The following is a 115,343-nucleotide window of genomic DNA, read 5'->3' on the forward strand; positions in this document are numbered from 1 at the left end:
CCAATAATAGCAGGAACAAGCCAAGCAAATCCTTGTACGAAGAATGGGACATACTTACTCTCAAAATTGGTAAGGCTCTGCACAACAACTGATTTTGCTACTATTGCTGGAGCCGCATTCAATCCATCCACAATGGCCGGTACAATTGTAAAAATCGTTGTACAAATATAAACAACCCGGGCTCGATGAAAGAATGGTGAAACTAATGATAGTAAGATCAACGTGATACATAGTGGATAAATAAACATCAGAAACGGTACAGCAGCATTAATAATGGTTTCAAACCCAAAATTAGAAACCACAAAAGAAATTACAGATACAATAATCACATATGTTTTATAACTAAATTTAGGAAACATTCCACTAAATGCCGTTGCAAAAGAGGTTGTCACACCAACAGCAGTAGTCATGCAAGTAATTGTTGCCATAATAGCTAGAATATAAACCCCGGCATTACCAAAGAAATACTGTGTAATTTGACCAAGCGCGATACCACCATCGTTTGCGATTTTCAAATGACCTAGACTGGTTGCCCCAATGTAAGCTAATCCGGCATAGATAACGGCCATCGCACTGGCGGCAATGATACCTGCTTTGACGGTTAAATTCGCAACTGTTGCTTCTTTTTTTACCCCTAAAGCTTTAATTGCCGTGATAACCACAATTCCAAACTCAACAGAGGCTAGCGCATCCATTGTTTGATAACCCTGAATAATACCATTGGTCATCGCGCCTTTTCGCCAAGCACCTGTAACTGCTTGTCCAGCCGCTGTCCCCATTGGTTTGAAAATGGCAACTGCAATTAATATAACGACCATGATAATAAAAACCGGATTCAGATAACGACCAACATAATCAACCACTTTATGGCGGTTAATTGAAAACAATACCACTGCCGTAAAGAAACAAGCTGAATAAACAAAAAGCCATAATGGTGCGGTTGCCGCACTGACATGGGTCGCAATACCAAACTCAAAGGGCACTGTGGCTGTTCGCGGCGTTGCAAAGGCTGGGCCAATGGCAATATACAAAATAACAGTAAAGATCAACGCGTACGTTTTACCAATTGGTTGCGCTAGTTCATAGACACCATGCGTTCTCGTAATTGCAATCGCAGCAACGCCAAGTAAAGGTAAAATTGTACCTGTAATGATAAAACCAATGATTGAACTAATAAATGCAGAACCGGACTGTTGCCCAATTTGCACTGGAAAAGTTAAGTTGCTAGCACCAAAATACATTCCAAATAGCATTGATGCCACCACAATTAATTCTTTCCATGTAAATTTACGTGTTTGTTCCATTTATAAAAACTTCCTTCCTGCTTCTGCAATTCAATGTTGATGTCAAAACTTCAATAAGAATAAAAAAACGTCCCTCGGATTAATTACTAATCCAAAGGACGTTTGCACGCGTTACCACCTTAATTTACAAGCTTTTCACAAAGTTTGTCTCACCATGTACACCGTATTTTTCGTCAAAAACACCTGATACACTGGCACTATATTGGGTGCAACCATAATCATCTTTGCGACAATTTCGCTCGTTTTCACCTTTTTAAACTAGGAAATATGTTTTCTCAACCCCAAACACTTTCTAAAAATTCGCTAGCTTATCATCCGTGAAACCTTCAACACGTGTTTCTCATTTATATTTAATGTTGCTTATTATAGAACGGTCATGATTCATTGTCAAACTCATTTTTTAGACGTGTATGTGTCAAGCTTTAGTAAGTAGTGCTTCTAATTAGATTTTATTCATGTTTTTAACTACTTTTTGTTCCGTTCCGGCGTTGATGCGGGGACGTGTGGATCGCTAGCTAACTTCTTACCTTTCAGGCCAGAAGTGGATCTCTCCAGTCTCCCATGTCTCTAAGCGATAAATCGCTAAGTGACATCGACACACTCTTTCACCAACGCCTCCACTACACCTAATTAGAAGATTAACGATCTTCTCTTATTTTGAAAAAGCTCTTTTTCACTTTCCTACTAAAGTTTTACACAGCTGTATGTGTCGAGCTTTGATCAACCCATTTTTAGACGCATGGTAAAATTTGACAAGTTTTAAAACACGCGCTAAACTGAATCCAAATTAGATAACAATTAAAAAGCAATGAAGAGATGAGTATGGTCCCACATTTTTACAGAGAGCCTCTTTTGGTGTAACGAGGTAAAAGAGTGAACCAGAAGATGGTCTTGGAGAACATTCTGCATTAAGCTTTAGCAAAATACAGATGGGTGCGCCCATTATCGCGCCGGAGTTTCCTTCGGGGAATTCTTTAAGAAAATAATTTTTAAATTATTTTAAACCAAGGTGGTACCGTGGTCATTTCTTTAATGAAGTGCTCGCCCTTGACGTTTTTAACGTTGAGGACGAGCTTTTTTGTTTCTAAAAAAATACTAAGGAGTTTACAATCATGACACTTAAAACAGGTTTACAGGCACCCTATCGTTTCGATCAAGTTGGTAGTTTATTACGAACTTCCGAATTAAAAGCAGCTCATAAAGATTTCACAGATAAGAAAATCTCTACCAGTCAACTTGAAACCATTCAGAACCAAGAAATTAAAAAAATTGTTGATAAACAAGTTGCTCTCGGCCTTCATGCGGTCACAGATGGTGAATTTAGTCGTTCATGGTGGCATCTTGATTTTCTTTGGGGATTAGATGGTGTCGGTAAATATGACTATCAAAAAAGTTATAAATTTCATGGTCAAAAAACACGAACCGACAATGCCTATCTAACAAGTAAGATTAGTTACAACCCTGAACATCCATTTTTCAAAGCATTTGAATATCTGAAATCAATCGTACCTGATGGTGTTCAGGCTAAGCAAACGATTCCCTCACCTAGTCTATTATTCCGGGATAATCGAAGTGATAACGCACCTGAATTCTACGAATAACATACAGATTATTTAGACGATTTAGCCAAGGCCTATCATGAAACCATTCAGCATTTTTACGATCTCGGTTGTCGTTATATTCAATTAGATGACACGACTTGGGCTTTTCTAATCAGTAAACTTGACGAAACTAAAAACGATCCTGAAGGTCAAAAGCCGTTTCGTAAAATTGCCGAAGATTCCGTTTACGTCATTAATAAGCTTTTAGAAAATTTACCAGATGATTTGACTGTAACTACTCATATTTGTCGAGGTAACTTTAAGTCAACCTTCCTATTTTCAGGTGGTTACGACGTTGTTGCTGAGTATCTCAGCCAATTAAATTATGACGGCTTTTTCCTCGAATACGATAACGATCGTGCTGGTGATTTCAAACCGCTTGCTAAAATTTGGAATCATGATGCCCACAAACGCATCGTATTAGGCCTTGTCACCTCTAAATTTCCTGAATTGGAAGATCAATCCCAACTACTTACCCGCATTAAGGAAGCTACTCAAGAAGTTCCTCTTGAAAATTTGGCACTTTCTACTCAATGCGGATTTGCGTCAACAGAAGAGGGCAACAAGTTAACGGCTGATCAACAATGGGCTAAATTAAGTTTAGTCATTGATACTGCAAAAAAAGTTTGGTCAGACGCTGAATAATAATTATTAAGTGTATCTAGTTGCCTTATACAAAAACCGTAAAAACCAGAACATAGCTCTTCTCGAGTTTTGATCTGGTTTTTTCTATTAGTATTCATCAAAAAAGACGCCTAGCGTTAAACATGATACTATTAAAGGGAAATAAATTTCAGAACTGCCTGGGGGAATAGCTAATATGGGTAAAATTAGAATTAATAACATGAGTTTTCACACATTCAATGGTGTTTTTGCGGAGGAAAAAAAGTTAGGTCAACGTCTTCAAATTGACGCCGAACTCACCTATCCAATTGAAGAGAAAGTGCAGCATGATGATTTAAAGGAAACCGTCAGTTACGCTGACGTTTACCAAACTATTGAAGAATTCGTTTTAAACAATAACTATAATCTGATTGAAAGTGTCGCTAACCATCTTTTGAAGAAAATTTTGGCAGATTATCCTACCATTCAGGCTGTAAAACTAAAAGTTCGCAAGTACAGTGTTCCCATTGCTGGTATTTTCGATAATATTGAAATTGAGGTTTCAGGAGCACAACATCATGAATAATCAAGCTTATTTAAGTGTCGGTTCAAATCTCGGCGACCGTCAAAAAAATTTAAACCAAGCAGTAAACTTACTTAATGAAAATGCCATGATCACAGTAGAAAAAGTGTCTCCAATTTATCAAACACAACCCGTTGGCGGTGTTCCACAAGATGATTTTTTGAATATTGCTATTCGCTTATCAACGACTCTAACGGCGCATGAACTACTAGATGTTTTGCATCAAATTGAACAAGCTTTACGACGCAAGCGTCTCATTCATTGGGGGCCAAGAACCATTGATCTGGACATTTTATACTTTAATCACGAAAACATTCATGATGAAACGCTAATCGTACCTCATCCAGAGATTGCCAAACGGCGTTTCGTTTTAATTCCTTTGTTAGATGTTTTAAACGATGATCAATTAATTACTAAAACTAACCAGCAACTACAAACTACGCCTGATCACAATTGGGTGGAAATTTTACATGAGTAAGAGGTAAACAGAATATGATTGAAAAAGACAAAACGAAGATAGAAAATGCCGTTCATAACATTATTGAAGCTATTGGTGACGACCCAAAACGAACGAGCATTCAAGAAACACCGGCACGTGTGGCGAGTGCCTATGAAGAAATTTTTGCAGAAACTGGTAAACAACATTTTGAAGACTACAAGATTTTTAACGTTGCTGAAAATGCGGGTATGGTCTTAGTTCAAGACATCCCCTTCTATTCAATGTGTGAACATCATCTTTTACCTTTTTTTGGCACAGTTAATGTTGCTTACGTTCCTCAAAATGGCAAAATTATTGGCTTAAGCAAAATTCCACGTTTAGTCGATTTTGCCGCTCGTCGTCCCAGTGTTCAAGAAAATATCACAGTAATGATTGCTGATGAATTACAACGTATTTTAAAACCTAAGGGAGTTGCCGTGTCCATTTCTGCACGTCACATGTGTATGGAAATGCGTGGCATCAACAAATCGGGCTTATTTACGTATACAAACAAATTCTTAGGCAACTTTTCTGAAGATCATGAACTTAAAAATGAATTTCTCCAACAAACACATCAGAGGTAATCTAGCACTATGACTGAAGATCAACAAACTTATCATGACTTAATTGCAAAAATGAATCATCAAGTTTTGGTTACACAAAACGATCGTGTGCCCATTTTGCGTCACATATTGGCACAACTACAGCATCCTGAGCAAGCCTATAAAGTCATTCATATCGCTGGAACCAACGGAAAAGGGTCTACCGGCGCAATGTTAGCGGCCATTCTGCAAGCTAATGGTTATCACGTTGGTCATTTCTCTAGTCCTGCAATGCTTGATGATCGCGAACAAATCAAACTTGATGGTCAAATGATTAGTTATACTGCTTTTCTTCGTGCTTATCAGATTATTTCTGGCACCCTAAAACAAAGCGATACTGCGGTTTCACTTTCAATTTTTGAATGGTTCACCTTAGTTGCCTTAGTTGCTTTTAAGCAGGCCAACGTTGACTATGTTGTTCTGGAAGTCGGTTTAGGTGGAAAAAATGATGCTACTAATGCCATTTCGGCTCCCTTGCTAACTTTGTTTACTCATATCGATTATGATCATACGCAAATTTTAGGCCACACCATTCGAAAAATTGCGACGCAAAAGGCTGGCATTATCAAACCAGGTTCTACGGTAATTGTGGCGCCTCACCAAAAACAAATGACCAGACAAGTATTACGTCAAGTTGCTGAAAAACAACAAGCCGACATTCATTTTGTCCAAGACGTACATCTAAAAATTATCAAGCGCGATGAAACTGGTACTAAATTACAAATCAGTGGGCCCATGATTGCGCAACATGTTTACCAATTAGGCTTAGTTGGTAATTTTCAATTAGATAATTTGGCTACGGTACTTAGTGCGGTAACTTGGCTTCAAAGACACGGGACTTCGATTAAGGAACACATTGTTCACCAAGCATTAGCACAGCTTAGCATTCCTGGTCGAATGCAACTTATTCATCAAGCACCCACCATCATTTTAGATGGTGCCCATAATCCGGATGGTGCCAAACAACTGGTTAAGTCATTAAAAACACTGTTTCCAAATCGAAAAATCAGTTTTTTATTAGGATTTTTAGTAGATAAAAACTACTTTGAAATGTTAAAAAGTTATTTACCACTTGCAACTGACGTTTACGTGAATACACCCAGTCAGCATCAACGAGCTTTAGACAAACATCAACTGGCCCATGTTATTCAAACCGAATTTTATTTTCCAAAAGACCATCTTTTTGAGTTATCAAATTCGAAAGCAAGTCTGAATCTAGCGTGTCAGCAAAGTTCCAAAAACGATGTCATTATCGTTACCGGTTCTTTTTACTTTATCAAACAATTTGAAGGTGATTTGAATGTTTAAACAACCTATTTTAATTGCTTCTAATAATTTAGACAAAACTGCTGAATTAATAAAGTGTTTCAAAGATTTTAAAATTTCTGCCGAATCTTATCAAAACGTAATCACTCGTTTGAATTTTCCTAATGAAGGTACCACCAGTTACTTAAACAACGCCCGGCAAAAGGCAACTTTTATCTTCCAAAAGCTACCTGATGAATCCGTTTTGGGTGATGATTCCGGTATGATAGTTGCTGCCTATCCTGATAAGTTTGGCGTTCAAACTTCCCGGCAACTCAGCAATTATCCATCTGATGCGAATAAAAACCACTATCTAATTAATTTAGTCAATGGGAGATCTCGGCAAGTAACTTTACGAACTGATTTAATTTTATGTGTCGCTGATCATCGCGTTTATCATGGACTAGGTGTATTTGAAGGAACCTTTAGTACGACAGAACGGGGAGACAACGGTTATGGTTTCGACAAAATTTTAATTCCTTTGGGTGAAACACAAACTTTAGCAGAAATGACCGATACTGAAAAGACGCCCTATCTTCATCGAACCAAAGCAATTCAAAATCTTTTAGAAAAGGTGGCACAAAACGAATATGAACATTTCTGATCTCACCAATACATTTACACATTCAGAAACATTTGCTGATCAAATCACGAATAATATGCTAATTCGACAACGAAAAATTGTCTTGAAATTTAGTGAGCTTTCGGCAGATCAATTGAACCAATTAACCGACCTGTTACGCACGTTTGATACGCCCATTCAAGTCAATACAACTAGTATTCAGACCGTTCTTCCGTTAGCTTGCTTTTCATTATTTACGACCCGTTTTAGTCATTTATTTCAAAACACTGCTGACAATGAAACCTTAGCCGCTATTTATAAACAACACGCCGTTTACTGGAATTACGGTCACCATCATCGTGATTTGCTACAGAATCCTTTAATCTATGGCATTCTAAACATTACACCCGATTCATTTTATGACGGTGGGCGTTACTTTGAACCCCAAAAGATTATGAACCGTGTGGATGAAATGGTAACTGCTGGAGTAGATGTCATTGAGTTAGGTGGACAGACTACTCGGCCTGGTTTTAAGGAAATTTCGGTTAAAGAAGAACTGGCTCGGATTATGCCAACGATTGAACAAATTCATCAAATTTACCCCCAGATTACCATAGCAGTTGATACTTATAAATTTGAAGTCATGCAAACTATCGTCAAAACCGGGTATGTTGCTATCATCAATGATGTGAATGCATTTACTGATGACCCTCGTAAACTAACTTTATTGGCACCGACAAAAATCGGTTTGCTTACAATGCACAGCAGTCGAGACAAAGAATACGACAATTTAACCCAAGAAATGCGAGCTTTCTTCAAGCAAAATTTAACTCAATTAGTAGCTGCTGGCATTGACCAAGAGCGTATTGCTTTAGATCCTGGCATTGGTTATGCCAAAGTGGCAGATGGTTACCAAGATTATGCCATGATGCGAAACATTGATCAGTTTAATGAATTCAACCGACCAACCATGATCGCAATTTCACGAAAGGGTTTTGGAGCCAAATTATTCAATTTAAAAAAAGAGGATCGCCTTTCGGTAACACTCATTGCGGAAACATATATGTACTTGCATGGTGGTAATATTTTGCGCGTGCATGATATTACGGAAACCAAACAACTCGTTAAAATGATTCAGACGATTAATAATGGTTATTGGTTCAAATAATAAGGCTACCTCCAAAAAACTCTTTAAGTCACATTTTAATGCTAAAAAAAGAAGCACTCACAGAAAAACGAATTCTTCTGTGGGTGTTTCTTTAGTAGTTATTTAGTTTGAGGTAACATGGTTGCAAACGAGCCATCCCAAATACTCTCGTGATGTTTAATTATGGTTTGCGCATCTAAAAGATCGGAATCAAAAGTCGTGGTTAAACCACGCGTCACTTCCACTTTATAATCTAAGTGACAAGCTACTCGAATTGTGGTGTCCACGCAGTATTCTGTCTGCCCGCCACAAATTTCAATGCTTCGACTATTGTAAGTTTTTAAATATGCCTCTAAGTTTGTGTGATAAAAAGCATCTGGTTTAGTTTTAACAATAAACTCATCTTTTTGTGAATTAAAATCAAGTTTATCAGTTAGTTCAAACGCTTTTGTATCGCTTGGAATCTCTTCATCAGTGGTTTGAACGAAAAAAATTGCTTTTCGTTCTGCTCGATAAATCTTGATGCGTTCGTTGATGCCTGCAACAACTGCATCGAAATTCACCATTTTACTCAGTGCATTTTGCATATCAATTACAATTAATACATCTGCCATTTTCTTTCCTCTTTCATAAATCATGGTTGTTTTCGGTACTAAAGTAAAACGCCTACGTTATCCAAAGATGATCTATTTTCCAATACGTTCTTCGCATCCCCCACTGTAAGAATTTAATATAAAACTGGCGAATAGGTTTATAACTAACGAATCAAGGCTGCGATTGAAACTCCCCAAATGAGTACCTTATCATATTATAGTACAACCGAATCAAAAAGAGGAAAGCGCTGCAACTTTTATTTAATAAATTCTTAAATGAGTGAGTGGATGAAGACGCTAAGGCCCCGCAATATAAAGGTGCCGTCAGGGGGATGTAATCCCACGCTAGGCATCTTTATATTGTGGGGCCTGTCTTCAAGGAACTGTCCTAAAATCAGTGAGTGGATGAAGACGTTTAGGACCAATACTATAAAGGCACCGTCAGTGGGATGAAGTCCCACGCTAGGTGTCTTTATAGTATTGGTCCTGTCTTCAGGAACTGTCCTAAAATAGTGAGTGATCAAAGGCGGTTAGGCCTCGCATTATAAAGGTGCCGTCAGGGGGATGTAAAGCCCACGCTAGGTATCTTTATAATGCGGGGCCTGCCTTTGAGAACTGTCCTAACAAACATTTTCAGCCCCTACCCACACTCTTTTGCACAGCTGCCATTGCCAAGGCATTTACATAATTTAGTGGATTGTCAAAGTTAGGTTGGAAGAACATATCTACCATAGATAATTCATCAATAGTCATTTTAGTTTGAATTGCTAATGAAATAACATTAGCTGACTGGGCACAATCATAAGAACTATAAAATGCCCCACCTAAAACCACTCGTGTTTTTGGATCCCAAACTAAACGCATCAAAATTGGCGTGGTGGTCAACATAAAATCAGGACGATAATTCTGTTCAAGCGTAACACTTTCCACTGCGACATTTCGTGCTTTAGCACCACTCTCGGTTAACCCGGAAGATGCCAATGTTTTTCCAAACAGAGCCACCGCAGATGATGCTTGAGTTCCCATGTATTTAACCGTAGGATGTTCAATATTATGACCAATTAAAATTCCCTGACGAATAGCATTTGTAGCCAATGGAATGTAATCATCTTTTCCAGTCGGATTGTAATGCACAACTGCAGAATCACCGGCGGCAAATATGCTAGGATCTGAGGACTGCATATAATCATCCGTAATAATTGCACCATTGGGTAACATTTTAACTTTCCCTTTAAGTAAATCGGTATAAGGACGAAAACCTGCAGATAAAACAGCAAAATCGGCTGTATAGCTTCCTTTAGTAGTCGTAACGGTAATCTTATCACCATCATCCGTAAAAGATTGGACCAATTCATTCATCGCTAATTTGACACCATGCGCCTTGTAATCTTCTTCCACTCGTAATCCAATTTCTGGATCAAAGTTTTTCGTCAATACATGAGGTAATCCATCAATTAAAGTTACTTGTTTTCCTGTGACTGCCAACTGCTCAGCCAATTCCGCACCAATATAACCGGCACCAATAATAATCGCAGATTTTGCTTTTGACGTTGTCGCTCGCAAAATTTTGGCGTCGTTCCAGTCTTTACATAGTTTTACCTTCGAGTTATCGACGCCTTTAATCGGTGGAATCACAGGTGCCGATCCTGTAGCCATAACTAATTTATCATATGAATCCTCTAATATTTCCCCGGAAATTAAGTTCTTAACTCGAATCGTTTTTTTATCCGTATCAATATTAAGCACATCATGCCGCATTTTCATGGTCGCGCCAAGTTCTTCTAATTTTTCAGGTGAAGAGTAAAACATCTTATTCGGATCTGAAACATGATCACCCACCCACAAAGCAATTCCACAGGATAAAAACGATAAATTATCATTTCTTTCATACACCGTCACTTCGTAGCTTGGATGCTCCGTCAAAATTTGTTTAGTTGCATAGGTTCCCGCATGAGTCGCACCCACCACAATTATTTTCATAATTAGGCCTCCAAAATATTATTGTTATTAAAACTAACAGCTTATTGTTAGCTTAATTCTATATGAAATGGCCGGTTGATGTCAACGCTTACACATTATTGTTATTATTTCATTTAATATATTGACAACAATACTATACGGTACGCGTGGTGCTAGTTCGTCATAAAATCAAAAAAGCCTAAATTGTATACCAATATCGTCAATTCAATCTTTAATTGAAAACCAAATAGACTACGGGTGAGATTGGTTTCAATCCCAAATTGCTGGGCTAAAATTGAAAAGCGTGACTCTATTGTCCGCCGTAACGCCTTGAGTTGACGTTTATTATGCTGTTTAGCACCTTTCATATTAGAACGATAAGGCGTCCATAAGTTATAGCCTAGGGCTCTAAAACTGGTCTTGAGTTTTTTCCCAACATAACCAACATCGGCCAAAATATTGGGACAAGGACAACCGCTAATTAGCTCAGGCGCTACCTTAGCATCATGAACTGAGGCTGCCGTGATCACATAATTCAGAATATAGCCATTAGCCGTGACGACCATGTGGGTTTTAAACCCATAAAATGGCATTTTCTTGGTGGCATTATAGCCAATGTTGGCCTTCCCAGCAAAAATTCTAACTCTGAAATTACGAACTTTGGCACATAGTGGGTTGGGTAAACTGTCGATAATCGCTAGGTCGCCCGAATGAGCATAATCCTTAGTGATACCTGAGCGAATGGCATTGACTACTGCCAGTAATTGTTGCGCGCGGCGGTTGAAACGTGAACGTGATACCACCATTTGCCGCGGCATAAACGCTGCCATCAGATAATAGAAGCGGCGTTGCGATTGAATTCCCAGTGTGACTTGTAAGCACAGTAAAGCTAAAAGTTTAATATCAGTAATTTTAGTATGTTCAACGTTGCGCCGCTCAATGACGCTACGCGGACAATAACGCTGATAAAGCAATGAACATAACTGGTAAAAGTAATGGAAACTAACTTGTAATTCGTGACGATTTTGCTTAAACTTGAGGTGGTTCAACACAGTTATTACTCCTTTTAAGTTTTGTCACTTATGAGTCTAACTGGGTTGGACTTTTTTGTTAAATTTCTAAATGTTACAAACTAGCACCACACGTAATATAGACATATGAACTAACGTGGTAGATAAATTGAGGATTTAGCACGAAGTTTCATCAAATTTGAATTCTTCGTGAATTGCTAATCAAAACAATTAGATAACATTTATTTTTAGACAAAAAAACAGAGACAAAATCCCAATAAATTTTGTCTCTGACTTGTTGATGGTTTATTTAGTTTTAACTACTAAAGGTTGAAAGTGTCAAAATCACTTCAATAACTGCTGTTAAACGACTTAGCCCACAAACAGAGTCTAACTGCCGTCCTGCGGCTCACCTGGTCTGGAACGGGGTGGGCCACGATTTGAAGCCAAGAAGAACACTTGTCTTCAAGTCGTGCCCACTACGTTCCAGCCCAAATTTGCTGGAAGACGGCATTTTAATCTAACTTTATTACTGGGAATGTTTTTGTAGTTTCAACCTTTACTTTTAGTTAACTATTCCACTTCAAATTCATTTAGATAAACACTAATTGGTTGTAGTGCCTCTGCCTCATAACGACGTTTAAATTCAGTAATTTCAGTTGCAGGATCTAATTGCAAATCCTCAGCCGGCAATGGTCGGTTTGCCCGAATTTTAACATCAATCACAACTGGGCCATCTGCCACAACCGCCTTGTCAAACGCAGTAATTAATTCTTGGTGCGTTTTAACTGAAATGCCCATCGCTCCCATTCCATTTGCAATCATCGCAAAATCCGCACCTTGTAAATCGACACCATAAAACTTTTGCTTTTCATCTTCTTGTTCGTCTTTGATAAAGTCAAAACTTTCATTTGAAAAAACAACATTAATAATAGGTAGTTTTTCTTTAACCTGTGTTAAGACGTCTTGCATCACCATTGCAAATGCACCATCTCCAGCCAAATTAAAGACCTGACGTTCTGGATAAGTTAATTTCCCGGCAATGGCTGCCCCAATTCCGTATCCCATTGTGGCAAACAACGCTGAAGTTGTAAATTTTTGGTTAGGATTCATATTTAGGAATCGCAAACTATTCATGGTGACATCCCCAACATCAACGGCAAACACATCATTTCCGGTAGTAATTCGATTAATCTGTTTAAAAACTGACCCAACTTCTAGCGGTTCAGTTGTTTTATCAGCTAACTGTTGCAAATAAGCACGCCAATTTTTCATGTTAGCCACACACGCATCATAAAAACGTCGATGGGTAATTTCATCGCTTTGCGCGACCAGTTGTTTCATTGCTTTTTTTGCGTCACTCAGTAGCGGTACATCAACGTTATGGCGTTTTCCAATTTTTGCAGCATCAATATCAATTTGAATGAATTTAACTTGCGATTTGAATAAATTCTTTGTACGTCCAAATGGAAAATCCGCCCCAATCATCACAATCAGATCAGCAGCTTCCAGCGTTTCGTTTCCCGGCTTTGTTGCCACTCGATACGCTGAACCCATATTGGCCTCAAAATCGTCTGGAATCGTTCCCTTAGAAATAGATGACATAACTACTGGTAGTTTTAAGTGCTTAGACAAAGAAATCAATTCCTCTGTCGCACCTTTAACCCCAATACCAGCAAAAATTATCGGTCGTTTAGCCTGCTTAATTAATTCCAGTGCTTGTCCAATTAACTGTTCATTCGGTTCGGGCAGTAACGGTTGCACATAGCTATGCCCGGAAGACCAAAAATCTGTTGAAATTTCTTGTTTTCCTAAATCATTCGGAATGGTGACTACTGCCACCCCGTTCTCTTTGTATGCGCGTCGAATTGCCTCATCCACAACATGTGGTAAACTTTCCGCCGTCATGACCGTTCGATTATATACGGAAACGTCCACAAACATAGGATTTTCGTTCATCTCTTGGAAAGAATCCCAGTTCATGTCTCCCGTTCCCACCTGCCCAATCAACGCTAGAACAGGTACGTGATCCATTTGTGCATCATACAATCCATTAAATAAATGGGTTGCACCTGGACCAGCTGAGCCAAAACAAACACCAATTTTTCCAGTTAACTTGGCATGGGCGGTGGCTGCAAATGCACCAACCTCTTCATGACGAACTTGAATATAATCAATTTTTTCTTTTTCAACACGTAATGCTTCCATTGTGCTATTAATTGATCCACCAGGAATGCCATAAACTTGCTGAACATCCCAATCTTCAAGTACCTTCATCATTGCAATGCCAGCATTAATTGTTTCACCCATAATAAGTCCTTCTTTCTTGAATTACTGTTATTGTAGTCATAACCGTATACCTATAGTGACAGTATCTCATGAACTGAATGGGTGTGTAAAAGGAAACACTCTCACAAAAAAATAACTTATTTTTTCAAGCAAAACAAAAAAGACCGGAAAAAATTAATTTTTCCTAGTCTTTTATTAGTCAGTAACCTTAATACTCAAATCAACTTTTTGATTCTAATTATATAGTCTGTAAGATTAACCAAATATTTAAAATAATCAAAACAACCGCCGCAATCCATGCACAGACATTAACCCACATCCGGTTTGCAAACTCACCCATAATCTTTTTACTACCGGTAAAAATAATTAGTGGAACCATGGCAAACGGTAACGCAGCACTCAAAAACACCTGTGAAAATGTCAGCAAGTTTTCGATTTGTGACTCATTACCATGATAGTAAATGGCAAATCCCAATACAGGAATAATGGCTAGTAATCGGGTTAACAAACGTTGTGCCCATAATGGCATCCGTAAGCGAATGAAGCCTTCCATAATAATTTGACCAGATAAAGTTCCAGTAATCGTGGAGCTTTGACCTGAAGAGAGTAAGGCGATTGCAAATAACATACTTAATACTGGACTTGCAACAGCACCAACAATTTTTGAATTACCCAATGCGTTATATAAATCAACAAAACGGCCTAAATCTGAGTTAGTTCCAAAGAATAAGGCAGCTCCCAAGATTAAAAGCAAACAGTTAACAACAAAAGCCATCGTTAATTGCATATTGGAATCAGCTACCGTATAGCGAATGGCACTACGCACACTCTTATGATCGTTGCGATCAAAGTTACGGGTTTGTGAAATTGATGAACCCAAATATAAATTATGGGGCATAACAGTTGCACCCACAATACCTAAACCAATATATAACATTGACTGGTTCTCAATTAAATCTTTGCCTGGCACAAATCCACGGAGAATTTCTGGAACATTTGGTTGTGCCAAAATAACTTCATATAAGAAAACAAACAAAATTACGGCAACCAAGGTAGCTACAATTGCTTCAATTTTTCGAAATCCTAGTTTCATTAACAGCAATAGAAGTAAAACATCAAACGCCGTAATGATAATACCCACAATCAGTGGAAATCCAAACAGCAATTCTAGCGCAATCCCTGATCCAATGATTTCCGCAATATCGGTGGCCATAATGGCTAGTTCTGTAATAATGAATAATACAACACCACCGAGTTTGGAAGTCTTCTCACGGGTAAGCTGCGCTAAATCACGACCTGTTACAATCCCCAACCGAGCGGCCATTGCTTGCAACAGCATTGCAATCAAACTTGAGATCAAAATAACACTGATTAATCGATACTTAAACTGAGCTCCACCAGAAATTGAAGTAATCCAGTTACCTGGATCCATATACCCCACTGAAACTAAAACTCCCGGGCCTAAGTAAGCCAAGAATGTTTTTAGGACACCAGCATTTTGAGGAACTTCTACACTTCCATTGATTTCATCTAAAGATTTACTCGCACCACCTGTAGATGAAATAATATGATGTTCTTTATGCCCGGAGATCGGACCCTTTCGTGCCAACTTTCCTTTTTGAATCTTCACTTCTTTAATATTATCTTGGTTGTCATTTTTTGCCATGGCATTTCCTCTTTTCTAACATTCTCAAAATTCAATCTCTGAATTATCGAACTACGATTACGGAAACGTGTGCCCGTTTTGCAATTCTTAATCCTACTGCTCCTGGTACACGGTGGCTTGCTTCTTCTGTATCAGATCCACAAACAATTAAATCAGGTTTAAACTTTGGAATAACGCGTTCTAAAATTACATCATCTACATCGCCTGCACCCACTGTTAAGCCTGTGACATGTTCTGCTCCCAGTTTTTCAGCAATTGTCATGTAGTCTTCAACGGTTTGGCGAACATCGTTTTCTTTTTTGTCCATTTTTCCTGGTGTCATCACATCGAAAATGTTCACATCATCGTCTTCTAAAACGGACACAATACATAATTCAATCTGATAATCATGAGCCATCGTGGCAGCGTAACGAAACGCTCGAATCGATGAATTGGGATCATCAGCATCCACAGTTAACAACACACGACGGAAAATAAGTGGTCGACTTAACTCACTTGTTTGCATAATAAACCTCCTCGTCTCAAAAACAGTCACTTTCAAAATATCATAATAAACACATATTTAATTGTTTGCAGATTTTTACTACCTAGATGATCGTAACACTTAAAACAATAAAATTCTACAAAAAAATGAACATAAATTAAAAAAAAGTGAATATTAGTTCAATTTAAGTTTAGGTATCCCTCAATTAGCAAAAGACTTTTAGTTTACAGCAAAAAAACATTTGATCAAGAATTGACCAAATGTCTTTTATAAATCTTCAATTAACTAATTTTTTGCCAATGTTACTTTTTTAACTGCTTGTTTACGCGTGCTCCGATTAACAATAACTGTTACTAAGGCAACCGCGGCTAGCACACTCAAAATAACATAATCAATTTCTGATCCATGACAAGTTTCCGCCACAACTGAACCACCATGCAATTCTAAAGAACTCACAACTGAAGCCAAAATTACGGTTCCCATGGCACCAGCATATTGCTGCATCATGTTAAACAAAGAATTAATGTCTCCTCGTTTTTCCGGCACAACTTGTTGACTGGCCGCACCCATTACATTTCCAAAGCTGAATGCAACGCCAATTCTAAGAATAATAAATAATGCTAAAAGAATCATTGAAGTCATCACGTTGTTTAAGAAGAAGAACAGGACAACAGATGCTAATAAGCAAATATTTCCGATCATCAATGGTAAAAAAGCACCCTTTTTATCCATAATAGCACCCGTACTTGGTGAAATAATCGCACCGATTAAGGCTCCAGGTAGCACTAAGAGTCCTGCGACCATTGAACTTTGTTTTAAGTTAACTTCAGCAACCATTGGTAATAACCAAGAAATACCAATATTTACAAACGCTAGCACAAAGTAGTTAACTAAATGAAGCCAGACCGCTTTTTTCTTCAATAAACCGAAATCCAAAACTTCACGGCTGCTCTTGGAATTGTACCAAGCATAACTAGCCAATAACAAAATTGAAATAACCAGAGAAATCCAAAAAGCACCGGAAGTCCAACCTGCAAGTCCAGCTTCATTAAAGGTCCAAACAAACCCAATTAAAACTAAACTCAACCAAACCATACCAACACTATCAAACGAAAGCTTTTCACCATCTTTATGTTGCACGGGAATATTTATACTGCTCATTCCCATAATAAGTACAACAATACTAAGAGGCAAAACTACCCAGAAAATCCAACGCCAGTTAATTAATGTATTTAATATACCACCATATGTCGGTCCTAAAGCTGGTGATAATGATGTCAACATGCTAGCAACCCCATTGTAGGTTCCAACGTGTTGACTCGGAATTTTGACATTAATGATTTGAAACATTAATGGCGTTGCTAATCCAGTTGCAATCGCCTGAATCATTCGTCCAATCAATAAAATCCAGAAAGTTCCTGCAATTGCACACACAATGGAGCCCACGATAAACGCTGTTGCGGAAAAAATAAAAATCGAACGAAATTTAAACTTCCGCATGATAAATGCCATTGCTGCCATCATAATTGTCACAAGTAATAGGTAGGCTGTTGTAATCCACTGAACCGTACCAACACTCACGTTAAACTGATTACTTAACGTATTCATTGTAACGTTTAACGAAGTTTCTACCAAAATACCCATAAATGAGATCATTCCAGCTGAAACAATCGCTAATTTAGTTCTCAATGAAATCTTGTTTTCATCCATCTTGTTGCCCATCTCCTCGATCTATTCTGTTATTGAATAAAATATGAATAATTTCAAAATACAAGGGCACATACAGCTTGGCACCGCCTTGCTGTCGTGTCCTTGAATAATTTTATTAATTTTTATACTGCTAATTTTAGTGAAGTGTGTTTTTCCGCTGAGCCTTAGGACCGTTCGCCAGAGCAGTTTGGTAAATCTAACCATGACTCCCGCGGGATTGCGATCCCGCATACGTCACGGTTAGACCCGTCTCTGCCTGTTTTTTTTCCGCTGAGCTCTAGGACCGTTCGCAGGAGCAGTTCGGTAAATCTAACCGTGACTCCCGCGGGATTGCGATCCCGCATACGTCACGGTTAGATTTACCGAACTATCGCTCCTGCTCACGCACTCATTTCCATCTCTCATCCACCTCATTTGGAATTCCAAACGCATCCAACACCTTCATCGTCTGATGATTCACCAAATCCTGAATCGTCTTCGGATGACTATAAAACGCCGGCATCGGCGGAATTATCTGTGCCCCAACCCTTGCCAATTTCGTCAAGTTTTCCAAATGAATCACACTCAATGGCGTCTCTCTTGGCACAATTATCAGTTTTCTTTGTTCCTTAATCGCAACATCCGCTGCGCGCGCAATCAAATTATCGCCAATTCCATACGCAATCGTTGCCACCGTCTTCATACTTGCCGGCACAATCACCATACCATCATTCAAAAACGATCCACTCGCAATTGCTGCTCCCTGATCATTAATATGATAAACCTTGTCAGCCAGCTCATTAATCTGACTCAGTGAATAATCTGTCTCTAACTCCAAATTTTTCTTTGCCCACTGACTCATCACCAAATGAACCTCCACATCATCCAATCGATGCAATTTTTCCAACAAGTCAATTGCATACACCGTGCCCGAAGCACCCGTAATTCCGACGATAATTTTTTTCATGTTTGCACCTTCTTACGTTAAGATTTTTACTTTAAAAAACTTTACTCAAAAACCGGTCGCTCTCTCAAGCATCCTATTTCAAATACTTTTCCCAGTCCTTCACTTCTTTAAACTGAGCACGTTCAAATTGATCCTTCATATCAAATGGCACCGTTCCATCAATGACTAACTTAGATGACATTCCTCGTGTCCGAATTGATTTGGGATCATACTCCGGACGTTCTGATGGATCCAACGGATGATTACGCATTCCTGGCAACACCATAATATCTTGGTCTGCTTGAAAACGGGTATTAATTGTCCACACCACATCATTCATATCAAAAATATCTACATCTTCATCAACCAAGAATACCGTCTTCAGTTCCTTAAACGACGAAAATGCCAATAATGCTGCCTGACGTTGAATACCTTCATCCGCTGCATTATCCCTTATGAATCTGCATAATAGTCATCAACTTACCACCACCTGCAGGAGGATTATAGACATTCAAAACTTTCCCAGGAATTGCTCGGTTAGTTAAGGACAAAATACTTGCTTCAGTTGGAATACCTGCCATGCTGACATGTTCCTCTGAAGGCCCAATCACACTTTGCATAATGGGATCTTTTCGATGGGTAACTGCCGTAACTTTAATAACTTGCAATGCAGGATTAGCATCGCCATCATAACCAGGAAATTCTGGCATTGCTTTGCCTGTATGGGTATTGATGTCTTCTTGAATGCGTTCATTAGGCATGATGTAACCTTCCAAAGTATATTCAGAACGAGCAATTGCCTTTTCATCAACGGTTAATCCCTTAACTAATTGAACCGGTTCTTGACGAATGGCACCAGCAACACCTAATTCGTTATAGCCTAGTGGTGTTGTAGGTGACTCAAAAGTTGCCCCAATGGTAATTGCGGGATCCAAACCAATGTTAATGGTGATTGGCATTGGTTTGTTCATTTTTTCATATTCTTCAGCAAATTTACCAATATGACGACCACCGGGCATAATGTAAATCCCTAATTTGTCTTTGTCTTCAAGGACCATTCGGTGAATTGTCACATCACTCATAGTTTTATCAGGGTTAGAACCGTAGATAACACCAACCGTAATATACGGACCAGCATCTTGTGGTGTGTTAGTAGGAGCTGCTACTAGTTTACGAATATCAAAGTCTGCATCTGTAGATTTATGCACAACTTCATGAGTTGGTGCATCTGCTTCATCAACCATTACAGGATCTACTGGATTTTCCACGGAATCATTTAAAAATTGACCAAGGGTGTGGTAATCATGATGAAACATCTTACCAACCCGTTTACGGCTTGCCATCAATCCCATTAAAACACGTGTGTCCGGAAAACCTTTGACGTTGTTAAACATCATTGCTGGACCTTCTTGCGTTGGTCGTTGCACAGTTCCACCAGCACCAATATAACGGTAAACGCCAGATAATTCAGCGTCTGGATCGACTTCTACATTGGTTTCATGATATTGACCTGGCTCTTTTTTTAATTCATCAAGAACCTTACGCAAATCATAAACATCTTTTTTTGCCATAGTTAATAACCTCCAATTTATAAAACTCTCAAAATTCCAGTAACACTGAAATTTTTTTACATTTTTAATTATATGAGTGCAATTACTTGCGAACAAATCGGGTTTCGACTAGCATTATTCCCAACAGGAATAATAGAATCGAGGAAAATCATGACAATTGATGATTTGAAAAATTTTGTAGTTCTGTATCAAACACGCAATGTTTCTGATGCGGCCGTCGAATTATTAATGACCCAATCTGCCCTTTCTAAACGAATTCATGCTATGGAAAATGAATTAGATGCAAAACTAATTTCCACCAAAAATAAACGTCACTTAACAATTACAGAGAGTGGCGAAGTCTTTTTTCGATACGCAGAAACCATCTTGACTCAATACGACATGCTGACTAATGAACTTTCCGAATACCGCGAACTAAAAAAAGGAACGCTCAATATTGGCAGCATCCCTGTTCTTTCACCCTATGGCATTATGGACAAATTAAATAGGTTCATGACCGACTATCCACAAATTAATATTCGCCTTCAAGAATTAGAGGGTAATGAACTACTCGAAAAGTTACAAACCAATCAACTAGATTTAGGCATTTTACGGAGCGTTCAAACGTCACTTTTGAACAAATCACAATTTCATTTCATTGATATCTATCGCGATGAACTCAAAATAATTATGGCGGCTAATCATCCGTTAGCCAAAAAACAAAAAATTGCCATGAAAGACTTAACAAACACTGATGTCGTCGTTTTAAGCCCTGGATCTGGCATTTACGAACGTGTAGGGAAACTCTATCAGCAAGCCGGATTCACACCAAATATTCGTTTCACAACCACTCATATTGAAACGTTAATTGGCAGCCTTGAGAATTCTCAAAGAATTACCTTCTTATTTGAGAAATCGGCACAATCATTCCTAAATGATGGGTTTGTTATGCGATCACTAGATCCTCCTGTGTACAATGATTTGCAACTTGTCTTTCCACAGGGAAAATTAACTCAAGTTGGTAAAAGATTCGTCAATTATCTTATTAAAGATCATCCTTTAAGCTAATTATTTATTCTTTAAAAATTCTTCTAATTCAGACATCCTAAAATGTGGTATGCTCTTAACAATTCAATGTCACTCAGCAGCTTTTAAATTTTAGGAGGACTTCAAATTGACAAACAGGGTCACACGGAAGTTCATCGATAATTTACCAAAGGCAGAATTACATGTTCATTTAGAGGGTACGCTTGAACCTGAGTTACGTCTCAAGTTAGCGCAGAAGAACCATATTGACATTGGAACAACCTCACTTGAAGCTTTGAAGAAAACTTATCAATACGATACATTAGCTTCCTTTTTAGCTGTTTATTATGAGGCTATGGCCGTTTTACAAACAGAAGACGACTTTTACGAACTGGCTTTTACCTATCTTAAAAAGACACGTCAAAATAATGTGCGTTACGTCGAGATGTTTTTTGATCCCCAAGCACATACAAACCGTGGGATAGCGATTGAAACAGTCATCAATGGTTTCTCTCATGCCGCGCAGGACGCAAAAGAAATCGGTGTGGATGCTCATTTAATTATGTGTTTTCTGCGTGATTTCTCTAAAGCCTCGGCTTATCAAAGTTTGATAGCTGCTGACCCTTACAAAGATAAGATTTTAGGCATTGGCCTAGACTCAGATGAACATCACAATCCGCCTTTAAAATTTGCGACATCGTTTGAAAAGGCGGTTTCAGCGGGATATCACATCACAATGCATGCCGATGTCGATCAAGTAGATTCTATCAACCACATTAAACAAGCCCTTGAAATTATTGGCGTAGAGCGACTAGATCATGGTACTAATATTGTTGAAAATCCTGATTTAGTTGAGTTTGTCAGTACCCACCAAATTGGTTTGACCTCGTGTCCAAATTCAAACAAATTTTTGAGTCAAGACATGAAGGGCAAAGAAGTTCAAACTTTACTTGAACATCACGTCAAAGTCAGTATCAATTCGGACGATCCTGCCTATTTTGGCGGTTACATTAACGACAATTACTGGTCACTTGCACAAAGCTATCACCTAACGCAAGAACAAGTTGTTCAATTAGCTAAGAATTCTTTTGAAACGGCTTGGATAACAGATTCTCAAAAAAAAGCATATGAAAATGAAATTAAAACTTATTTAACCAACTTTTCTTAAAAATCGATCTAAAAAGAGGTTACAGACAAAATTCTGAATTTGTCTGTAACCTCTTTTAATTACAAGTTAAAATACTTAGTTGTGCGTTTTAACCATGTCTGTGACGCCGACTTCTTGTTTCCGGTTCAGCAGTGTCATCTTCAGGTTCTGTTTTTTGTTCATATTTCTGCGCACGGGTTGGTGTTGCTTGGGTACTTGTCTCTGGTTCCTCTTCACGTTTAGGTGATGTTAATCTACTATGTTGAGATAGATAAAAAATCGCACCTAATATCAATACCGCTGGCACCAAAATTGCAGCATCTTGTAACCAAGGTACAAATATACCTGCAATAAATGCACCGCCCATGAAGCTACCAACCACAATCCCAGTGTTTTTAGCTTTTTGCTGCGATGGCACATCATGATGCACGTAACCTGTATATAAATTTTCAGCAGCCGTACGAATATTTCCGGTCATCATCAACGACGTAAACGGTTCATCTTGCAGCTTTCGAAATTCCTGCAACTGGGCTGCCGCCGTAATGGCCAAAAGCATCACGGTAATCACATCTGGTGCTCTACTACCAATCATAGCCACTAATACCATCAGTGCAAATTCGTAAATCAAGACAAAGTAAGCACGTTTTAAATAATTCTGTTTAAAATAATGTTGCACATGACGAATAAAAATTGTTCCCAGTCCAAACGCAATAATCGCAATTAGATAATAACCGACTTTTGCGAAATGCCCTTTGCTTAAATTGACTCCTAATAGAATTAAGTTACCAGTTTGTAAGCCGGCAAACACGCCGCCATGTTCCAAGTATGTGTACGCATCTAAGCCACCAGCAATAGCTGCCAAAAAGGCCCCAAAGTATAACTGCTGGTAGGCAGGATAAACTTGTCTCCTCAAAAAAATGGTCCCCTTTCTCATCTCATACATAACTTATATAAACTCATGAAATTTGATCAACATATTTCAGTGTAGCATGAACGGTCAGCAGACTAAAATAATTATTTGAGACATTAATTATTCTTTAAAAATTGTATAATTAGATGAAACCGTTTCACAAACTAGAAATAATTAAATGAGGTTATAATCATGCCAGAAAAGTACGTTTGGCGCACCACCGAAAAAGAAATTTATCCTACCAAAAAAGCCCCATCTATCGTTACGCTTACTAAACAAACATTTATCACAATTAAAGGTTCTGGTAATCCGAATAGTGAAGCCTTTGGAGAAAAGATTACGGCGTTATATGCAGTTAGCTATGCAATTCGAATGGCTCCTAAAAAGAACATTATTTTTCCTAATGCCTTTGATTACACAGTTTATCCGTTAGAAGGCTTTTGGACATTACCTGCAGATTATCACAGTGAAAGTTTGGATAAGGATCAATTAGTCTACCGAATTATGATTAAACAACCTAGCTTTGTGACGCCAAACGTTTTCAAACAAGCTTTAGCCTTGGTGAAAACAAAAATTAAACCTGAGCTATTTAGTCAGCTTAATTTAGAGACCATAACAGAAGGTACCGTGGGAATGATTTTGCACGTTGGTTCTTTTGACAATGAACCAGATAGTTTCAAAAAACTAACACAATTTTTAGATACTCAGGGTTATCAACGCACCAGTAAGGCGCATAAAGAAATTTACCTTTCTGATTTTCGCCGCGTTGCTGAGGAAAAACGTAAAACAATTTTACGTGTATCCATCATTAAAAAATAAGAATCAAAAATGAGATCGATAAGTTTTTTCGATCTCATTTTTTGACTTTAAAATTTATTTTTGATAATTCTTACTTAAAAAGTCTGTCATTGTTTCTGGATCATGACCCGTAAGTTTCTTAAAGTCTGCAGTTGTTAAATCCATTAACCCCATTGCTCCAGCCTGATACATGGAGTAAGTTCGGTTCCATCACCTTCACTTGCATAAATATCGGCAAATTCAGTAACCGAGACAGGTGCATAACCAATTTTTTCATCTGTCACTTTAGACATTATCTTACCTAATTCCGTCATTTTATATGCTTTTACTTGTGTTAGCGTATAAATTTGTCCATGATTACGTAATTCAGCTTTAATTGCCAAATTAGCTATGGCTTCTGCACTATCTTTTTGGGTAATAAATGAGAGTTTTTCATCGCCAACCGGATAAATCAAATGTTTTCTTTCAATTAATTCCGGTAGATATGGAATCAACGGATCTGCATACAATGAATTTTTGATGACGGCATATTTTAAGCCAGATCCAGCTAAACGACGCGGTACATACCCGTAATATGCTGACATTGTGAAAGGATTATTTTCTTGATCGGCGAAGAAACTAACAAAGACAATTTCCGTCACATTGGCCTGCTTCATTGCAATCAAAGTGTTCTCAAATTCAGTCACTCTTTGTAACACGTTATAGGTTTTGCTAGGGATATAGATTAAGACATCTGTGCCCTCAAAAGAAGTGGTCATTGTAGCAATGTCTAAATAATCCGTCTTAACTACTTCCACACCCAGTTTCGTTAATTGTGCAGCTTTAGCAGGTGTATGCACGGCAGCTCGTACATTTTCTGAGCCAACCAAATTGATCATATTTTGAACCACAATCTTACCCAAATGACCCGTTGCTCCTGTAATCGTATATTTCATCAATTAGTTTCTCCTTTAAATAATTATGTCTGTGAGTTTACAACAATTCTTCACACTATAATTTAGTATAGTTCGTACTTGTTGTTTTAATTATAACAGGTGACAATTGATTGTCAATTTTTATAATCATTAAAAAAAATATAGCTAATCATTCCAATCATATAATTCCATCAACTTAACAGATCACTCACTACTCAAAAAGTTTTAATCATATACAAACTGAACTGTATACAAAAAGGGCACCTACAAATTAGGTACCCGCATGTTTAACCATTTTATAAAATTCGATCGCTAATTTTTTGAAACGCGAATTCACAACAAGCTTCTCGAAAGTCGTTTCGAGCAAGTTCTGGATGATGCAAATCATAGGCATCCGTTTGGCCCTGAAAATTAATGCCAATCCAGGCGGTTCCTGCTGTCTCACCCTCTAATCCAGCAGGGCCCGCTGCCCCCGTAAATGAAACGGCCAAATCAGTGTGCAATTTTTTTTTAGCACTCTGTGCCATAGCTATGGCCACTTCATAACTCACAACCCCATATTGTTGAATAAGTGGCGCCGGTACGTCTAAAAGCTGTGTTTTCACTGCATCAGCATAAGTGACAAATCCGCCGGTAAAGATATCAGAACTTCCTGGAACAGAAGTAATCTCTGATTGAAACAAACCACCCGTTAAACTCTCGGCAGCAGTAATAGAGATATTTTTTTCAATTAAACTTTTTACCACATAATTGACCAATTTAGTGTTCATAGTTCATCATCCCTTTTATTTAAGTTTAACTTTTTTAGACAAGATTACCACTCTAAATTCGCATAACTCAACATAAAATTAAGGAAAATTTCAATTCCGTGGTCACTACTTTTTTAAATAAAAATTGCCTTCATCGATTGCTTGTACAATCGGATGTTTCGCAAAATAATTACTAATTAGTTCGGTCATATCGATTTGAACTTCGCGCACAATTTTGTTGGCCTGAAACATTGAATAATCACCACCACCAATGCCACGGTATTGATTTAACACAATTGCTAGCTTCTGGTCATCCTGTACAGGTTTGCCATGATAACTCAACGCAATCAAGCGGTGATTTGCCGGTTTATTCAAATCAAATGCATAATTAATACCGCTATAAATATCATAGTTGTAATATTGCTTTTTTGGTTCTCTAAATTTTTTTGAAACAGTTACCTTTCCGTTTGAATTAAGAGTAAAGAAACTGGCACAGCGTTCCAAAGCTTGTTTTAAATCCACTCCCGTAATTTCCGACACAACCAAGGTATTCGGATAAACATAACTATTCACAATATTTCGCATCGTTACCGTTGAATCGTAACCCAACACTTCATCATTAAATAGCGCCGTTGCCGACAAATCGGTTTGAGTAGCCGCCATCTGAACCTGGTTAATAAACGTCAGATAAGGATGACCGGACATGCGTGCATTCATGGGATCAGTAATTTTCATATTTCCAGCAACTTTTCCCATTGGTTCATCTAACCAATTTTCAACTTTTGTTTGCAAATCAGTCGTTAATTTCTCAAATTTAAATGCAGGCACCACATCTGCTACCGAAATCAAGTGGGTTGACTGTTTTTCTACTTTTCGATGTTCATTTAACTCAAGTTCAATAGCACCAATATACTTACCCTTTTCTCCAGGTTGAGTGGTAGGAACACCTTGACAAATGGTGGCAATTTCGCGGTGCTGATGACCCGTAACTAAGGCATCAATTCCCGGTACCTCACTCAATAGTTGATAACCTTCATTTTCACCAGTCAACCGTTCGCTAGGATTACCGGTTGCCAAATCACATTCAAAACCTCCGTGATAGGCGACAATCACCACGTCAACCTGTTTACGCAATATAGGTACCCATTTTTTAGCCACTTTAACAGCTGACTCAAATTGCCAGCCGACAATATGTTCTTTTTGTTCCCAATGCGGAATATATTGAGTAGTCAAACCCAGAATTCCTACCTTTACACCAGCATGTGTCAAAATTTTATAGGGTGCATCAAGTACACCGTCACCAGTGTTTTCTTTTAAATTGGCTGCCAAAATCGGATAGTTACGCTTCGCTTCACATTGTTGTAAATACGGTAGCCCATAGTTAAATTCATGGTTTCCCAATATGCCGGCATCATAACCGGCTGCATTTGTAAGCTGGCTATAAATTGATCGATACTTTGCTTGTTTTTTTGCCGTAAAGTAGGTCAATGGTGATCCTTGAATGAAATCGCCATTTTCAATGGTAATTACCCATTCATCAGCATCAGCCTGGGTTTTAATTTGATCAATTTTAGTTGCTACTTTTAAGAAACCATAATCTTCTTTATCTGTTCGGTGACTGTAATTGGTAGGATACAAGTAACCATGCACATCACTGGTAGACAAAATTGTTAGTTTCATATGCTTACACCAACCGTTTCCGTAGCGTTCCTGAAATATAATCAATCAACGTTACCGTGATAATAATACCTAACAAAATGATCCCAACACGTGACCAAGTTCGTGTTTGAATGGCAAACAATAGCGGTGTTCCAATTCCACCGGCACCAACCATTCCTAAAATGGAAGCAGAACGGACCGCAATCTCAAATCGGTATAAAGTATAGGAAAGAAACTCTGGTAAAACAGTTGGCAACGTTGCAAATACTAACGTTTGCGCCCGGTTACCACCGCTACTCATTAACGCCTCACTGGGACCAAAATCCATATTTTCAATTGATTCGCTAAATAATTTACCCAACATTCCGATTGAGTGAATGCTGACCGCTAGCACACCCGCAAATGAGCCTGGACCAACCGCTTTAATGAACATGATGGCCAAAACAATTTCTGGAAAAGTTCGAATCAAGGTTAACACCAGTTTGCCTGAAGTCGATCGCACATGAAAACGAGGCTTACCAGTCCGCGCTGCCCAAAAGGCAAACGGAACACTTAAGATTGCCGAGATGAAAGTTCCTAAAAATGCCATCGCCAGAGTTTGTAGAATCAAACTTACTAAATCTTCACCGCTGCCGTCATACACATATTTCCAGTCGGGATGAAAAATACCATAGGCAATCGAACGGGAAACTTCACCCGCGGAGTCTTTAATTCCGGTAAAGTGCACACCCGTGATCCCCCAAATGTAAATGACAATCACAATTGCAACCCAAAATAACCACTTATACCGTTTGGACTGCAATGTGGAATTACTAATTGTTAGTTGTTTCATAGTAATCGCTCCCTCAGCGTATTGCTGACACTATCAATAATTAGGACCACCACCAAAATTCCTAAAATAATAATGGCCGTTTGTCCATATGCAAATTGATCTAATGACCGTTGAAGGTAAACACCAATTCCACCAGCACCCAGATAGCCTAAAACGGTGGATGCTCGAACGTTAATTTCAAACGTGTATAGGAAGTAACTTACAAAATAGTTGAAAACCTGAGGAATAACTGCAAAAACTACCATTTGAATTTTATTTGCACCAGCTGCCTGCAAAGCTTCTAAGGGGCCCTCATCAATGGTTTCAATCGCTTCATAAAAGAGTTTTGAGATCATACCAAATGAAAAGATGGCTAACGTAAACACGCCGGCAACCGGACCGATTCCCACAATAGCAACGAACAATGCCGCCAACATTAAATCTGGTAAAGTACGCACTAAGTTGAGAATAAAACGAATAATGCCACGAAGAAATTTATTTTTTACAATATTTCGTGCTGCTAACACCGAAAAAGGTATTGCCACTAAGGTTCCGACAGTCGTACCAATTAAGGCCATTTGAATCGTTTCTAAAATTGGTTGAACGACTAAACTCGTATATTGCCAGTCAGGTTTCGCCATCTGTTGAAGTAGCGCCGTGAATTGCCCAAAATTTGCAAAAAACATGATGAAGTCAACACCCGTCATTTTGGCAGTTCCAATTACAAGTAGAACGAATAGTGTTAACCAAACAACCGTTTTAACATGATATTTTTGTGTAAAGGTTCGTGTTGGGATGATATTCATGCTTGCACCTCGCTTTTTTTCACGATACTTACAGGTTGATATATGGCCTCCAAATCTTTTTCAGTTACTTTACTAATGGGTTCGTCATAAACTAACTCGCCACCACGCAACCCAATAATCCGATCGCCAAATCGTCGGGCCAACGACACAGAATGTAAATTTACAATCACTGTAATATGAAATTCCTCATTCAACCGTTTTAGATCATCCATGACGGACTCAGTTGTCAGTGGATCAAGCGAAGCAATCGGTTCGTCAGCTAAAACAATTTTGGGATCTTGCATAAATGCCCGTGCAATGGCAACTCGTTGTTGCTGTCCGCCTGACAACTCATCAGCACGACTATACAGTTTTTCGCCAAGGCCCACCCGTTGCAATGCCTCAATCGCTTTTTGTTTATCCTCTTTTGAAAACAAACCTAGTGTACTTTTCCAGGTAGAATAATAGCCAACGCGACCGGACAATACATTCCGTTGCACACTGGACCGTTTAACCAAATTAAAATTTTGAAAAATCATACCAATACTTCTGCGCAACCGACGGAGTTCCTTGCCTTCTAAATGAACGATTGATTCCCCATCCACTAAAATGTTTCCTGTAGAAATATCGTGCATCCGATTAATTGTGCGCATTAATGTACTTTTACCCGCACCAGAAAGGCCAACAACTACGAGAAATTGTCCTTGTGGAATAGATAGGTTAATATCTTTGAGGCCGATGGTGCCATTTTGATACGTTTTAGAAACATGCTGAAATTCAATGATTGGTTCTTCTGTCATAGTCAGAATTCCTTTCGTTTATCCGTTTTGCAAGAAGAGGCTGGGGAAAAAACTCCCAGCCTCTTTTCCGAGCTTTAATAGTCTAAATCGGAAAAAAAGGCTGGCTTCTTCGCTTAGCTACGAAAACCAAACGATTCAAAGAACGAATCATTTGATTTCCTAGGCTGCCATAGCAACTTATCGCTTTAGCGATTTTAGTTGCATGGACAACGTAGTATGCTCGAAGCCAAAACACCTTTTTTTCCACTCTCCCAAAATTCAATTGTCTTTGAAGACTATTTATTTAATTTTTTGGCCGTCTTATCATATGAACGAATAGCGTTGTAGTCGCTGTCCTTAGCTGTGACATAATTTTCATGTGAGTAAACGGAAGAAATAATTGCGTGACCTTTCTTGGTTTTGGCAATTGCTTTAAAAGCGTTAGAAATCTTTTTATCCCATTTACTACTCATATCACCACGAACTGTGATCGTATCATTGGGAATTCCTTTGGTCGTGTAAATTGGCACAACTTTTTTCATAACATCTTTAGCGTCTTTTTGAACAAGTAATCGCGCACCTTGGAAGACAAAGGCTGCATCAGCATCGCCGTTGTATACCGCCATAACGCCTTGATCATGACCTTTAACTTGAACCGTCTTAATATTATCTTTGTTAATATTGATGCCATTTCGATAAAGCTCAACTGCTGGATAAATCCATCCGGCAGAAGATGTTGTATCCTGAACAGCGATCTTCTTACCCTTTAAATCTTTAATTGATTTAATGCCACTATCTTTTCGAACCAAAATTTGTGCTTTGTAAGTGTTAACTAACTTATTTGTAACCTGATCATTGGGTTCTTTGTAACCATAACGCTGAGCCTTCAATAAAACTTTTGCGTTATATTGCTTGTGAGCTAAAACATACGCATCAGGTGGTAAGAAACCTACATCAACCTTCTTAGAACCCATTGCTTCAACGATTGTGTTGTAATCTGTTGAAACTGAAACCTTAACAGGAATACCAAGTTGTTTCTTCAGTAATCCCTCCAATGGTTTTGCCTTTGCTTCAATGGTACTAGCATTCGATGATGGCACGAATTGCACCGTCAACTTCTTTGGTGTATAGGACTTACTAGCCGAGCTACTTGAACTCTTTCCGCAAGCTCCTAAAACAAAAACCAGTGATAGTGCACCAACAATTGTAGCCAAACGCTTAAACATTCGCATCAAACTGTCTCCCCTTTTGATTTGTATTTGACAAATTCAGTGTATCTCACAATATGAACTATTTCAACCATAATTTTAAATATAGTTAGCGTTTTAAGTGTGAACTTGTGCTTTTAACTTTTTGTATTAAAAATTAAATCGTAAAACTCATACAATTGAAGGACAAGCCTTGTTCGTATTTAGTATTAAAAGATGAAAAAAACAGCCTAGCACTTGGCTAAGCTGAAAATAATAATTAGTTTAATTTTAAAAGCATGTCTTGGTGGGGAATTCCGGTATCCAAATAGACATCACTTGTTGCCTGAAATTCAAAAGAACCATAAAATTTCACTAGATAAGCCTGCGCTTGAATCACAACTTGCGTAATTTCCGGATGGATAGTTCTTAAATACTTTAAACTCTCCGTAATAATCGTTCGACCATAGCCTTGCCCACGAAATTGGGGATTAACAACAACACGACCAATTCTAATTTGATTGGCTAGTTTTTCTGGAATTAATCTCAAGTAACCAACCAGTTTATTCTGGGCATTAATTAACTGCAAATGTTCGGCGATTAAATCGTCCTCATCCACTTCCTGATAGGCACAATTTTGCTCGACCACAAATACCTTGGTTCTCAATTTATATATCTGAAAAAGTTCAGTATTTGTGAGTTGCTGAAAGGCCTTAATCTTAACTTGCATTTTTTCAACCACCTTAATTAAATTTTATGAACTTCAATTTTTGGTTCAGTTTAAGTTCATTTATCATATTGTGACAATAATTGTTTCAAGAAACGTTTATAATTTTCGACAAAATCTTTTGGTGCGATTACTTGCAATCGAGAACCAAAACCCGCTAAATAACGGTAGCCAAACTCATGATAAGGTACCGTTATTTCTGCATCATAATGGTTGAAATCCACCACATTCAAGACCTTAGCGCCATAACGTCCTACAAATTGATCACGAATACTGGCATCAATTCTCACCCGAACGGGAATACTCGGAAAAGGAAAAGTACCTGGTTGATGACGAACTTGAGCCTGATAGTCACGCGGTTTAAATGTTATCGTTAATAGTTTGCTAGCTGTGATTCGTGAAATTTTGAAACTACGATAGGCTTGCCGGTTTAAACTGTAAGCTTCTAAATACCAACGTGTTTCACGTGCTTGTAATTGATAGGGTTCTACTTGTCTGGTTGTCTGTTGGCCCGTCACATCAATATAAGTTAGCTGAACCAGATGATGTGTTTTAATTGCCTTTTGTAGCATCTCCATAGTACTAGCCAGCTCATTTCTACCAGCCCACTGATGAAATGAAATAGAAACCGAATTTTGGGTAACTTCACTCGGAATCATACCACGAATTTTCGTCAATGTTGTTTTGATATCTTCGTTTAACATCAAATTTTGAAAGCCACCAAGTGCAACCAAAACATTTTGCAAATCGGTAACGGAAAGCAGTCGTTTATCAAATTTATAGGTTGGCATGATGCCAAAGCCGCCTTTGCTGCCTCGGATTGCATAAATCGGAATATTAGCTAAGTTTAAAGTGTCCATGTCACGAAGAATCGTGCGCTTCGTTACCTGAAAATAATCTGCCAGTTCTTGGGCAGAAATTGTTTCTCGTGCTAACAACATCATCACAATTGAAATTAATCGCTCAATTTTAGTCACAAAAATATCCACCAATTTTTTATTAGTGACATACATATGTCACCTTTCACTTAGTATACTACTGACATACCAAATTAAGGAGATCTTTTCTATGTCATTCGAAATCGTTACTTTATCTAAACAATTAATCGCAGGTTTAACCACTGTTTTACCCACACCAGAATCTTTTGATGATATCTCAGCAATGAGCAAGGTTAAGTCGGAATACCTAGAAAAATACAAACAAGAAGCTAGTAAATTAGCTAAGTTTGCGCAAGATGAAAATGTGTATGGGATTAACTTTAATGATGCAAACCAGAATTATCTTGTAGGTGTAAAAGTGAATGATGTGCCAACAGGTTACGCAAGTTTTTCAACACCAGCTGGAATTTTTGCTAAATTTACTACAAAAGCTGCCGACCGTAACCAAATCGATCAATTTATCGGGGCTGCTTATGGTGAACTAGGTCAATCCGATGAGTACGGAATTGGTGGTAATTATAACTTAGAGGTTGTCAATAATTTCGTTAACGACGCTGATACATTTACGTTGTTTTTGCCGGCTGTGAAGAAGTAAAGAAACTAAAAATGGCTACTCTATTAATATGGGGTAGTCATTTTTTTGATTAATAAATCTTGACGATGTCGAAAATTATGATAGCTTGTAATTTTTAAAGCTTTTACCATGTTCAACTTAATTTCAAGTAACTTTTAATTATGCGTCATTAAATAAAATGCCAGTATAATCGTAGCAATCAACAATACAATTAAATATGAATAAAATATTTTTGATTTTAAGCCCGTTCCTTTATCTCCTCTACCAGTTAACGTTATTGCATCTATAAAGATAATAATAGTCGTATATACTTCCAAACCAACCAAACTAAAAACAAACCAGTTAACCCATACTCCGTTTACAGATTTTAAATACAAACTATATATAAAAGTCAGTATTAAAATAAATGTCGGTATTATTTCAAGAGTTCTCCTCATGTTTATTCCCCCAATTTAAATATGAATCTTTTGTATCTTCCCCAGACTTTAACAACCAAGTCTTTATATGCTTATTATGCTTTTGCGTTAAGCGCTTTCATAAACGTGTTAGTTTCTTTAATTCTCTTTTTTATCATAATTCAGTAATCATTCTTTTTATGTCCCTTATCCTGTATAATACGTGTAAACGAATACAACTACTAACAGGGGAGTTGGTAAAATGTTACAAGTGAAAAATCTGAATAAATCATTCGGACAAATGAAAGCTGTTGTGGATGAAAATTTTACCGTTAATGATGGTGAGATTTTGGGTCTAATCGGCCAGAATGGTGCTGGAAAAACAACCACCTTTCGGATGATTTTAGGCTTATTAAAATCTGATTCTGGCTCTGTGCTTTGGAATGGGCATCCCTTTACCCGCAAAGATACAGATACCGTCGGCTTTTTACCAGAAGAACGCGGGCTCTATCTCAAAATGACTGTTGAAGAACAAGTGGTTTATTTTGCCGAACTGCGCGGACAAAAACCGGCCATTACGAAACAAAAATTAGATGATTGGATGCAGCGTTTCGCAGTTAAAGGTAAACGAACAGACAAAATCAAAGACTTATCCAAGGGAAATCAACAAAAAGTTCAATTAATTGCCACCCTTATTCATGAGCCTAAACTAGTCATTCTAGATGAACCGTTTAGTGGCCTAGATCCCGTCAACGCCAGTCTTTTGGAAGACGGAATTGAACGTTTGAAATCACAAGGATCCTCCATCATCTTTTCATCGCATGACATGGGTAACGTTGAAAAAATTAGTGACAAACTGCTCATGCTTCGCCAGGGTGAGACCGTTTTAAATGGTGTTACCAATGAAATTCGCGAAAGTTTCGGTGATACGCGCATTTTTATTCAGTCACCACTTACTACCAACGAACTGCTAGCAATCGACGGTGTCATTAGCGTCAAAAAGTATCAGGCTGGTTTCGAATTAAAGCTTACTAATCCAGAAGTCGGTAAAACTGTTTTTGCAGCTGCAACTAAAAATGGCTATATTCGTGAGTTTTCTCAACAACCGCCGACACTAGACGAGATTTTTCGCATGAAAGTAGGTGTTTCTCATGAATAAATTTTGGGTTGTTTGTAAACAAGTCATTCGAAAAAACATCAAAAGTCCTACCTACATTGTTTTACTATTAATGCCTGTACTGCTACTTGGTTTCATGGTCGGAGTTGCCGCAATTAAAAATCACACTAGTGAAACACCACAAATTGCCATTGTTAGCAATAACACAACCTTTAGAAATGCTTTGCTGAAAAGTAACTCTAAGGACTATACGATAAAACGTTCCGTTGATACCTCTAAAAAAGCTGAGAAGGCTTTATCACAGGAAACTCTTGACGGTTATTTAACCATTACACTAACTGGTAAACAAGTAAGGGCCGTTTATAAATCACGTACCAATGGCAATACTCTTGACACAACTAGTTTAAAGAGTTCTCTAAATTCGTTAAAAATGCAACAGACAGCCACGCGCCTTGGATTATCGCCCACTCAGCTGACCGAATTATTCACACCAGCAAGTTTTAAAACACAATCTGTTTCCTATTCTAATGGAAAAGAAAAAACGCAAAAAAATAATCAACAAGATATTAATAGTCTCTTAGCTATGGTGGTCACTATTTTGATTTATATTTTCATGGTCAGCTACGCCAGTTTAATCGCGCAAGAAGTAGCCACAGAAAAAGGTTCACGAATCATGGAAATTCTGGTTAGCAGTGTCGCACCACAAGTGCAGTTTTTCGCCAAAGTGACCGGTATGTTTGCACTCATCTTACTTCAGGTAATCATCACCGCAATCTGTGGATTTTTGGGGATGAAATACTTAAGTGGTAATGTGCAGTTTCTAAAAGACTTGGATTTAAGTCAAATTCAGCCCAACATTCTCATCATATTAGGATTGTTTTTCATTCTAGGAATCACGCTCTATACGATTTTGGCAGCCGGGTTAGGAGCTTTGGTTTCCCGTGCCGATCAAGTTAGTCAGGCAGTTTCACCACTGACCATGATTGGTTTAGTGGCTTATGGTGCTTCCTTTGTAGCAATGAATTCTAATACTTTTTTGATCAAATTAGGTTCATTTATTCCATTCGTGTCGCAAAGTATCATGCCCGTTCGTTACGCGGTTGGTAATGCATCAACTGCAGACGCTATCATCAGTTTGATTATTCTAGCTGTTGCAATTATTCTCGTCACTTGGTTTACCACCAGACTTTACGCTAACCACGTGTTAGACTATTCTGACAAGAAAATTTGGAAACGCATTTTTAAACGAAATTAGCTAGGCATTTACATTTATACTCACTTAAATTTGCAGTATGGTTAAGTTAGTCAATTTTAAGGAGGTTTTCAACATGAAAGTTTCAGTCCCCACTTCAAACGGTTTACTGTTAGATAAATACGGAAAATATGCGTCAAATGATGAAGTCTATAATGGTCATCCTGCCATATCTTTTCCTGTAAAAATTACAGATGTTCCTAAAACAGCCAAAACCATTGCGTTAACGTTATTAGATTTTGATTCTGTGCCTGTCTGTGGCTTTGCTTGGATTCACTGGACAGCAATTAACATCCCGGCTGCTTCCACCATTGACATCCCAGAAAACGCCAGTCGTCAAGGTGACATTTCTATGGTGCAAGGAAATAATAGTACTGCCGGACCGCTAATTGGTGAAACCGATCCGCTAACTACCCGTCATTACATTGGACCTACCCCACCAGATAAAACTCATGATTACTGGCTGAGTATTTATGCATTGGATACAGAGCTCAATTTGAAGGAAGGCTTTTGGTTAAATGAATTTTATCATGCCGCCAAAGGTCATATTATTGAAAAACAACGACTGAGCATTCTTAGTCGTGCATAGAAACAATTAAACAGACTAAAATTGCATAATAGCGCAATTTTAATCTGTTTTTTATCAAGATTTAATCTTTATTTAGTTGTCATTAGGTTTAAATTAAGTCCTTTAGATTTTCTTATTCAAAAGTCCGCAGAATGTTCACACATATTTAAAGTCGATTTAACCTAGTCACCGCATACTTAGTATATTAATCCAAAGGAGCGATGAATATGTTATTAAATAATCAAAATCTATCGGTCTTAGAGGTTCAAGTATTAGGGGTTTATCAAACTAAAATTGAAGTCAAAACTATTTCTGGGGAATGTCTCTTCGTCTACCCCACTCAAACTCAAAAAGATGATCCACTTTTTTGGCAATCTCTAAAGGATATCATCAAAGCTAAACTCTGGCTTCCAATCAACAAAACTTTGCATCAATTAATTGACTCTGATTGGTTAGTTCCTATGAATGCCTAAATAAGCTCAATTTAAAAATTTATTTGTGAATTTATCAATTTCATCAAAAAATCTCTAACCATCTGAATGTCTGCATCCGAAAATTCCGCAACAGCTGCAAGTGCCCTTTCTTGCAGCTGTTTGTGTAATTCCATATGGGCCTTTGCCAATTGTTTGCCAGCAACTGTTAGCTTTAAGTAAACTGTTTTTTTATTTTTTGGTTGATGAAATTTTTCTAGTAATGCCAACCGTTCCAGATGATTAATTCGTCTGGATGTCCCTCCTTGGGTGATTTGAATCGCCTCAACAACTTCACTCACTGTTTTTTCTCCATTCAATAAAACATCTAAAATATCTAAATCATTATGAGTTAAATGACTTTTCTTAGGATCACCGCCAATTGCCGCATGCTTGGCAATCCATGTTTCATGTTGATTATGCGTTTCTTTATCACTAATTTGATGTAACAGTTCATCAATTTCTTTATATTGCATTTCATTCATTAATTTCACCTTCTTTATATATATTACCAGTAATTTATAGTTGACAGCAAGACTTTTTGAGCTTATATTAAATACATTACTAGTAATATAAAAATTAAAAGGAATGATTATTTATGAAAGCATTAACGATTAAAGATTTTAAAACTGCTCCAGAATTCTCTGACAACGTGCCAGAACCAACCACTGACAAAACATTCGATACCTTAATTGACGTTTTAGCAGCACCAATCGAAAACTTTGATAAGGCCAATGCTGCTGGCCGTCACTATTCAAGTACTTATTGGCATCCCACATTCCCAAGTATTCCTGGTGCCAGTGGAATTGGTCGTCGTGTAGACAATGGCCAACTGGTGGCTTTTCCAGCTCGAACATTGAAACCTCAATTCGGTTCCTACGCTCAACGAACAGTTGCCAATTCCAAATTGTTATTAGGAATTTCAGATACTACTGATATTTATACAAGTGTCGCCGCAGCATCCTCGCTTTTAACCAGTGTGGCACCCTTAAAATTCAGTTTAGATGTTAAACCTGGCGACACAGTACTCGTAAATGGGGCTACTGGTTTTGCTGGTCAATTGGCCATTCAAGTGGCTAGAAGTATGGGTGTTAGTGAAATTATCGGAACTGGCCGTAATCCAGAACGGTTGGCCAGTCTAAAAGCTCTAGGTGCGACACAAACAATTTCACTGGCTGAAGATGATCAAACTATTATGAAAAATTTGACTAGCATGCATATTCAGGGTAATTTAATCATCTTAGATTACTTGTGGGACCATCCAATCGAACTGATTTTGCATGCCATTATTCCTAACAGTTTAGCTATGAAACGTGCCACATCCCTCGTTTCAATTGGAGCAATCGCTGGACAAGAAATTAGTTTGCCATCCAAAGCTTTGCGAACTTCTGGACTTCAAATTATTGGTATGCAAACACCAAAAGTAATGGCTAACCCGCAAGCCGTCTATAAAGCTGTTTGGGACCTAATTAATACCGGAAAAATTCAATCAGCCGTCAAAACGATTTCTCTAGAAGAGGCTGCTACACAAATCGATTGGCAAAAACCAGTTCCAAGTGGCGTTCGTACTGTCATTAAAATGTAGCAAATAAATGGCATCTCCCTTTCTGACAAGGTAAAATAGAAGAAATGAATGTACAGAAGAGGAATAATATGTCAGAACCAGTTTTTAATGAAATTACAGCTGCCGGGTACCACCAAATTGAACATGAAATTGAAGATTGGAAATCGCAACGTCCGGCCTTGATTAAGGCTTTAGCAGAAGCAAGTGCTTTAGGTGATCGTTCTGAAAATGCCGAATATACTTCCGCCAAACGAGATTTGCGTCATCTTGAAAGTCGACTCCATTTTCTTACCAAGCAGTTACAGTATTCAAAAATTGTTGCACCAACTGACAACCAAATTGTCGAAATTGGCAAATACGTCACCCTTGAATTTGTCGACGATCATGACCAAGTAACCTATCAAATTGTGGGAAAACAAGAAGCGGATATCAAGGTAAATAAAATTTCGTTGGCTTCTCCGCTTGGATCGGTACTGATGGGCAAGACCGTCAATGATACGGTGACGGTTCAAGCTCCTAAGACTAGTTATCAGGTCAAAATCTTAGCGGTAACTTTAAAAGATTAAAAAGTGGTGTAACTTCTTTAGTCTCATATTGCCTAATTTTAAAAAAATCGTCTAACTAAGTAAGGCTCTTAGGCAGGAATTTTCCTGTCTTTTGCCACACTTATTTAGACGATTTTTTTCATTTTTAGTAAGCTACAAACGTTCCTTCTTCTACATCCCGCAAATAAGCTTCCAGATCATGGAAGAAAGCAGCCGGATTATCTCGACTATGCGAGTGACCACTATTTGGTGTTAGCACAAACCGTGCGTTAGGCAATGTTTGTTGCATGCGCCGTCCCGCTTCAAGGGGCATGGTATCATGATCGCCAAAAGTTAATAAAGTTGGCACCTTAATTTCATGCAGGCGATCCCGCACATCCCAGCCGTTTAATTTTCCAACCATGACAAATTCATTATTACCCTGAAAATAATTATATACCGGTGTGGCCAGATGCCCACTTGCACGATGCTGACGTGCTTCTGGTTTGCGCATTGAAAAATTGTTATCCAAAATACGCACTAAAGATTGATATTCAGGATAATCAAATTTTTCCACCGTTTCGATCCCTTCCATGTAGGATACTTGAGCTGGTGATAACGTTTCACGTCGTAGTTTGTTCACATGTGGCGTATATTCCGCAATATTATCAATCATACTCATGATAATTAAGCCCTTCAAATGTTGCCCATATTTCAAAGCATACTCTTGTGCAATCAAACCACCCCAAGAGTGACCCAACAAATAAAAATTATCGAGACCTAATTTTTGCCGAACCTCTTCAATTTCATCAATATAATAATCGAAAGTTAAATACTTATCCCGCACTTCGGGATCCGTAAAATCTGGTTGATCGGAAAAATATGACCCTAACTGATCGTACATTGAAACTCGTACGCCCAAGTTTTTTAAGTGTTCATCAAAATGCTCAAATTCTTCATGGGTACCACCAGGTCCACCATGCAAACATAAAAGATTAATTTTTCCTTCACCAACTGTGCGCGTAAATAAGTGATAACCATTATCAAGGGTTAAAAGATGTGTGCCATTTTTCATAACTTGTTCCTCCTAAAATAAAAACCATCGATCAGGAATTTACCCAACCGATGGTTCAAAAATTGCATAACTCAAACTAAATTAGCAAGTTAAGAAGGCAACACATCGGCAGTTATCTTAATTAAGCTAATCACAATAATTTGTAAACCTAATTTAGTATTTTGCATATGTGTCACCCTTCAACTTTGAATTACAATTAGTATGCAATTACAAAATTAGAAAGTCAACAGTTTTTTAATTTAATTTTAACCTTGCGTAGAATTATGTGAATGTTCTGGCGCCGTATCTGGCATATTATTTAACGTTACCATATCTGCGTCACTGATTTCAAAATCTAGTTTTGCGTTATTTTCAATATGATCTTCACCGACAGCCTTTGGTAATGGTAGGATGCCATTTTGCAAACAGAATCTCAATGCCATTTGAGCCACACTGACATCATACTTTTTAGCTAAGGTAGCCATCTTTTCGTTTCGTAGTAAACCACCCGTTGCTAAAGGTGAATAGGCTTCAACTAAAATATTATTTTTCTTTGCAAACTCCGTTATCTTTGGTTCAGTAAATCCAACATAATATTGAATCTGATTAACCATGGGTTTAACTTTTGCGTCTGCCATGACATTTTTAAGATCATGAACATTGAAGTTTGAGACGCCGATTGCTTTTACACGACCGCTTGCATAAATATCCTGCATTGCGCGCCAAACTTCTACATTACCTTCATCACAATCTTTGCCGATTTGACTCCATGGCCATGGTGCATGCACTAAATAAAGATCGACATAGTCAATATCAAGTTTCTTAAACGTGCTCTCAAAATCTGCCATTGCTTCATCGTATGTTTTGCTTTGAGCCGGAAGTTTTGATGTCACAAAAATTTGATCACGCGAAATTTTGGAATCGCGAACTGCACGACCAACATCAGCCTCGTTGCCATATGCTTTAGCAGTATCAATATGACGATAGCCTACTTTTAATGCATTACGGACAGCCTGATAAGCCACATCACCCGCTGGTGTTTGCCAAGTACCAAATCCCACTTTAGGAATCTTGACGCCATTTGCTAATTCAAATCTTTCTGTTAACACTGACATAATTTGCCCTCATTTCTAAAAATTAATTGGGACATTGAATGCCCTACAAAACAAATTGTACGCGTTTTCTTGGTAGAGGTCGATTAATAAGGTTTAACCTGTTAAAATATAAGCAATTACTAGACTGTAAAAAGGAAGTGTCTCTATGTCAGCTAAACATTATCAACGCCAAATTGCCATCGCCATTTTAATCCTTGTTATTGGTATCATTCGTCCGTTTCCAGTTCAACTATTTAACACACTCTGCCTAATTTTAGGCGCAGCTTTAATCGGTTTAACCATTGTAATGGGTAGAAATAGGAAATAGCTAGCTACCCGCTGACGCTAGGAAACCAGTTTCATTTAGCGTATGATAGGCCTATAGGTGAAAGGAAGTGTCCATGATGGCTAGAATTATGAAAATGACTGCCCAGCAAGCCAATACTTACCTTAACTGGCAGTACCCAGAACCATATACATTTTATAACTTTCCACCTTCAATTAGTCGATCAGAGTTATTAAATGAATTGCTTGCGAGCAACAGTGATTATTTTTCAATTTTGGATGACGATAACCAATTATTCGGTATATATGAATATCAATTTCATAATGGCGTCATGGAAATTGGCCTTGGTATTCGCCCAGAGGACACTGGCAAAGGCTATGGGGTGCAATTTGTCAATCAGTGCATCGTTTTTGGCCAACAACATTATCATTACTTTGGTAAAATCACATTAGAAGTCGCCAGTTTTAACAAACGTGCCATTTATCTTTACAAAAAAATTGGTTTTCGCAAAGTAAGTGAACGTGCTGCTCATCCTTTCGGAATTCCCGTAACTTTTATTAAGATGACATTTAATCCATAAAAATAGGTCCAACGACAAAACTAGTTTTCGTTGTGACCTATTATTTTTATATCTTTTATTAGATCGGGAACAATTCCGTAAATCGGTAGGCATTGATGTTTAAGCAGGATTCCTGCGGGATTGCGATCCCGCACTACCTCGACTTCCGTGTTAACTTTCGTTCCGAAAGTTTTTTATTCTCGGTACGTTGTCGATTCTTGTGGCCAACCCCTGCCGCAAGAACTCGCCTCCATCCGCGTTTTCTTCTTTTCCCGCCAAGCCTTAGGACAACTCCGCAAATCAGGCATTGACTTATAAGCGAGATTCCTGCGGGATTGCGATCCCGCCTCCATCCACGCTTGCTTCTTTTTTCCGCCGATCCTTAGGACAACTCCGCAAATCAGGCATTGACTTATAAGCGAAATTCCTGCGGGATTGCGATCCCGCCTCCATCCCGCTTATAAGTCAATACCTACCGATTTGCTACGTTCACTTCTTTTAACCTCGGAATCGAATCCATCGCTCCTTCTTTTTGCACCGTCAATGACGACGCCAAATTTGCAAACTCAATCGTCTCATCCATATTACTTAAATCTGGCACCACCTTGGCCGCTATCGCCCCAATAAACGTATCACCAGCCGCCGTCGTATCCACCGGCACCACCTTATGCGCTGGCACCAACCTACTTTTTTCTCCAACACTATAGAAAACGCCATTCGATCCCAACGTAATCACCACATTCGCAATTCCCATTTCTTGGAATTTAACTGCCGCCTTTTGACAATCTGCCTCTGTTTCCACTTTTTGACCAGTCAACGTAACCGCTTCCGTCTCATTTGGCGTAATCACATCCGTCAATCGTACCAATTCCTCCGGTAATTCAGGCAGTGCCGGCGCCGGATTCAAAATCGTTAAAGCTCCAACCTGTTTTGCCAGTTTAAAAGTCGCAATCACCGGTTCCAAATTAGTTTCCAACTGCGCAATCGTAATTTGTGAACGCTGAATATTTCCTTTATCTGCATTAACGGCATCTACTGATCCCAGTTTATTAGCGCCACCTTCAACCATAATCGTATTATGACCATCAGGTTCAAGCATAATGAATGCCTGTCCAGTATTGGCGTCGTTTAAAATACGCACGCCACTAATATCTATTCCCTCATTTTGACACTTATTTCGAAGTAGTTTTCCAGCATCATCATCCCCAACTGAACCAATAAAATGTACTGATGCACCTAAACGTTGAGCAGCCACAGCCTGATTGGCACCTTTTCCACCTGCTGCTTGACTACTAGGTTTCAATAAACTCAGTGTTTCTCCCTGCAATGGGATATGTGCAATTGGAATGTGTATGTCCATATTCAAACTACCAACAACCGTTACATTATTTGCCATGGTTACTCCCTCTTTTTGACTGTCTTCATGTTCATTTCTTTTCCATCTAAGTGTATACAGAGCGCAATATCCATGTCAACAATGTTTCTCAACTTTAGCTATTTTGATACGGACGGATATGCTCCGACTTAGATTGATATTCATCTATTCTCAAAATTTGATTGTTTTTAGCCCACTGAATAACAGAAATTCCATCAAATTCATAAGTTGTTTTTTCATGTGCTTTAAAAAACCATTTTACGAACGACTGATCACCGGCCAAAGTGATGTTATCAATCCGCCATTCCAAAACTGTCTGTTCAGCTGACTTGTGCCGAATCCAAGCTTGAACTTCTGGCAGTCCAACATAACGGGGACCATAACATTCCGTGTAGCAAATATCGGATGAAAAGATTTCTGGTAGCTGCTTAAAATCTTTTTTGACCCACATCTGAAAGTACTCTGCAATGATCGTTTTTTTATTCATTTCAAAAACATCTTCCTTTTTTCAAACGTTGAATTAGCATTCAATAATCTTTTATATTCAATCTAAAATAAATAAACGAACGGTTTAATTACTCATTATGTAACTCAATCCTGTTTAACGCATAATCAGTAAATTCACTTGCCAATTTTTCGTTTGGCTGTTCCTTATTTAAGCCATTGCCCGCATAAACATAAATTGCCTTTTGAATTATTGGTTCAAATTTATTAGGAAACTGAGAAAGTGCCCAGATACCACCATCTTTTTTTGATAAAATTAGATGTTTTTCTTTAAATGCTAAAGACCGGCATAAATTTAAAACGACATAGATTGGATTATCCATAACATCAGTTTGGGCTGTACGGATATCAAACCAGACACTTCTCCAATACTCTTTTTCGGAAACTTCGCTGAACACTCGTTCAATCGGTTCTCCTATTAAGCACTTTCTATAGTGTTTTGTGATCATTAAATGAACCGCTAAATCCGGATCAGTTCCATGCATTTTTCTAACATAGCCCTGAGAATCAGCCAAATAATCTTCATAGTGATAATTAGAAAAATGAAAATCAAAAGGAACTGGGTAATGAATATGTTGTGTCTCTTTCAACAACAAGACATGCCATTCAACACCTTTTTTAGGAGCTAGTGGTAATACTTGTTTCATCGTTGCCTGCATCAAATTTTCTTTTTCTTGAGAAGTCAGCTGTTTCTTGACCACAATAATGTAATCTAAATCACTACAATTTTCATTATATGAACCTAAAACGTATGAACCATGTAAATAGATTCCTATCAAATTGTCTTCTAAAATTTTTTGGCTGCTTGATTTTATTTTTTTAGGAGTAATTTTGTTTGTTTTTTCAAATTATTCATCCTTTCAAAGGTTCTAACAAACTCAATTTTACATTCAGAATTTGTACTCTTATCTAATTTTTTATTAATTTATTTTAACGTGTTAATTCCCATTAATCTCTAAGTATAACGGGTTTTCAGCTATACCAATCAATGATTATTTAACAATTGTTTTCGCCCGATTTACAATTCAAGTGCAACACCTGATCAACTAGACCAAAAATAGACAAAATAGGCCATGGAGACCTAAACTTAAAGTGACTAAACTCAAGAAAGGAGTCTCCATGACCCAAACAAAGAATAGCACTATGTCCGGTTATCAACAACTACAACCTGAAGAAAGAGGCATGATTCAAACTTTAAGTCGCCAAAATGTTACTGTTCGTGAAATTGCTAGAGAGCTTCACAGAAGCCCTAGTACGATTAGCCGTGAGTTACATCGCGGCACGGTTAAACAACGTGATACTAACTACTTATTCTTCACTAACTACTATGCTGATGCTGGTCAAGCTGTCTATGAAAAGCATCGTTCACACTGTCATTCAAAAGGCTTATTAAAGCCGTGTAAATACTTTTTTAATCTCTTAACCAAGACGCTAAAAAAGCACTTTAGATCAGCTGGTGTCGATGGATTCGTCCACCAATTTCAAGCCGACTATCCGCAATTCAAATGTCCTTCGGTTCCCACGGTTTATCGTTATATTGATCAAGGCCTGTTGAACCTTCGAAATAGTGATTTGCCCAAAAAACTTAGACGACGAGTTAAGGGCAAGCACAATCATGATCGCTATAATAAGAAGATATTAGGTACTTCGATCGAAGAACGTCCTGAAAGTGTCACCAAGCGCACAGCGTTTGGCGACTGGGAAGGTGATCTAGTTAAGGGAAAACGCGTGGCTTCTGAGCCTGCCCTGCTTACTTTAACGGAACGGGTGAGCCGCTTTGAAATAATCATAAAGATCCCAGATTATCACGCACAAACTTGCTTAGAGGCTCTTCAAAAAGTCATCAATCAACATCCAGATTGGTTTAAATCTATCACTTTTGATAATGGCAGTGAATTTTCAAAGCTTGCACAAGTTAAGGGTCCTAAAATTTACTTTGCACATCCGTTCTCGCCTTGGGAACGTGGTAGTAATGAGAATGCCAACGGGTTGATTCGGGAGTATATTCCTAAAGGAAAATCATTGAAGCAGTTTACTGAAACCCAAATTGCTCAAATCCAAAATGCCATCAACGACAAGCCCCGTAAGATCCTGCACTACCTGAGTGCTAAAGCATTCAGTAAAGCTTTTAGATCAGCTTCCTAGACCAATTCCTATTTTATTTAGTAAGTGTTGCACTTGATTTGACAATTCGAGAACAATTATTTTCAGAAAGTGCTTGCAAAAGAAATACAAATACCTTAAACTGATCAGTATAAGTAAGCGCTTACCGTTTCCAATTTGGAGGCGATTTTAATGAAAACATAATTTAGGATCTTCATTCATGCTTGCTAGAGCAATTCTTAAATAAATTAAATTTTTTTCATTTGTTATTATTATATTTAGTAAAAGTTACATTGTTTACTTTTATATTTATTTTTTCACGTAATTTTTATTAACATTTGTTTTTTGATCTGGACCAATTTTTATTTAAGAGTAATAAAGCATGATTTGAATTTATTGATAACAACTACAAAAGTAATGAATACACATTTTGTGAAATGAATTTATTACATGTTTGTTTATCCATTACTTCTCAAATCTTATTGGAGGTAGAAATATGGCTGATCAACCTGAAACATTCAAAGATAAATTTGGTAACGCAGTTGGTAAATTTTCTGGATCACGTTTTGTTCGTGCTATTATGGCTGCTGGCTACAGTGTTATTACATTTTCTATTATTGGTGCTATTTTTCTAATTTTAACCGTTTTGCCGCAAGCCCTTCCTATTCCAGGCTTTGCAACCTGGTACGCAGGCACAATCGGTAGATTTACCAACATGTTTCAAGTAATTTATAACTCAACAATGGGTATTTTGGCACTGGTTTTCTCAGGAACCTTTACTTACACCTACACCCAAATTTATCATGAAGAAGAAAATATTGACGTTGTTCCAGTAGATGGTCTGATGATGTTTTTAATGGCTATGTTCATCACAGTACCACAATTAGTTTGGAAAAACGGCAGTGTTCAATTTGTTCAATCATTAAATAAACTAAATATTATCGGTGGTGGCTATGCGGTTTCCACAGGTGGTATCACTCGAATTGCCTCAGTCGGAATTTTTACCGGCTTAGTTGTTGGTTGGTTAACGGTTCAGATTTATCGTTTTACCATCAAACACAACTGGCGAATTAAAATGCCAGATTCAGTACCTGCTGGTGTTGCCAATTCTTTCAGTGCTTTAATTCCAGGAGTTTGCGTGGCTTTTGTCGTAGGTGCCATCAACTTAGCATTGGTCATCGCCGGTACCGATATTTTCAAAGTACTTTACATTCCATTTTCATTTATCAGTAATATTGCCGATACTTGGTGGGGCTTCTTAGTCATCATCTTCTTGATTCACCTACTCTGGTGGTTCGGAATTCATGGTGCCGCAATTATGAGTTCATTCTATACACCTATTGTTTTGGCTAATATGGCCGCTAATGTTAACGGTGCTAACCATTTCTTTGCTGGTGATCCAATGAACGCCTTTGTTATCATTGGTGGTTCTGGTGCCACTTTAGGTATGGCTATTTGGTTAAGTTTTAGAGCCAAATCAGCACAACTTAGCAGTATTGGTAAAGTTGAAATTGTGCCAGCTATTTTTAACATTAACGAACCTATTTTATTCGGACTACCAATCGTCTACAACGTTCAACTGGCCATTCCATTTATCTGTGCACCGTTAGTATCTGGGATTGTCGGTTATATAGCTGTAACAACAGGATTGGTTCACAAAATTATTCTTCAGCAACCATGGCCTACTCCAGTTGGACTAAGTGGTTTTCTCGCTACAGCTAGTTGGGAAGGTGCTATCTTATCCATTTTCTGTGCTTTCGTTGCTTTCCTTGTTTGGTACCCATTCATTCGTCATTATGACCGTACTATTCTTAAGAAGGAACAGGCTGCAACTGCTGCAGAGAAATAAAAAAATATATAGTTAATTCGATTTTAACAAAACGACTCTAAACCAATGTATCTAGTTTTGCGATAATCCCTTTGTGGTTGTCAGATGAAATAATATAAATCATCTGATAAACATGGAGGGATTTTTATTATGCCTAGATCTAAATATACAGCATTGGAAAAACTAACAATTCTAGAAGAATTCAAGCAAGCCAATACATCTTATGCAGCATTTGCGAAAGCATTTAACATTGGCGCAAAGTCGTTGAAGCGTTGGCAGACTCGGTATGAGCGTGATGGTATCGAAGGGCTTGAAGAAGCACGCCAAAATAACCATTACTCTAAAGAACTTAAACTAACAGCCGTTCTGGCGTACTTGGCTGGAGAAGGAACTCTTGAAGAACTAACAATTAAATTTGGTTTACATTCACATACACAACTACGTAACTGGATTTCTAGGTATAATAGGGATAAAACTGTGACGGTGTCACCGTCTAGAAAGCAGGTCCCTACTATGAGCCGTAAGACTACCTTTGAAGAACGGATTGAAATTGTAGAGTATGTTACTAAGGACAAACACAGCTATTCTGAAGCTGCAGAACATTTTCAAGTATCTTATCAGCAAGCTAGGATGTGGGTACGTAAAGCTGAAGCCAACGGGTACCCAGCTTTAATGGATAATCGTGGACATCGAAAGCAACGAGATGAACTAACGGAAAACGAACAGTTAAAGCTTGAAATTCGCCAGCTTAAGGTCCAGCTCAAAGAGAAAGAAATTATAGAGAAATTCGCAAAAAAATTGCAGGAACTTCAGCACAAGGGGTGAACAAACAACATCGACTGGCCTATCAAGCAATCAAGGATGTCAGTCAAGAGGATCGGGGCTCGTTATCGGTACTTTTAAGAGTTATTGGTGTAAGCCGCCAGGCCTATTATAAGGGGCTCAACCGTGAAGAAACAATTTGGGAAGGCCACGATAAGAAGCTCAAAGAACGTACCAAATATTGGTTTAATTTTCATCATCAGGGGATTGGTGCTGGAAATCTTCTGACTAATCTACAGCAAGACGAAGAAATTGACTTTTTAGTGACCTTTAAGATGGTGCGGCGGGTCATGCGAGACCTTGGTATTCATTGTCAAATTCGAAAGAAAAAACACAATCGCATCAAACAAAATGAGCAATATATTCAAGACAATTTACTGAACCAGAATTTTGAAGTTAGTGCACCAAACGAGGTTTGGTTGTCTGACTCAACAGAGCTTTCGTATGGCGTGAATGGTGAGTATAAAGTACGTTTAAGCGGCGTATTAGATCTCTATGGGCGTCGATTACTATCGTACAATCTCAGCGATACCGAGACTAGCTCAGCTGAAATACAAGTCTTTCAGCGGTCGTTCGTAGCCGCCGGTGACGTTCATCCACGTATCCATACGGATCGTGGATCAGCTTATACATCGGGGGCATTTAACAATTTTTTGAACCAATTTGAAGTAGAACGAAGCATGTCTCGGCCAGGTACACCATATGACAACGCTCCAATGGAACGTTGGTGGAATGAGTTTAAGCTTCGCTGGATGGATCGTCATCCAATGGCCAAGACGTATAAAGAGCTGGTGAAACTCGTTGAAGATGGAATTGAATATTTTAACCATCAAAATCGTTCGGCACAAAGAAATGGCCTCACTCCAGATGAATACTGGAATGAAGCCATTTAGGTAAAAACCAAAAATTTATATTATTTCAACTGTCAACTTGACAGGGCCTAGTGCATTTAGAATCGTTTTTTATATGTTTTTTTGAAAACTTGATTTTTATTTGGAAAATACCCCAACTACGAATGTTTTCATGCTACACTTTATTTATGAAAGCGTCACCTTTGCTATAACAAATACTGATGAAAGCGTGAATTTTATATGATTCAACATATTTTTCTAGATATGGACAACACTTTACTAAGTCCAGATGGTTCCATTAGCCCTAAAAACATTTCCGTCATTCAAAATAGTTCGGTTCCAGTTTCACTTGTTTCAGCACGTGCGCCATTTGAAATGCAATTTGCAATTGACGAACTTAACCTCCAAACAACGCAAGTCGCATTTAATGGTGGGTTAATTTATAAACCGCAAACAAATGGTTATCAACAACTCTATTCCCAGGCAATTGATCCACAAACAGTCAAAGAAATAATGACGATTGTTCATCAAAACTTTCCCCAAGTCTCATTAAATTGGTATTCTGATCATACTTGGTATACAGATAAAAATTGTCGAGAAACTGACGCCGAAACTGCTATCACTCATGAAAAGCCCGTTATTCAAGAAACATCAGCCAATCAAACTCAAACAATATATAAATTTATGGTAATGAGTTTTGATCCGATCTTGTTCGACCGTCTCCAGAATTATCTCAAACAGTTAGACTTACCGGATCTTAATGTGATGACCTCGGGAGATGCTTATATCGAAATCACACCTATTAGTGCTACCAAGGCCAATGCAGTGGCCCACATTCAAAAAGAAGAACACTTGAAAATTGATCAATTAGCTGCTTTTGGCGATGGCGAAAATGACATTCCAATGTTTAAACACGTCGGTCTCCCGATTGCAGTAGCGAATGCCAGTCAAGAGGTTAAACAGTACGCCAAATTTGTCTCAACCAGTAATCGTGAAGATGGGGTTGCCAATGGCATTGAACGTCATATTTTCAAAAAATAGATTTTCATAATATCAATACCCAAAGCACTTGTAACCGACTCAATCTGTCGATAACAAGGGTTTTTTTCAATTTTTAAATAGTCTGAAATTCACAATTCGCATTTTTCCTCCAAGTAATCTACAATTAAGTAAATACTTAAAGTGAGATGATATTTTTATGACAAAACGTACCAAAGGCTCTTGTACGACTATTTTAGTCGGTAAAAAAGCTTCCATCGATGGTTCCACAATGATCGCCCGTAACGAGGACGGTGCAGGTCCACTCAATCCCCAAAAATTTGTTGTTGTAAAACCTGAAGATCAACCTAAACACTATCAGGCTGTTTTAAATCCCGTTAAAATTGATCTTCCCGACAATCCATTACGTTATACGTCAACGCCTGATGCTACTGATGGGCATGGCACATGGGCTGGTGCTGGTATTAATAGTGATAACGTTGCAATGACAGCTACTGAAACTATTACTTCCAATTCACGTATCTTAGGTGTTGATCCCCTTGTTGAAGACGGAATTGGTGAAGAGGATATCACTACCATTACTCTTCCTTATATCCATTCTGCCCGTGAAGGTGTTCAACGTCTTGGTGCGCTTTTGGAGAAGTACGGAACTTATGAAATGAATGCCATGGCTTTTTCTGATCATGATGAAGTATGGTATTTTGAATCAATTGGTGGTCACCATTGGGCTGCTATTCGTATTCCAGATGATGCTTATGTAATCGCTCCTAACCGCTTTAACATTGATCAATATGATTTTGATTCCGAGGATACTTTGTTTGCTAGTGATCTACCTGAATTAATTGAAAAAAATCATTTAAATCCAGATCAAGATCAAGTAAACTTACGTCACATTTTTGGCAGTGCCACAATCAAAGACACTCGTTATAACAATCCGCGTGCTTGGTATGGTCAAAAATATTTCAATCCCGAATTTAAGAATTCACCAATTGATCAGGATTTACCTTTCATTTGCCGAACTTCTAAGAAAATCAGTGTGGAAGATATGAAGTTTGTTTTGAGTTCTCATTATCAAAACACACCTTATGATCCATATGGAACGGGCACTGAAGATGAAAAAAAACAATTTCGACCAATCGGTATTAACCGAAATCAAGAATTGCATATTTTACAAATTCGTTCAAATGTTCCTGATGAGATTGCCGGTGTTCACTGGTTAGCCTTTGGTCCTAATACGTTCAACGCTGTAATTCCATTTTATGCAAATGTGAATGATACTCCAGAAGCATACAAAAAGACAACGGGCGAGTGTGATCCGACGAGCATGTACTGGCTCACTAACGTTTTAGCTTTAATGGGTGACCATAATTTTGGTTTGTATGAAGATCAGGAAAACCTGTTTGAAGAAAATACGGTTGCTGATTGTCGTCATTTGCAGATGCAAGCGGACAAAGCTGCTGCACAACAGAATGATGTTTCAAAGTATTTGGAATCTGTTAATGAACAGATGGCAGATGTTGCGATGAAATATGCCAATAAGTTACTAGGTCAAATGTTGGCATTGGGCGAACCACGGATGAAGTTGCAGTTTACGTTAAATGATTAGAGTGAGAAAAAGAGCGTTTAGCTTTTGAGTATTGCCTAGATAGCAATGATTCGCACTTGGAATCGTTGGCCTATCGTAGCAAAACGGAGAAAGCTGCTCTTTTTTCCACGTTTCAGACCAAAAACAATCAACTAAAAAAGAGGATGGACAACAAGTTAGTTAAGCTTGTGCATCCTTTTTTTGATGTTGAGGGCTGTTTTTGTAGCCGAAACGTGTTGAAAAAGATAGTTTTTTCCGCTTAACCTAAATAATCCAACGATTCCAAAAGCGAATCATTGGATTATTTTTGTTAATGCTCAAAAACTAGCCGTCTTTTTCAACACTCTAATCATCTACTAGCTTAATAGATTGGTTAGATCCGTTCTTACCAATAAAACATCGCACTTAGCTACTCGAACCACATAATCGGCTACCGAGCCAATCATTGTTCGTTGTAAAGCTGACATCCCAGTTGCCCCCATCATGATTAAATCGTCATCAAATTCCTTAGGAGCTACCTCCGCAATGATTTTAGCTGCATTACCAGATTCAACTGAAATAGACACATCCTCAAAATTATATTTCTCTTTAATTGTCTCTTTCAGCATTTCTACATACTCTTTAGTCTTTCGATAAGTAATGTCTAAATAGTCTGTATTAGATCCCATGTGCCCATAAACGTCCAAGAAACGGCTTGTTTGGATGATAGAAATAATATCTAAATGTGCCGAATTTCGTTGGGCAGTGAACACAGCCTTTGTCACAGCAAGTTCAGCATTTTTCGATCCATCTACCGGAACCAGAATTCTTTTATATTGCATCGGATTTACCTCTCACTTCAGTCTTCTAACTTGATTATAATCAATATTAGTCTGTAGCGCTACCATTTAGAAAAAATATTGACACATTTATAAAGTACATCAAAAAAGCTCTAGTACTAAACATTTATGCAGACCAGCGAGAGTATAAAATAGTTTGTGTAAATGAATTAAAATCCTATTGAAAAGGGAACCCCTTCCCCGTATGATTAAATCGTCAAACCAAACCAAAATGGAGGGATTCCCCATGGAACAGTTTACCAAAGATTTAACCAAAACTCTATTATCAAATGGCGATGTTAAAGAACTTTTTCGCCAACAACTTGAAACAGCTATTAATCAAATCCTACAAGCTGAGTTAACTTCGTTACTTGGTTATGATCCTTATGAACGTAATAGCTTTAAGACTAACAATTATCGGAATGGTCAATACTTTCGGTTAATTGATTCCGAATATGGTAAGTTGAAAATTGCTGTGCCGCGTGACCGACAAGGCAAATTTCATAATCATTTACTTCCAGCTTATTCTCGTCGTCAAGATGCTTTAGAAACTACAATTATTCAACTTTACTCTAAAGGTGTTACCACTCGTGAAATCGCTGATTTGATTGAAAAAATGTACGGTTCTTATTATTCGGCTACAACTGTTTCTAACATTACTGCCCAAGTAACTGAGCAGATTGAAGCTTTTCATCAGCAAACCATTAAAGCAAACTATGTTTGCTTATTCTTAGATGCAACTTATTTACCTTTGCGTCGTGACACAGTTCAAAGAGAGGCAGTTTATATTGCCTTAGGAATTACACCCACTGGGATTAAAGAAGTTCTTGATTATCGCATTGCACCCAGTGAAAATGCTGAAGTCTGGTCGGAAATGGCAGCCGATCTCAAGCAGCGAGGGCTTAAACAGGTTCAATTAATTATTGCGGACGGAATGGTTGGACTTCAACCCGCGCTTTTACACGCTTTTCCTAAAGCAAAATTTCAAAGATGTTTAGTTCATGTTATGCGTAATATTAGTACACATGTCCGTTTAAAAGACCGTGAGGTTATTTTAAATGATTTCAAACAACTTCATTCGGTAACCAATGAAGCTGAAGCTCGTAAAATGCTTGCCGATTTTTATAGTACTTGGGAAAAACAATACACAAATCTAATTAGTCACATTAGGTCAATTGAAAAGGAATTATTAGCTTTTTTGGCTTTTCCAGCCGCAATACGCCCAACCATTTATTCAACAAATATTATAGAATCGCTAAATAAAAAGATTAAACGCAAGACTAAAGCAAAAGAACAGTTTCCCAATGAAAAATCATTAGACAATTTCATTGGAGTGCAAGTAATTAGTTACAATGAAAAGAACTTTAATCGAATTCATCGTGGATTCGGACAAGTTAAGGATACATTAGAATCACTTTTCGACTGAAAAGATTTAATTTTATGGAGAAAGAGCAATCACTTTTTACACAAACTTCTTGACACTCCCGACCAGCAGATGTTTATTCCAGAGCTTTCTTGTTAAAACATATTAATTTGGCATTGTATCAGCTAATTCTTTAAACCACTGGGCACTCTTTTTAATTTCCCGTGCTTGGGTTCCGAAGTTCACATAAAATAGTCCATAACGCTTATTATAACCATTAGCCCAAGAGAATTGATCTTGTAATGACCAAACGAAGTATCTGGACTTAGGATGAAAGTGTGGACACGATTTGATAGAATTTCTACTAGAGAGGATCGTGTCTTATGAGCAAAAGAAAGAGATATTCTGTCGAATTCAAGAAAATGATCGTTCAGCTGTATGAAAGCGGGACATCAGTCACTGATCTTACCAGCGAATATGGGATTGCCAGTGCCACCATTTATAAATGGAATGATTTGTACAAGAAAGATAATGATACCGGGGTCTCCAAGGCCGACTTATTAGAAATGCAGGCAAGAATTACCAAGCTGGAAAGTGAAAACGATATCCTAAAAAAAGCATTAACCATATTCGCAAAAAAGTAAGCATCAAAGATTGGCAGTCAGCTATTAAAGTAACGGCATCAGCGCATAGCGTTAAAGAAGTCTGTCAGACGTTGCACTTATGTCGATCAACCTACTATCAGTACCAGCACCAGACTAAGCCCGAACAGTTTAAGCGGCGCCAAGTTTTATACCAGCAAATCCGACGCATCTACTTTGATCATCGGCGGGTTTATGGCGCTCCTAAAGTTCACGAGGAACTTTTACGTGAGGGCTATCATGCCAGTTTGAAGCTGGTTCAAAAGCTGATGCGACACCTAGGCCTCCGGTCAATTGTCGTCAAAAAGTGGCGCTATGAGCACAACAACTATATTGACCAAATGACCTACCCTAATTTGTTAAAACAAGACTTTAAAGCTGTCAAACCTAATCAAAAATGGGCTGCTGATATTACCTATATTCCGACCAAAACTGATGGGTGGTGCTATCTGGCAATCATCATGGACTTGTATTCTCGCAAAATTATCGCTCATAAATTAAGCCGACACATGACAACCGAGTTGGTTGTCAACGTACTTAATCAAGCTTGTGAAACTAGAACTGTCAAGGCTGGTTTGATTCTGCATACTGATTTGGGCAGCCAGTATCGAAGTACTGCCCTTGAAACAGCATTGAAGCAACACGCTATCCGGCACTCTTACAGTAAACGTGGCTATCCGTATGACAATTCTGTGGTGGAGTCATTTCATGCCAGCTTCAAGAAGGAGGAGGTTTACCAACGGACTTACAAAGACTATCATGAAGCCAATTTGGCTCAATTTAGTTACATTGAAGGATTTTATAATTCTCGGCGGATCATTAGTGCCGATGGCTATTTAACTCCAGATGAAAAGGAACAATTAGTCAGTTAGAAATTCTACGTAATCGTGTCTAAAAACTTGACTCAGATCCAAATTGCCGTTTTCTTTGGTTCGTAAAATATGATTCTGATTTAAAATTTCTTGAACAATGTCATTCACACTTGTTGTCAGTGACTCATCAAGTTTGTCGGCTCCCGGTGTGCCTTACGCATTGATGAAATGTAATGCAATACTTTTTACCTCACTGTTGGGTAATTGAATATGCAAGTTGTTAGAAACTATTTCAACGGCTTTTCTTCCAATTGCATACTCAGTCGGGTACTCTGTGTGCATGTCTGGAACCAAACTTGGATTTCTGTCAAGAACGTGGACACTTTTTCATAGAATTTCTTTTTTGATATATTTTTAATTCAGTAACACCATTCGTTAATAATCTCAAGGCAAACCTCTGCGAGGCGCTTCCAGCGGCCTTGACTTATTAACGAATGGTATTGTTAATTTGGCAGGAAGCAATAAATTGCTTCCACACAAAAACACAACTTAAATACTTCCACTTAGAGCTCGTCGTTCTGCCTCATTTGGTGTAATAAAATTAAGGGCTCCATGAATTCTGCGACTATTGTAAAAGCCTTCAATATATTTGAAAAGCTGGATTCTAGCTGATTTAAAATCTTTGTATTTGTCTTTTTGTGGGTAAACATCTTCTTTCTTTAAGGTCGCATGAAATGATTCTATACCTGCATTATCGTATGGACAGCCTTTATGGCTGAAAGAATGTTTGATTTTAAGCTCTTTAAGCCTTGATTCAAACTCGTTACTTGTATATTGAGATCCTAGATCTGTATGAACAATCAGATTACTTGGCTTATATTTAATAATTGCCCGGTTAAGAGTTTTTAGAACTAGTTCATTAGTCATGTTTAAACTAAGATTCCATGAAATAATTTTTTTCGTGTGCAAATCAAGAATTGATGAGAGATACAGCCAACCATCATGCAAGGTGTGAATATAAGTTATGTCTGTTGCCCATTTTTGATTAATTGATTTAGTTGAAAAATCACGATCAATAATATTTTCCCGTTCTTCAATTTTTTGTTTCTTTGGATGCCAAGTATACTTTTTTCGAATGATGGAGCACAATCCTAATTCATGCATTAAATTGCCAATAAATTTTTCAGAAACTTTTTCACCACAATGTTGCAGCTTTTTAGCAATTTTAGGTGCTCCGTAACGACGTCCAGAAGCAAAATAAATTTCTTTAATCAATTTTTTAAAGCGTTTGCGGCGCTTTTCTTGATTCGATACATGACAAATAGAATTTTTATAAAAAGTAGAACGTGGGATCTTAAGGGCGTGACAAACATCACTTATATTGTGATTCTTAGCTGCCTGGTGAGCTGCGGTAATGATTGAGTCTGAAGCTAATTTTTTGCGAATATGGTCAAGACTTTTTTTAAGATTTCATTTTCCTCTTGAATCTTTTGATAAGCTTTTTTCAGTTTGAGATATTCATCCTGGCTGATGCCAGTTTGCTTATCTTTAGAATAACGTTTAATCCAAGCATAAATGTTTTTATCTGAAATACCATATTCGCTAGTAAGATCTTTTACCTTTTCCCCATTTTGATAAAGAGACACAATCATCTTCTTAAAATCAATATCATATTTAGTGGCCATATAGGATATCTCCAATCTTGATAAAGATATTCTACCAAAAGCTGTCCATAATTTATACTAGCTCCAACTTTCATGATAATCATTAGCTTGAATTCGTTTATAAACACCATAAATATGATCACTTAGGGTAATATAAACATAATCCAGAACTGAAAAACCAAAAGTCTTTTGAGCAACATCTACTATTTCATAGGTGGTTGTCACAATATCAATTGGAATATCTTTAAGTAAAAAATATAGATTTTCTTTAGATTCCGCGGTCTCCAAATAAAAAATTTTTTCTACTTGATTAACGTCTACCTGGTCACCTTTCTTTTTCTGAAAGACGATCCCTTTTCCTTTTACAATTGCCTGCCGATTATCATTTAACTTGATCAAGGCCACATTGTTATTAAAAATCTGAACGATGGTCAACATTTTATCATATCCTTTTTTTCAAAAAAAAATGACCGCAAGCAATGAGTTACACTGCTTGTGGTCACGCCTAATCGAATTAGTAACGATCCACAAAAACTTTATCCATGAGTAATTGTAGCCCAATTCTTTCGAAATGTAAACGCTTTATTTAATTTCTTTTCATTTTTAAGTATTAATTCCTTATGCCACAACTATTAGAATGGATAAAATAGCTAAAATAATTCAGTTTTATTTCAAAAATTTCCGACCAATCATGACCATTTCGGCATTGGACTCGACCATATCATCTTTATCCCACTCCACAATCATTTGAGTTAAACCACCTGCCACAAAGGCAATCCACATTTTAGATGCGCGATCCCGAATTTTTAAAACATCCTTATCCACAAGATCCGTAATATAGAATTGCAATTTATCCAAAATAATACCCACTAAATCTGCCTTGATTAAAATGTTTACTGTTCCCCGATGACGACGAATAACCGTAAAAAAGGCATCCAAAAAAGCCGTCATGTCATGATTGTTCATCACCTGAAGGTAGCTAAAGAATTCTTGAAACACTTCATCAAATTGGTATTCCAAGATCTGTTGTTTTGATTTAAAACTTCGATAATATGACATCCGCGATACAGACGCCTGTTTACAAATATCGCTAACTGTCACTTCATCTACTGAGTGGGTCTTCATTAATTCAAATAAGGCCAGCACAATTTTTTGTTTAGTATTCGAACGCTTTGCCATGATTTCCCTCTTTACTTTACTCTTTCTAATATCATACCATTTTCAGAAAAATTAGGTAATTTACAAGTTTTTGATATCATCTAGTTTTAAAAACTAGATGATTAGTATATAATATCTAGTTGAAGTGGAGGAATGCACATTGAAACCAACAACTAATCTAAAGAATCCCCTTTCTATGCATCACAGCCAATTACTAAACGAAATTTGGAGTGCCATTACACATGGTTTAGGCTTCTTTTTAAGTATCGCTGGAACCGTTTTGCTATTAATAAAAGGAATTGGACTTGGCAAACCACTCGATATAGTCGCATACACCATCTACAGCATCAGCCTTTTGGTCCTATTCTTTTCTTCTACTATGTTTCATAGTCTCTATTTCACAAGAGCTAGTCATGTCTTCCAAATATTAGATCATGATAGTATTAATTTTTTAATTGCTGGTACCTACACGCCATACTGTTTGTTGGCAATTCGTGGCGCCTTAGGAATTGTTTTATGTATTGTTATTTGGTTATTAGCCATCTCCGGAATTATTTTTCAATTTTTTGCGGTTGGAAAATTCAAAAAAATTGAAACTTTGATTTATGTACTAATGGGGTGGTTATGCCTAGTGGGTGCAAAACAGCTCTATGAAAGCTTAGGTATTGTTGGAATCAGCCTGCTTGTAGCCGGTGGTATTGCTTTTTCCTTAGGTGGTTTAATTTACAACATTCCTCACGTAAAATATGTCCATGTTTGGTGGCATATTTTAGTTTTGGTAGGCGCCGCACTCATGTATTTTTCCATTTTGCTGTATATTTAGGGTACAACAATGTATGGGAGGGTAAATTTAGATGAAGCGACCTAATAACCAATTTATGCTCATTCAGTATCTGTTTGGCTATGTGATTATGGCCTATTTTCTCTATAAATTTGGGTTTCCAATTTCGCTGATCATTATCTTAATTGCCGTTAGTTTAAGTTTGGCCGGTGGATCAATGTATTTATCACGTCATTTTTCTTGGCTAAACCTTGGTCTAATGCTTCTGGTGATTCTGATTGGCACCGGACTCTTATTTATGATTTTCAGAAGTTATTATTAAACAATCAGTCGAAGCTGAAAGCGTTTGCAAAAGGCTGATATCGATGCTATACTTTAGTTAATAATGTGGAAATAATTGTTTAATTAGATTTGTAAACTTGAATGAAGGCGATTGTGATGAATGCTAACCTCATAATTGGTGTAGTAGCTATCTTGATTGGTTTGTTTCAGTTTTACAGTGTTCACAAGAGTTGGAAAACATTACGTGTCAGTATGAATAGTCACTCATCTCTATTTATGCCATTTGCAATTTGGTACAGTATCTTTTTTGGCTTAATCTTTATCGGCCTTGGCATTTCCGCATTATTAGCTTAAAAAATAGAGAATTGACCAATTTAAATTCATTGGCAATTCTCTTTTTAATTTACCGGTCTCACAAGATAAACTTCAGGACAAAATCCTTTCAAGCTATTCACTAAATGCTGAGCACGACTTTCTTTGCGACAAATTCCAAATACGGTCGGCCCTGTACCGCTCATTTGTGCTGCTTCAGCACCATAACGAAGAATCCGGTCCTTTAACTGAAGAATTTGAGGATGCATCTGTCCGGTCACCGGTTCAAGAACATTTCCCACATTCGCACAGATTTTTGTAAAATCATTCTGCTTAATGGCGTCTAAAATGCCCTCGATTTCCAAATGGTCTAAACTTTTATGATCAATCTGTCTCAAGATTTTTGGTGTTGAAACACTCAGCTTAGGTTTAGCAATCACAAAGTACATTGCCGGTAGTTGTCTTAAAAGCTGAATCCTTTCGCCTTTTCCATAAACATAGGCCGTTTGACTATACACACAGTAAGGCACATCAGAATCAATTTGCAACCCCAACTCTGCCAACTGTTTTTTAGAAACACCAAGATTCCATAAATTATTCAACCCGCGTAAAACCGCAGCAGCATCTGATGAACCGCCGCCCATTCCTGCCGCAACGGGAATATTTTTTTTAATTCGAATTTTTGCACCTGCCTGAACATGAAATTCATGTTGCAATAATTTTGCCGCTTGATAGGCCAAATTACGACTGTCATTTGGTAAAAACCCGGTATCTGTATGCACACTAATAGCACGTTTCCCAGGTTTTGTTTCAATTTTAACGTAGTCGGCAAGATCCACCGAGGTCATTACCATGTTCCACTCTTGAAGCCCATCCGCATGATTATATGGGGTATCCAAAAACAAATTTAGTTTGGCCGGGGCTTTTTCTGTTGTCTCCATGCAATCACCTTGTTTATTAATCCTGTATTTTATCACAATTATACTTAAAAAAACGGTAAAGTACCAGTGTTGCATAAAAAGCCCAGTTTTTTTGTCTAATCTTACTTTCTCCAAAGGGACTAATTAAATTTAGGCAAAATAAAAAGACCTTCGCGGTCCGATTATTTTTAATCTTCAAATGCGATTTCGATATTCTTAGTTAGAATATCGGTATAGCTGTATGATACCCGTTCGAAAGAATTTTCATCCTGATCTAAATCAACCACGAAAACCGCTGGATAAGTTTTGTGGAGAATTCCATGACGCTTCGTAATCTTCTTACGACCAGCTTGGGCAACAACCATCATTTCTTCTCCAACTTTGTTGTCTAGCTTTGACTTAATTGTGGCTAGTGTGTTTGGCATTGGCTTCACCTTCCCATGTGAAACATTGTAACATAGTTTCACAAAAAACGCAAATTATACCACAACGTTCAGTGAGCTGCAACCGCTATTTTTAAAACAACATGTTTTATGTTACTTCCAGGACAGCTCGGCAAGTCTGAAGGGAAAACCTAAGCTCAACTCTCCCAGAATAGCGATCCCGCCATCCGTCTCTTCTCTTTTTTCTTTCTCATGCCCTAGGACAGCTCGGCAAGTCTGAAGGGCAAACCTAAGGCCAACTCCCGCGGGATCGCGATCCCGCATCCGTTGACCTTAGGTTTGCCCTTCTATCGACTTACCTCGCTCACTTTTCTAATTCATTCGTCAACCTTATAAAATCAACAACCGTCAATCTTTCTGGTCTTATTCCTGGTTTGATACTCAGTTTCTCTAACACCTTAGTTAAACTTTCTTTCACTTCCGGCGTCTTACCATACATGCCCAACAAATTGTTCCACAACGTCTTTCTTCTATGCGCAAAACAAGCATGCACCGTCTTAAAAAACGCATCTCGTGAATTGGGTTGCACTGGCCACGGCTCCCTTTTTGTTAACTTCACAATCGTCGAATCCACATTAGGCTGTGGCATAAAAGCTGTTCTTGGTACCTCAAATTCCACATTCACATTCATATCAAGCTGTACCGCCACACTCAATGAGCCATATTCTTTATTGCCAGGCTGTGCATTTAATCTATCCGCAACCTCTTTTTGCATCATCACCACAATTTGATCCAGTTCCAAAGAACTTTGCAACAAACCCTTTAGAATTGGTGTTGTAATATAGTACGGTAAATTTGCCACCACTTTTAAGGTATGGTTACCATCCAAATTTTCTGCCACAACTTTGGGTAAATCAGCCTTCAAAATATCCGCATTCACAATCGTGATATTTTCGTAGGGATCCAGAGTTTCATCCAAAACATCAAGTAAATTTTCGTCAATTTCAAACGCCAAAACATGGTGTGCATGACGAGCCAGTTGCTCCGTCAGCGCACCAATTCCTGGGCCAACTTCAATCACATCGTCCGCATCAGAAATGTCAGCAGCTGCCACAATATCTTTTAGGATTTGTGGTCGCGTCAAAAAGTTTTGACCCAAACTCTTTTTGGCATTTAACCGATAACGTTCTAAAATTGCCCGCGTTCGAATTGGATCCGCAATATCTATGTGTTCTGTCATTTTTTCTCCCTATTTTTGATCTAATTGGTCAACAGCAGCTTGAAAAGCTTTTCGACTTATTTGAAACAGCTGTAACCTCTTAACTAATTGTTTACCGTTAACATATCCAATATTCAAGAGCTCGCATAACTCCATACGGCGTTGTTTCGCATGCGTTCCTGCAATTAGATCTGCATCCAGTAAATCATCCCTCGTAATTTGCAACGACGCATCAGCAGCTTCCGTGTACACTTTACCTAGCGCTTCGCGAATCACTTCAGGTGTTGCGTGTTCTACACCTAAACTTCCTTTTTTACTTGGCACAGCATCTTTTCTGGCCAAAAATGCATGTTTAACTTCAGGGACTTCAGCCGAAATGGTCTTACGAATTTTCTCACCCGAAAAATCAGGATCAGTAAACACAATTACACCCCGTTCTGCTTGTAAACGACGAATTTGTTCGATCGTTTCCTCAGAAATGGCAGAACCTCGTGTTTCCAACGTATCTGCATTCACAGCTTTTTTTATGCGTACCGTGTCATCCTTACCTTCAACAACAATAACTTCTTTAATTTTTTTCATCATCATTTACCTTATAAAATTGTTTGGCATTTTCGTAGGTTGCCTTTCCTGTCACATCAGGATTCTCATCACGTAGACGGGCTAAAGCTTCAACCACATACAACGTGTAAGCAGGTTCGTTTTGTTTCCCCCGAAAGGGAATTGGTGCTAGATAAGGGGCGTCCGTTTCCGCCATAATGCGATCTGCCGGTGTTGCCTGAACTGATTTATGAACATCATGTGCCGAGTTAAAGCTGGCCACACCACTGTAAGAGATATGCATCCCCAACTCTAGAAATTTGTTTAGCCACTCAGGATCACCATTAAAACTATGCATGACACCGCCAAAATTTTCTACATGTGCATTCTTCAAGATGGCATACGTATCTTCAAAAGCGTCACGATTATGAATAGCAACTGGTATATGAAATTTACTAGCCAATTCAAGTTGTTCTTCAAAGACACGACGCTGAATTTTTCGAGGTGAATTTGTCTCATAATAATCCAATCCAATTTCACCAAGAGCTACTACCTTAGAATCTTGTAATTGATTCCGTAAAACTTCTGCTTGCGTTTCATGGAAATATTTAGAATCTTCTGGATGCCAGCCAACTACTGCGTAAACATCATCATATTGATGAGCCAGTTTGATTGCAGACGCATTAAACTCGGCATTTGAACCCACCATCGCCATCTTTTCAACACCTAGTTTATGTGCATGCTCGAGATAAGCTTTTTCATGTCCCAAAAAAGCTGGATCATTTAAATGGGTATGTGAATCAAATAATTGCATAGTTACCTCCAACTATCAAAAACCAACCCAAGACGCCGCTAACTGTTCACTTAGTCTTAGATTGGTTTTTACAATATCATCGTGTTCTTATAAAACTAACTTATTCGACTCCGGAACCATTTACTAAACTAGTTGGAACTTCGACAACTTGAATATGACCATCATGTTCAGCTGATAGCAACATGCCTTGACTAAGTTCACCACGCATTTTACGGGGTTTTAAGTTAGCCACAATCAAAACTTTTTTACCCACTAAAACACTTGGATCTGGATAATATTCTGCAATTCCAGACAGAATTTGACGGTCGCCCTTATCTCCAGCATCTAGCTTGAATTTCAAAAGTTTATCAGCACCTTGAACATGGTCAACCGACTTAATTTCAGCAACTTTAAGTTCAACTTTATCAAAAGCTTCAATTCGAATTGGTTTCTTAGTTAAATTAAGTTCAGCTTCGTTTTCAGTTTGAACTGCCTTTTTAGCTTCTTCCATTGCAGCTCGTCCCTTTTTCTTGTCTGTTTTGGTCATCTGAGCCTTGATAAATTCAACTTCTTCTTTAGCATCCAATCGAGGGAAAATTGGTGTTCCCTTTGCCACAACCTTAGTTCCGGCAGGAATAGTACCAAATTTCAAATCAGCTAAATTAACTGTTTGTGCCGCTAATCCTAATTGATCTAAAATTTTAGTAGGTGCTTGAGTCAAGATTGGTTGAAGTAAATGAGCTAACAAACGTAAGCTCTCTGCCAAATGGTTCATCACACTGCCCAACTTTACTTGATCACTTGCATCGTCACTTTTAGCTAATACCCATGGTTGTGTTTCATCAATATATTTATTCGAGCGACTAACTAATTTCCAGATTTCAGAAAGTGCGTCAGAAAAGTGTAACGAGTTCATTAATTCTCGATAGTTTGTAATAACAGTTGCAGCCGTACTCTCTAAATCCTCATCAAAGGCTGTTACACCGGACTTAAAGGTTGGAATAACGCCACCTTCATACTTGTTGATCATTGCTACTGTACGGTTCAACAAGTTACCAAGATCATTAGCTAAATCGTAATTAATTTTGTCTACGAAATCTTCAGGCGTAAATACCCCATCGTTACCATATGGCATTGCTTTTAATAGATAATAACGTAGAGCATCCAAGCCATAACGTTTTACCAAAGTTTCAGGATAAATAACATTTCCCTTAGATTTAGACATTTTACCGTCTTTCATCAACAACCAGCCATGACCCACAACGTGTTTGGGTAGTTGTAAACCAAGCGCATGCAACATAATTGGCCAATAAATCGTGTGGAAACGCACAATTTCTTTACCTACCATATGAACATCTGCTGGCCAATACTTATCAAAATTACTCTGATCAGCACTACCATAGCCTAACGCCGTAATATAGTTTGACAACGCATCAATCCAAACATAAACCACATGTTTAGGATTGTTTTTAACTTTTACTCCCCAATTGAAGGTGGTTCGTGAAACAGCTAAGTCTTCCAAACCAGGTTTGATAAAGTTATTAATCATTTCATTCATTCGCGTTGCAGGTTGAATAAAGTCTGGATGCTCCTTATAATATTGCAACAACCAGTCGGCATACTTACTCATTTTGAAGAAATAAGATTCTTCTTTAACTTTTTGAACCTCATGACCAGATGGTGCCTTACCACCAATTACCTTACCATTTTCATCACGGTAAACTTCTGCTAATTGTGTTTCGGTGAAATACTCTTCATCTGAAACAGAATACCAGCCTTCGTATTCACCTAAATAGATGTCACCACTATCTTCTAATTTTTGGAAGATTTCTTGAACGGCTTTTTCATGATAATCATCGGTTGTCCGAATAAACTTTGTATTGGAAATATCCAAAAGTTTCCAAAGCTTTTTAATACCATCTGCCATACCATCTACGTATGCTTTAGGAGTTGTATTTAAGGCTTCTGCTTTTTGTTCGATTTTCAAGCCATGTTCGTCAGTTCCCGTTAAGAAGAAAACATCCTTTCCTTCTAATCGTTGAAACCGGGCCTCTGCATCACACGCAATTGTTGTGTATGAGTTCCCGATATGTAGCTTTCCCGACGGATAATAAATTGGTGTTGTTATATAGTAAGTAGGTTTGTCTGCCATTGAAGATTTCCTTCCTAGTTCCAATATTTTTAGTTTATATTGATAATTTTAATTTAGAATGTCTTAACTTTAAGTATATCACAATGAAACGCTACGCAAAGGCTGTTTCATCCGTTTAATTCGCAGTAACTTATTTTTTTACGTCATTAAAATAGTCCGAGTTGTAATGGTCCCAAACCATCAAAATTGATTCCCAATATTTCTTTCAATCTGAGTGCATTTCCAGCCGCATCTCTACCGCCATTATTATTAAAGATTATACAAACTTCTTCTGCTTGTAATTCTAATTTTTGAGCTAATTTCGCGAAGGTTTGCAGTTCTGCTTCAGAATACTTATACAAAGTCCGTTTTTTCCGCCAGTCTGGTCCTTTTTCAACCCAACCTTTAGCGTTTTGTCCGTGTAATCGGAGCACAGCCAAATCTTGATTTGTCACTGTCTCAACTAATGGAACACCATTGGGTACCGAACTCGGTTCATCAACCGCCACATGACTCATACCTAATTTTTTTAAATAAAGTATGGTTTCATCACGAACGGCCGGGTCATACCAACTTGGATTACGAAATTCCACGGCAATCGGCAAATCACTCATTAGTACCCGCACATCCCGCAAATAACGAATATTATTCATCTCACAATTAAAATAAGGTGGAAATTGAAATAAAACCGTTTTTAGTTGATCTTTTTTAACTAACGGGCGGACCATTTTGCGAAACTCGGTAAACACAAGACGATGTTCATCCGATAGGTACTCATCAACATCTACACCGTCGTGTAAAGTCATTAGTTTATTTGCTTTAATGATAAATTGAAATTTTTCTGGAACTGATTTTTGCCAATTTTCTACTGTTGATACCCTTGGCACGCCATAAAACGAAGTGTCCACTTCTACAACTGGAAAATAGCCTGCATATTCAGTTAATTCAACTTTTCGATCTTCATGATTTATAAGTGCCGGATGATCCGTCCAGGTTGTGAGTCCAATTGTAATCAATTTTTACGCCTCAATTTGTTGATATTTTAAGCCTAGTCTATCACAACTTTAGGGTTCAAAAAATAGTCTGCTCCGACGTTACAAGTGTCAGGGCCGACTATTTTTGAATGCTTTTTTATTTTTAGATGGTAAAGTGTTCTATTTTTATAGCCGAAACGTGTTCAAGAGAGCAGCTTCCTCCGCTTAGCTACAGAACCCCAACGATTCCTAAACCGAATCATTGGGGCTCTTAAGCTATGCTCAGAAGCTATTCGCTCTCTTGAACACTCTGCTTTTTTTATACAAACTGAATCAAACTCATCACAATCGGTACCACCACAATAAAGAGAATCGTACTCGTCGTCACCAAGTTTGTCGCGTACTCCACATCTCCATGCGATTCATTCGCCAAAATTGGCATTACCGCCAAACCTGGAGCCGCCGCCTGCACTATCAACGTCTGCATTTCCATCGTTGGAATTGCATGCCCCATACTTGCACCCCACATAATCAACATCGTGATCACAATCGGTGACAACACAAAACGACCCAACAACGCAAAAATCGTATCCCTATCAAACTTAATACTCTTCAATCCAGCATCCGCCAACACAATTCCAATATAAATCAATGATAGCGGTGTAACCAAATTACCGACATAAGACAACGTGTTATTTGCCCAATCAGGCACCGGCAAACTCAAAACCAACCAAACCAACGCAACCAAGAATCCTAACAATGGTGGTGGCAAAAGTTTCTTCCAGTTAAAATTACCAGAACCTTTTTCACCCTTTTTCTTCGTTGGATCATCATTTGAGATCAAGAATACACCAAATGCCCAAGTCGAAACCGTATTAGTCACATAATAAACTAAGAAATATGGCAAACTAATCGAACCAAACAAAGCAATATTCAATGGCAAACCAATAAAAATTGTGTTTGCATTCACAACTGTATTCATGAAAATTCCACGACGTCCCGGACGTACACGCAAAACCTTAACAGCTAGCCAAGCAATAATATACCCAATAATGACGCCGCCAAACGAATAAATTAATCCGCTTGAGAGGCTAATCAATTTGTGTAAAGTTAAATACTTCATTACCGACACAAAAATTGACGCTGGTAATGCCACATTCATAATTAATTTTGAAATACTACCACTAAAGTTATCATCAAACCAGCCAATTCGGCGAAGTAAATAACCTAGGACCATCATTAGTAAAATTGTTACAATGCTTTCAACGGAAGTTATAAAAGCCATGATAAACCTTCTTTCACTTAGGAAATCTAATTTTATTTTTTTATTTGAATTTAAAATTTATTTTTGTTGCTTATTAATTCCTGTCATTTTTACCGGATCAACCCACGCATCATACTGTTTAGCCGTGACTTTTCCCGATTGAATTGCGGCCTGACGTAATGTACTACCATCTTTTTGAGCCTGTTGGGCAATCTTGGCACTAGCATGGTAACCAATATGCGGAGATAAGGCCGTTACCATCATCAAAGAACGATCAACCAATTCTTTCATTCGATCCTGATTAACTGTCAATCCAGCAATCATTAAATCAGTAAAATTAGTCATTGTTCCCGTCAATAGAGTTGCAGACTCAAGAAAAGTACTGATAATCACTGGTTTATAGACATTCATTTCAAAATTTCCTTGACTAGCTGCTAACGAAATCACAACGTCATTTCCAATTACGCGAACGGCTGCCATTGTAATGGCCTCTGCCTGGGTGGGATTCACTTTACCCGGCATAATTGATGAACCCGGTTCATTAGCCGGAATCCTTATTTCGCCATAGCCTGCTCGTGGCCCACTCGCTAAGAAACGCACATCATTAGCAATCTTTATTAAATCGCTTGCTAAGGTCTTCATAGCTCCATGAACAACATTCAAGCTGGAATGCGCAGCCAATCCATAAAACTTATTGGTATCAGCCGTGAAGTCGATTCCATAAACGGCACTCATTTTTTGCGCAACCTGTTCTGCAAAATGAGGTGCTGCATTCAGTCCCGTACCAACTGCTGTACCACCGATTGCTAACTCATTTAACGTACCACTTAGCTCTTTTAAGTATCTCAAATCGTGCTCCAACATACTCTTCCAACCACTAATTTCCTGGCCAAAAGTTATTGGTGTGGCATCCTGTAAGTGCGTTCGACCAATTTTGACAACTTGCCAAAATTCTTTTTGTTTAGCAGCTAATTTATCAATTAAATGCTGCACTGCATTCTCCAATTTTTCAATTGAAAACGCCGCAGTAATATTCATTGCTGTTGGAAAAATATCATTTGAGCTTTGACCATGATTAACATCATCGTTAGGCAAAATTTCCACTTTTGAATTCAGTCTCTTAGCCATGTTTGCCACAACTTCATTTACATTCATATTAGTCTGCGTACCCGAACCAGTTTGATAAACAACCAACGGAAAATCTTTTCGCAACTGATCATCATCCAGACTAAGTAACTGATTTATTGCCGTAACAATTAAGGTCGCTTTTTCTGAAGAAATTGCTCCCGCATCCTCATTGGCAACGGCTGACGCTTTTTTCAGTTGAAGTAGCACTTTAATCAGTACCAGAGGAATTTTTTCACCAGTAGAGAAATTCTGTAGGCTTCTCTGTGTTTGAGCTCCCCACAGTGCATCTACTGGGACTTTAACAGGCCCCAAGGTATCCTCTTCTATTCGATAATCTGACAAGATATAGCCCCCTATTTGCTAAACTACTTTAGGTTGCCAATTATAAAACAATTTATACGTTATACCTTCAATTAACTTAAAAATGATTATTCAAACTGTTTAATATTTTGGTTCCCATTTCATATCGGTAATTGCCTTATCAACATCTGAAATGGATTCTTTATTTAGTTTTTGATCAACCGCACTTTGAGCTACGGCCTTAGCAACCGTGTATGAGAATTGGTCAAGTTTAGAAACAGGAGGTAAAACTGCAGCTCCTGGTTTACTACCATCAACAATTCCACCTAAGGAATGGGCAGCCTTTGAAATCATTTCATCATTTAAAACTTTAGCAGTTGAAGCAATCACACCTAAACCTAAACCAGGATATACTAACGCATTGTTGGCTTGGCCAATCTGGTAACTAACATCCTTATATTCCACATCAGCAGCTGGAATACCAGTAGCTACAAGTGCCTTTCCATCACTCCATTTGATCAAATCTTCTGCTTTTGCTTCTGCAAGTTTAGTTGGATTTGATAATGGGAAAATAATTGGACGCTCTGTATGAGCAGCCATTTCTTTCACGATGGCTTCTGTAAAGGTTCCAGGTTGTGTTGAAGTTCCTACCAAAATAGTTGGGTGAACAGCTTTAACAGCAGCTTCTAAGGTTGTTAACTCATCAGCGTTCGCAAATTCCGAGCGGGAACGCGCAAATGGTTTTTGCTCTGGTGTCAATGTTTCATCATCATCAAATAACAAGCCTTGCTTATCAACTAAATAGAAATGTTTTTTAGCTTCTGCCTCTGATAAACCTTGTTGCAAAAATTCATCGTAAATTCGTTTTGTAATTCCTGCACCGGCAGTTCCCGCACCAAATGATAGATAAACTTGATCGGTCATTTTTTGTTTAGAAACATTTAAAGCACCAAGAATCCCTGCCAAAACAATAATTCCAGTTCCCTGAATATCATCATTGAACGTGGTGATTTGATCCTTATACTTATTTAAAATATTAGCTGCGTTACCACGGCCAAAATCTTCAAAGTGAAGGTATAACTTAGGGAACAAATCTTCAGCAGTTTTTACAAATTGATCAACAAATTCATAATAACGGTCACCTGTAACGCGTTCGTGACGATTGCCAAGATACATTGGATTCTTCAATAGATCTTGGTTGTTAGTTCCTACATCAAGTACAACTGGCATCACTTGACTTGGATCAATTCCAGCTGCAGCTGTGTAAACCATCAACTTACCAACGGAAATATCAACACCGTTTGTTCCCCAATCACCAATGCCCAAGATTCCTTCCGCATCAGTAACCACAATTAAACGAATGTCACGGCCGTCAGCTGCATTCTTTAATGAAGCTTTCATGCTATTTGGATCATCAATTGACAAGAAAACTGCATTTTGTGATTGAATAAATAATTCACTATAGTTTTCGATAGTGTCTGCAATCGTTGGATCATAAACGATTGGCATAAATTCAACGACGTGCTGACTGAATAACTTATAAAATAAAACACGATTTTCATTGAAAATTTCCATCAAGAAAATTCTCTTTTCTAAATCACTTGCTTTACTCTGAAACTGGGCATACGTTTGAGTAACCTGCTCGTCTAATGTTTGTACATAAGGTGGTAGTAACCCAACCAAACCAAGTGACTGACGTTCTTTTTCGGTAAATGCTGTTCCTTTATTTAAAAAAGGATTGTTTAAAATCTCTACTGGACTCTTTGTCATATTAATAACCTCCAATTACTTACTTTTTGTATCAACGCAAGCTAGTCTACATGCTTAGGAAAACTATAGTCAAATCTGTAAGAAAGTATTAAGAATATTAATAGTTGTTAGTTAAAACGGCAAAGGTACGCGGTTTATCATCTTTATAATTTTTTAGTACTTTTGAATAGGATTTAATAGTCCAAAAAGTTATAATAAAAGTGGTAAAAGTCTTTGTCAAAAGGGGAGGGTTCAACATGACAAAAAAACTTACAAAATCTTCAGATAAAATGATTGCTGGCGTGATTGGTGGCTTTGCAGAATATCTAGGTGTTGATAAAACACTATTACGCGTGATTTATGCAGCTATTTCAATTCCCGGTTTTATCCCATGCATTATCTTATATTTGGTGGCTGCATGGGTAATGCCTGAAAAGAATCAATAATCAAGACTAGTTTGATTATTCTTTTTGGTTATTAAAAACTTAGTGTTGCTATTTAACTCTGAATTAAAAAGCTAACTATGATGATTTTTAAGTTTTAATCACTCGTAGTTAGCTATTTCAATTTATTCAAAAACTTAGGAAACAATCAGAGGCAGTTTATGAATATTAAAGACTTTGAATACTTTCAAGCAATGGTAAAAGAACGCAATTTTTCTCGTGTAGCAACGGCATTTAACGTTAGCCAACCGACAATTAGTACCGCCATAAAGCGTTTGGAAACCAAATTTCAAACACAATTGTTTGTTCGTGACGCCAGTCAGCATAAGCTAACCACTACAATGAGTGGCCAACAACTTGCCGAACATACAGACATCATTCTTGATCAAGTAAATGTGGCTCAAAATGAAATTCGGAATATTAACACTGGAAAAATAATTTTAGGTTTACCACCAGTCATCAGCCAATCATACTTTCCAAAGATTGCGGCTGAGTTATCCAAACAAAACTTATTAACCCAAATTGTGCCTGTTGAACATGGTTCCGCCGAGTTACTAAAGCTACTTTTAAATGGAACTCTAGATATGGCTTTGGTGGGATCGGTTGAACCCTTTGATTCAGCACGCTTGTTCAGCCAAACCTTTGCCAAAACCAAATTTCATATCATTGTCAGCAAAAAAAGTGAATTGGCACATCAAGGTAAGGTTTGGTTACGTGATCTTAAAAATAGAGACTTTATCACGTTTGGTAGCAGCTTCGTACATGCCGAAGCTCTAAAACAACTCAGTCATGCTAACCATTTTCGGCCGCAAATTATTTACAAAAGTAATGACCCACAAGTTATTCAGGGAATGGTCGAAAAAAACGTGGGAATTGGTTTTCTGGCTGAGTCGGCGATCACTAATCCTAACGTTGTTACATTAGAATTATTAGATGATCCCCAACCTGAGTTTTATATGAGTTTGGCTTATCGAACCAATCACCTCTTATCACCGGTGCAGCAAAAAGTCGCCAATATTTGTCTCCAAATAAGTTAAAAAACAACCTTAATTTGTTCTATGAAGTGAACAAACTAGAAGTTGCTTTTTTAATTTAATATCTTTCAAACTGTCGGATAACCAAAATTTCATCTTCTGATAACTGCCCACCTAAATGGCCAATCAAGTTGCGCCCAGCGTTACGATAATTTTTCCGAATTTGTGTAAAACACAGGTCAATAATCGCAATCAAGAAAGTAACAACCATCGCACTATTTTGGGTTAGAACCGTTCCAAACAAATTAACCGTGGTCCCACTTAACACCGTTCTCAAAAATGCATAAATCATGATTAAATCTATGACAACTTGAAAACGCGTCAAGTCGCGCATTCGATTTTTCAATTTAACAAGTTGCTGAAAAACGTTTTGACGTGTCATGGCTCAAATCTCCTTTAATCAAAAATCTCGCTTATCGCCATCTGGATCCTATCTTTAGTTTAGGCTAAATGGAAGTTTAGGTAAACTATTTGATTTCTCGTTATCGAACTGAATATGGTAAGTTCAACTGCTCAAATAAATCTTTGATCGACATACCATACATGTGTTTAAAAAATACTTCCGATTTATTTTGTGGTGGTGTTGGTAAAACAAATGCGTTTTGTTGATCCGTTACCCCAATTCCGATATAAGCTCTTTGCTTAGTTGCTTTATCTTGAATTTCTGAATGTGAAATTTGAAAAAGTTGACGCACTTCTAAGCGTAACTGACGGTTACTAAAGACACTACCTAACGTCACAAATTCTTTGCCACCTACTGTTGGTAAATTCCATCTTTCAAGTTGCGCATCAAAAGCTTCAAACGCCTTAACTACCGTCCTTCGAAGTGCAAACGGTGAATCAACTGGCTTTTGAATCAATTCTTGATACACCTTTTGTGCGCCTTGCAAAGAGATTGGATAGTCAAGCTGAAATTGATCAGCAACTTTATCAAAATCATTACCATAGAAGACTAACGCATCCAAAAGTGTGAGTAATCGTAAATGCATCATGCCATCCATTTTGCCTTTTTCTTCAGGTTTGATGGTCTGTTGAACTCCTTTTAAATATTCAGTCTGAACTTCATTAGTCAATAGGCCATGGCTTTTTTGCCAATTATAAATATTCAAATGAGTAACTGTATCGTATAAAGTGGTCGTCACAATCATTAATTGCTCGTCAAAGTCCTGGTGCCCACTTGTTAAATTAAAAGAAATCATCGGATAGCCAGTTGCATCCAATAACGCATGTCGTAATTCATGTGAAACCGTATAATTCGGTGCTGTAATATCTTTAACATGAATGATTAAGTCGCCGTTTTGCCAACTTTGATAGGATTGATCATACCGGACATACCCAGATTTCTCTGTGCCATAATCAAATGTCACTTCCCCAGAAATTTTCTCATTAACTTCATCTAATAACTCTTTTACTTCACTATTAAGTTTAATGTCACTCATTATTTTCTCCTCGCAACTCTTTTAAAATCTGCCGTGCTGTTTGTTGGTCCATTACAGGTGCACTTTCTAATTTTGCTTGTGCATCTGCTAACTCCGCTGTTGTTGCACCTACACTTAACAATAGTGATTTTGCTTGCAAATGCATATGACCACGCTGAATTCCCTCTGAAACTAAGGCTTTTAAGGCCGCCAAATTCTGCGCTAGTCCAACGCTTACCAAAACTTCTTCTAATTCTTTTGCTGTACTTACCTGCAAAATTCGATGATTGAGTTGCGCTTTTTGATTGAGTTTAATTGATCCACCAACAAACCCCACCGGTAAAGGTAGTGTTAAGTTTCCTATCAAAAAATCATTTTCAATTTGCCAACAACTTAATCCCCGATAGTGACCATCTCGAGCAGCATATGCATGAACACTACTTTCGATTGCACGCCAATCGTTTCCAGAAGCCATTACTACCACATCTATGCCATTCATGATTCCTTTGTTGTGCGTTGCCGCCCGATAAGGATCTACCTGAGCTGCCTCACTAGCGAGAACTATGCGCTGTGCTACTTCCTTACCATTCAGTTGCTTTGTGGTCAAAACCTTCACTGGAATTCGGCAGGTTGCCGTTGCTAAACATTCATCAGCTAAATTACTTAAAATAGCCATCAAACTGGTTTGCCCCAACTTGACCTGTAAAAGCTTTGCGACAGCCTCCAACATGGCATTAATCATATTAGCGCCCATGGCCTCTTTTGTATCAATAAAAATATCTAACGAAATAAATTGATGTGCTAATTTTCTCACACGGATTTTTTTTGCGCCACCACCACGTTTTACAATTGAAGGATGAGCATCATTTGCCGTTTGTAAAATTTCTGGTTTGTACTGCAACAAGCGCTGCGTCAATTGAACTGGTTTCTGAACATTTGCCATTAAAACTTGTCCCATCATCAACCGTTCGGTAGTTGAAGCTTGGATCCCTCCCCCCGCTGCTATTATTTTAGCGCCATTGCTGGCAGCTGCGATCACGGAAGGTTCCTCTGTTGCCATTGGGACCACTTTTTCTTTACCATTAATTTTGAAATTAACGGCAACGCCTTCTGGTATTGAAAAATCCATCAAATAATTCTCGATAGTTTGATTACCAAGTGTCGCCGTTTTTCCAGTAATCAAAGCTTCATCGACATCAGTTAAACCCAGTTTTTCTTTCAACATTGCCAGCCGTTGTTCATAATTTTGTTTATAAAAAGGTGTTAAGTTCATGAATTATTTCTCCTAAAATCAAAAAAATGCGGTGAAACTCATTTTTTAAATGTGCTTTCCCGCTTTTTGATTTTTATTTGCTTTATCTGTGCTGAACATACTCAGAAATAATGCCCTCACGAACACCACTTTCTGAAAAAATTACGCGATCCGCATCTAACATTTGAAGCAGCATAACCAATGGTAAAATACCACCAATAATGATGTCGGCACGCTGCGTTTCTAATCCTGGCATCTTTTTTCGATTAACTAAATTTCGTGACAATAATGCTCGAAAAGTTTTATTTACAACTTCTGTTTTCAAACGATAACCATGAATATTATCCACACGGAGCATTCCTTGATGTTGTCGGTTCATGCGAGCCAATGTGCGGTTAGCCCCACCCAGCAAAATAATGGGCAACTGTACCGCGTCCATGATCCACCAAATATCTCGAAACTGTTTGTTTACAAAATTTTGCGCTGCAAAGAGACGATCTGCACGAACCACATTATTTAAATGGAACCGTTCAGACAGACTTACAGCACCAAATGGTACACTAATTAAATTACGGGGTTTACCATTCTTTACGTGAATTAGTTCGCAACTGGCACCACCAGTGTCCAGAATTAAACAATCGCTGACTTCTAGCGAGTTCATAACGCCTAAATAATCATAGTAAGCTTCATCATTGCCAGACAAAACATCTAACTGAATGCCAATTTCATCCTGAACACGTTTTAAAAATTCAGCTTGATTACGCGCCACACGAACGGCTGCCGTGGTAATCCCCCGTACAGTTCGATTAGGATAACTTTCATAAATCTGCTTAAATCGTTTTAAGGCTGCTACTGTACGGTCCATCGCAATTTGCTGCAAAATGTGACTACTGCCCATTCCTTCAGAGATGCGAGAGTCTTCTTTGATTCGACGAACCTCATGAAAACTTCCATCCTCGTGAATTTCATTAATTGCCATTCTAACCGAATTGGAACCTAAATCCACAATTACTAAGTTTTCCATTTTACACCTCGATCATCACGATAATTTATTGTTTATATTTTACCATGTTTTTACGTAGGTATGCGACAAATGTATACGGAACAAACGGGACTTCGTAAATGTTAAGCGCAATCATAAAAAAAGAGAGCAAGTATAGGTCATAGTTGTTATGAAAACTGTCCTGTTTTCACAACAGCTTATACTTCTCTCTTCTTATTTAGTTACTATTTAAAGTAGTTAATTCCCATGGCATCTCGTACTTCATCCAAAGTTTGATTAGCCACTTTGTTGGCCTTTTCGCTACCACGTTTCAAAATATCATACACACCAGGAATATCCTGAGCATACTGTTCCCTTCGCTCACGAATTGGTTTCAATGTGTTTTGCAAAACTTCATTCAAATAACGTTTAATTTTAACATCACCTAAACCGCCTGCTTGATACTGCGCCTTCAAGTCGGCAACTTTAGCCTTGTCCTCATCAAAGATATCCAAATAAGTAAATACGGTATTTCCTTCAACATGACCGGGATCGGAAACCTTGATGTGTTTTGGATCCGTGTACATCGACATTACTTTCTTTTGAATGGTATCTTCATCATCTGCCAAATAAATTGCGTTATTTAGTGATTTGCTCATCTTAGCATTCCCATCCAATCCAGGGATTCTTCCCAGACCCTTAGGTGGAAAATAACCTTCTGGTTCAACCAAGATTTGTTTACCATAAACATTATTGAATGTTCGCACAATTTCGCGAGTTTGTTCCAACATAGGTTCTTGGTCATCGCCAACAGGTACCGTATCTGCTTTGAATGCTGTAATATCAGCTGCTTGACTAACCGGATAAATAAAGAATCCGGCCGGTACACTTTCACCAAACTTCTTTTGTTTAATTTCGGTTTTTACCGTTGGATTTCTTTCCAAACGTGAAACCGTCACTAAATTCAGATATGTTTCCGTTAACTCACTCAACGCCGGAATTTGTGATTGAACTAAAATAGTGGATTTTTCTGGATCAATACCAACCGCTAAATAATCTAAAGCTACCTGAATGAGACTGTGACGAATCTTTTCTGGATCACGTGCATTATCTGTCAAAGCCTGCATATCTGCAATCATAATAAAACTATCATAATTACCCGTATTTTGTAATTCAACCCGATTCTTCAATGACCCGACATAATGGCCAATGTGCAGCTTTCCGGTTGGTCGATCACCCGTTAAAATTACGTGTTTTTTTGTCATCATTAAAACTCCCTTTTGTTTAGTTTTGAGTAAATAAAAAATCCCATCACTAGTAATAACTAGTAATAGGACGAATTCACCGTGGTGCCACCTAATTTGCAGAATAATCTGCCACTCATTGCAGTTATCGGTGCCCCGTTTCATCGTCCTCCAAAACCCAATTCGTTTTTCCGAAATCTTTCAGCAAGTGATTTCTCTCTGTTTATGAAAAACTACTTTATTTCTTCATTGAACTTAATATCCCCATTGTACCTATCTTTAGTTTGAGGAGCAAGTGATAATTAGTTAAACACTGCGTTGATTGTTGAAGTAACTTGGCCGTATGCATTTACCTTCATTTCACTTTCTCTTTTTTTAAATCTAGCAAGTTGTTTCGTTCACTTCTTTTTTCCGCTGAGCCACAACTCCACAAATCCTGCTTATAGTTCAAAACCTACCGATTTGCTTCGTTCACTATTCTTGACTTTTTCCTTCAAACAGCCTAGAATATCAGAACATTAAAATGCTTTTACACTAAGGGAGTCATGCAATTGAGCACCGTTGATTCAAATGAAATTAAATCCGAACAAAACCGTGTCGATCACGTCATTCGCAAAATCCAAACCCAAGCCGATCACACCCAACAACTATACAATCAAGCTCATTTTGAAACTCGCTCCGTTGAAAGCAATTATTCTCAAAATGCTAAAATCAACACTTTTGAAGCTGATGACCGTATCGAAACCAACGCCGAAGTTCAACAACAAAAAGGCCTCGTCGCTCGTGCCGTCGAAAATGAAACCATTCTCAAACGCCAAGTGGCCACCTACAAACAACTTCAAAATTCTCCCTATTTTGGACGCATTGACATTCAAGATCCTGGTGAAACCACCGCGGAGCCGCTATACATTGGAACAGCATCCTTCGCAGATGAACACGAAAATTTTCTCATCTATGATTGGCGTGCACCCATCTCCAGTATTTATTACAACGGAACACTCGGGAATGTCTCCTACCAGACTCCTGCGGGAAAAATGACAACCGATTTAGTTAAAAAACGGCAATTCTCCATTCAATCCGGCAAAATCACCAACATGTTTGACACGAACGAAACAGTTGGCGACGAAATTCTGCAAGAAGTGCTTGGCCAACAGAATGATACTTATATGGCTAACATTGTGGCAACTATCCAAAAAGAACAAAATGACATCATTCGTGACACAACCAGCGATTTACTTGTCGTTCAGGGTGTCGCTGGCAGTGGAAAAACCTCTGCCATCTTGCAACGCATCGCCTTTTTACTTTATCATAGTCGCCAGTCATTAAACGCCGATGAAATTGTGTTGTTCTCGCCAAATCGGCTTTACAGTCGCTATATTTCAGATGTTTTGCCAAGTCTTGGCGAACGCAATATGCGACAAATCACGCTCGCTGATTTTCTTTCACAACGTTTCCAGGGACTTAATGTTGAAACCCTCTTTGATCGCTATGAACATAACTCGCAGACCAAACCTGATATTCAATCCTTAACAAACTTTTTTGAAAGTTCTGAGTTTATGCAACTTATTCAAAACTATGTACTTGAGTTAACTCCTGACAAAATACAGTTCACTAATGTGATGTTTGAAGAAAAACCATTTTTTAAAGCTGCGGACATTCAAAAAATTTATACAGATCTTCCTGCTTCAATGAACCCAGCTGACCGGTTTTTAAAAACCAAGAATACATTGATTAAACAATTAAAAAACCGTATTGATCAGGAGGCTGATGCTGACTGGATTCATGAAACAATTGATCATTTAAGCAATGAAGAATATAACAACTTAATTGGTAAGAAAAAACTACGTGCATTTGAAAGCTACGATGATGAAATTCATTATTTAGGTCGCAAGTTAGCTGCCAAACATTTTCGTGTCATTTACGACGCTTTGTTCAATAATTACTTTGTGGATATTTACTCCCAATACGCTCAATTTCTTAAACAAGTTAAAATTACAAACACAATTTCAACAGCAGTTTGGCAAAAAAATCAATTTACCTTTCAGCAATCAATTGAATACCATCAATTACGTTTGATGGATGGCGCACCACTGCTGTTAATGCGTGACCTTTTAACTGGTAGTGGTCGCAATCGGCAAATTCAGCACATCTTCATTGACGAAATGCAGGACTATTCACTTGCCCAAATGGTTTATTTTAAACATGCCTTTCCAAATGCCAAGTTCACCCTACTCGGTGACAGTGAACAGGCACTTTTCAAAGATGTTGAGTCTCCACAAACTTTATTAACTCATTTAAAGAACGCTTTTCATGTCAAAAAGGCTAACTTAATTACTTTAAATAGAAGCTATCGATCAACCTATCCAATTACTAGTTTTGCAAAAAAGCTTTTGCCTGCTGGTGATCAAATTCAGGCATTTAATCGTGATGGCGATTTACCCAGTATCATCATCCGTGACAGTGTTTCAACGATTAACCAGGCCCTTGTCAAAACCTGTCTGAAAGAATTACAAACCTATGGCACAGTGGCCATTTTGACGCGGAATATGGCAGAAAGTCAGCAGGTTTTCGAAAATATTCATCGTACAACTAAAGCAACTTTACTTTCAGATGCTGATTTAGCGCTTCCTAAAGGTGTTTTGATTATGCCAATTTATTTAGCCAAAGGATTAGAATTTAACTCCGTTATTGCTTATGATATCTCTCAAAATAATTATCCTGATGAAAGTTCACTAGGAATTTTATATACAATGGCTTCACGAGCAATGCATAACTTGACTTTAACGAGTATTGGGGCCGTTTCTCCACTCATTCACGGTGTCGTCAATGATCAAGAACATCTTGTTAAAATTAAATAACATAAAAAAACGATAAGTTTGCAATCTGTTTTGACAGATCGAACTTATCGTTTTTTAGGGTCTACACTTTCTGGTATTGGTGAATAACTAATACCGGTTTTTTGTCTGTTTTGAAAATCAGAAAAATAAAAAAGGACATCTGTCCTCTTTGTGCTACGATTTAATCGCCAAAACAAATCGAAAAGAGGAAATTCAGATGTCCCTAACTAATTCTATCTTATGCTTATTCGAAATAACAGACCCAAACTTAATTGTCACTGGTATTTCTAAAGAACGGTGTTCCACAAACCAACGTATTCATGTCGTCCATGCAACTTTGTCTTATCAACTTTTAAAGTGCCCACATTGTGGCCATAAAAGCTTAATTAAAAACGGAACTCACATGAGTCACCTGCGTTTAGGAACCTTATCCGGTGGTCGTTACGAAATGCATTTAAAACGTCAAAGATACCAATGTAAAGATTGTTCAAAAACCTGTGGTGCTAAAACTAAGTTGGTTAATCGTAACGAAACTTTCACACATAATATCAAACATCAAGTGATCGTTTTGGCACGCGATATGTTGACGAGTAAAGAAATTGCTAAACTTTGTGGAATTTCGCCAAGCAGTGTTCAACGAATCCTAAATGCCAATATTCACTTAGCCTATCGTGTTAAACATCTCCCAGAGAATCTTTGCTTTGATGAATTTCGTTCCTGTAATCACTGGATGTCCTTTAATTGTTGCGATGCCGTTAGTCATCGCCGAATTGTTACTTTAAAAGATCGGCTAAGTAAAGATATCATTGACTACTTTGAAGCTCGTTTTTCGGTTCAAGAACGTGCCCAAGTTCAATCAGTGACGATTGACATGAATGCTGAATATGGCAGCTTCATTCATCGCTTATTTCCCAATGCGGCCACGATTATCGATCGTTTCCATATTATTCAACTGGCTGGGCGTGCCTTAGATAATGAACGCACGCAGACCATTCGTACTATCCAAGATAAGCATTCACGAATTTATCATATTTTAAAATCTCAATGGCGTTTATTTCATCTTGATGAAATAAAAGTTAATGATTCTAAGGCTGTTTATTTACGCGGAATTAACGAGTATATGCCGCAACAAAACGCCATTGATTTAGCTCTAGACGCTTTTCCCAGATTTAGATCTGTGTATCAAACCTATCAAGGTATCTTAAGTGCCATACACCAAAAGGATGCTAATGCGTTCCAATCCTTACTTACTAACTACCAACCCACTAGTAATCAAATGGACATAACGATCAACACGTTTATCAAAAATGGTTCAGCCCTTCTAAACAGTTGTCGTTATCCATTTTCCAACGGTCCAATTGAAGGACTTAATCGTAAAATCAAGGCATTAAAGCGTAACTGTTTTGGTTTTCGAAATATTGACAACTTCTTTATCCGGATTAGTTTAATTCATGAGTAAACAAAAAGCACATTCACCGAAGTGAATGTGCCGTTCAAAATCTCCACCAATACGATTTGACAGAGACCCGTTTTTTATTTTATTACTATTAATTTTGTTTATTACCGTGCATCACGTAAGTACTACCTTCAAGAGTACCTTGAGCAGTCGCAGCAAAGTCAGCTGTTTGAACAGTCATTTCTGAAGAAGAATTATCATCTTTGTCACTATTAGCTGAAGCACGTTCCGTTGTTTGCGTAGCTTCACTTTGAGCATTACTAATTGCTCGTGAGTTTTCTTGGAACTGCGTAACCGGAATTGCCGCCTGCTGATACTTATCATTTAAATCAGTAACTTCAGTCGTGGTTGCCGTTCTTGTGCTAACAAACTGAGATAGATTTTCAAAATAAATTGACCGATCGACTCGTTGATGAACTGTGGTTGCCTGCTGTAAAGCGGCAGTTGCTTCACTAACCTGTTGAACAACTTTGGAAATAGATGTTGTCACAACACTATTTTCATTGGTATTCGTATTGCTGGTCTGTGTCGTAGTTGTAGCTGAACTAGCCGCTGAAGTTGTTGATTCACTTGAAACGGTCGAATCAGCAGCTGCTGAACTGACACTTTCAGAGCTTGCCTTTGTAACAGAGCCAGCTTCACTACTTGTTTGGTCGGTTTTTATATCAGCAGAAGAACCCTCATCAGCGGAACTAACTGCCGACGAAGCCACACTAGCTACTTCCGAACTAGACGTTGAAACGCTGCTAGTCACACTGCTTAGTATGGCAACACTTGAAGCATTTGAAGTTACATCCTCAGAGCTCACCGCAGCAGCCGAACTAACACTTGAACTAACGCTAGGCGTCCAAGAACTTGCAACCGAACTACTTACACTACTTGAAGCAACTGCAGAGCTTGTAGTCACTGTACTCGTAGCTGCACTTTTCTCTGAGCTAGAGCTTGCAACCGAACTCGAACTGCTACTTGATGCACTGCTAGAACTTGTTGAAGTACTGCTACTTACTGCCGAAGAGCTTGCAACACTAGAAGTAGCACTTGAACTAGCTTGACTAGCACTACTACTCAATGCACTTGTGCTTGAGCTTGTTGCGTATGAGTTTGAATAAGCATAACTACTTGATTTAGTTTGTTTATTACTAACTTGCGTTGCATTACTACTGGTATCCGCGAATACCGGTGTGGTTTCATTAAAAGCAACCGCTGCATTGACACCCACTAAAACAAGGCCAGCATACAACCACTGCTTATGACTCTTATACGTTTTTAAACTTAATTTTGAGTCTTGATTATGTTCAAACGTGTGATCATCACTATTCTTCATATATAATAACCTCCAAACTTCCTTATTTTAAGAATTTCTTAAGTTAATTATACGACATTTTTCAAGTTTTGAATACATCATAAACTAAAATCTATCACATTTATTTGCCAATTCAAATAAACTATTCCGTGGCTAAATTTTGTTGACGCGTAATTGCATGTTTTAAAATGAAGGGCGCAATAATGGTTACCAAAATAATTACCAAAATAACATCTGAATAATGCGTTGGACCCATTAATTTAGCTGAAAAACCGATTTGTGCAGTAATCAGAGCCATCTCACCACGTGAAATCATTCCCGCACCAATCACATAATTACTCGTTAAATCAAATCCCGACAGTTTGCCACCCAATCCACAGCCAATTAATTTAGTCCCAATTCCTAGAACCGTCATCAAAACAACAAAACCTAAAGATTGCCATAAATGGGAAAAATTCATATTTAAGCCCACGCTCACGAAAAACATTGGAATAAAAATTGCGTATCCAATTGGCTCCACACTTTCACCAATTTCTTCATGAGCTGGTGTCATTGCAACTGCAATACCGGCAAAAAAGGCACCAACAGCACCGCTTAGCCCAACTAGTTCCGCTAACCATGCCATCGCTAAACAGATGATCATCGACATAATGGTCCGACTCGCAGTCATGAATAAATGGTCTGCAGTTCGCATCAAATATGGGGCAATCCACTTAATCAGCAAGTAGACACCGACAAAGTACAGAATCTGTTTTAAAATCACAATTAATAAATTCTGGTTGCCGCTTGATTCGCCCATCATGCTAACTAAAATACTCAACAAAATAACGCCAATAATATCATCTGCTACAGCTGCTCCTAGAATAGTTGCTCCTTCTTTAGTATCAAGTGCATGGAATTCTTTCAACACTTCTACCGAAATACTTACCGAAGTGGCAGAAAAAACCACCCCTAAGAAAAAGCACTCCAAACGACTAAAATGAAATAGTAATCCAGAAGCACCCATGATAACTACGGGAAAAATCACCCCAATTACCGCAACAATCAGTGCTGGACGCAAATATTTTTTTAACAGTGCAATATTACTTTCTAATCCGGCAATAAACATCAAGATAATGACACCTAAATCAGAGAAAACTTGAACTAAACTATTTAAATGAATCCAATTTAAAATAGCGGGACCTAAGACAACCCCAACTAAGAGTTGTCCAATAACTCCTGGAACACCCATTCGTTGACTATAGTGACCAACAAACAACGTTAAAAAAAGTATCAAAGCAAGTGTTCCAATGAATTCCATATAGTTACCTCCACAAGTTTACATTAAATAGGTTAAATCACTTGCGGTTGTTGGATACGCAAAAATTGTTTGTTTCAAATTTTCTGGAGTTAATTGACGATTAATTGCCATTGCAAAATAATTAATCAACTCATCGGCTTCTCCACTCATAAGGCTTGCTCCAACAACTGCACCTGTTTTTTTAGATGTTATTACTGTAGCATATGCCAACGGTTCATTCAAGCGGTGATAAGTAAACCATCCTGTTAAATCGAGATTTTGAATAGTGTAGTTATCTTTTTGGGCTTCCGCCTTTTCAACACTGAGGCCAACCATCGCCAATCGAGGTGTTCCATAAACAACCGTTGGAATCGCTGGGTATTTAATTGCTTGAGTTTGTCCAGCAAATAATTCTGCTAGATACTGGGCTTCAAATCCCGACACTGGTGTCAGTTTAGGTTGCGATTTGTCCAGAACATCCCCCAAAGCAAAGATGTTTTCCGAAGTCGTTTGCAAATGATCGTTCACCTTAATACCCCGGTTAGAGAATTCCACTCCCACTTTATCTAAAGCTAAGGTATCATCATTAGGTATTCTACCTGCCGTGCAGAAAACTTTATCCGTTTGTAAACTAAAGCCTTGTGCACTCACTAATTCATAGCCATCGGCATTATTTTCAATTCGGCTAATGTCGACCCCAAAATGGAAATGAACGCCATTATCTTCAAGTTGTGCAATCAAACGATCCACGTCAGCTTTTGCAAATGCTTTTAATGGACGGTCATTGTGATGAATGATATGAACATCTGCACCAGCTGCAGATGCCATTGCGGCAAACTCAAAAACAATATAACCTCCCCCAACAAAGGTTATTGAATGAGGCATTGCGGTCATCTTCAGAAAATCCGTACTGGTTTCAAAATATCTTTTACCATCAACATCAAGTAGCTTCGGTCGTGCACCCGTGGCAATGACAAACTTATCGGCAACTACTTTGGTCTGATCTGCTAAAATAGTATGCTTATCCACAAATTTCACCGAGCCATCAATCACGGTAATCCCAGCAGTTTGCAGTCCCTTTTTGGTCCCGTCAGATACTGGATCAGTAAATGTCTTTTCAAAACTAATTAAGGCTGGCCAATCGATTACGGGTGCACTTTGTAGGCCCTTGCCCACCAAGTTTTGTGCACGCCGACGCGCATCAACTGCTGCTAAAATAACCTTTTTAGGATCACACCCACGATTGGGACAGGTGCCACCCCAAAGATTTTCCTCTACAATTGCCACTTTTTTGTTTTGAGCCTTTAGGGCGTACGCTAACGCTGAACCACCAGGCCCTGCACCAATAACGACAACATCAAATTTATCCATGGTTAACCCCTCCGTTTTTTTATTTACGTCCTCATTTTAACGCTTAACTTCACTAAGATAACGTATAACCTGTTGACGATTTAAATAACCTTCAATTTCATTCTTACCTTTTACACCTATTTCACTAGTTCTACTTAAGAGCTGAAAAGCGGTTTCCAGTGAATCATTAACCTCAACCAGTGAACCTATATCATTCGTTTTTGGGGTTTCATAAACATACCCCGTTTTTACCAATTTGCTTATTGGCGTTTCAAAAATATTTTTGGCTACCGTTCCCGCAAAGAAGTTTTCCACAAAATCGTTGACTGGATGTTGCGCAATTTCATCTGGCGTATCGACTTGCAGAAGTTTGCCATGACTCATCACACCGATGCGATCACCTAATTTGAGCGCCTCATCCATATCATGAGTAACAAAAACAATGGTATTGTGCATGGTATGGTGTAAGCTCAAGACTAAATCCTGCAACTGCGTTCTAACAATTGGATCCAAAGCGCTAAAGGGTTCATCAAATAAAACAATTGGCGGTTTTGCTGCTAATGCACGCACAATACCAATTCGTTGTTGTTCACCACCGGAAAGTTCACTTGGCATTCGATCTCGATAAGTGTCTGGATCAAGTCCCACCTGTGTCAATAAATCGTCAACAATTTGAGCGGTTTGTTTCTTAGGCATTTTTTTCATGTCAGGAATCACACTAATATTTTGTGCAACCGTCATGGTTGGAAATAGAGCAATTTGTTGTAGAACATACCCAATATCTAGACGCAAACTTTGCTTATCAAATTCCTTCAGTTTTTTCCCATTGAATAAAATATCGCCGTCAGTTTGTGTAATTAACTGATTAATCATTTTTAAAGTGGTTGTTTTACCACTACCAGAAGTTCCAACCAAAACAAATAGTTCACCAGGTTGAATTGCTAAACTTAAATCCTGAATTGCCAGATTTTCGCCAAATTCTTTACGTACATTTTTAAATTCAATAATTGGTTGTTTATTAGTTATCATTTGGCACCCCTCAACAATCCATGAGCAGTCAAATATTGTCGTGCAACCTTTGCTGCCGACACTTTTTTGACGTTAACCTCATAATTCATTTCTTGCATATCTTCGTCCGAAATCTTTCCCGCTAATTTGTTTAAAGCTTGTACAATTTTAGGATGACTAGCAGCTAGTTTTTCGGACATAACCGGTGCACCTTGATAAGGTGGGAAAACATGTTTGGTATCTTTTAACATGACCAAATTAAGTTGTTTCAATTGACTATCAGTTGAATACGCATCCCCCACGTTGATGTTGTCTCTATTAAGCGCTTCGTAACGTAAACTAGCCTGCATCGAGCGTGCTTTAATATTAAGTCCGTATTTTCTATTGATTCCCTTGAGTCCATCAGTTCGATTAATAAATTCAAGAGTCATACCGGCTTTGATCTGATTTTTAATTGCTGCTAAATCACCGATAGATTTCAAATCGTACTTTTTGGCGAATGATTTCTTTACAACAATTGCAAAGGTGTTTTGATAAGCCATCGGTTTCAAATAAGCCATATCAAACTGATTTTTGAGATCATCCCGCGCCTTAACGTATGTTTCATGGGCACTTAAATCGGTTGTATCACCTGATTTTTTAACCAAACTCTCTAAAACAGTTCCAGAAAATTCTGGATAAATATCAATACTTTTACTTTTCAAGGCATTAAAGAGAAAACTAGTCGTTCCAAAGTTCGGTTTCAATGTAACGGTGACATTCTTATCGTTCTGTTCGATTAAATCTTTATACATGTGAATTAAAATATCTGGCTCTGATCCTAGTTTCCCGGCAATGACAATGTTTTCTTTTGGCTGTGAAATGGCTTGATAACCACTTACACCTACAAAGCCCACAATGATTACACTGACCGTCACAATTACTGTCCGCAACCGCGCAGTTTGTAAGAATTTTATAAAGGCACTTAAAATAATCGCCAAAAGCGCAGATGTAACAGCGCCAATCACAATTAACGACGTATCATTTTGATCAATACCTAATAAGATAAAGTTACCTAAACCACCAGCACCAATCAAAGCTGCCAGTGTTGCAGTTCCCACAATCAAAACTAGTGCCGTTCGAATCCCAGAAATTATAACGGGTAAAGCAATTGGGATTTCCACTTTAAATAATTTTCTTAGACGTGACATTCCAAAAGCATCCGCGGCTTCTTCTAAAGAAGGATCAATTTCGTCGATTCCCACATATGTATTTTGAAAGATTGGCAATAGTGCATAGATAACTAATGCGATAATTGCAGGTACACTTCCAATACCAACTAAGGGAATCAACAGTCCCAATAATGCTAATGAGGGGATAGTTTGTAAAACACTGGTTACCTGTAACAAAAATTCGGCCACACTTTTATGATGTGTGGCCCAAATAGCTAGGGGTACTGCGATCACAATTGCAATCAACAAAGCTGTTATAGAAATCTGTAAATGTTCCCACAAAGCTTGCAGCAACTGTGTCCGCTGATCTAAAAATGTGTTCCATAAAGTTGTCATTATCATACTCCCAATAATTTAATTGGTTCTATTCTCTCACATAAACCCAAAATAACCATGCAATATACTCATTAAAAAAATCCCAACCGATGAAGTGAACCCTTAAAATTGGACAAATTGTTAAGCTGCTTTTTGAACGGCGAGTTCTCGGTATTTTACCGGGGGCTTGCCGTTTAATTTTGTTTTGATACGACGGTTGTTATAGAAGTCTATCCAATCTTTCATTGCTTGAATTAGGCTAGTTTTATCTTCAAAATGTTCATCCATCATTTCTGCTTTCATAATATGAAAGAATGACTCCATTACTGCATTATCAAGGCAAGTCGCTTTACGAGACATACTTTGGAATGCATGATGTTCTTTCAAGAGCGTTCGCCATTGGCGATGTTGATACTGAAAGCCTTGGTCAGTATGAACTGTTGTCCGATAATTTAGTGCCGGAAGTCCTTCTAAAGCTTCTTTGAGCGGTTTAATGGCGAATTCAACTGTTGGATGTTCACTTATATTAAATGCTAAAATTTCTCCAGAGAATAAATCTAGTACCGGTTCCAAATAAACGCGTTCATTTGTTCCCATAGATCCATATCGAAATTCACTGACGTCTGCTACAAGTTTTTGATAGGGTCTGTCGGTCTTAAAGCGACGCTTTAACCGATTAGGGGCAATCCTACCAACTAATCCTTTATACGAGTTATATTTACGAGTTTGGCGATTAAAGGCATGACATATCCAGGCATGTTCTTGCATAATACGTAAAACCCGCTTGTGATTTATCTGAAATCCTAAATCATGCAGAGCACTTGTAATTCGACGGTACCCGTACTTCTTTGTGTATTTTAAATCTTGTTGTCGAATTTCATCAATTGCTTGAATAACTTGATCGTCATTGAATTTTCGACCTTCATGATTTCGAGTGTAGTAATACGTGCTACGCGGTATTTTAATTACTTTGAGAATCAATTTAATTGATACTTGGAATATTTGCCTCAACTCAGTCGCTATTTTCGAGATTTCCTTTGTGCTGATTTTTTCCGAGCTAAGGCTTCTAATTTTTTTAAGTATTCATTCTCAATCTTCAACATTTGATTCTCTTTTTGGAGTTGCTTTAAAGTATCTTTTGTTGTTGAGTTGTCCTTTTGGACAACTGGTTTAGCGTTCTCATTCTTGTGTTTTGCCATATTTTTCGAGTTGCCTCGCTTTCGCTCAAGCCCTTCAATTCCTAATGTCTCAAATCGCTTTTCCCATTGCCAAATTGTACTTGGCGAGGATAAATTAAAGTGTAAGGCGGTTACTGGAAGTGAGGCCTGATTTTGTTTCCTCCAGTTTAATACATCAACTTTAAACTGACTAGTGTATTCTAAGTCCATGGCTTTTGGCTGAAGTCCTTTAATACCAAATCTTTCAAATCGCTGAATCCAAATTGAAACGGTAGCCTTGCTGCCAATCCCATACTTTCTCGCTAGTGAATAAGCTGCCTGACCACTTAAATACTCGGTGACAATCTTAACTTTAAAATCGAAATTAAATTTACTCATAAATGAAACCCCCAAAATTGGATTTTTCTGTCCAACCTTGGGGGTTCACTTTACGATTAGCGATCATCGGTTGAGGTTTTGTCTGTTCTAACTATATTAACTAAAGGTTGAAAGCACAAAAATACATCTCATTACCTAATACAAAAGCGTTCATGTTAACAAAATTAGATTTAAATGCCGTCCTACGGCTCACCCGGTCTGGAAGATGGTAATTTAATCTGATTTTGTTACTATGAACGCTTTTACATCAGACAATAAGATGTGTTTTTATTCTTTCAACCTGCAGCCATTTAAAAGTTTAATTTTACTTCTTTAGGTTTAGTTTCTACCAAAACCTTTCCCTGACGAACTGAATATAAGACCTCAGAACGTTCATTTAATGCGTTATAAAAGTTATTATTATTTAAAATAATAAAATTGGCAGATTTTCCAACCTCAATGCCGTAATGATCTGTGATATGCAGTGTTTTAGCTGCATTATTCGTCACAAAGTTATATGAATCCTGAATACTTTGATATCCCATTAGCTGTTCTGCATGAATGCCCATGTGAACTGGATCCATCATATTACCGTTTCCCATTGGGTACCAAGGATCCTTAACATCGTCTTCGCCAAACGAAACATTGATTCCAGCCTCTGTCAGTTCTTTGATTCGGGTAATCCCACGTCGTTTAGGATAAGTATCAAAGCGGCCGCCTAAATGAATATTAACAAGTGGGTTAGAAACCATATTGATTTTAGCCAGTTTCAGAAGTCGGAAAAGTTTATAGCAATAAGCATTATTATATGATCCCATTGCCGTCGTGTGACTAGCCGTAACTCGGTCGGCCAAACCGGTCTCATATGCCAAGGTAGCTAATACTTCCAAATTACGTGAATTTGGATCATCAATTTCGTCACAATGCACATCAATTAAGCGATCATATTTCTGAGCTAACTCTGCGATATAATGCAACGATTGAACCCCATAGTCACGCGTAAATTCGTAATGGGGAATTCCTCCAATTACATCGGTGCCCTCTTTGACAGCTGTTTCCAGTAATTCTTTTCCGTGTGGGTACGACAACACCCCTTCTTGAGGAAAGGCAACTAATTGTACTTCAACAATATCTTTCATTTCCTCTTTAACTTCTAACAGGGCTTCCAATGCCGTCATGGTTGGATCCGTTGTATCAACATGACTTCGAACAACTTGAATACCATTCTCAACTTGTTTTCTAATCGTTGCCTTTGCTCGCGTTTTAACATCTTCTTTAGTTAAAGTTTTCTTACGTTCCGACCAAATTCGAATGCCATCAAATAAGGTACCAGTTTGATTCCATTCTGGATCACCAGCTGTTAAGGTCGCATCTAAATGGACGTGCGAATCGATGAATGGTGGCAAAAGTAACTTTCCGTTGGCTTCAATTATCTTTTCATTTTCATGTGCGGTTAATTGTTTGCCAATTTCAGTAAATTTACCGTCTTCAATCCGAACATCTTGTTTCTGATCATTATTTTCAATATAAACATTTTTAATTAACATTATTTTTCCTCCCTATTTAAAATCAATTTCATCACAACATAATAAACTAATCCAACCAAAATCATATCGATAAACGTGGCACCAGTATAATTTTCAATCCAACTGACTTTTTGCAATAAAAGATACACGACAACGCCTAACACCCAGAGACCAAACGCCAACCAGTGAATCCCACCTTGATACCAGTAATGACCACCCTTTCGCGAAAGTTCTTTAGGTTGATAATTACGTTTCCGAATTAAATAGTAGTCAACACACGTGATACTGATAATTGGTCCAAGAACCATCCCAACGTAGTCTAGAAATGCCGTGAATGTATCTAGAAAACTACCCACAAAAACCGGAACAAACGTTACAATTGTCGCTAAAATGGTCACAATCCAAAGCGATTTTTTCAAACTTATTTTGGGAAACATATTGTTTACTGCTGATCCTGCTGCCTGCAAGTTTACAGCGTTTGCAGTCATGCTAGTCAAGACAATCACAATCATCGCAATTGATCCTAAACCTAATCTATTCGCAATTGTACTAGGGTCCGAATTGTTTGCGTCATATACTCCAGAAGTAATCGCAATACTAATCGTCGCAACTAGTCCAATAAAGGCAAACCAGAAAACACCAATATCCGCACCAATAAATGGTGCCGTAACTGCAATATGTTTTTTATTGGTAAACCGGGTGAAATCTGCACCGGCAGTTACCCAGGCCAAATTAAAGGCGGCCAAAGTATCAATTGCTGCACCAAAAGGCATTTTTTGAGCACTGGGTACTTTCCAGTTCGCAATTTGAGAAAAAGACACATCACGAAAAACAACGACCGATTCCCAAAGAACGAAAATAATTACAAGAATTATCCCTATTCGTTCAATAATTTGAATCGACCGTTGTCCGGAAGAAATACTTATTAAATGGAGAATACTCATTACTAAAATACCGAATATCAACCCTTTATTGCCACCAGGTTGACCATAAACGGGCCAGCCTAACAATGAATGTAAAATATATGACATTGATGTCGCAGCTATAAATGTATTGACAGCTGTCCATCCCACAAATTGAGTCACATTAACCAATGAAGGAACAATACTGCCACGAATACCAAAAGAAGCACGTGAAATTGCCATTGTAGTGGCACCAGTCTTGTAGCCCATATAACCAACAAGTGATAAAAATATGTACGAAATACTTGAAGCAATAATTAGTGCCTTGATGCCACCCCAGAATCCACAGGCAGCAATAATACCACCAACAAACCATGTTCCATTATTAGCATTAGCTCCAACCCAGGTGGCAAACATATCCCAATAAGACATGTGTCGATGCTCTGTCGGTACAATATCTACCGCGTATCGATCTTTGGTTTCCATAAGAAAATCTCCTCCTTAGAATTTTTACACATTTTTATTGATTATACGCTTCTCAAGAAAAAAATCGAGAACTTTTTTAAAGGGAGTTACGGAAATTTCGTCTACATGGAAGTAACGATGCTTGTTGAACTATGTTTAAAATTTTTCAATTAATTTCGAAAATCAAAAAAAGACGAGTATATCGTCTTTAGTATTTGTTAAATATTTTGGAAGTAATTCTCATTCAGAAACGTCATCAAAATGAGGACGGTTATTTTCAGTTTGAATAATTTTAAGGTGAAAAATCTTAATAAAGTTAACTTGGTAAGTGGCCCAAAATGAAAAAACGAGAAAAATTCCAACCAGAATGATAATGATTCCGAAAATGCTTTCTAAATTAGCTTCCATAAGTACCATAAAAATACTTACTAAAACGGTGGTAATTATAATACGAGTAACAATGAATATTGTATATAAGCAGCGTGCTCGCTTTGTAATTTGTTGACGCCTTTGCTGGTAAGCAACATCAGTTTTAACAAATATTGGGATTTGCAAAGTATTGCGTCGAAGAAAAATTTTCCGTCCACTTACAGTCGAATGCCAACCAAGTTTGTAAATTATCCAATAACTTAATTCTGATAAACTCAGTAGTATCGGGGTTGCTAATCCAAAATAGACAAACATGCCATTTAAATCACCAGTTACAGTCAGTTTAGTTATTATATAACTAGGCACACGCCATGCTAAAACAGCTGCAATAATCTCCAAAAATGTCCAAAAATACCAAATCACCTTGGAGTTAGTTTGCGTAAATTTTTGCTTAAATTCAATATCAGCCTTAATATAATCAAATTGCTGCGAATGCGTTTCAAATTCTTCTTGAAAAGTATTTATATAAGTAATTCCTTGTTCGATAATAAACGTAGCTTCTTCGATTGCTCTACTTGAAGCTCCTACTAAAGGAAAAGCGAATGTATCCTTACCATCAACCGGCGACTTTAAAGTTATAACGAGTGTCGTAAGCAAGTAGCGTTGACTTGTTGACACATTCGTAATATTGTTCCACTCGATTAAGAACCGTTTTCGTTTCAAAAAAGGCATGCGATTTTTGATTCCATTTGTGGAGAATTCTAAAAGAATTGGTTGCGTTATTCTATAAAGTATCATCACTGTTCCCCAGCCAAATACCGCCAGTACAAATAATCCCATGAAGTAATTATGATGATCAAAATAGGTAATTAAGGCTCCAGCTGACATTAAAATCAGATCCAAAAGAAGATAAACTAATTGTGGTAGCAAATGTGATTTTATAACTACACTTTTCATAATGATCTCTCTTATCGTTATTTATTAATATAATACTATTCTTATTTTTATAATATTAGCATAAAATTTACCTATTTTAAGATTTAAGCAAAAAAACGACGAAAAATTATATTTTCAGTCGTTTCTTTGTTGTTTATATAATTAACTAAAGATTGAAACTACAGAAATACAACTCGTTGCCTAATACAAAAGCGTTAATGGTAATAAAATTGGATTAAGATGTCGTCTTCCAAACCAAGTGAACTGCACGCCAGCAGTTAGATTTTTTTATAGGCTAAGTTGTTTAATATCAGTTACTGAAATAGTTTTGGTACTTTCAATATTTAGTACTTATTCATGAAAGCCACTTATCGGATTCGGACCGATGACCCCTTCCTTACCATGGAAGTGCTCTACCTAGCTGAGCTAAAGCGGCATAAATGGCCCAAATAAGTATACCATATTCGGAAATTTCTCAACAATGGCCTAAATTTGGGTAAAAAAAAAGCTTCCAATTAAGGAAACTTTTTAAGTTGCATGGCAACGTCCTACCCTCGCAGGGAGCGATCCCCCAACTACTCTCGGCGCTAAGAAGCTTAACTTCTGTGTTCGACATGGGAACAGGTGTATCCTTCTCGCTATCGCCACCACACTTCTCCGATCCACCTTCGTGGCTCGTGTGAAAGAAATTTATTCTCTCAAAACTAAATAATATCGAATCCTTCTCTTTGAGAACACCACTTTGTGGTTAAGTCCTCGACCGATTAGTATTGGTCCGCTCCATGTATCACTACACTTCCACTCCCAACCTATCTACCTGATCATCTCTCAGGGGTCTTACTTCCATAAATGGAATGGGAAATCTCATCTTGAGGCGAGTTTCACACTTAGATGCTTTCAGCGTTTATCTCATCCATACATAGCTACCCAGCGATGCTCCTGGCGGAACAACTGGTACACCAGCGGTATGTCCATCCCGGTCCTCTCGTACTAAGGACAGATCCTCGCAAATTTCCTACGCCCGCGACGGATAGGGACCGAACTGTCTCACGACGTTCTGAACCCAGCTCGCGTACCGCTTTAATGGGCGAACAGCCCAACCCTTGGGACCGACTACAGCCCCAGGATGCGATGAGCCGACATCGAGGTGCCAAACCTCCCCGTCGATGTGAACTCTTGGGGGAGATAAGCCTGTTATCCCCAGGGTAGCTTTTATCCGTTGAGCGATGGCCCTTCCATACGGTACCACCGGATCACTAAGCCCGACTTTCGTCCCTGCTCGACCTGTCTGTCTCGCAGTCAAGCTCTCTTCTGCCTTTACACTCAGCGAATGATTTCCAACCATTCTGAGAGAACCTTTGGGCGCCTCCGTTACTCTTTAGGAGGCGACCGCCCCAGTCAAACTGCCCACCTGACACTGTCTTCCGCCACGCTTAGTGGCGCGAGTTAGAGGGTTCATACAGCGAGGGTAGTATCCCACCAACGCCTCCACCGAAACTAGCGTTCCGGTTTCTATGGCTCCTACCTATCCTGTACAAGCTGTACAAACACTCAATATCAAGCTACAGTAAAGCTCCATGGGGTCTTTCCGTCCTGTCGCGGGTAACCCGCATCTTCACGGGTATTATAATTTCACCGAGTCTCTCGTTGAGACAGTGCCCAGATCGTTACGCCTTTCGTGCGGGTCGGAACTTACCCGACAAGGAATTTCGCTACCTTAGGACCGTTATAGTTACGGCCGCCGTTTACTGGGGCTTCATTTCAAAGCTTCGCCGAAGCTAACTCATTCACTTAACCTTCCAGCACCGGGCAGGCGTCAGCCCCTATACGTCATCTTACGATTTTGCAGAAACCTGTGTTTTTGATAAACAGTCGCCTGGGCCTATTCACTGCGGCTGATCTTGCGATCAGCACCCCTTCTTCCGAAGTTACGGGGTCATTTTGCCGAGTTCCTTAACGAGAGTTCTCTCGCTCACCTGAGGATACTCTCCTCGACTACCTGTGTCGGTTTGCGGTACGGGTAGTTAAACTCTAACTAGAAGCTTTTCTCGGCAGTGTGACATCAGGAACTTCGTTACTTTAAATTTCACTCCCCATCACAGCTTGTCCTTAAGACTGAAAGCATTTAACTCTCAATCAGACTTGCTGCTTGGGCGCACATATCCAACCGTGCGCATTCCTTAGCCTCCTGCGTCCCTCCATTGTTCAAACAAGTTTAACTAGTACAGGAATCTCAACCTGTTATCCATCGTCTACGCCTCTCGGCCTCGACTTAGGTCCCGACTAACCCTGGGTGGACGAGCCTTCCCCAGGAAACCTTAGTCATTCGGTGGACAGGATTCTCACCTGTCTTTCGCTACTCATACCGGCATTCTCACTTCTAAGCGCTCCAACAGTCCTCACGGTCTGCCTTCGTTGCCCTTAGAACGCTCTCCTATCACGCCACCTTACGGTGGCATCCACAGTCTCGGTAATATGTTTAAGCCCCGGTACATTTTCGGCGCAGAATCACTCGACTAGTGAGCTATTACGCACTCTTTAAATGATGGCTGCTTCTGAGCCAACATCCTAGTTGTCTATGCAACTCCACATCCTTTTCCACTTAACATATATTTAGGGACCTTAACTGGTGGTCTGGGCTGTTCCCCTTTCGACGATGGATCTTATCACTCACCGTCTGACTCCCGGACATAAATCAATGGCATTCGGAGTTTATCTGAATTCAGTAACCCAAGACGGGCCCCTAGTCCAAACAGTGGCTCTACCTCCATGATCCTTAATCCGAGGCTAGCCCTAAAGCTATTTCGGAGAGAACCAGCTATCTCCAAGTTCGTTTGGAATTTCACCGCTACCCACACCTCATCTCAGCACTTTTCAACGTACACGAGTTCGGTCCTCCAGTGCGTTTTACCGCACCTTCAACCTGGACATGGGTAGGTCACTTGGTTTCGGGTCTACATCTACATACTCAGTCGCCCTATTCAGACTCGCTTTCGCTGCGGCTCCGTTTTTTCAACTTAACCTGGCATGTAAACGTAACTCGCCGGTTCATTCTACAAAAGGCACGCCATCACCCCTTAACGGGCTCTGACTTCTTGTAGGCACATGGTTTCAAGAACTGTTTCACTCCCCTTCCGGGGTGCTTTTCACCTTTCCCTCACGGTACTGGTTCACTATCGGTCACTAGGGAGTATTTAGCCTTGGGAGATGGTCCTCCCGGATTCCGACGGAGTTACACGTGTTCCGCCGTACTCAGGATCCTGAACTGAGGGATCTTCATTTTGCCTACGGGGCTATCACCCGCTCTGGCCAGTCTTCCCAGACTGTTCGGCTATGAAAATCTTTGGTAACTCAAATGTTCAGTCCTACAACCCCAGGAAGCAAGCTTCCTGGTTTGGGCTGTTCCCCGTTCGCTCGCCGCTACTTAGGGAATCGATATTTCTTTCTCTTCCTGCGGGTACTGAGATGTTTCAGTTCCCCGCGTCTACCTCCAACCACGTTATGTATTCACGTGGTGGTAACAACGGATTAATGTTGTTGGGTTTCCCCATTCGGAAATCTCCGGATCAAAGCTTACTTACAGCTCCCCGAAGCATATCGGTGTTAGTCCCGTCCTTCATCGGCTCCTAGTACCAAGGCATTCACCATGCGCCCTTTATAACTTAACCTAACTTTACCTGCGGTAAAGTGGTTTTGAGTTTAGCGATTATTTTTTGAACTAATCTTGTTTTAAAACTCTATAAAACGCAATGTTCTCGGTTTAATTACATTATAATAAATAATTAAAATTAGAAAATTTTTCGATATTATTTAGTTTTCAAAGAACAAATTTTGAGAGTAAACCTCTCAAAACTAAACAAAGTTTCGACAATGTGTAGGTTTCCGTTTCTAAATATCCTTAGAAAGGAGGTGATCCAGCCGCAGGTTCTCCTACGGCTACCTTGTTACGACTTCACCCCAATCATCTGTCCCACCTTAGACGGCTAGCTCCCGAAGGTTACTCCACCGGCTTTGGGTGTTACAAACTCTCATGGTGTGACGGGCGGTGTGTACAAGGCCCGGGAACGTATTCACCGCGGCATGCTGATCCGCGATTACTAGCGATTCCAACTTCGTGCAGGCGAGTTGCAGCCTGCAGTCCGAACTGAGAACGGTTTTAAGAGATTAGCTAAACCTCGCGGTCTCGCAACTCGTTGTACCGTCCATTGTAGCACGTGTGTAGCCCAGGTCATAAGGGGCATGATGATTTGACGTCGTCCCCACCTTCCTCCGGTTTGTCACCGGCAGTCTCACTAGAGTGCCCAACTTAATGCTGGCAACTAATAATAAGGGTTGCGCTCGTTGCGGGACTTAACCCAACATCTCACGACACGAGCTGACGACAACCATGCACCACCTGTCATTCCGTCCCCGAAGGGAACGCCTAATCTCTTAGGTTAGCAGAAGATGTCAAGACCTGGTAAGGTTCTTCGCGTAGCTTCGAATTAAACCACATGCTCCACCGCTTGTGCGGGCCCCCGTCAATTCTTTTGAGTTTCAACCTTGCGGTCGTACTCCCCAGGCGGAATGCTTAATGCGTTAGCTGCAGCACTGAAGGGCGGAAACCCTCCAACACTTAGCATTCATCGTTTACGGCATGGACTACCAGGGTATCTAATCCTGTTCGCTACCCATGCTTTCGAGCCTCAGCGTCAGTTGCAGACCAGAGAGCCGCCTTCGCCACTGGTGTTCTTCCATATATCTACGCATTTCACCGCTACACATGGAGTTCCACTCTCCTCTTCTGCACTCAAGTCTCCCAGTTTCCAATGCACTTCTTCGGTTAAGCCGAAGGCTTTCACATTAGACTTAAAAGACCGCCTGCGCTCGCTTTACGCCCAATAAATCCGGATAACGCTTGCCACCTACGTATTACCGCGGCTGCTGGCACGTAGTTAGCCGTGGCTTTCTGGTTGGATACCGTCACTGCATGAACAGTTACTCTCACACACGTTCTTCTCCAACAACAGAGTTTTACGACCCGAAAGCCTTCATCACTCACGCGGCGTTGCTCCATCAGACTTGCGTCCATTGTGGAAGATTCCCTACTGCTGCCTCCCGTAGGAGTCTGGGCCGTGTCTCAGTCCCAATGTGGCCGATTACCCTCTCAGGTCGGCTACGTATCACTGCCTTGGTGAGCCTTTATCTCACCAACTAGCTAATACGCCGCGGGTCCATCCAGAAGTGATAGCCGAAGCCATCTTTTAAAAATCAACCATGCGGTTAATTTTGTTATGCGGTATTAGCATCTGTTTCCAGGTGTTATCCCCCACTTCTGGGCAGGTTACCCACGTGTTACTCACCCGTTCGCCACTCACTTTATAGTTAAAATCATCTTCGATGCAAGCATCTCAAAATCAATTAACGAAAGTGCGTTCGACTTGCATGTATTAGGCACGCCGCCAGCGTTCATCCTGAGCCAAGATCAAACTCTCATATTATACTTGAGTTTTAACAAGCTCATTTGTTGTTTCATTGTTTAAAGCGAATTGACTTCGCAAATTGTTTGCTTCAAAATTTTCATTTGAAGACCCTACACATTTTGTTTCGTCGAAACTTTGTTCAGTTTTCAAAGGTCTACCAATTGTTGAAGTTGAAAATTTCTTTTCTTCCTTGCGACAACTTTATAAGTATATCATCTGGATAAAAGCTTGTCAAGAAAAACTTTTAACTCTTTTTTTAATTAGCAAGCAAATCTCCGTCAGACAACGTATATAAATATACCAAGTCACAAACATTTCGTCAAGCATTTTTCACAATATTTTTTGAATTGTTTCATTTTTTGCTGAAAATAACTGTGTTTTATACCTATACCAATTTTAGATTGACTGCTTTTGATAGCTATCGGACAAGCAGTTTCCTAGTCTTTTAATTCCTGAATCAATTTGTGAAAGTGACACACTGCTAAAACTAACTCTTGCACCATTTTTATGCGCTTTATCAGGAAAAAGATTAGTCGAAGGAATTACCATCACATGAAAAGCAGGCTTAAAACTCATTATTTGCATATTATCTAAGTCATAGTTTTGAGGAGCTGTAATCCATGTGAAGAAACCACCCTTAGGATCTGTATAACTTATATTTTCAGGCATGTAGTTTCTCATCGCTGTCATCATGGCATTCTTTTTAATTCTGTAACTTTTTTGCAATTTGGTTAAGTGACTTTCAAGACTATATTTAGATAGATAAGCATTGACCGTTTGAATCATTAAATTAGAAGTCTCCAAATCTGCTCCGGCTTTTAACTCTTTCAATCGAGAGAAGATCTCGCCACTTGCCGTTAGCCACCCTAGTCGTAAGGCGGGTGCCAAAATTTTAGAAAAGCTTCCTAATTGAATCACACGATCCTGTGTATCTAACGATTTTAAAGTTGGTAAAGATTTCCCTTCATATCGTAACCAACGATAAGGAGCATCTTCCAAAATCAAAACATCATAACGATTGGCCAATGCAATTAACTGTTTTCGCTTTTCCAATGACATGACAACTCCTGTGGGATTTTGAAAATCTGGAATCGTATAAATAAGTTTAACTGATTTCTCAATCAAAATGCGTTTCAATTCAGTTAAATTCATCCCATCATTTTCCATGCTAACTGAGTAATAGTTTGGTTCATAGGCATCAAACGCTGCCAGTGCGCCAATATATGTAGGACCCTCTACTACCAGACCATCACCCTTATTGATAACTAACTTTGCAACAAGATCCAATCCCTGCTGTGCCCCTTGTGTCATCATGATCAGTTCCGGATTTGTTACTGTTCCATCATTATTTAGTAATGACGCAATTTTTTCTCGCAAATCTATTGATTCTTCACCCACTTGATATTGTAAGGGTGAATGCTGATTTGAAATAGCAATTTGAAAACTATCAGCCAATTCTTTACTTGGGAACAAGGTAGCATCAGGAAATCCGCCAGTAAACGAAATCATTTCTGGATCCTGGCTTGGATAAATTGCATTCAATCCGCTCTTTGAAGTCAACGAAACACGACTGGCAAACTCTTTTTTCATCGTAAATTCCTCCATGATTTTTGTCTTGCTTATTGACTCTATGATACTAATTATTTAATATGAAGTAAAACTCAACGTTCTCAATATAACGTGAATGTTTTTCATCGCTGCAACAATACATTTAATCAAAAGCGCTGTTCTCTACTATATATAGAAGGAAGTATATTAAATGGCTAACTTTTCATACGAAATATTCGCTCAAGTTGTCACAACCAAAAACTTTGGTCAAGCTGCAAAAACATTAAATGTTACCCCAAGTGCAGTCAGTCATGCTATCAGTCAATTAGAAAATGAGCTTGGCTTTCCACTATTCATTCGAAATCGCACGGGGGTTGAGCTCACACCAGATGGTCAGCAAGTACTGCCCCTAATTCAACATATTTTAAATAGTGAAGCACAACTAAAACAAGTGGCCGATCAAATTAGGGGTTTAAATCTTGGTAGTGTTCGCATTGGCGCATTCAGTAGTGTTTGTATTAACTGGTTGCCAACCATCATTCGTCAGTTTAAGAAAAAATATCCTGGTGTTGAAGTCACTATTACTCAAGGAACCTTCTCCGAAATTGCAGAAATGACCCGCGTCGGTTCTGTTGATATTGGTTTTGCAACGCTACCAGTAGATTCACAACTTCAAACCGAGTCACTAATTGATGATCCCATTTATTGTGTCACTCCTGCAGATTTCGTGCCCAAAAATAAAACCTACATTACAACGGATGATATCGGTGACTATCATTTCATCCTTCAACAAATTGACTATGACCGTGACACAAAGAAAACACTTGATCAATATAATGTTGCACCAAAAGCCATTACTTATTCCATTGATGACCAATCAATTCTTTCAATGGTAGAAAGTGGACTTGGTTTTGGAATTCTACCCAAACTTGCCCTGCAAAAATTAACTGGCGATGTAAATGTTTATCCTTTCTCACACCAATACAATCGTACAATCTGTCTCAGTGTTAATAAAACACAAGCTGACTCTCCATCCACAAAACTAATGTTGTCTGAAATTCACGACTACTTAGCTCAACGTTACCAAAAAGAATATCTTGGCCAACCTGCAAAATAAATTATTTTGCTTGTTAAACAAGGAACTGATCATAAGCATGACTCCTGCATCCGTCACACTTTTTTACCTTTCTCCGCTGAGCTTTAGGGCAGTTTCACAAGTCAGTCGTAAAAAGCTAAGTAAGATTCCTGTGGGATCGCGATCCCACCTCCAATCGCCCTTCTCTGTTTTTTTCGCTAAGCCTTAGGACAGTTTCACAAGTCAGTCGTAATAAGCTAAGTAAGATTCCTGTGGGATCACGATCCCACCTCCATCTCACTTAGCTTTTTACGACTACCCGACTTGTTTCACTCACTACTTTTAGGACTGCTCGGTAAAACAATAGGCATTTCATAAACTCGTCTCCCGCGGGATTGCGATCCCGCATACGCCGAATTTATGAAATGCCTATTACCGTTTTACCTCGCACACTTTATCTTACCTTCACCAAAAAGTACTTCTTCTTTCCGCGGCGCACAATCACAAACTTTCCATCAAAATGCGATCCCGGATCAATCTGTGCCTCCACATCCTGCACCTTTTCTCCATTTATTCGAATCGCACCATTCTTCACATCTTCTCGCGCCTGTCTCCTCGATGGCTCAATCTTCGTATCATCCACCAACCACAACACAATATTTTGCTTCTCATTTTTCACTTCAACCGTCGGCATATTCTTAAATCCTTGCTCAATTTCACCAGCCGTCAAATCCTGTACCTCACCCGAAAAAAGTGCCTTAGTAATATGCTGAGCCTCAATTACCGCCTGTTTGCCGTGCACAAACTCCGTCACTTCTTCAGCCAAACGTCGTTGCGCCTCACGTTTCTCAGGTTGTGTCCGCACCTTTTCAGCCAATTCGTCAATTTCATCTTCGTCGAGGAAAGTAAAGTACTTCAAGTATTTCACCACATCACGATCATCTTGGTTAATCCAAAATTGATAAAATTCATATGGTGACGTCTTCTTTGGATCCAGCCAAACAGCTCCACCAGCCGTCTTACCAAACTTAGTTCCATCTGCTTTCAACATCAATGGAATTGTCAATGCAAATACGTCTGTATCAGAACCCTCAATTTTATGAATTAAATCAATTCCAGCTGTAATATTTCCCCACTGGTCCGCACCGCCAATTTGTAATTGGACATTTTCATGCCGATATAGATGAAGAAAATCAATTGACTGCAAAATTTGATAAGTAAATTCCGTAAACGAAATCCCTACCTCCAAACGACTGGCAACAACTTCTTTGTTCAGCATTGTATTAACATTAAACAATTTACCGTAATCACGTAGAAAATCTAATAATGATAATTTTGATAGCCAATCATAGTTATTTACAATGGTAAAATTGTCTGTTCCAAACAATTTAATCATTTGAGCAGATAAAGCATCTTCATTATGTTTAACTTGATCCATGGACTGCAAAACACGTTCCGAATTTTTACCTGATGGATCACCAATTGCACCAGTTCCCCCACCAATAACGATAACCGGATGATGTCCCTGCAACTGGAATCTCATTAGCATCATAAAGGGAATCAAATGCCCAATGTGTAAACTGTCTCCAGTTGGATCAACACCACAGTATAAACCAATCTGCTTTTTGTTAGTTAACTCCCGCAAACCTTCTTCGTCTGTAGATTGATTAACTGCACCACGCCATTTTAATTCATCAATAATATTCATAATATTTTCCTCCTCTTTTTTGGTATAAAAAAATCCCTAAAGTCAATAAAGACTCTAGGGACGAATTTTTCCGCGTTACCACCCAAGTTATTGCATCATCTGCAATCACTCAACATCGATAACGTGATGAATCGCTAATTTAGGATTAGAAGCTCAACAATTGTAATTTACAATTACCACATTCTGGTTCGCAGTCCCACCAGATCTCTGAAATGTTGAATAATCTGTTACTTCGATCGTCTCAATGCTTTTAATGTTAGTTACATATTAAGGGAGTTGATTTTGGAAGTCAAGCATCTTTTTAAAAAGCCAGTCGAATTAATGCCATACAGATAATTCCGACCACCACAATAACAATTAAACTTTTGGATATGATTGCTGCCAAAAATGTTGGAACGGTTGCTAAAAGATTATCCATGTTTACAGATGGTAAAGAACCTGCATGATGCGTAAAGATGTTTTCCATAATAAGTGCCGTCATGATAACCAGCGGAACAAAGCTTAAATATCGAATCAACCAATTAGGTAGATCAAAGTTCTTAACTAGTACAAAAGGAATTACTCGTGACAGCCACGTAACTAGCCCGCAACCAATAATTGCCCATAAAACTTTCATCGTGAGTGCCATTGTTCCACCGCCATTCCTAAGAAACAACCGATTAACGTCGTTGCAATCAATGCAACATTATCGGAAAAGAAAATTGTCAGTACATACATTAAAACGCAAACTATTCCGACCATCGTCACCTGAAAACCAAATGCTTTGCTGCGATCAGTGATCATTTGTAAATAAAGCAAACCAATAAACATGGCAACAAGTGCAAAGTCAAGTCCAAACGCCTTAGGATCACCAACCAGGTTACCCAGAATGCCACCGGCTGCGGTTGCTAGCGCCCAAGTTAAGTAAGCAACAAAATTAGCACCATGAAACCAACTTGGAGCTAAACGATGATTCGTAAAATTAAGTTTGTTCATACTCAAAGCAAAGGTTTCGTCTGTCAGTAATGTCCCAATACCAATATTTTGCAAAATGGAATCTTGACGAAAGTACTGAGCTACCGTTGTACTCATTAAAATAAACCGCGCATTAACCAAAAATACCGACAACATTACAAACGGAATGGAACTGCCAACTAATAATAAACTTACCATAATAAATTGGGCCGAACCGGCATATGTAATTAACGACATTAGTAGAATTTCTAATACGCTCAATCCACTAGTTTTACCTACAATGCCAAACGCAAGGCCTATTCCTATATAGCCAAACACAGTTGGCAACGCATGATTCCTGTGTCAAAATCTAGTTTTTCATTCACACAATTTCATCCCTTATTTTCATTTTACTTTTTCTATATTCACTTGGCGTCATTTCAAAATATTTTTTAAAAGCGCGACTAAAATAATTTGCACTTTTAAATCCGCTTCTTAATGCAATTGGTTTTATTTTCATGGTACTTTCCCGTAATAACTGTTTTCCGTGGTTTAACCGAATTTGATTAAGATACTGCATAACTGAACTACCAGTTTCAACTCGAAAAACATGTTCAAAATAAGTTTTTCCAACGTGCATTTCGTTAGCTATATCCTCAAGTGTCAGCTGCTTTTGATAATTAATTTGAAGATAGCGTTGGCTCAACGTTACCCATTCAGCGTTACTCACCACATGACCACCAGGCTGACATCGTTTGCATGCATGAAACCCTGCCTTTTCAGCTTCACTTAAATTTTCAAAGATAAAAACGTTTTTTCTCAGTGGCGTTCGTGACGAACACGCTGGTTTACATACAATTTTCGTGAACAGCATAAAAGAAATGACTATCCGCGCTACTATCATTATGAATAATTGCCTGTCATTGTGCATTAGTTGGTCTTTGAAAAGTTGTCATTATCTTTTCCTCATTAAAATCAAAATGAAAAAGCCAAATTTCGAACTTTTTATTTGTTATAATTTAAGCAAAATCACAATCTGGAGGTCACTTATGAAAACATTCTATATCGATCATGTCACTGTTGGTACTTACACTTACCTACTTGCAGTTGGTGAACATGGGCTAGCTTTTGTCAGCTCCAATGTAACCAGTGAAGATGAATTGCATCATTATTTTCCTCATGTCAAAGAATTAAAAGATACCACTAAAACTCATGATTATGCGCTAGCTTTAAAAAAATTATTAACAGGTGAAACTAAGACTTTTCCTTTACCAGTAGAACTTAATGGTACCCCGTTTCAAAAGGCGGTTTGGCAAGCACTTCAAACCATCCCTTATGGTGAAACAACGACGTACAGTGCCTTGGCCGAAAAAATTCATCGTCCAACTGCTATCCGTGCTGTTGCCAATGCAGTTGGTAGAAATCCCAACCAAATTGTAGTTCCCTGTCACCGTGTGTTGCGTAAAGATGGCTCTATTGGCGGTTACCATGGTGGTCTGCCCCTAAAACGCGAATTACTTGCACTTGAAGCTCGGGTTAAACAAAATTAACCGACTACTTTAAAAACTTCGCAAAGACAATTCATATTTTCCGTAAAAGTTTTGCCTGCTTCTGCGTATTCTTGTTTAAAGAACGGTTCATGCACACGACGCCAATACGTCAACGTCTGATCGCCTTCACCTTCATGGTAAGCATGCTCAGCAGTCATATTTTTATATGGGATAACTTCCACAACAACCGTTTGCGTGATACAAACTGGATGACCGCTACCATCCAGAATCATATTATATTCACCCACCTGGGGATAAGCCTCATCTTCTTCATATAAATCACATGCAGAAGTTGTGGCTGTTTTTATTCCTCTAAAAGTAAGATCTGCAAGTTCATTTGCCATACTAACCGTGTTGCCAAACGCCCACGCTTCGTAAGTTGCATGATGTAATTTGTGTTCTTTGACAAATGTTTGCCAATAAGTATTAATTTCAGTCGCATGTGTCATAGACTCACCTCATCAAATATTTTCACTATTATATCATTATTTAAAGTCGAATTTTTGAGAATATCTTATTTTACCAAACGTAACTGACGAATTAATTTAAACTTTGCAACGGGTGTGATACGGTTTATCTAGTCCATTTAATAAAAAGGAGATTAATTTTATGAAAACTAAATTATCACGTGGTAAATTTGAAAACTTACAAAAGTTAGCTGATGATGAAGGTACTTTAAATATTTTAGGCTTGGGCGGACAAACTACTTTTCAAAAAAGTATGCAAGCCGCTCAAATAAATGCTAAAAACAAATTTGACATTGATCAATGCATTGAGTTTAAACAAATTTTATCTGAGTACTTATCGCCTGATGTTTCGGGAATTCTGCTGGATTCTGCCTTTGGAACCAAAGCAAAACAAGCTAAATCTAAAGACACTGGTTTAATTACCGTTTATGATTTGTCCGCGAAAACGTCTGACCATTTATCCTTAAATCGCTTAGTTCACACCAAAACAAATGGTGTTAAAGTGCGTGTTAACTATAATCCCCATGCGGATGAACAGACTAATGACGAAAAGCTAGCTTGGTTAGAACGTGTAGGTGCCGAGGCCTTAGCATCCGACCTCCCTCTTTTTGTGGAACCAATCGTTTACGATGATCAAGTTTCTGACAAGGCAACTGCTGAATTTGCCAAGCTTCAACCTACTCTGGTAATTGATACCATCAAGGAGTTAACAAAAGAACGATATCATATTGACATTCTTCAAATTGAAACTCCACTAAATTTTGCGTTTGTTGAAGGCTTCACAGGTGAAACAGCAACTGCGGTTTATTCTCAACGGCAGGCTGCAAAATTACTTAAAGAAGCCAGCGATACTACTACACGACCGTTTATTTATCAAAGCGGCCATAACACCCTTGAATCTTTTCAAGTAGCAGTTAAATTTGCCGGTAAATCAGGTGCAAAGTTTGCGGGCGTTATGACAGACTACACCGCATTACAGGACAGTATTTCCGTTTATACAAAGAATGGTGAAAAGGGTCTGCAGCAATGGCTTGAAACCACAGGAAAATCAAACTTAACGAGTTTAAGTGAAATTCTTGATAATTACGCTACTCCTTGGTATGACCGGTTTGGCGGGCTTAAAAATCTCGACATTTTTGATAATCCCATAACTTTGTAAAAGTAGACAAAATAAAGATCAATTAAGTTGTTATTTTAAGCAATCGGTGTTACGATATCAGAATGATATCAATAAAGCGGTTTCATATTTAATTTTATTTCTTAGGGGAGGTAGATTTTTATGGAAATTAATGCCGATGTTTTAAAATCTCAAATTACTTTTAAACCCCAAAAAGATGGTGTCGACCCATTCCTATCTTGGTGTCATATCAAAATTGACGGCATAGAGTATCCACGGGGTGGCAAAAGTTTATTAAAAAAACGATTTTCACGACCAAAAATGCGATCAAAAACCACTGTTGCGTATGACAAAGACAAAATTGATATCATAATTGAAGATAATTTATACAAAAGTTATCCGATTAACCAGTTACGGTCACTGACAGTGCTCATCATGCGTGGCTTCGCTGTTTATTATCCAGGACGAGTTTCTAACAACACCATAACTATTTTAGAATTCCCAGACACCCAGTATTATTTTGATACACCTACACCGTTACCGGCAGCTATTTTACTATCATCTTCTATTTTTGATCACACTGTCGTAAATGACCCAATGAATCTCAAAAAATTCGGTAGTGTTCAAAGTCTGCAAGATATGAATGATCAAATTGCGCGCGTTGGTTACGAAAATTTAGTCAAGGATTCATCTTTAGCGTGGCTAGCGACCACATTTAATCCTGAAGAAGAACCCTATCAGCTCATGTCAAATTGACAAACGTACATTTAAAGCTTATCTTGGAAGAACTTAGTAAGGTTTCCAAGGGAGGTTTTGATCATCAGAGAACAGCACTTACACGTAGCCAAGCCTAAGTATGGTTCACGCGCATTCTCAACGTTTATGTACTTTATCTTTGTGCTGGCTACAATCTGTTTATTTACAGTCTTCAATAAAAGTTTCGGTCAAATTGTTGCCACGAGCGATCCCGTAGTCGAACAAATTGTAGAAGTTGTTAATGAAAAGGTTCCTCAGTACAATGGTTATACCATTCAGATTACGGCTGCTACCATCAAACCGGATCTCAAAACTGCCGTTGGTCAAGCGTACGATAATAAACCAATTAAAGTTAATCCAACTCGTTTTCAGAACAGTGTCAAACAACAACTCGTCAATGATGGTGTTTCTACCTTGGTAATCAATTCTTCTATTGGTGCTTCAATCGAAACAAAATTAACTAATGAATATCAAAATGCCTTTCAAAATAAATATCTGTTAGAATTTCGTGATCAGTTACCCACGTATAAAATGATTACCTATTTAGTTATGCTAGTGACGTTTGTCATTGGAACTCTCTTTCGAATCAGATATCATCGTTCAAAGTATTAAAAAGAGACTGGAAAACTCCCAGTCTCTTTTTTTGTATTCGAACTTTATAGTTGAAATTGGGGAAAAAGGCTGTGTTCGAAGTCCAAACACCTTTTTCCCACTCTCTTCCTTTACCACTGTTTAATAACTGATCAATTGTGATAAGAACGCCATTCTGATCATGATCTGGCGCTACATTGTCAGCAATTTTTTTAATTGCTTGAGGAGCATTTGCCATTGCAAATCCTTGGCCTGCTTCTTTTAACATTTCAACATCATTTCCACCATCACCAAAAGTTACGACATCTATCATTGGAATATTAAGATAATTGGCCACTCGTTTAATCGCATTAGCCTTATGGGTATGCGGAATAATTAAATCAATATCCCCATGACCAGATGATACCGGCAATAACTCACCAGCTAATTCGTTGGCGAGTAGCGTCAAAATCTTTTCTGTTTGATTATCTGGACACGACATACCAATTTTTAAAACTGTATCATCAATTGCATCCCAGTCCGAAACGCCTTGTAGCTTATAGTAGTATCTAGCTGTCATCTCTGAAAATGATTTCGGTGCAGAATTCAGTACATAGGCACTTTTCACGGCACTCACAACCGGATAAACCTCGTCCAAACTGTTCAGATACGTAATCGCATGGTGATATACTTCCGGATCCATTTTGGCAGAGTACATCACCGTTTCATCAGGTTGCTTAACTAAAGCCCCATTGTCCGAAAAAAACCAAATTGAGTCTGCCGTATGCGGGAAAAATGCACGCAGTTGAGAATCCTGATTTCCACTTGCCACTACGAAAGTAACATCTTTAGCCCGCATTTCTGGATATAATTTTAAAAAGTACTTTCGATCGAAATCCTGATGACTATTTAAAAAAGTGCCATCCATATCAACTGCTATTAATCTTTTTGTCATAAATATGCTCCTATGCTTTTCTATATTAATTTAATCATATCAAAAAAACGCTTACAAAACAAAGCAAGCGTTTTTCCCTAAAAATTAGATTAGTTATTGTGCAATCGCATTTTTGACGGCTTGAATATACTTTTTGGCAATAACAACCCGGCCATTAAAATCTGTTATGTGCATCAAACTTTTGCGATCTTCATTGCAAACAGTATCCATATCTAATTCAATTAAATAAGTATTTTCATATTCTTTAATGGCTCTTCCGTTAAAGCCATTTTTTATCATCGGGCAGTGATCACACAAAACTTCAAATCTTTGATAGCGACATTCTTCATCTTTCATTGTTAGCCTCCTGTATAATTCTTATCGTTAAGATAAGGTATACTTTAAATTAAAAATATGAATTATGTTTGACTATTCCTTAAATTAAGGATGAAGTTATAGTTATAATAACAAAAAATCGTTGTAAGCTATTGCCAAAAAAATGATCATTGTATAAAACATCATTGATTATTGGTGAGTCTCGCTAATGATCTTCCGTAACTAACACAAAAGACTCAACGATTCAAAAATCGAATCATTGGGTCTTCTTGTTAATTTTTTATAGTTGAAACGTGCTACACAAGGCAGCTTTTTCCGCTTAGCTACGATAACTAAACGATTCCTAACCCGAATCATTCAGTTATCTAGGCTAATGCTCAAAAGCTATTCGCCTTGTGTAGCACTCTTTCTTTATTTCGCCACCGGCAACAACACCGTAAAGATTGTTCCACCACCTGGATTATCCGTCACCTTAATCTTTCCCTTATGCGCACGAACAATCCACTCCGCAATCGACAATCCCAATCCGTTACCACCTGTCTGCTTATTACCCGACTTCTCTTCTCGATAAAATCGCTTGAAAACCGACTTCTTATTCTTATCTCTAATTCCAATTCCCGTATCGCAAATCTGAATTTTTAGATTTCGATTCTCAATATTGCTATTTACCGTAATCGTTGCCCCTTTAGGCGTGTACTTAATTGCATTATCCAACAAAATAACAATTAACTGATGCACCCGTTTTGCATCCACCAAAACTGGCTTATTCACATCAATGGCTGTTACCAGTTTTTTGTCTTCGCTCTTAATCAAATCTTTATACGGTTCCAAAATCTCACTCATAAAACTTGAAAAGTCTACCGGTGCCTTATCCAACGTAATAACATTAGAATTGGCACGCGCCAGTGTCAGCATGTCGCTCGTCAATCCGTTTAATCGACGAATCTCCGACAACGACATAATAATGGCCCCAACCTGATTCTTAATCGTATCATTCGGTTTTGTCATCAAACCTTCTAGCTTATTTTGAATAATAGTTAGCGGCGTACGAATCTCATGTGCCGCACTATCCACAAATTCCTCTTGCTGTTTCCACGCTTTTAAAACCGGCTTCATATTGATTCGTGAAATAATATAACTAATGATAAACACAATCAAACCAAACACGATCAAAGATGCCAGCAAGAGATTTTTAAATCGGTTAATACTTTGAATTTCTGGTGTAATATTTTTTAAAACCAGTGCATATTTAGGCTGTTGACTCTTTTTCAACGTCTTACCCTGACGGTTTACCATCATTTGCGAGTTTACCTTCAAATAAACACCACGCATAGTTACGCTGCCAAGTTCAATGTTATAGATCTTATTTAATTCTGATTTATTAACTTTAATTTTAGCGACCGTACTCGACATATTACTTAAATTTTGAGAATTAACAATTTTTCCTTTAGCATTATAATAAATTGTGATTGTTTGAAAATCAGGCGGCCCCATCATGTTTGTGCTATTCGCTGACATGGTTGCCCGTCGACTCAACGTATTATCAATACTCGTATACGTGTTGCGCTGATAAAATACAAAAAGGATCGTTCCCAAAATTGAAAACACAATTAAAAAACTGAAAAACTCAAGGAGAAATAACTTAATTTGTTGCTTTCGATTTACAATTTTATCCATTAATTCACTTCCAAAAGAAACCCTACATTACGTAAAGTTTGAATCAATTTGGGACGACCTGCCTTTTCTAGTTTACGTCGAAGATTACTAATATAAATGTTCACCACGTTGATCGTTGTATCGGAGTCCATTCCCCAAATGCGATCAAAAATCTGTTCACGCGACACAATAATATTTTTATTCTGCGCTAAATAGGCCAAAATTTCATATTCTTTACCTACCAATTTAAGTGGCTCTCCATCAACCGTAACCTGCCGATTTTCCGTATTTAGCCACATCTTATCATCAACCATCAAGCGCTTATCGTCTTGATACACGCCACTTCGTTTGAGCAATGCCTTAACACGCACAATCAATTCCTCACGATGAAACGGCTTCGTCAAATAATCATCAGCTCCAGTGTCAAAACCAGTAATTTTATCTTCCAAACTATCCTTGGCTGTCAAAACCAACACTGGCGTTTCGATCTTTTCCTTACGAATATTCTTGATAATTTCTAGGCCATTCATTAACGGCAACATCAGATCAACAATGAACAGATCATAGGGCTCCTCAGTTGCCAAGTATTCGCCCTCTTCACCATCAAACGCCTGCTTGACTGAACCAATATCAACCAAAAAGTCACGTACACTGTCTGAAAGCTGATGATCATCTTCAATTAATAAAATTTTTACAATGTTTGTCATCCTGCATCCCTAATTTCTTTTTTTATTTCATTACCATTTTAACCTATAAAATGAGGTTAAGACAAAGAATAATATTGTCCTAACCCCATTTTCAACTTTTTGGTATTACGCAACAACAAATTCTCGATCTTCTAAACTAATTTTGACATCACCTTGATCCGCAATTTTAGGGTCATGGGTTACGATAATAACGGTTTTGTGGTGCTCATGTGCCAAATCTTGAAACAGTTTGATAATCATCGCAGAATTCTCACCATCTAAATTTCCAGTGGGTTCATCAGCAATTACAATGTTTGCATCCACTAACATCGCACGGATAATGGCCACCCGTTGTTGTTGTCCCCCTGAGAGCTTTTGCACATTCTTTTTAGCATCAGCTTCCTCAATTCCAACACTTTTCAGAGAATCCAGCACATATTGTTTTTCACCTTTGTGTCCGGAATCAGTTACTGATAAAGCTGTCAAAATATTATCTAAAGCTGACATATAAGTCAACAAATTATATTGTTGGAACACAATAGCTACTTTATGTTTACGATAATTTGTTGCCCCGATTTTTTTAATGTTTTTACCATCTAAGAAAATATCACCTTTTTGTGGTTTGTCCAAACCTGCTATAAAAGATAAGAAAGTTGTTTTTCCAGATCCTGAGGCCCCAACAATCGTATAAACTTTATCTGAATCAAAGCTCAAATCCACATTTTCATAAAGCGGTTTGTCTGCTTGTCCATACCAATGGGTTAGATTTTTTACTGTTAACATTCACTCAACTCCTTGTTTATTTGACCTTTAGTGTTTATTCACCTATTAGGATATCCTTCGGTCTCAACCTCAAAATACTAATGGCAGCAACGCAAACAGTTAGAGCAATAATAACTAAGCCCATACCACCCAATTTAATTACCGAACTTGGACTAATACTTGTGTTCAACGTCTTCAATGCTTTTTTATTTGCCGCACTCGTTGTGGTTTTTGATGTCATTGCGCTACCACGCATACCACCACCGTTTTGACTGGATCCAGGTGCACCACCGCCACCACCAGGTCCACCGTTGGCTCCTGATGTCGATGACACTGACGTTGTTTCCTGTTGGGCTAATAATTGATTTCCTACCTTATTACCTACAAAGTTTCCTAGGAGAAGCGCAATAACCATTGCACCAATCAAAATGACAAACAGTTCAGAGAAAAGCTGCCCAATAATTCTCAGTTTTGATTCACCTAGTGAAACTAAAACACCAATTTCTCTTTGTCGTGTGCGGACTGACAGAATAATGATCAATCCCAAAATGATGGTTCCAGCAATTGCTACCAACCAGACAATTTTCTTTGCAAACGACTGAACATTCTTCATTGGTTGTAATAATTGTTGATAACTTTCATCGTTTGAACTTACGCTAAATGAACTGCTGTTAATAATGCTCTTAATTTTTTTAGTTGTTGTTTTTTCTTTAGCTGAATTTGAGAGTGTATAGGTTACTGTACTTGACTTGCCCTCTGTACCCGTAATTGTTGCTGGTAACGTATAACTGGTATAAATCGTGTTACTTGGATCACTTCCAGGCATACCACTAAAACTTGTTGACTTAGCTTTATAAATACCAACAACTTTTAACTTGATCTTCTTTTTACCCGAAGTCGTCATTTTAACTGTGATTGTATCGCCAACTTTAATACTGTTAGAGCTTGCCAATTCTTTTTCAATTACGACATTCTTAGTATTGGCATCACTTGACGTAATATTACGTCCCGAAACAATTTTGTCTTCTTTAGAGATGAATGATGAAGTCAACTTTGTGCTTGAAACACCATCAATTGTAATGTTTCCGGTTGAGGCACCAGAGCCACCTTTCATCATACCGCCGCCTTGTGAACCAGTTGACGTTGAAACGGTATCAAATGAACTTGCGTTAACTGAGGCTGTGTTCGTAATATTATAGTAAGCAACTGTGCTTAAACTACCTGCCTCTTTAATCTTTGTATTGGAAACCGTAGGCGTTGTGATCGTCTTCGTTTTAGACTTCGATGAACTTGAACGCATTTTTGAAAACATTTTATTTCGATTAGCGGAAACACTAATTGTGGTTCCTGCCGATTTTGTC

General features: G+C 38.3%; 105 protein-coding genes, 1 tRNA gene, 3 rRNA genes, 6 pseudogenes and 3 other annotated features (2 of these 118 only partly in view). Of the genes and pseudogenes, 40 read left to right on the plus strand and 75 right to left on the minus strand.

Going from position 1 to position 115,343, the window contains the following annotated elements:
- Nucleotides 1–1,304: the 5' portion of a branched-chain amino acid transport system II carrier protein gene (gene brnQ, locus AB3219_RS01410; protein ID WP_263765957.1), read on the minus strand. The gene continues 85 nt to the left of window position 1, outside the view; 1,304 of the gene's 1,389 nt are visible here — the first part of the coding sequence; it begins with the start codon at nt 1,302–1,304; the stop codon falls past the left edge of the window.
- 799 nt (nt 1,305–2,103) lie between these two features.
- Nucleotides 2,104–2,356 (plus strand) — a binding site (T-box leader).
- A 60-nt stretch (nt 2,357–2,416) separates the two neighbouring features.
- Here brnQ and AB3219_RS01415 point away from each other — a divergent pair.
- From AB3219_RS01415 to folP, 7 genes and pseudogenes are all read left to right on the plus strand, one after another.
- Nucleotides 2,417–3,550 (plus strand): annotated as a pseudogene (locus AB3219_RS01415) (vitamin B12 independent methionine synthase).
- Nucleotides 3,551–3,725: 175 nt separating this feature from the next.
- Entirely contained in the window at nt 3,726–4,094 is a 369-nt protein-coding gene (folB, locus tag AB3219_RS01420; RefSeq protein WP_074693892.1) for a dihydroneopterin aldolase, read from the plus strand.
- Nucleotides 4,087–4,569, plus strand: a complete 483-nt coding sequence (gene folK, locus AB3219_RS01425) for a 2-amino-4-hydroxy-6-hydroxymethyldihydropteridine diphosphokinase (protein ID WP_216753772.1) — start codon at nt 4,087–4,089, stop codon at nt 4,567–4,569. Before folB ends, folK begins: the two co-directional genes overlap by 8 nt.
- A 14-nt stretch (nt 4,570–4,583) precedes the next feature.
- Nucleotides 4,584–5,153: a GTP cyclohydrolase I FolE gene (gene folE / locus AB3219_RS01430; RefSeq protein ID WP_216753771.1), complete on the plus strand. Its 570-nt coding sequence runs from the start codon at nt 4,584–4,586 to the stop codon at nt 5,151–5,153.
- A gap of 9 nt (nt 5,154–5,162) precedes the next feature.
- A complete protein-coding gene (locus AB3219_RS01435) occupies nt 5,163–6,479 on the plus strand; it encodes a folylpolyglutamate synthase/dihydrofolate synthase family protein (RefSeq protein ID WP_216753770.1) in 1,317 nt (438 codons plus the stop codon).
- Entirely contained in the window at nt 6,472–7,080 is a 609-nt protein-coding gene (locus AB3219_RS01440; RefSeq protein ID WP_216753769.1) for a non-canonical purine NTP pyrophosphatase, read from the plus strand. Before AB3219_RS01435 ends, AB3219_RS01440 begins: the two co-directional genes overlap by 8 nt.
- The gene (folP, locus tag AB3219_RS01445; protein WP_216753768.1) at nt 7,067–8,206 is read left to right on the plus strand and encodes a dihydropteroate synthase; all 1,140 of its coding nucleotides are present in this window, start codon (nt 7,067–7,069) and stop codon (nt 8,204–8,206) included. The genes AB3219_RS01440 and folP overlap by 14 nt, the downstream gene beginning before the upstream one ends.
- A gap of 98 nt (nt 8,207–8,304) precedes the next feature.
- Here the strand turns inward: folP and AB3219_RS01450 are convergent, their stop codons facing one another.
- The 9 genes and pseudogenes from AB3219_RS01450 to AB3219_RS01490 all read right to left on the minus strand — a co-directional run bounded on the left by AB3219_RS01450 (nt 8,305) and on the right by AB3219_RS01490 (nt 20,392).
- Nucleotides 8,305–8,799, minus strand: a complete 495-nt coding sequence (locus AB3219_RS01450) for an isochorismatase family protein (protein WP_057806495.1) — start codon at nt 8,797–8,799, stop codon at nt 8,305–8,307.
- Nucleotides 8,800–9,411: 612 nt separating this feature from the next.
- Nucleotides 9,412–10,758, minus strand: a complete 1,347-nt coding sequence (locus AB3219_RS01455; protein WP_216753767.1) for an FAD-dependent oxidoreductase — start codon at nt 10,756–10,758, stop codon at nt 9,412–9,414.
- A 152-nt stretch (nt 10,759–10,910) separates the two neighbouring features.
- The gene (locus AB3219_RS01460) at nt 10,911–11,789 is read right to left on the minus strand and encodes an IS982 family transposase (protein WP_010500113.1); all 879 of its coding nucleotides are present in this window, start codon (nt 11,787–11,789) and stop codon (nt 10,911–10,913) included.
- Nucleotides 11,790–12,320: 531 nt separating this feature from the next.
- Nucleotides 12,321–14,057 carry a pyruvate oxidase gene (gene spxB / locus AB3219_RS01465; RefSeq protein WP_263750008.1) on the minus strand — a complete coding sequence of 579 codons (1,737 nt, stop codon included), beginning with the start codon at nt 14,055–14,057 and terminating at the stop codon, nt 12,321–12,323.
- A gap of 217 nt (nt 14,058–14,274) precedes the next feature.
- Nucleotides 14,275–15,702, minus strand: a complete 1,428-nt coding sequence (locus AB3219_RS01470; protein ID WP_216754109.1) for an Nramp family divalent metal transporter — start codon at nt 15,700–15,702, stop codon at nt 14,275–14,277.
- Between the two features lie 43 nt (nt 15,703–15,745).
- The gene (locus AB3219_RS01475) at nt 15,746–16,207 is read right to left on the minus strand and encodes a universal stress protein (RefSeq protein WP_057806463.1); all 462 of its coding nucleotides are present in this window, start codon (nt 16,205–16,207) and stop codon (nt 15,746–15,748) included.
- A 264-nt stretch (nt 16,208–16,471) separates the two neighbouring features.
- Entirely contained in the window at nt 16,472–17,896 is a 1,425-nt protein-coding gene (locus AB3219_RS01480) for an MFS transporter (protein WP_216754111.1), read from the minus strand.
- Nucleotides 17,897–18,284: 388 nt separating this feature from the next.
- Complete coding sequence (locus AB3219_RS01485) at nt 18,285–18,842, minus strand: UbiX family flavin prenyltransferase (RefSeq protein ID WP_216754112.1); 558 nt, start codon at nt 18,840–18,842, stop codon at nt 18,285–18,287.
- Between the two features lie 73 nt (nt 18,843–18,915).
- Nucleotides 18,916–20,392: pseudogene (locus tag AB3219_RS01490) on the minus strand (UbiD family decarboxylase).
- Nucleotides 20,393–20,542: 150 nt separating this feature from the next.
- Between AB3219_RS01490 and AB3219_RS01495 the strand changes: the two are divergent.
- Both AB3219_RS01495 and add read left to right on the plus strand, forming a co-directional pair.
- Nucleotides 20,543–21,439, plus strand: coding sequence for a LysR family transcriptional regulator (locus tag AB3219_RS01495; protein WP_216754114.1), 897 nt, complete (start codon nt 20,543–20,545; stop codon nt 21,437–21,439).
- Nucleotides 21,440–21,545: 106 nt separating this feature from the next.
- The gene (add, locus tag AB3219_RS01500) at nt 21,546–22,565 is read left to right on the plus strand and encodes an adenosine deaminase (protein WP_216754115.1); all 1,020 of its coding nucleotides are present in this window, start codon (nt 21,546–21,548) and stop codon (nt 22,563–22,565) included.
- Nucleotides 22,566–22,653: 88 nt separating this feature from the next.
- On the opposite strand, the gene AB3219_RS01505 is transcribed toward add, so the two are convergent.
- Complete coding sequence (locus tag AB3219_RS01505) at nt 22,654–23,457, minus strand: YoaK family protein (RefSeq protein WP_253953621.1); 804 nt, start codon at nt 23,455–23,457, stop codon at nt 22,654–22,656.
- A 189-nt stretch (nt 23,458–23,646) separates the two neighbouring features.
- On the opposite strand from AB3219_RS01505, the gene AB3219_RS01510 reads away from it, so the two are divergent.
- Nucleotides 23,647–24,273 (plus strand): GyrI-like domain-containing protein, encoded by a 627-nt coding sequence (locus tag AB3219_RS01510; RefSeq protein WP_216754116.1) that lies wholly within the window; start codon nt 23,647–23,649, stop codon nt 24,271–24,273.
- Between the two features lie 54 nt (nt 24,274–24,327).
- On the opposite strand, the pseudogene AB3219_RS01515 reads toward AB3219_RS01510, so the two are convergent.
- The 9 genes and pseudogenes from AB3219_RS01515 to AB3219_RS01555 all read right to left on the minus strand — a co-directional run bounded on the left by AB3219_RS01515 (nt 24,328) and on the right by AB3219_RS01555 (nt 32,840).
- Nucleotides 24,328–25,187, minus strand: a pseudogene (locus AB3219_RS01515) (NAD(P)H-binding protein).
- A 275-nt stretch (nt 25,188–25,462) separates the two neighbouring features.
- On the minus strand, nt 25,463–25,936 hold the full coding sequence (locus AB3219_RS01520; protein WP_216754118.1) for a CinA family protein: 474 nt from the start codon (nt 25,934–25,936) through the stop codon (nt 25,463–25,465).
- Between the two features lie 105 nt (nt 25,937–26,041).
- Nucleotides 26,042–27,595: a bifunctional UDP-sugar hydrolase/5'-nucleotidase gene (locus tag AB3219_RS01525; RefSeq protein WP_216754119.1), complete on the minus strand. Its 1,554-nt coding sequence runs from the start codon at nt 27,593–27,595 to the stop codon at nt 26,042–26,044.
- Between the two features lie 4 nt (nt 27,596–27,599).
- Complete coding sequence (gene phnE, locus AB3219_RS01530) at nt 27,600–28,406, minus strand: phosphonate ABC transporter, permease protein PhnE (RefSeq protein WP_216754120.1); 807 nt, start codon at nt 28,404–28,406, stop codon at nt 27,600–27,602.
- Nucleotides 28,403–29,191, minus strand: coding sequence for a phosphonate ABC transporter, permease protein PhnE (gene phnE, locus AB3219_RS01535; protein WP_216754121.1), 789 nt, complete (start codon nt 29,189–29,191; stop codon nt 28,403–28,405). The genes phnE (AB3219_RS01530) and phnE (AB3219_RS01535) overlap by 4 nt, the downstream gene beginning before the upstream one ends.
- On the minus strand, nt 29,188–29,970 hold the full coding sequence (phnC, locus tag AB3219_RS01540) for a phosphonate ABC transporter ATP-binding protein (protein ID WP_216754122.1): 783 nt from the start codon (nt 29,968–29,970) through the stop codon (nt 29,188–29,190). The genes phnE (AB3219_RS01535) and phnC overlap by 4 nt, the downstream gene beginning before the upstream one ends.
- Before the next feature lie 275 nt (nt 29,971–30,245).
- Nucleotides 30,246–31,181, minus strand: coding sequence for a phosphate/phosphite/phosphonate ABC transporter substrate-binding protein (locus AB3219_RS01545; protein WP_216754123.1), 936 nt, complete (start codon nt 31,179–31,181; stop codon nt 30,246–30,248).
- Between the two features lie 235 nt (nt 31,182–31,416).
- Nucleotides 31,417–31,866 (minus strand): GNAT family N-acetyltransferase, encoded by a 450-nt coding sequence (locus AB3219_RS01550; protein ID WP_216754124.1) that lies wholly within the window; start codon nt 31,864–31,866, stop codon nt 31,417–31,419.
- Nucleotides 31,867–31,922: 56 nt separating this feature from the next.
- The gene (locus AB3219_RS01555) at nt 31,923–32,840 is read right to left on the minus strand and encodes a YafY family protein (RefSeq protein ID WP_216754125.1); all 918 of its coding nucleotides are present in this window, start codon (nt 32,838–32,840) and stop codon (nt 31,923–31,925) included.
- Nucleotides 32,841–32,931: 91 nt separating this feature from the next.
- Here AB3219_RS01555 and AB3219_RS01560 point away from each other — a divergent pair, with 91 nt between their 5' ends.
- Nucleotides 32,932–33,396 carry an effector binding domain-containing protein gene (locus AB3219_RS01560; protein ID WP_216754126.1) on the plus strand — a complete coding sequence of 155 codons (465 nt, stop codon included), beginning with the start codon at nt 32,932–32,934 and terminating at the stop codon, nt 33,394–33,396.
- Nucleotides 33,397–33,530: 134 nt separating this feature from the next.
- Here AB3219_RS01560 and AB3219_RS01565 read toward each other — a convergent pair whose 3' ends face one another.
- Entirely contained in the window at nt 33,531–33,812 is a 282-nt protein-coding gene (locus AB3219_RS01565) for a LasU family protein (protein ID WP_260365549.1), read from the minus strand.
- 220 nt (nt 33,813–34,032) lie between these two features.
- Between AB3219_RS01565 and AB3219_RS01570 the strand changes: the two genes are divergently transcribed.
- The 4 genes from AB3219_RS01570 (at nt 34,033) to AB3219_RS01585 (ending at nt 37,180) form a co-directional block, all read left to right on the plus strand.
- A complete protein-coding gene (locus AB3219_RS01570; protein WP_216754127.1) occupies nt 34,033–34,929 on the plus strand; it encodes an ABC transporter ATP-binding protein in 897 nt (298 codons plus the stop codon).
- Nucleotides 34,922–36,142, plus strand: a complete 1,221-nt coding sequence (locus AB3219_RS01575) for an ABC transporter permease (protein WP_216754128.1) — start codon at nt 34,922–34,924, stop codon at nt 36,140–36,142. Before AB3219_RS01570 ends, AB3219_RS01575 begins: the two co-directional genes overlap by 8 nt.
- Before the next feature lie 73 nt (nt 36,143–36,215).
- The gene (locus AB3219_RS01580) at nt 36,216–36,728 is read left to right on the plus strand and encodes a YbhB/YbcL family Raf kinase inhibitor-like protein (protein WP_216754129.1); all 513 of its coding nucleotides are present in this window, start codon (nt 36,216–36,218) and stop codon (nt 36,726–36,728) included.
- Between the two features lie 206 nt (nt 36,729–36,934).
- Nucleotides 36,935–37,180 carry a hypothetical protein gene (locus AB3219_RS01585; protein WP_057807544.1) on the plus strand — a complete coding sequence of 82 codons (246 nt, stop codon included), beginning with the start codon at nt 36,935–36,937 and terminating at the stop codon, nt 37,178–37,180.
- Between the two features lie 11 nt (nt 37,181–37,191).
- Here the strand turns inward: AB3219_RS01585 and AB3219_RS01590 are convergent, their stop codons facing one another.
- Nucleotides 37,192–37,662 (minus strand): MarR family winged helix-turn-helix transcriptional regulator, encoded by a 471-nt coding sequence (locus tag AB3219_RS01590; RefSeq protein ID WP_057807543.1) that lies wholly within the window; start codon nt 37,660–37,662, stop codon nt 37,192–37,194.
- A gap of 113 nt (nt 37,663–37,775) precedes the next feature.
- Here AB3219_RS01590 and AB3219_RS01595 point away from each other — a divergent pair, with 113 nt between their 5' ends.
- The gene (locus AB3219_RS01595) at nt 37,776–38,762 is read left to right on the plus strand and encodes a zinc-binding alcohol dehydrogenase family protein (RefSeq protein WP_216754130.1); all 987 of its coding nucleotides are present in this window, start codon (nt 37,776–37,778) and stop codon (nt 38,760–38,762) included.
- A 68-nt stretch (nt 38,763–38,830) separates the two neighbouring features.
- Nucleotides 38,831–39,307, plus strand: a complete 477-nt coding sequence (greA, locus tag AB3219_RS01600) for a transcription elongation factor GreA (protein ID WP_216754131.1) — start codon at nt 38,831–38,833, stop codon at nt 39,305–39,307.
- Nucleotides 39,308–39,431: 124 nt separating this feature from the next.
- Here greA and AB3219_RS01605 read toward each other — a convergent pair whose 3' ends face one another.
- Together AB3219_RS01605 and AB3219_RS01610 are read right to left on the minus strand one after the other, a co-directional pair.
- Nucleotides 39,432–40,340: a proline iminopeptidase-family hydrolase gene (locus AB3219_RS01605; RefSeq protein WP_216754132.1), complete on the minus strand. Its 909-nt coding sequence runs from the start codon at nt 40,338–40,340 to the stop codon at nt 39,432–39,434.
- A 245-nt stretch (nt 40,341–40,585) separates the two neighbouring features.
- On the minus strand, nt 40,586–41,434 hold the full coding sequence (locus AB3219_RS01610) for an aldo/keto reductase (RefSeq protein ID WP_216754133.1): 849 nt from the start codon (nt 41,432–41,434) through the stop codon (nt 40,586–40,588).
- 145 nt (nt 41,435–41,579) lie between these two features.
- Between AB3219_RS01610 and AB3219_RS01615 the strand changes: the two genes are divergently transcribed.
- Nucleotides 41,580–41,741: a hypothetical protein gene (locus tag AB3219_RS01615; RefSeq protein ID WP_156407381.1), complete on the plus strand. Its 162-nt coding sequence runs from the start codon at nt 41,580–41,582 to the stop codon at nt 41,739–41,741.
- A gap of 73 nt (nt 41,742–41,814) precedes the next feature.
- Entirely contained in the window at nt 41,815–42,279 is a 465-nt protein-coding gene (locus tag AB3219_RS01620; RefSeq protein ID WP_216754134.1) for a GNAT family N-acetyltransferase, read from the plus strand.
- A gap of 451 nt (nt 42,280–42,730) precedes the next feature.
- Here AB3219_RS01620 and rbsK read toward each other — a convergent pair whose 3' ends face one another.
- From rbsK to AB3219_RS01635, 3 genes are all read right to left on the minus strand, one after another.
- On the minus strand, nt 42,731–43,654 hold the full coding sequence (gene rbsK / locus AB3219_RS01625) for a ribokinase (protein WP_216754135.1): 924 nt from the start codon (nt 43,652–43,654) through the stop codon (nt 42,731–42,733).
- A 94-nt stretch (nt 43,655–43,748) separates the two neighbouring features.
- Nucleotides 43,749–44,120: a nuclear transport factor 2 family protein gene (locus AB3219_RS01630; protein ID WP_216754136.1), complete on the minus strand. Its 372-nt coding sequence runs from the start codon at nt 44,118–44,120 to the stop codon at nt 43,749–43,751.
- An 88-nt stretch (nt 44,121–44,208) separates the two neighbouring features.
- Nucleotides 44,209–44,916 (minus strand): aminoglycoside adenylyltransferase domain-containing protein, encoded by a 708-nt coding sequence (locus AB3219_RS01635; protein ID WP_216754767.1) that lies wholly within the window; start codon nt 44,914–44,916, stop codon nt 44,209–44,211.
- A gap of 340 nt (nt 44,917–45,256) precedes the next feature.
- Here AB3219_RS01635 and AB3219_RS01640 point away from each other — a divergent pair, with 340 nt between their 5' ends.
- From AB3219_RS01640 to AB3219_RS01665, 6 genes are all read left to right on the plus strand, one after another.
- Entirely contained in the window at nt 45,257–46,282 is a 1,026-nt protein-coding gene (locus tag AB3219_RS01640; RefSeq protein ID WP_263794974.1) for an IS30 family transposase, read from the plus strand.
- Between the two features lie 454 nt (nt 46,283–46,736).
- A complete protein-coding gene (gene celB / locus AB3219_RS01645; protein ID WP_216754745.1) occupies nt 46,737–48,089 on the plus strand; it encodes a PTS cellobiose transporter subunit IIC in 1,353 nt (450 codons plus the stop codon).
- A 129-nt stretch (nt 48,090–48,218) separates the two neighbouring features.
- Nucleotides 48,219–48,893, plus strand: coding sequence for a helix-turn-helix domain-containing protein (locus AB3219_RS01650; protein ID WP_367369249.1), 675 nt, complete (start codon nt 48,219–48,221; stop codon nt 48,891–48,893).
- The gene (locus AB3219_RS01655; RefSeq protein WP_367369250.1) at nt 48,890–49,783 is read left to right on the plus strand and encodes an IS3 family transposase; all 894 of its coding nucleotides are present in this window, start codon (nt 48,890–48,892) and stop codon (nt 49,781–49,783) included. Before AB3219_RS01650 ends, AB3219_RS01655 begins: the two co-directional genes overlap by 4 nt.
- A gap of 198 nt (nt 49,784–49,981) precedes the next feature.
- Entirely contained in the window at nt 49,982–50,782 is an 801-nt protein-coding gene (locus tag AB3219_RS01660; RefSeq protein WP_216754673.1) for an HAD family hydrolase, read from the plus strand.
- A gap of 157 nt (nt 50,783–50,939) precedes the next feature.
- Nucleotides 50,940–52,346, plus strand: a complete 1,407-nt coding sequence (locus AB3219_RS01665; RefSeq protein ID WP_216754674.1) for a C69 family dipeptidase — start codon at nt 50,940–50,942, stop codon at nt 52,344–52,346.
- Nucleotides 52,347–52,681: 335 nt separating this feature from the next.
- Here the strand turns inward: AB3219_RS01665 and AB3219_RS01670 are convergent, their stop codons facing one another.
- Nucleotides 52,682–53,146, minus strand: a complete 465-nt coding sequence (locus AB3219_RS01670) for a universal stress protein (RefSeq protein ID WP_057807033.1) — start codon at nt 53,144–53,146, stop codon at nt 52,682–52,684.
- A gap of 244 nt (nt 53,147–53,390) precedes the next feature.
- Here AB3219_RS01670 and AB3219_RS01675 point away from each other — a divergent pair, with 244 nt between their 5' ends.
- On the plus strand, nt 53,391–54,569 hold the full coding sequence (locus tag AB3219_RS01675) for an IS256 family transposase (protein ID WP_263750012.1): 1,179 nt from the start codon (nt 53,391–53,393) through the stop codon (nt 54,567–54,569).
- Between the two features lie 102 nt (nt 54,570–54,671).
- On the opposite strand, the pseudogene AB3219_RS01680 reads toward AB3219_RS01675, so the two are convergent.
- Nucleotides 54,672–54,824 (minus strand): annotated as a pseudogene (locus AB3219_RS01680) (family 1 glycosylhydrolase); the annotation flags it as partial.
- 65 nt (nt 54,825–54,889) lie between these two features.
- Between AB3219_RS01680 and AB3219_RS01685 the strand changes: the two are divergent.
- Entirely contained in the window at nt 54,890–55,150 is a 261-nt protein-coding gene (locus AB3219_RS01685) for a transposase (RefSeq protein ID WP_034529615.1), read from the plus strand.
- A gap of 2 nt (nt 55,151–55,152) precedes the next feature.
- Nucleotides 55,153–56,019: an IS3 family transposase gene (locus tag AB3219_RS01690; protein WP_367369450.1), complete on the plus strand. Its 867-nt coding sequence runs from the start codon at nt 55,153–55,155 to the stop codon at nt 56,017–56,019.
- 153 nt (nt 56,020–56,172) lie between these two features.
- On the opposite strand, the gene AB3219_RS01695 is transcribed toward AB3219_RS01690, so the two are convergent.
- The 5 genes and pseudogenes from AB3219_RS01695 to AB3219_RS01715 all read right to left on the minus strand — a co-directional run bounded on the left by AB3219_RS01695 (nt 56,173) and on the right by AB3219_RS01715 (nt 58,802).
- Nucleotides 56,173–56,313, minus strand: coding sequence for a PRD domain-containing protein (locus AB3219_RS01695; RefSeq protein ID WP_367369251.1), 141 nt, complete (start codon nt 56,311–56,313; stop codon nt 56,173–56,175).
- 195 nt (nt 56,314–56,508) lie between these two features.
- A complete protein-coding gene (locus AB3219_RS01700) occupies nt 56,509–57,405 on the minus strand; it encodes an IS3 family transposase (RefSeq protein ID WP_311735503.1) in 897 nt (298 codons plus the stop codon).
- Nucleotides 57,390–57,644 (minus strand): transposase, encoded by a 255-nt coding sequence (locus AB3219_RS01705; RefSeq protein ID WP_216754758.1) that lies wholly within the window; start codon nt 57,642–57,644, stop codon nt 57,390–57,392. The genes AB3219_RS01700 and AB3219_RS01705 overlap by 16 nt, the downstream gene beginning before the upstream one ends.
- 66 nt (nt 57,645–57,710) lie before the next feature.
- Nucleotides 57,711–58,061, minus strand: a pseudogene (locus tag AB3219_RS01710) (CAT RNA binding domain-containing protein); the annotation flags it as partial.
- A gap of 228 nt (nt 58,062–58,289) precedes the next feature.
- Nucleotides 58,290–58,802 carry a TetR/AcrR family transcriptional regulator gene (locus AB3219_RS01715; protein WP_216754139.1) on the minus strand — a complete coding sequence of 171 codons (513 nt, stop codon included), beginning with the start codon at nt 58,800–58,802 and terminating at the stop codon, nt 58,290–58,292.
- A 175-nt stretch (nt 58,803–58,977) separates the two neighbouring features.
- Between AB3219_RS01715 and AB3219_RS01720 the strand changes: the two genes are divergently transcribed.
- From AB3219_RS01720 to AB3219_RS01730, 3 genes are all read left to right on the plus strand, one after another.
- Entirely contained in the window at nt 58,978–59,604 is a 627-nt protein-coding gene (locus AB3219_RS01720; RefSeq protein ID WP_057807045.1) for a hemolysin III family protein, read from the plus strand.
- A gap of 31 nt (nt 59,605–59,635) precedes the next feature.
- Entirely contained in the window at nt 59,636–59,884 is a 249-nt protein-coding gene (locus tag AB3219_RS01725) for a hypothetical protein (protein ID WP_057807012.1), read from the plus strand.
- A 116-nt stretch (nt 59,885–60,000) separates the two neighbouring features.
- Nucleotides 60,001–60,198 (plus strand): hypothetical protein, encoded by a 198-nt coding sequence (locus tag AB3219_RS01730; RefSeq protein WP_057807011.1) that lies wholly within the window; start codon nt 60,001–60,003, stop codon nt 60,196–60,198.
- A 44-nt stretch (nt 60,199–60,242) separates the two neighbouring features.
- Here the strand turns inward: AB3219_RS01730 and ispE are convergent, their stop codons facing one another.
- The 10 genes from ispE to AB3219_RS01780 form a co-directional block, all read right to left on the minus strand.
- The gene (gene ispE, locus AB3219_RS01735; RefSeq protein WP_263765945.1) at nt 60,243–61,097 is read right to left on the minus strand and encodes a 4-(cytidine 5'-diphospho)-2-C-methyl-D-erythritol kinase; all 855 of its coding nucleotides are present in this window, start codon (nt 61,095–61,097) and stop codon (nt 60,243–60,245) included.
- Between the two features lie 167 nt (nt 61,098–61,264).
- Nucleotides 61,265–61,501 (minus strand): Veg family protein, encoded by a 237-nt coding sequence (locus AB3219_RS01740; protein WP_057807007.1) that lies wholly within the window; start codon nt 61,499–61,501, stop codon nt 61,265–61,267.
- A 322-nt stretch (nt 61,502–61,823) separates the two neighbouring features.
- Nucleotides 61,824–62,699, minus strand: coding sequence for a 16S rRNA (adenine(1518)-N(6)/adenine(1519)-N(6))-dimethyltransferase RsmA (rsmA, locus tag AB3219_RS01745; RefSeq protein ID WP_216754141.1), 876 nt, complete (start codon nt 62,697–62,699; stop codon nt 61,824–61,826).
- 9 nt (nt 62,700–62,708) lie between these two features.
- Entirely contained in the window at nt 62,709–63,260 is a 552-nt protein-coding gene (rnmV, locus tag AB3219_RS01750) for a ribonuclease M5 (protein WP_216754142.1), read from the minus strand.
- Nucleotides 63,247–64,032 (minus strand): TatD family hydrolase, encoded by a 786-nt coding sequence (locus tag AB3219_RS01755; RefSeq protein WP_216754143.1) that lies wholly within the window; start codon nt 64,030–64,032, stop codon nt 63,247–63,249. The genes rnmV and AB3219_RS01755 overlap by 14 nt, the downstream gene beginning before the upstream one ends.
- Before the next feature lie 100 nt (nt 64,033–64,132).
- Nucleotides 64,133–66,163, minus strand: a complete 2,031-nt coding sequence (metG, locus tag AB3219_RS01760) for a methionine--tRNA ligase (RefSeq protein WP_216754144.1) — start codon at nt 66,161–66,163, stop codon at nt 64,133–64,135.
- Between the two features lie 146 nt (nt 66,164–66,309).
- Entirely contained in the window at nt 66,310–67,158 is an 849-nt protein-coding gene (locus tag AB3219_RS01765; protein ID WP_216754145.1) for a DUF72 domain-containing protein, read from the minus strand.
- A gap of 277 nt (nt 67,159–67,435) precedes the next feature.
- A complete protein-coding gene (locus AB3219_RS01770) occupies nt 67,436–68,401 on the minus strand; it encodes an AEC family transporter (protein WP_216754146.1) in 966 nt (321 codons plus the stop codon).
- A 57-nt stretch (nt 68,402–68,458) separates the two neighbouring features.
- Nucleotides 68,459–69,850 (minus strand): class II fumarate hydratase, encoded by a 1,392-nt coding sequence (locus AB3219_RS01775; RefSeq protein WP_216754147.1) that lies wholly within the window; start codon nt 69,848–69,850, stop codon nt 68,459–68,461.
- 99 nt (nt 69,851–69,949) lie between these two features.
- Nucleotides 69,950–71,578: a malolactic enzyme gene (locus tag AB3219_RS01780; RefSeq protein ID WP_216754148.1), complete on the minus strand. Its 1,629-nt coding sequence runs from the start codon at nt 71,576–71,578 to the stop codon at nt 69,950–69,952.
- Nucleotides 71,579–71,814: 236 nt separating this feature from the next.
- Here AB3219_RS01780 and AB3219_RS01785 point away from each other — a divergent pair, with 236 nt between their 5' ends.
- Together AB3219_RS01785 and AB3219_RS01790 are read left to right on the plus strand one after the other, a co-directional pair.
- Nucleotides 71,815–72,003, plus strand: coding sequence for a PspC domain-containing protein (locus AB3219_RS01785; protein ID WP_057806989.1), 189 nt, complete (start codon nt 71,815–71,817; stop codon nt 72,001–72,003).
- A gap of 158 nt (nt 72,004–72,161) precedes the next feature.
- Complete coding sequence (locus AB3219_RS01790) at nt 72,162–73,037, plus strand: LysR family transcriptional regulator (RefSeq protein ID WP_216754149.1); 876 nt, start codon at nt 72,162–72,164, stop codon at nt 73,035–73,037.
- A 55-nt stretch (nt 73,038–73,092) separates the two neighbouring features.
- Here the strand turns inward: AB3219_RS01790 and AB3219_RS01795 are convergent, their stop codons facing one another.
- The 5 genes from AB3219_RS01795 to trpS all read right to left on the minus strand — a co-directional run bounded on the left by AB3219_RS01795 (nt 73,093) and on the right by trpS (nt 77,951).
- Nucleotides 73,093–73,416: a hypothetical protein gene (locus AB3219_RS01795; protein ID WP_057806985.1), complete on the minus strand. Its 324-nt coding sequence runs from the start codon at nt 73,414–73,416 to the stop codon at nt 73,093–73,095.
- A 100-nt stretch (nt 73,417–73,516) separates the two neighbouring features.
- A complete protein-coding gene (locus tag AB3219_RS01800) occupies nt 73,517–74,473 on the minus strand; it encodes a hypothetical protein (protein WP_057806983.1) in 957 nt (318 codons plus the stop codon).
- Nucleotides 74,466–75,725 (minus strand): hydroxymethylglutaryl-CoA reductase, degradative, encoded by a 1,260-nt coding sequence (locus AB3219_RS01805; protein WP_260365756.1) that lies wholly within the window; start codon nt 75,723–75,725, stop codon nt 74,466–74,468. Before AB3219_RS01805 ends, AB3219_RS01800 begins: the two co-directional genes overlap by 8 nt.
- 82 nt (nt 75,726–75,807) lie before the next feature.
- Nucleotides 75,808–76,728 carry a Ppx/GppA family phosphatase gene (locus tag AB3219_RS01810; RefSeq protein WP_057806980.1) on the minus strand — a complete coding sequence of 307 codons (921 nt, stop codon included), beginning with the start codon at nt 76,726–76,728 and terminating at the stop codon, nt 75,808–75,810.
- Between the two features lie 203 nt (nt 76,729–76,931).
- On the minus strand, nt 76,932–77,951 hold the full coding sequence (trpS, locus tag AB3219_RS01815; protein ID WP_216754152.1) for a tryptophan--tRNA ligase: 1,020 nt from the start codon (nt 77,949–77,951) through the stop codon (nt 76,932–76,934).
- 63 nt (nt 77,952–78,014) lie between these two features.
- Nucleotides 78,015–78,189, minus strand: a binding site (T-box leader).
- A gap of 292 nt (nt 78,190–78,481) precedes the next feature.
- Between trpS and helD the strand changes: the two genes are divergently transcribed.
- Nucleotides 78,482–80,788 carry an RNA polymerase recycling motor HelD gene (helD, locus tag AB3219_RS01820; protein WP_260365758.1) on the plus strand — a complete coding sequence of 769 codons (2,307 nt, stop codon included), beginning with the start codon at nt 78,482–78,484 and terminating at the stop codon, nt 80,786–80,788.
- 196 nt (nt 80,789–80,984) lie between these two features.
- Complete coding sequence (locus AB3219_RS01825) at nt 80,985–82,226, plus strand: ISL3 family transposase (RefSeq protein ID WP_367369451.1); 1,242 nt, start codon at nt 80,985–80,987, stop codon at nt 82,224–82,226.
- An 88-nt stretch (nt 82,227–82,314) separates the two neighbouring features.
- Here the strand turns inward: AB3219_RS01825 and AB3219_RS01830 are convergent, their stop codons facing one another.
- From AB3219_RS01830 to AB3219_RS01900, 15 genes are all read right to left on the minus strand, one after another.
- A complete protein-coding gene (locus tag AB3219_RS01830) occupies nt 82,315–83,547 on the minus strand; it encodes a hypothetical protein (RefSeq protein WP_260365727.1) in 1,233 nt (410 codons plus the stop codon).
- Nucleotides 83,548–83,668: 121 nt separating this feature from the next.
- The gene (locus AB3219_RS01835; RefSeq protein ID WP_216754155.1) at nt 83,669–84,826 is read right to left on the minus strand and encodes a cation:proton antiporter; all 1,158 of its coding nucleotides are present in this window, start codon (nt 84,824–84,826) and stop codon (nt 83,669–83,671) included.
- An 18-nt stretch (nt 84,827–84,844) separates the two neighbouring features.
- Nucleotides 84,845–86,176: an NAD(P)/FAD-dependent oxidoreductase gene (locus tag AB3219_RS01840; RefSeq protein WP_260365726.1), complete on the minus strand. Its 1,332-nt coding sequence runs from the start codon at nt 86,174–86,176 to the stop codon at nt 84,845–84,847.
- Between the two features lie 36 nt (nt 86,177–86,212).
- Entirely contained in the window at nt 86,213–87,184 is a 972-nt protein-coding gene (locus tag AB3219_RS01845) for an ABC transporter ATP-binding protein (protein ID WP_311735533.1), read from the minus strand.
- Nucleotides 87,181–88,710 carry an ABC transporter permease/substrate-binding protein gene (locus AB3219_RS01850; RefSeq protein ID WP_260365725.1) on the minus strand — a complete coding sequence of 510 codons (1,530 nt, stop codon included), beginning with the start codon at nt 88,708–88,710 and terminating at the stop codon, nt 87,181–87,183. Before AB3219_RS01850 ends, AB3219_RS01845 begins: the two co-directional genes overlap by 4 nt.
- Before the next feature lie 120 nt (nt 88,711–88,830).
- A complete protein-coding gene (locus AB3219_RS01855) occupies nt 88,831–89,772 on the minus strand; it encodes an IS3 family transposase (RefSeq protein ID WP_308704609.1) in 942 nt (313 codons plus the stop codon).
- Nucleotides 89,709–90,245: a helix-turn-helix domain-containing protein gene (locus AB3219_RS01860; protein WP_011005829.1), complete on the minus strand. Its 537-nt coding sequence runs from the start codon at nt 90,243–90,245 to the stop codon at nt 89,709–89,711. The genes AB3219_RS01855 and AB3219_RS01860 overlap by 64 nt, the downstream gene beginning before the upstream one ends.
- A gap of 290 nt (nt 90,246–90,535) precedes the next feature.
- Complete coding sequence (codA, locus tag AB3219_RS01865) at nt 90,536–91,771, minus strand: cytosine deaminase (protein ID WP_260365724.1); 1,236 nt, start codon at nt 91,769–91,771, stop codon at nt 90,536–90,538.
- Entirely contained in the window at nt 91,771–93,138 is a 1,368-nt protein-coding gene (locus tag AB3219_RS01870) for a cytosine permease (RefSeq protein ID WP_260365723.1), read from the minus strand. The genes codA and AB3219_RS01870 overlap by 1 nt, the downstream gene beginning before the upstream one ends.
- Nucleotides 93,139–93,357: 219 nt before the next feature.
- Nucleotides 93,358–94,443, minus strand: a complete 1,086-nt coding sequence (locus tag AB3219_RS01875) for a hypothetical protein (RefSeq protein WP_367369252.1) — start codon at nt 94,441–94,443, stop codon at nt 93,358–93,360.
- A 341-nt stretch (nt 94,444–94,784) separates the two neighbouring features.
- Nucleotides 94,785–94,858: transfer RNA gene (locus AB3219_RS01880), tRNA-Thr, on the minus strand.
- A 99-nt stretch (nt 94,859–94,957) separates the two neighbouring features.
- A 5S ribosomal RNA gene (gene rrf / locus AB3219_RS01885) occupies nt 94,958–95,074 on the minus strand.
- A gap of 92 nt (nt 95,075–95,166) precedes the next feature.
- Nucleotides 95,167–98,090: ribosomal RNA gene (locus AB3219_RS01890) — 23S ribosomal RNA — on the minus strand.
- 234 nt (nt 98,091–98,324) lie between these two features.
- A 16S ribosomal RNA gene (locus AB3219_RS01895) occupies nt 98,325–99,902 on the minus strand.
- The 16S, 23S and 5S rRNA genes sit together here with 1 tRNA gene alongside, the layout of an rRNA operon.
- A gap of 378 nt (nt 99,903–100,280) precedes the next feature.
- Complete coding sequence (locus AB3219_RS01900; RefSeq protein WP_057807966.1) at nt 100,281–101,474, minus strand: PLP-dependent aminotransferase family protein; 1,194 nt, start codon at nt 101,472–101,474, stop codon at nt 100,281–100,283.
- 169 nt (nt 101,475–101,643) lie between these two features.
- On the opposite strand from AB3219_RS01900, the gene AB3219_RS01905 reads away from it, so the two are divergent.
- Complete coding sequence (locus AB3219_RS01905; RefSeq protein ID WP_367369253.1) at nt 101,644–102,549, plus strand: LysR family transcriptional regulator; 906 nt, start codon at nt 101,644–101,646, stop codon at nt 102,547–102,549.
- 412 nt (nt 102,550–102,961) lie between these two features.
- Here AB3219_RS01905 and tyrS read toward each other — a convergent pair whose 3' ends face one another.
- The 4 genes and pseudogenes from tyrS to AB3219_RS01925 form a co-directional block, all read right to left on the minus strand.
- Complete coding sequence (gene tyrS, locus AB3219_RS01910) at nt 102,962–104,215, minus strand: tyrosine--tRNA ligase (RefSeq protein WP_367369254.1); 1,254 nt, start codon at nt 104,213–104,215, stop codon at nt 102,962–102,964.
- A 53-nt stretch (nt 104,216–104,268) separates the two neighbouring features.
- Nucleotides 104,269–104,469, minus strand: a binding site (T-box leader).
- 47 nt (nt 104,470–104,516) lie between these two features.
- Nucleotides 104,517–104,831 (minus strand): AzlD domain-containing protein, encoded by a 315-nt coding sequence (locus AB3219_RS01915; RefSeq protein ID WP_367369255.1) that lies wholly within the window; start codon nt 104,829–104,831, stop codon nt 104,517–104,519.
- Nucleotides 104,828–105,534 (minus strand): annotated as a pseudogene (locus tag AB3219_RS01920) (AzlC family ABC transporter permease). Before AB3219_RS01920 ends, AB3219_RS01915 begins: the two are co-directional and overlap by 4 nt.
- Nucleotides 105,531–106,022 carry a helix-turn-helix domain-containing protein gene (locus AB3219_RS01925; RefSeq protein ID WP_216753248.1) on the minus strand — a complete coding sequence of 164 codons (492 nt, stop codon included), beginning with the start codon at nt 106,020–106,022 and terminating at the stop codon, nt 105,531–105,533. Before AB3219_RS01925 ends, AB3219_RS01920 begins: the two are co-directional and overlap by 4 nt.
- A gap of 175 nt (nt 106,023–106,197) precedes the next feature.
- Between AB3219_RS01925 and AB3219_RS01930 the strand changes: the two genes are divergently transcribed.
- Entirely contained in the window at nt 106,198–106,698 is a 501-nt protein-coding gene (locus tag AB3219_RS01930; RefSeq protein WP_216753249.1) for a methylated-DNA--[protein]-cysteine S-methyltransferase, read from the plus strand.
- Here AB3219_RS01930 and AB3219_RS01935 read toward each other — a convergent pair.
- A complete protein-coding gene (locus AB3219_RS01935; RefSeq protein ID WP_216753250.1) occupies nt 106,695–107,147 on the minus strand; it encodes an ASCH domain-containing protein in 453 nt (150 codons plus the stop codon). The genes AB3219_RS01930 and AB3219_RS01935 overlap by 4 nt on opposite strands.
- A 160-nt stretch (nt 107,148–107,307) precedes the next feature.
- Between AB3219_RS01935 and AB3219_RS01940 the strand changes: the two genes are divergently transcribed.
- The 3 genes from AB3219_RS01940 to AB3219_RS01950 all read left to right on the plus strand — a co-directional run bounded on the left by AB3219_RS01940 (nt 107,308) and on the right by AB3219_RS01950 (nt 109,650).
- A complete protein-coding gene (locus AB3219_RS01940; protein WP_216763051.1) occupies nt 107,308–108,324 on the plus strand; it encodes a tagatose 1,6-diphosphate aldolase in 1,017 nt (338 codons plus the stop codon).
- A 120-nt stretch (nt 108,325–108,444) separates the two neighbouring features.
- Nucleotides 108,445–109,038 carry a hypothetical protein gene (locus tag AB3219_RS01945; RefSeq protein WP_216763052.1) on the plus strand — a complete coding sequence of 198 codons (594 nt, stop codon included), beginning with the start codon at nt 108,445–108,447 and terminating at the stop codon, nt 109,036–109,038.
- Between the two features lie 57 nt (nt 109,039–109,095).
- Nucleotides 109,096–109,650, plus strand: a complete 555-nt coding sequence (locus tag AB3219_RS01950) for a hypothetical protein (RefSeq protein WP_216753254.1) — start codon at nt 109,096–109,098, stop codon at nt 109,648–109,650.
- On the opposite strand, the gene AB3219_RS01955 is transcribed toward AB3219_RS01950, so the two are convergent.
- The 6 genes from AB3219_RS01955 to AB3219_RS01980 form a co-directional block, all read right to left on the minus strand.
- Nucleotides 109,625–110,563: a Cof-type HAD-IIB family hydrolase gene (locus AB3219_RS01955; protein ID WP_367369256.1), complete on the minus strand. Its 939-nt coding sequence runs from the start codon at nt 110,561–110,563 to the stop codon at nt 109,625–109,627. The two genes, AB3219_RS01950 and AB3219_RS01955, sit on opposite strands and share 26 nt — an antisense overlap.
- A 93-nt stretch (nt 110,564–110,656) precedes the next feature.
- Nucleotides 110,657–110,899, minus strand: coding sequence for a hypothetical protein (locus AB3219_RS01960; protein ID WP_216753256.1), 243 nt, complete (start codon nt 110,897–110,899; stop codon nt 110,657–110,659).
- A 390-nt stretch (nt 110,900–111,289) separates the two neighbouring features.
- Nucleotides 111,290–112,555, minus strand: a complete 1,266-nt coding sequence (locus tag AB3219_RS01965) for a cell wall metabolism sensor histidine kinase WalK (RefSeq protein ID WP_216753257.1) — start codon at nt 112,553–112,555, stop codon at nt 111,290–111,292.
- Complete coding sequence (locus tag AB3219_RS01970; RefSeq protein WP_367369257.1) at nt 112,555–113,241, minus strand: response regulator transcription factor; 687 nt, start codon at nt 113,239–113,241, stop codon at nt 112,555–112,557. Before AB3219_RS01970 ends, AB3219_RS01965 begins: the two co-directional genes overlap by 1 nt.
- Before the next feature lie 105 nt (nt 113,242–113,346).
- Entirely contained in the window at nt 113,347–114,003 is a 657-nt protein-coding gene (locus AB3219_RS01975; RefSeq protein WP_057808025.1) for an ABC transporter ATP-binding protein, read from the minus strand.
- Between the two features lie 34 nt (nt 114,004–114,037).
- Nucleotides 114,038–115,343 carry the 3' portion of an ABC transporter permease gene (locus tag AB3219_RS01980; RefSeq protein WP_367369258.1) on the minus strand. Its footprint extends 146 nt past the window's final position, so the window shows 1,306 of its 1,452 coding nt (coding positions 147–1,452); its start codon lies off the right edge, out of view; the stop codon is at nt 114,038–114,040.

It is taken from the genome of Pediococcus ethanolidurans (genome assembly GCF_964062635.1).
GTDB lineage: Bacteria > Bacillota > Bacilli > Lactobacillales > Lactobacillaceae > Pediococcus > Pediococcus ethanolidurans.

What these genes read in the sequence shown, in the direction of transcription:
- folB (WP_074693892.1), top strand. Translation starts at nt 3,726, where the DNA reads ATGGGTAAAATTAGAATTAATAACATGAGTTTTCACACATTCAATGGT.
- folK (WP_216753772.1), top strand. Translation starts at nt 4,087, where the DNA reads ATGAATAATCAAGCTTATTTAAGTGTCGGTTCAAATCTCGGCGACCGT.
- folE (WP_216753771.1), top strand. Translation starts at nt 4,584, where the DNA reads ATGATTGAAAAAGACAAAACGAAGATAGAAAATGCCGTTCATAACATT.
- AB3219_RS01435 (WP_216753770.1), top strand. Translation starts at nt 5,163, where the DNA reads ATGACTGAAGATCAACAAACTTATCATGACTTAATTGCAAAAATGAAT.
- AB3219_RS01440 (WP_216753769.1), top strand. Translation starts at nt 6,472, where the DNA reads ATGTTTAAACAACCTATTTTAATTGCTTCTAATAATTTAGACAAAACT.
- folP (WP_216753768.1), top strand. Translation starts at nt 7,067, where the DNA reads ATGAACATTTCTGATCTCACCAATACATTTACACATTCAGAAACATTT.
- AB3219_RS01450 (WP_057806495.1), bottom strand. Translation starts at nt 8,799, where the DNA reads ATGGCAGATGTATTAATTGTAATTGATATGCAAAATGCACTGAGTAAA.
- AB3219_RS01455 (WP_216753767.1), bottom strand. Translation starts at nt 10,758, where the DNA reads ATGAAAATAATTGTGGTGGGTGCGACTCATGCGGGAACCTATGCAACT.
- spxB (WP_263750008.1), bottom strand. Translation starts at nt 14,057, where the DNA reads ATGGGTGAAACAATTAATGCTGGCATTGCAATGATGAAGGTACTTGAA.
- AB3219_RS01470 (WP_216754109.1), bottom strand. Translation starts at nt 15,702, where the DNA reads ATGGCAAAAAATGACAACCAAGATAATATTAAAGAAGTGAAGATTCAA.
- AB3219_RS01475 (WP_057806463.1), bottom strand. Translation starts at nt 16,207, where the DNA reads ATGCAAACAAGTGAGTTAAGTCGACCACTTATTTTCCGTCGTGTGTTG.
- AB3219_RS01480 (WP_216754111.1), bottom strand. Translation starts at nt 17,896, where the DNA reads ATGGATGAAAACAAGATTTCATTGAGAACTAAATTAGCGATTGTTTCA.
- AB3219_RS01485 (WP_216754112.1), bottom strand. Translation starts at nt 18,842, where the DNA reads ATGAAAAAAATTATCGTCGGAATTACGGGTGCTTCGGGCACGGTGTAT.
- AB3219_RS01495 (WP_216754114.1), top strand. Translation starts at nt 20,543, where the DNA reads ATGACAATTGATGATTTGAAAAATTTTGTAGTTCTGTATCAAACACGC.
- AB3219_RS01510 (WP_216754116.1), top strand. Translation starts at nt 23,647, where the DNA reads ATGCCAGAAAAGTACGTTTGGCGCACCACCGAAAAAGAAATTTATCCT.
- AB3219_RS01520 (WP_216754118.1), bottom strand. Translation starts at nt 25,936, where the DNA reads ATGAACACTAAATTGGTCAATTATGTGGTAAAAAGTTTAATTGAAAAA.
- AB3219_RS01525 (WP_216754119.1), bottom strand. Translation starts at nt 27,595, where the DNA reads ATGAAACTAACAATTTTGTCTACCAGTGATGTGCATGGTTACTTGTAT.
- phnE (WP_216754120.1), bottom strand. Translation starts at nt 28,406, where the DNA reads ATGAAACAACTAACAATTAGTAATTCCACATTGCAGTCCAAACGGTAT.
- phnE (WP_216754121.1), bottom strand. Translation starts at nt 29,191, where the DNA reads ATGAATATCATCCCAACACGAACCTTTACACAAAAATATCATGTTAAA.
- phnC (WP_216754122.1), bottom strand. Translation starts at nt 29,970, where the DNA reads ATGACAGAAGAACCAATCATTGAATTTCAGCATGTTTCTAAAACGTAT.
- AB3219_RS01545 (WP_216754123.1), bottom strand. Translation starts at nt 31,181, where the DNA reads ATGCGAATGTTTAAGCGTTTGGCTACAATTGTTGGTGCACTATCACTG.
- AB3219_RS01550 (WP_216754124.1), bottom strand. Translation starts at nt 31,866, where the DNA reads ATGCAAGTTAAGATTAAGGCCTTTCAGCAACTCACAAATACTGAACTT.
- AB3219_RS01560 (WP_216754126.1), top strand. Translation starts at nt 32,932, where the DNA reads ATGTCATTCGAAATCGTTACTTTATCTAAACAATTAATCGCAGGTTTA.
- AB3219_RS01565 (WP_260365549.1), bottom strand. Translation starts at nt 33,812, where the DNA reads ATGAGGAGAACTCTTGAAATAATACCGACATTTATTTTAATACTGACT.
- AB3219_RS01570 (WP_216754127.1), top strand. Translation starts at nt 34,033, where the DNA reads ATGTTACAAGTGAAAAATCTGAATAAATCATTCGGACAAATGAAAGCT.
- AB3219_RS01575 (WP_216754128.1), top strand. Translation starts at nt 34,922, where the DNA reads ATGAATAAATTTTGGGTTGTTTGTAAACAAGTCATTCGAAAAAACATC.
- AB3219_RS01580 (WP_216754129.1), top strand. Translation starts at nt 36,216, where the DNA reads ATGAAAGTTTCAGTCCCCACTTCAAACGGTTTACTGTTAGATAAATAC.
- AB3219_RS01585 (WP_057807544.1), top strand. Translation starts at nt 36,935, where the DNA reads ATGTTATTAAATAATCAAAATCTATCGGTCTTAGAGGTTCAAGTATTA.
- AB3219_RS01590 (WP_057807543.1), bottom strand. Translation starts at nt 37,662, where the DNA reads ATGAATGAAATGCAATATAAAGAAATTGATGAACTGTTACATCAAATT.
- AB3219_RS01595 (WP_216754130.1), top strand. Translation starts at nt 37,776, where the DNA reads ATGAAAGCATTAACGATTAAAGATTTTAAAACTGCTCCAGAATTCTCT.
- greA (WP_216754131.1), top strand. Translation starts at nt 38,831, where the DNA reads ATGTCAGAACCAGTTTTTAATGAAATTACAGCTGCCGGGTACCACCAA.
- AB3219_RS01605 (WP_216754132.1), bottom strand. Translation starts at nt 40,340, where the DNA reads ATGAAAAATGGCACACATCTTTTAACCCTTGATAATGGTTATCACTTA.
- AB3219_RS01610 (WP_216754133.1), bottom strand. Translation starts at nt 41,434, where the DNA reads ATGTCAGTGTTAACAGAAAGATTTGAATTAGCAAATGGCGTCAAGATT.
- AB3219_RS01615 (WP_156407381.1), top strand. Translation starts at nt 41,580, where the DNA reads ATGTCAGCTAAACATTATCAACGCCAAATTGCCATCGCCATTTTAATC.
- AB3219_RS01620 (WP_216754134.1), top strand. Translation starts at nt 41,815, where the DNA reads ATGATGGCTAGAATTATGAAAATGACTGCCCAGCAAGCCAATACTTAC.
- rbsK (WP_216754135.1), bottom strand. Translation starts at nt 43,654, where the DNA reads ATGGCAAATAATGTAACGGTTGTTGGTAGTTTGAATATGGACATACAC.
- AB3219_RS01630 (WP_216754136.1), bottom strand. Translation starts at nt 44,120, where the DNA reads ATGAATAAAAAAACGATCATTGCAGAGTACTTTCAGATGTGGGTCAAA.
- AB3219_RS01640 (WP_263794974.1), top strand. Translation starts at nt 45,257, where the DNA reads ATGACCCAAACAAAGAATAGCACTATGTCCGGTTATCAACAACTACAA.
- celB (WP_216754745.1), top strand. Translation starts at nt 46,737, where the DNA reads ATGGCTGATCAACCTGAAACATTCAAAGATAAATTTGGTAACGCAGTT.
- AB3219_RS01650 (WP_367369249.1), top strand. Translation starts at nt 48,219, where the DNA reads ATGCCTAGATCTAAATATACAGCATTGGAAAAACTAACAATTCTAGAA.
- AB3219_RS01660 (WP_216754673.1), top strand. Translation starts at nt 49,982, where the DNA reads ATGATTCAACATATTTTTCTAGATATGGACAACACTTTACTAAGTCCA.
- AB3219_RS01665 (WP_216754674.1), top strand. Translation starts at nt 50,940, where the DNA reads ATGACAAAACGTACCAAAGGCTCTTGTACGACTATTTTAGTCGGTAAA.
- AB3219_RS01670 (WP_057807033.1), bottom strand. Translation starts at nt 53,146, where the DNA reads ATGCAATATAAAAGAATTCTGGTTCCGGTAGATGGATCGAAAAATGCT.
- AB3219_RS01675 (WP_263750012.1), top strand. Translation starts at nt 53,391, where the DNA reads ATGGAACAGTTTACCAAAGATTTAACCAAAACTCTATTATCAAATGGC.
- AB3219_RS01685 (WP_034529615.1), top strand. Translation starts at nt 54,890, where the DNA reads ATGAGCAAAAGAAAGAGATATTCTGTCGAATTCAAGAAAATGATCGTT.
- AB3219_RS01705 (WP_216754758.1), bottom strand. Translation starts at nt 57,644, where the DNA reads ATGGCCACTAAATATGATATTGATTTTAAGAAGATGATTGTGTCTCTT.
- AB3219_RS01715 (WP_216754139.1), bottom strand. Translation starts at nt 58,802, where the DNA reads ATGGCAAAGCGTTCGAATACTAAACAAAAAATTGTGCTGGCCTTATTT.
- AB3219_RS01720 (WP_057807045.1), top strand. Translation starts at nt 58,978, where the DNA reads ATGCATCACAGCCAATTACTAAACGAAATTTGGAGTGCCATTACACAT.
- AB3219_RS01725 (WP_057807012.1), top strand. Translation starts at nt 59,636, where the DNA reads ATGAAGCGACCTAATAACCAATTTATGCTCATTCAGTATCTGTTTGGC.
- AB3219_RS01730 (WP_057807011.1), top strand. Translation starts at nt 60,001, where the DNA reads ATGAATGCTAACCTCATAATTGGTGTAGTAGCTATCTTGATTGGTTTG.
- ispE (WP_263765945.1), bottom strand. Translation starts at nt 61,097, where the DNA reads ATGGAGACAACAGAAAAAGCCCCGGCCAAACTAAATTTGTTTTTGGAT.
- AB3219_RS01740 (WP_057807007.1), bottom strand. Translation starts at nt 61,501, where the DNA reads ATGCCAAACACACTAGCCACAATTAAGTCAAAGCTAGACAACAAAGTT.
- rsmA (WP_216754141.1), bottom strand. Translation starts at nt 62,699, where the DNA reads ATGACAGAACACATAGATATTGCGGATCCAATTCGAACGCGGGCAATT.
- rnmV (WP_216754142.1), bottom strand. Translation starts at nt 63,260, where the DNA reads ATGAAAAAAATTAAAGAAGTTATTGTTGTTGAAGGTAAGGATGACACG.
- AB3219_RS01755 (WP_216754143.1), bottom strand. Translation starts at nt 64,032, where the DNA reads ATGCAATTATTTGATTCACATACCCATTTAAATGATCCAGCTTTTTTG.
- metG (WP_216754144.1), bottom strand. Translation starts at nt 66,163, where the DNA reads ATGGCAGACAAACCTACTTACTATATAACAACACCAATTTATTATCCG.
- AB3219_RS01770 (WP_216754146.1), bottom strand. Translation starts at nt 68,401, where the DNA reads ATGGCTTTTATAACTTCCGTTGAAAGCATTGTAACAATTTTACTAATG.
- AB3219_RS01780 (WP_216754148.1), bottom strand. Translation starts at nt 71,578, where the DNA reads ATGACAAAGAGTCCAGTAGAGATTTTAAACAATCCTTTTTTAAATAAA.
- AB3219_RS01785 (WP_057806989.1), top strand. Translation starts at nt 71,815, where the DNA reads ATGACAAAAAAACTTACAAAATCTTCAGATAAAATGATTGCTGGCGTG.
- AB3219_RS01790 (WP_216754149.1), top strand. Translation starts at nt 72,162, where the DNA reads ATGAATATTAAAGACTTTGAATACTTTCAAGCAATGGTAAAAGAACGC.
- AB3219_RS01795 (WP_057806985.1), bottom strand. Translation starts at nt 73,416, where the DNA reads ATGACACGTCAAAACGTTTTTCAGCAACTTGTTAAATTGAAAAATCGA.
- AB3219_RS01800 (WP_057806983.1), bottom strand. Translation starts at nt 74,473, where the DNA reads ATGAGTGACATTAAACTTAATAGTGAAGTAAAAGAGTTATTAGATGAA.
- AB3219_RS01805 (WP_260365756.1), bottom strand. Translation starts at nt 75,725, where the DNA reads ATGAACTTAACACCTTTTTATAAACAAAATTATGAACAACGGCTGGCA.
- AB3219_RS01810 (WP_057806980.1), bottom strand. Translation starts at nt 76,728, where the DNA reads ATGGAAAACTTAGTAATTGTGGATTTAGGTTCCAATTCGGTTAGAATG.
- trpS (WP_216754152.1), bottom strand. Translation starts at nt 77,951, where the DNA reads ATGACAAAAAAACACGTAATTTTAACGGGTGATCGACCAACCGGAAAG.
- AB3219_RS01825 (WP_367369451.1), top strand. Translation starts at nt 80,985, where the DNA reads ATGTCCCTAACTAATTCTATCTTATGCTTATTCGAAATAACAGACCCA.
- AB3219_RS01830 (WP_260365727.1), bottom strand. Translation starts at nt 83,547, where the DNA reads ATGAAGAATAGTGATGATCACACGTTTGAACATAATCAAGACTCAAAA.
- AB3219_RS01835 (WP_216754155.1), bottom strand. Translation starts at nt 84,826, where the DNA reads ATGGAATTCATTGGAACACTTGCTTTGATACTTTTTTTAACGTTGTTT.
- AB3219_RS01840 (WP_260365726.1), bottom strand. Translation starts at nt 86,176, where the DNA reads ATGGATAAATTTGATGTTGTCGTTATTGGTGCAGGGCCTGGTGGTTCA.
- AB3219_RS01845 (WP_311735533.1), bottom strand. Translation starts at nt 87,184, where the DNA reads ATGATAACTAATAAACAACCAATTATTGAATTTAAAAATGTACGTAAA.
- AB3219_RS01850 (WP_260365725.1), bottom strand. Translation starts at nt 88,710, where the DNA reads ATGACAACTTTATGGAACACATTTTTAGATCAGCGGACACAGTTGCTG.
- AB3219_RS01860 (WP_011005829.1), bottom strand. Translation starts at nt 90,245, where the DNA reads ATGAGTAAATTTAATTTCGATTTTAAAGTTAAGATTGTCACCGAGTAT.
- codA (WP_260365724.1), bottom strand. Translation starts at nt 91,771, where the DNA reads ATGTTAATTAAAAATGTTTATATTGAAAATAATGATCAGAAACAAGAT.
- AB3219_RS01870 (WP_260365723.1), bottom strand. Translation starts at nt 93,138, where the DNA reads ATGGAAACCAAAGATCGATACGCGGTAGATATTGTACCGACAGAGCAT.
- AB3219_RS01875 (WP_367369252.1), bottom strand. Translation starts at nt 94,443, where the DNA reads ATGAAAAGTGTAGTTATAAAATCACATTTGCTACCACAATTAGTTTAT.
- AB3219_RS01900 (WP_057807966.1), bottom strand. Translation starts at nt 101,474, where the DNA reads ATGAAAAAAGAGTTTGCCAGTCGTGTTTCGTTGACTTCAAAGAGCGGA.
- AB3219_RS01905 (WP_367369253.1), top strand. Translation starts at nt 101,644, where the DNA reads ATGGCTAACTTTTCATACGAAATATTCGCTCAAGTTGTCACAACCAAA.
- tyrS (WP_367369254.1), bottom strand. Translation starts at nt 104,215, where the DNA reads ATGAATATTATTGATGAATTAAAATGGCGTGGTGCAGTTAATCAATCT.
- AB3219_RS01915 (WP_367369255.1), bottom strand. Translation starts at nt 104,831, where the DNA reads ATGAAAGTTTTATGGGCAATTATTGGTTGCGGGCTAGTTACGTGGCTG.
- AB3219_RS01925 (WP_216753248.1), bottom strand. Translation starts at nt 106,022, where the DNA reads ATGCTGTTCACGAAAATTGTATGTAAACCAGCGTGTTCGTCACGAACG.
- AB3219_RS01930 (WP_216753249.1), top strand. Translation starts at nt 106,198, where the DNA reads ATGAAAACATTCTATATCGATCATGTCACTGTTGGTACTTACACTTAC.
- AB3219_RS01935 (WP_216753250.1), bottom strand. Translation starts at nt 107,147, where the DNA reads ATGACACATGCGACTGAAATTAATACTTATTGGCAAACATTTGTCAAA.
- AB3219_RS01940 (WP_216763051.1), top strand. Translation starts at nt 107,308, where the DNA reads ATGAAAACTAAATTATCACGTGGTAAATTTGAAAACTTACAAAAGTTA.
- AB3219_RS01945 (WP_216763052.1), top strand. Translation starts at nt 108,445, where the DNA reads ATGGAAATTAATGCCGATGTTTTAAAATCTCAAATTACTTTTAAACCC.
- AB3219_RS01955 (WP_367369256.1), bottom strand. Translation starts at nt 110,563, where the DNA reads ATGACAAAAAGATTAATAGCAGTTGATATGGATGGCACTTTTTTAAAT.
- AB3219_RS01960 (WP_216753256.1), bottom strand. Translation starts at nt 110,899, where the DNA reads ATGAAAGATGAAGAATGTCGCTATCAAAGATTTGAAGTTTTGTGTGAT.
- AB3219_RS01965 (WP_216753257.1), bottom strand. Translation starts at nt 112,555, where the DNA reads ATGGATAAAATTGTAAATCGAAAGCAACAAATTAAGTTATTTCTCCTT.
- AB3219_RS01970 (WP_367369257.1), bottom strand. Translation starts at nt 113,241, where the DNA reads ATGACAAACATTGTAAAAATTTTATTAATTGAAGATGATCATCAGCTT.
- AB3219_RS01975 (WP_057808025.1), bottom strand. Translation starts at nt 114,003, where the DNA reads ATGTTAACAGTAAAAAATCTAACCCATTGGTATGGACAAGCAGACAAA.